The organism is Bifidobacterium primatium (assembly GCF_002802875.1).
GTDB lineage: Bacteria > Actinomycetota > Actinomycetes > Actinomycetales > Bifidobacteriaceae > Galliscardovia > Galliscardovia primatium.
In genome coordinates, this window is sequence record NZ_PEBI01000001.1 from 549201 (window position 1) to 664543 (window position 115343).

Below are 115343 nucleotides of genomic sequence, written 5' to 3' on the forward strand. Positions count from 1 at the left end.
ATCAGCGAGCTGCGGTAGTGCTGATGCAGTGTATCGCCGGTGGCCGAGAACAGCAGCGCATTGGTGTCGCGGCCCGAGGCACCGCTCATGGCGGCGGGCAGCAGGGCGACGCGAGAGACGTTGAACAGGGCGTCGGTGCGGGGCACCTCAAGCGGCAGCGCCTTGCGCGCCTCCTCGGTGGAAAGCTTGTAGTCGGGAACGAACACCCATGCGTTGATGAGGTCGCCGACCGGATAGTTCACGGTATGGTAGCCGCCCTTGAACGGCTCGGCGGAGCCGGGGAACAGGGCCGCGTCTCCGGAGACGGGCACCACGTTCGATTCCTTCGACGACGGGGCATCGGTGATCGGCACCTCGGTCTTCGGCTCGAAATCCCACGAAACGGTCATGCCGCCGTATACGGCCGGCGCCACGTTGTCGGGATGCCCCTCGATGTGCGCCGCCAAGTCGAAGATGAAGTCGCGGGCCTCATCGCCGTAGCCGGCGAAGGCGACCGCGGCGGATACGCCGGCCACGATGGCCTCGGCGGAGGAGCCCATGCCTCGCTCCTGCGGGATGCGGTTGTGCGCCACCAGATCGACGCCCGCCTGCGGCAGGCCGAGCTCGTCGAGTGCACGGCGGAACGTGCGGACGACCAGATGCGATTCGTCGCGCGGCAGCGTGTCCTCGCCCTCGCCATGGATCTCGATCTGCGCGCCGGCCGTCGGCAGCAGACGGAAACTCAGCTCGTCGCGCACGCCAAGGGCGAGGCCTGCGGCGTCGAAGCCGGGGCCGAGGTTGGCGCTGGTGGCGGGAACGGATACGCGCACGGCATCGGTGGCGAACTTCATAATGCTCCTTAGTCGCAATGTCGTCCCGCACGGCATTCCATGCGGGACGACATCATCGGATGATGATTGGTGCGGATCAGGCCATGACTCGCAGGATGGTGGCCTCGCCGGTCACGAAGTCGAGCTTGCTCACGGCGTCGACGGCCTCGCGCAGCGTGACCTCGTCGCACAGGTGGGTGACGAGGCGAAGCTGCTGCAGCTCGCCGCTGTATCCCGGTTCGTGCAGCGTGGGCTTGAGGTCCTGGTTCACGCCGTTGATGGAGAGTCCCCGCTTGGCGAACTCCTCGGCGATGGCGGCGAGCGTGCCCGGCTTGTCGTGGATCACGAAGCGCACGGCGAACGCGGAACGCGAGGCGTTGAGCGGAGCCTTCGGCAGGTTCGCGTACATCGGGATGGACGGGCCGGTGCAGCCGTGCGTGATGTGGCGGGCCTCGGTGACGACGTCGCCGACCACGGCGGAGGCGGTCGGGTCGCCGCCGGCGCCACGGCCGTAGAACATGAGGTCGTCGGCGGCCTCGGCCTTGACGAACACGGCGTTGAAGCTGCCGCGCACGCTGGCGAGCGGATGCTCGTTCGGGATCAGTGCCGGGTACACGCGGGCGGAGACGCCGGCCTCGGAGTTCTCGCACACGGCGAGCAGCTTGATGACCTTGTTCTCGGCGGTGGCGGCGGCGATGTCGTCGGACGTGATCTTGGTGATGCCTTCGACGGAGACGTCGTCGATGCGCACGTCGGTGTGGAACGCGAGAGACGCCATGATGGCGGCCTTGTTCGCCGCGTCCTCGCCCTCGATGTCGCCGGTCGGGTCGGCCTCGGCGTAACCCTTGGCCTGCGCGTCCTTGAGCGCCACGTCGAAGTCGAGGCCCTTGGTGGTCATCTCGTCGAGGATGTAGTTGGTGGTGCCGTTGACGATGCCCATGATGCTGGTGATCCTGTCGCCGACCATGGATTCGCGCAGCGGGCGCACGATCGGGATGGCACCGGCCACGGCGGCCTCGAAGTAGAAGTCCACGCCCTTGGCCTCGGCGGCCGCGTAGATCTCCGGGCCGTACTTGGCGATGAGGGCCTTGTTGGCGGTGACGACGGACGCGCCGGATTCGATGGCCTTCATCACGAACGTGTGCGCGGCGGTCGTGCCGCCGATGAGTTCGATGACGATGTCGGCCTTGGTGCACAGGTCGGCGGTGTCGGTGGTGAGCAGCGACTTGTCGATCCACGGCACATTGACCTCGTCCGGGTCGAGGCAGGCGACGCCGACGAGCTCGATCGGGCGGCCGATGCGGTGCGCGAGCTCCTCGCTCTGTTCGACGATCAGGCGGGCGGTGGCCGAGCCGACCGTGCCGGCGCCCAGCAGTGCTACGCGAATCGGGCTTTCGTTCTGTGCCATATCCTTGCGTCCTTCCCAAAGACGGTGCGTTTGCGTATTCGTCTGCATATCACGTCTGCGTTATGCAGCTCCAACCACCATAATCCTACGGTCCCAAAGCGACAGGGCCCGATGGCGGTCTTCCTCCGATATCGACCGGTCGATTCGGGTCCCGGTTGACCATTCAGTCCTGGTCGAGGTCCAGCAGGTCGTCGACGGTCTGGCGGCGCAGCATCACGCTGGCGCCGGACTCGCTCACGCCCACGACGGCGGGGATGAGCGCCTGGTTGTAGTTGCTGGCCATCGTACGGCCGTAGGCTCCGGTGACGGGCACGGCGAGGATGTCGCCACGCTTCGTGTCGGCGGGGAGCCTCACCTCGTGCACCACGATGTCGCCGGACTCGCAGTGCATGCCGACCACGCGGGCGAGCATGGTCTCGGCGGAGCCGGCGCGGTTGGCGAGACGGGCCGTGTAGTCGGCGCCGTAAAGGGCCGGACGGATGTTGTCACTCATGCCGCCGTCGACGGAGACGTACACGCGCTCGTCGATGGGGTTGCCGGCGGAATCCTTGGCATCGGTCAGATGCACGGGCTTGATGGTGCCCACACGGTACAGGGTCACGCCGGCCGGCGCCACGATCCAGCGGCCGGGCTCGAACGAGATGGCGGGCGCGGGCATGCCGAGCGCGCGGTTGACGGAGGCCACGGCGTCGGCGAGACGCTTGAGCTCGACGCGCACATCCATGGAATCCTCACCGTCGGTGTAGGCCACGGAATAGCCGCCGCCGAGATCGACCTCGGGCAGCGTGTAGGCGTCGGTGGCGTAGAAGGTCTTGCGCAGCAGCATCATGCGCTTGGCGGCCTGGATGAACGCATCGGCGTCGTGGATGTTGGAGCCGATGTGCGAATGGATGCCCACGAGCTCGAGGTCGTCGCCGAACGAGGCGATGCTCTTGAGCACGGCGAGCGCGGGGCCGTCGGCCACGACGGTCATGGCCTCGGCGAGCGCCTTGTCGGCGTCGGAGACCTCCTCATGACTCAGGTCGTACGGGTATTTGATGTCGTAGCGCAGTTCGCGTTCCGGCTTGCCGTCGGCGGCGGCCGAATCGGCATCGCCGGCAGCCGCAGTGGAGAGCCGGGCGTTCGTGGCGGCGGGCGTCACGTCGCCGAGGTCGTCGAGCACGCCGAGCGCGGCGGCGTCGGCGCCCGCGGGCAGCAGCGGCACGCCGAACTTCTGGTCCTCGTGCGCGGTGGAGATGTATTCGTGGCCGCCGGCGTGAATGCCGGAGGTCACGCGCAGCATCACCTTGGCGCGCTTGCCGAGTCGGTGGGCGATTTCGGCGATGCGTGCGGGTTCGTCGGCCGAGTCGATGACGATCTTGGCGAAGTCGTTCTTCACGGCGAGTTCGATTTCGGCGTCGGTCTTGTTGTTGCCGTGCAGCACGAGGCGGCGTCCCGGGGCGCCAGCGGCGAGCGCGATGCGCATCTCGCCCATGGTGCAGGTGTCGACGTGCATGCCGGCGTCGATGACCTCGCGCACGATGCGCTTGGAGAGGAACGCCTTGCCTGCGAAGCTCACATGCGTGATGGAGTTGGTGAAGGCGTCGGCGGCGGCGCGCACGAAGTAGCGCGCGCGTCCGGCGACCTCATCGGTGTCGATGAGGTAGAGCGGCGAGCCGAATTCGGCGAGCAGGGATTCGGCGGCGCGGCCATGGAATTCGATGGCTCCGTCGTCGTCGATCGTCGTGGCCGACGGCCAGATCGGCGTGATGCCCTTGCCCATCGTGAATTCCTTCTCCTCGGTCTTCCCGCTCATCGTCGCTCCATTCTCTGCTTGTCGGTGTTCGCGTATCGGTGTCTGCGGCTCCGTGTTGCACGCCGGTGTTTTACGCACCCATTGTCGTCCACGAACCCGCCGTTGTTCATAAATTACGTACGGTACCGTCAATTCTGCCAGATGCCCCGCCGACCGGCCCCCGCCGTCCCATAACGGGTGACGATTCAACGCCGAACGACGAGGCCGGACCAGGGCGTGTAGGTGACATCGAAGGTCCGGATGCGGCAGCCGTCGTCGCCGTGGGCGGTTTCGACGCCGTTGACGAGTATCGTGCAGACGCCGGGTTCGGCGCGTTTGATGGAGTCGATGTCAGACGTCGTATCGCTGCCTCGATGCGGCGACGCGACACCGTTGTTCATACCGCCGCCATCGGCCGGGACGATGTCGAAATCCGCATGAACGCCTTTGGAAAGGTCGGTCGTTCCCCGCCAAATGACGGCGTCGTCATCGTTGATATGACGTCCGCCGTCGACATTCCATTGGGCGGATTCGATGGCGTACCGGACGTCGTATTCGCGGGTCGTCGCATAGGCCGGCGGCGTATATCGGATTTCGACGTCGGTCGGGACGCCGTAACCGTCGAAATACAGCGAGGAATACGTGACGATGGAGATGACGGCAAGCACGATCATGGCCACGACGCCGTTGCGGTAATAGTATCCCCAGGTGGCGCGTTTGCCGCGGCGTTGCACGATTCGCGCGGCCCGCCACCATGACAATACGACGACGAAATTGATGGGGATCCATGCGGGGAAGCCGTAGTGGAAGATCTGCGCGGCGATGATGTGGCGGCCGAGGCCGCTGACATCCTGTATCGCGGGCCAGAGGACGAGGATGAAGGCGAGAACGCCCGCGGGAATGTCGAGATAGTGGTCGGCGAGCCACGCGCCGATACGGTCGAACGGCGCGATGAACCGCTGCCAGCGTGTACAAAGGCTCATCACCGCACCACCCTCTCAGACCGCCTGCGGCAGACCTCATTGTTATCCTGAGCGGAGCCGCCTGCGATAAACACCCACTGTCATCCTGAGCGGAGCCGCTTGCGGCGGAGTCGAAGGTCTTACGATCCTCAAGACCCTTCGACTCGCTGCGCTCGCTCAGGATGACAAGGGACGGAACAACGGATGCCCGAAGGGCATCACATCTTTTCCGGACGAACAGTCCAGTGGACTGTTCGTAGCAGGGGCGATTTATCGAGCCCCGTCGCGAAACGACGGATGCCCGAAGGGCATCACATCTTTTCCGGAGCGGTGACGCCGAGGAGGTCGAGGCCGTTGGCGATGACCTGCTTGGCGGCATCGTTGAGGCGCAGTCGGGCGGCGGCGCGGGCCGGTTCGGGGTTCTTGGCGATCTCCAAAGCAGCACGCTCGGCTTCGGGCAGACGCTGTTCGGCGTCGGTCAGGGCCATGGGGGCCACGCGCTCGGCGGCATACCACTTGTGGTAGCGACCGGCCAGGTCCTCGAGGTAGTGGGCCACGCGATGCGGCTCGCGGCCGTCGCCGGCCAGCGAGATCATGCTCGGGTACTGGGCGAGGGCGGCGAGCAGGTCGCCGTCGGCCTCGGTGTCGAGCAGCGCGAGGTCGGCGCCGTCGACGGTCACACCGGCGGCGGCCGCGTTGCGGTCCACGTTGCAGCTGCGGGCGTGCGCGTACTGCACGTAGTACACGGGGTTCTCGTTGGTGTGGCTGGCGAGCAGGTCGAGGTCGATGTCCACGCTCTGGTTGTAGTCGGTGCGGGCCAGCGAGTAGCGGGCGGCGTCCACGCCGATGGCCTCGACGAGGTCGTCGAGCGTCACGACGTTGCCGGCGCGCTTGCTCATGCGCACGGGCTTGCCGTCCTTCATCACGTTGACGAGCTGACCGATGAGAATCTGCATGTTCTCGCCCGGCTTGTCGCCGAACGCGGCGCACATGGCCATCATGCGGCCGATGTAGCCGTGGTGGTCGGCGCCGAGCATGTAGATGGCCACGTCGGCGGGGTTCACGTCGCGATGACGCTTGTTGCGGTAGTAGGCGATGTCGGCGGCGAAGTACGCGGCGTTGCCGTCGGACTTGATGATCACGCGGTCCTTGTCGTCACCGTGCTTGGTGGAGGCGAACCAGGTGGCGCCGTCCTTCTCGTAGATGTCGCCGCGCTCACGCAGGTCGGCGATGGCCTTCTCGACCTCGCCGTCCTGGTAGAGGCTGTTCTCATGGAACCAGACGTCGAAGTTCACGCGGAACTCCTTCATCGACTTCTGGATTTCGGCGAACATCATCGGCACGGCGCGCTTGCGGAACTCCTCGCGCTGTTCGGAATCGCCTTCGGAACCGTCTTCGGCGGTCACGCGCGGCAGGGAGAGCACGTCGATGCCGTCGGCCTTGGCCTCGTCGATCACGCGCTGGGCGATCTCGTCGATGTAGGCGCCCTTGTAGCCGTCGGCCGGGGTCTCCTCGCCGTGGGCGGCGGCGACCAGCGAACGGGCGAAGCGGTTGATCTGCTCGCCGTGGTCGTTGAAGTAGTATTCACGCACGACCTTGGCGCCGTTGGCCTCGAGCACACGGGCCATGGAGTCGCCGACGGCGGCCCAGCGGGTGCCGCCGATGTGAATCGGGCCGGTGGGGTTGGCGGAGACGAATTCGAGGTTGAGGGTCTTGCCGTTCAGATGCTCGTTGCGGCCGAACGCGGCGCCGGCCTCGAGCACGGTGTCGACGATGCCGGCGGCGGATGCGGAGTCGAGCGTGATGTTGATGAAGCCGGGGCCGGCGATCTCCACGGACTTGACGCCGTCGTTCTTCTCGAGTTCGGGGGCGAACAGTTCGGCGAGGTCGCGCGGCTTCATGCCGGCCTTCTTGGCCAGCTGCATGGCGATGTTGGTGGCCCAGTCGCCGTGCGCGCGATCCTTCGGACGCATCACGGCGATCTTCTCGACCGGGGGGATCAGGTCCGCGGTCAGCTCGCCTGCGGTGCCGGCCGCGGCGAGGTCGTGGGCAATTGCGGAAATCAGTTCACTAAGCGCTTCAGGACTCATTCTTCAAAGTCTACCGGCAGCGCTGACAGCCCACGACCTAAGCTGCCGCAGCCCACGACCCGAGAGGCCGCCGCCCACGCCGCGCCCTATGCGGCGTCATGCCTGCGCCGCCACGCCTCGCGCCCATAGTGGAACGCGTAGCAGAGCGCCACGAACGGAATCATGTAGTACAGCGTCGAACGCTGCGATTCGTCGAGCACCACCAGCACCAACGCGAGCACGCACATCACGATGGCGGCCCATGGCACAAATGGATATCCGGGCGCCCTGTATCCCAGTTCGTCCACGCTGTGCCCGTCGGCGATCCACTGACGACGGAAGCGAATCTGGCACACGGCGACCGACGCCCACACGACGATGGTCGCCAGTCCCGAAACGGCCACCAGCGCCAGATACACGGTGCTGGCCGCGATCACCGAGGAAAGCAGCGCCAGCAGGCTGCCGGCCATGCTCACCATGACGGCGAACACGGGCACGCCACGGAAGTTGGTCTTGGCGAGCTTCATCGGCAGCATCCGCTCCTTGGCCAGCGACCACACCATGCGCGAGCACACGTAGAGTCCCGAGTTCGCGGCCGACAGCACGGCCGTGAGCACCACGAAGTTCATCACATCGCCGGCGAACGGCATGCCGATGGACTGGAACACGAGCACGAACGGGCTGGTCTCCACGCCGGACTTATGCCATGGAATCAGCGCGGCCATCACGGCGATCGAGCCGATGAAGAAGATGGCGAGACGCAGCACCGTGGTGTGCACGGCCTTCGGGATGGCCGAGCCCGGGTCCTTCGTCTCACCCGCGGCCACGCCCACGACCTCGGTGCCGGAGAATGCGAACACGACCGTAAGCAGCGTGGAGAAGATCGGCGCGATGCCGTTGGGCAGCAGGCCGTCGGACACGAAGTTGCCGAACAGCGGCGCATGATCGTATCCGGCGATGGGAATCGCCCCGAAGATCGCGAGCAGGCCGATGATGATGAACGCCACGATGGCGAACACCTTGATGGATGCGAACCAGAACTCCGATTCGCCATACAGACGTACGGAAAGAATGTTCAAGGCGAAGACGACCACGATGAACACCGCGCTCCACACCCACGCCGGACTGCCGGGGAACCAGCGTTGCATGAGCAGGCCCGCCGCCGTGAATTCGGAGGCGAGCGCCACGGCCCAATTGAGCCAGTACAGAATCGCGATGGTGAATGCCGTGCCCGGTCCGATGAACCGGTTGGCGTACAGATGGAAGCTTCCGGCGTACGGCATGGCCACGGAAAGCTCGCCGAGGCACAGCATCACGAAGTACACGAGCATCGAGCCGATGGCGTAGGCGAGGATCGCGCCGAGCGGTCCGGCCTGCTGAATCGTGTATCCGGAGCTCAGAAACAGTCCTGTGCCGATGACGCCGCCGAGCGAGATCATGGTCAGGTGGCGGGATTCCATCTTGCGTTCGAGACCGTTGGCCTCGGGCTCCTGCGTCTGCGTCGTCGCGGTGGTTCGGGCCCCTTCGGCGTTCTGCGGCTTCGCGGTATCGTTCGATTCCGCAGTATCATGCGGCTCTGCCTTGCGCTGCTGTTCTTTCGTCACCCCAGAAGACTACCGCAAGCCATCCAAAAACGGTAATCCACCCAGCCAAAGCCGAAATCCGCATGCCGATGGCCTGAGTCTTGTGATTCTCTCGGACGAATGTCGGCATTCATCGATGTCCGTCGACGTCATATCGGCGTTTCCTTCGTTCCGCTTTCGTCATCACGCGGCGCACCAGCATGAACGGTCCGACGAATGCGGCCGCGTTCATCGCAATCGCGGTCGCCGCCACCGGCGCCACCCACCGGGCGTCGACCGTCGGCAGACCGACCGCCATGAACGTGCAGGATACGAATACGCACAACACCATCAGGAACAGTACCTTGGGATGCTCGTAGATACGGTCGAACGGCCGAGTCGTCCTTATGTCATCGTGTTGTATGTCGTCGATGCGCATACCTCCGGATTCCACGACCCCCGGCTGCGATTCATCCCGATTCGTCATCAGGATGAACGCGCACAGCAACATCAGCAGTGCGACGACCACAGCGAACAATGCGATGAATCCCAGCGAGAACCATATGGACTCCACGTGCGGGGCCATGCTGCCGTGGAAATCCCCCTGATAGACGACGGCCTGGCCGTTCAGCAGCTTCACGCCGCCCGCAACCCGCCGACCGTCATACACGAATGTGATGTCGCCATACGAGGAGACGCCGCGATACATCGGATAATCAAGATCCTCCAGCGCCTGGAACATGCGGCCGTCGGAGCGGATGTCGCTGATGCCGCAAGCCGATTCCAGCATGTTCGGTGTAACGCTTTTCCTCGGCTCCCCCGCCGCACTGGATGCGGCCACAAACGTGCCGACAACCGCCGTGATGCCGTACCACAGCACGAAACTCGCGATGCACGAGGCCATCGGCGTCATACCGACCGGCATCATGACGCCGCGACGCACCGGTTTCTCCGCCAAGGACGCCTGGCCTGCGTAATACGCCGGTTCGCGCGAAAGCCGCGTAAGCCATCGCGCGAGGCATCCCACCGCGGCCAATGCACCGATGGCGCCGACCACCACATAGGCCAGATTCTGAAGGTTGCCTTGGCTCAGCATCGATACCGATGCAGGCAGCGTGCAGATTTGTCGTATGCCCATACGTCATCCGATCATGTCGTCCATGTCGTCATCCGATGGCGTAGACGATGAAGATCACGAGGAACGCGACCGTCGCGACGCCGCCGACCACGGCAAGCGCGAGGCCGAGCGGATATACGGGAATCCTCGTCCTGGCACGCATGAGCTTGACGCCCGCCATCAGCACCGATGCCGATATGAGCGTCAAAACGAACATCAACACGAGAAACATGGTTGTATTGTAGGCCGATTGTACGGGTGTGGCGGTGGGATGCCCATTCGGTTCCCGTTGGTTGCACTCACTGCGACGGATGGGAATCGACGCCATCGCACGGTTCCCGTTCGTCGCATCCCACACAACAAGCCGGAATATAGCAACGTCCCCGGTTCCCGTCCGTCATGTATCGAACAACGGATGGGAACCAGGGACGTAAGCAGCAGGCAATCAGTCGACGTCCGATCAGTCGACGTCGTTGAGCACGGCGATGGCGTCGATCTCCACCAGCGCGCCCTTGGGGATGTTGTTGCCGCCGAACGCCACGCGGGCCGGCTTCACGGAACCGATGAACGCCTTGGCGTACTCGCCGTCGATCTCCTTGAAATCATCGACGTTCTTCATGTAGATGGTGGCGCGCACCACGTTCTCGATGCCGCTGCCGGCGGCGTCGAGGATGTGCTTGATGTTCTTCAGGGCCTGCGCGGTCTGCTCGCCGGCGGTCGTACCAGCAAGCTCGCCGGTGTGCGGGTCGATGCCGAGCTGGCCGGAGACGAACACGAAACCGTTGGCCTTCACCGCCTGGCTGTAGGCGCCGAGCGCGGCGGGCGCGTATGCGGTCGCGACTTCCTCAAGCTTGTCTACCATGATGATTCCCTTCTATGCGAATAGCACGAACATACGAAGTATCGAAGTATTTCGTAGTCACGGATTGTACGGCGTATGGCGTGCCGTCAACGATGAACGACCGCCATATGGGCGGGAAAATGCGAAAGGGCCCGTTCCCCATGTCCCGCATGGAAAACACGAAAGACAAAACCCATACCATTCGCATCATTCATGTACCCGATGAGTGCCCAGATTACGGCACACATCGGCGCTAGACACCATAGAAACGTTGGAATTCCAACAGTCTTGTGGGCTCGATGGGATTCGAACCCACGACCTTCTGTTCCGGAGACAGACGCTCTATCCACTGAGCTACGAACCCGAACACCTGTCCGCGGGACCTCCCGCGAACATGCACCCCATTAGTTTACACATACATCGGACGAAAACAAGCGATCCGACAGATCAAAAATCAAAAACGATCCCGATACGGGTTTTGCGGCTTTGTTCGCCGCATAAGGGACGTCCTCATGCACCGCGGCATCCCAAAACAGGGAAATCACGCCGGGGATTTTCGGCGTTCCACGGCAAAGCCACAAAACTCGCGATTATGCCTCCGGATTCGCGACCCAGCCCCGAATCCGGAATCTGCAGACCGTTACGCAGCCCTTTCTACAGCACCTTGGAGAGGAAGGAGCGCAGGCGCGGGCTCTGCGGGTTGCCGAAGATCTGGGCCGGGGTGCCCTCCTCCTCGATGATGCCGGCGTCGGTGAAGATCACGCGCGTGGAGACCTCGCGGGCGAACGCCATCTCGTGGGTCACGAGCAGCATGGTCATGCCCTTGTTGGCCAGATCGCGGATGACCTGCAGCACGTCGCCCACCATCTCGGGGTCGAGCGCGGACGTGGCCTCGTCGAACAGCATGATGTCGGGGTCCATGGCCAGCGAACGCGCGATGGCCACGCGCTGCTTCTGGCCGCCGGAGAGCGAGTCGGGATTGGCGTCGATCTTCTCCTCGAGTCCGACGGTGCGCAGCAGTTCGAGCGCGCGGGCACGGGCCTGGTCGACGGGCACCTTCTTGATGAGCGTGGGCGCGAGCATGATGTTCTCGGCCACGGTCATGTTCGGGAAGAGGTTGAAGTGCTGGAACACCATGCCGATCTGGGTGCGCACCTTGTCGATGTCGGTCTTCGGGTCGGCGATGTCGTAGCCGTTGACAATCACCGAGCCGGAGGTCGGGGTGTCGAGGCCGTTGAGGCAGCGCAGGAAGGTGGACTTGCCGGCGCCGGACGGGCCGATGATGGAGATCACCTCGCCGGCGTGCACCTGGCAGTCGATGCCCTTGAGCACCTCGGTCTTGCCGAAGGTCTTGCGCAGGTCGCGCACGTCGATGACGACCTGGCCCTTGTGCTCGGGAACCGCGGGGGCGGCCGAGGCGACCTCGGGCTGGTGCGTTTCGTTCACCGTGGTTTCGTTCGTCGTGCTCATCGCTTGTTCATCCTCCGATCGACGATATTGGCCAGCCAGGTCAGCAGGGTGATGGCCACGAAGTAGATGACGCCGACCATGAGCAGCGTCTCGGTGACACGGAAGTTGGCCGCGTAGATCTGCTGGGCCTGGTACAGCAGTTCGCCGAAGCCGATGGCGAGCAGCAGCGAGGAGTCCTTGAGCATGATGACCAGCTGGTTGATGATCGCCGGCGTGCCGATCTTCACGGCCTGCGGCAGGATCACCTTGCGCATGGCCTGGTTGTAGCTCAGGCCGAGCGAACGCGCGCCTTCCATCTGGCCGTTGTTCACGGACTCGATGGCGCCGCGCACGATCTCCACAAGATACGCACCGGCGTTGAGCGACAGCGTGAGCGCGCCGGCCACCCAGATGTTGATGCTGTGGCCGATGATCTGCGGGATGCCGAAGTAGAAGAAGAACGCCCACACCAGGATCGGCGTGCCGCGGAACACGGCCACGTACACACGGGCGACCCAGGACAGCGGCTTGTTCGGCGAGACGCGGACGAGGCCGAGCACGATGCCGAGCACAAGCGCGATGACGAACGAGATGGCCGTGATGAGCATCGTGTTCTTCAGACCGGTCATAAGCGCGGGGAACGCGTCCTTCGCCAGGTCGATGAAGCTCTTCTTCGCGGTCGAGTCGGCGGTGGCCGGCTTCACGCTGGAGTCCTCGCCGAGGTACTTCGCGAGGATCTTGTCGTATTCGCCGGACTTCTTGAGGTTGGCGAGGCCGGCGTTGAACGCCTTGAGCAGGTCGGCGTTCTGCCCCTTGTTCACCGCGAAGCCGTAGTCGCCGCCGGGGACCTTCGGCGTGACGGTCTTGAGTCCGTTGCCCTGCTGGATGCCGTAGGCGAGCACCGGATAGTCGTCGACGACGGCGTCCGCGTTGCCGGACTTCACCATTTCGTACATCGTCGCCGACTGGTCGACCGACTTGACCGTGTAGCCGTATTTGGAGGCGTTCTTCTTGGCGAACATCTCGCCTTCTGCGCCGGTCTTCGCCACAACGGTCTTGCCCTTGAGGTCCTCGTAGCCCTTGATGGCGTCGTTGTTCTTGGCGATGGCCATCTGCACGCCCGACTGGAAGTACGAGTCGGAGAAGTCATAGATGGCCTTGCGCTCGTCGGTGATGGTCATGCCGGCGATCACGCCGTCGGCCTGGCCGGACGACATCGCCTGCAGTGCGGCGTTGAATCCAAGGGACTGAATCTGCACGTTGAATCCCTGGTCCTTGGCGATGGCGTGCAGCAGGTCCATGTCGATGCCGACCATCTGGCCGCTGGAGTCGCGGAATTCGAACGGTGCGAACGTGGTGTCGGTGGCGACCTTGAACGTCTTGCCCTGCACTTCGGAGACCTGTGCGGCCTGCGCCGAGGAGACGCCGACGGTGCCGAGGCCGGCCACGCACAGCACGAGGGCCAGCAGCATGCCGAATGCGCGCCGCCACTGTGTGGCGCGCCGCATAACGGCAGCATTGAACTTCTCAATATGCATACATTGAGCTCCTTTACAAAACGAGGTAATCCTACTCTCCCGTAGTTTTCGGTTCTGTAACCAATCCTTCGGCGCCGTTCGTCCGCCGCGTCATACGTGCCGTGTGAGCCGTGGTTCCACATGCATGCGGCGTATCGGGCCGCATGGCCTTGTGAGACGTCGCGCCTGTTTTCGAGGATCCTCGGGAGGCCGTCCGCCGACCGTCATGCGGTCATGATGCGGACGTCACGAAAAGACAAGGATTAAGAAGACTGATTCTACACAAGCCCGTGGAATCCGAACGGGGGCATTCCGAGGCCACAGTCCTTGCAAAAATTTTTCGCAAATATTACACGGTTTTCGTAAGATGGTGTCATGTCCGACGATTTTCAGTATGAGCGCCGTTTTTTCTGCCGTGAATTCCCCGTGGAATACGACGACGGGGACGCCCCCACGCTGATTGTGCAAAGCTATTTCGTGCATCAGGACGGATTCGCGCTGCGCATTCGTCTGCGATCACGCGACATCCGCGTGCCGATGGGGCCGCAGACCGATGGCCTGACCACGCTGATGCAGTATCGCGAGCATTTTTCGGAGGCGTTCGTCACCGTGCAGGGGAACGCGGTCGGGGGAACCCGCTATGAGGCGGAACGCACGATAGACGCGAACATCGCCATTGAGCTCGTGCTTCGCGGGGGAACGCCCATCATCAAGAACCGCTACAGCGTCTGGCTCGGCGAGGATGGCTGGGAGATCGACGTGTTCGGCGCGAACAACTCGGGATTGATTCTGGCGCAGGTGGAACGCTCCAGCCCGGTGACGAATCTGACGATTCCCTCGTTCTGCACCGCCGAGGTGACGGAGGACCAGCGTTTCTACAACGACGGGCTGGCGTCGAAGCCGTTCATCACCTGGCGGGACGACTACTACGAAGAGCTGGAGCGCTACGGCGCGCATTTCTCCCAGCTCTTCGGTCGCAATCGTATGGAGTAGCCTCAGTACATCAGCGTGGCGAGACGACGACGGGCACGCGCCACGCGGGCGTCGTCGGCGGCGGGGATGGCGAAGTATTCGAGCAGACGCTTGCGCACCGGTTCGACGTCGGCCTTGTGCCCGGCGAGGAAGTCGAGCAGGCGGCTGAACGCGTCCTCGATCTGACCGCCGATCATGTCGATGTCGGCGACGGCAAGCTGCGCCTCCACGTCGTCGGGGTTGTCGGCCGCGGCGGCGCGCACGGTACGCACATCGGCTTCGGCGGAGCGGGCGAGCAGCAGGGCCTTGGCGTGTTCGCGGGCGGCGCGGGCGTCGTTCGGGTCGGCTTCCATGAGTTTCGCGTATTCGACGGCAGCGCCGGCGTAGTCGCCTTCCTGGGCGAGCTGGTGGGCCTTCTGGTGTTCGGGCGGAATCTGTTCCTCGGCGCTCTTGCCGGCTGCGGCGTCGGCGCCCTCGGATGCGGCGCCGGCCTCCTGGTACGGCGCGGTGCCGGTGACGCCGGCCTGCTGCGCCATCTGGATGATCTGCGGAATCAGCGTGCCGGTGATCTGCTCCATCTCGGCGTCGGAGGGCACGCCCTGCATGATGGGCATCGGACGGCCGCCGACAAGTCCGTAGATGGCGGGGGCTCCCTGAGCCTGCAGCGCCTGGGCGATGGTCGGGCTCTTGGCGATGTCGATTCGAGACAGCTGGATCTTGCCTTCGAGCTTGTTGACGGCGTCGCCGAGCTTGCGAGCGACGTCGAAGCATCGGTCGTCGTTCGTCACCCACAGCAGCAGGAGGATGGGGAACGTGGCCGAGGTCTGCACCATGGCCTGGAACGTGCTTTCGTCGGTGTCGATGACGTAGCCGCCGGCGGCCGGCGCGCCTCCGGCCTCGCCGGCCTCGGCGTCGACCTTATGCTTCAACGCTTCGAGGTCGACCGCGCCCGCCAATGAAAGACCGGGATTGAACTTCGGCTGCTCCGCCATGATGATGCTCCTTACGCGATTAATCGCACGATGGTCGTCTTGCTACTGATTAGTATTACCAACGTTTGCGACAGCATGCCCCGTTTTCGCGCGTTTTTTCGGACGAATGGCGAAATATCCCCATATCCGACGATTCATGCACGCCGAAGACGCTCCATCCATGCGGTACGTACGGCCTGCGTGGAACGCAAGGTGAAGACGTACCGCCTCCCAATGATATGTGCGGCTTCGGGCCGGAGGAAGGCGAAGACGTACGACCTTTCCCCTCAATGATGCGTGCGGATTTCGTCGTGCGGAAGGCGAAGGCGTACGACTTGTACGTCGAGTCTTCCGCACGGCGAAAGACGCTCCGTCATGAAGTAATGCGTGTGTCCTGCGTGGAACGCAAGGTGAAGACGTACGACCTTCCCCTCTCAATGATGTGTGCGGATTTCGTCGTGCGGAAGGCGAAGGCGTACGACTTGTACGTCGAGTCTTCCGCACGGCGAAAGACGCTCCATCATTGGGCTTCGACCTTGATGGGCTGGCGCTCGGCGCCGACAGCCTGTATCTTCGCGTCCGTTCCCTGCTTGGGCACGTACAGCGCGACGACGTTCACGTAGGTGACCTTCATGGTGCTGGTGGCCTTGCCCTTGCCGAAGAGGGCCTTTTCGGCATCGGATGCGGGGAGGGATTCGCGACCTTCGCCGGCGGCGCGGACCCATTCGGAGTTGATTTGCGCGACGACGAGGTCGCCGTTGTCGCCGGCGGCCCTCATGATGCGGATCTGGTCGGGTTCGACGGTGAATTTCTGGGATTGGGTGCCTTTGTTGGCGGCGATTCCCTTCTGCACGGTGGCGGTGAGCTCGGTGAGGTCGTCACGCAGCTGGTCGTCGCCGAATTCCTTGGCGTACTGGCTTTTGGCGCCGTTCTGGAGGACGTCGGCGTAGTGGGCGACGGCGTCTTCCGGGGTGGCGACGAGGCCGGTGTCCTTGGCAGTGCCCATGGAGGAGCCGAGCTTGGGGACCTCGAAGGCGGGCAGCTGGGCGCCCTGGAAGAGTCGTGCGACGGCCCAGAGCTTGTAGTTGCTGCGGGCGTCCTCCTGGTTGAGGACGAGGAGTCGCTGCGACTGCTGGTCGTCGGTGGTGGTGGTGATGGTGAAGACGGAGCGCGGCCAGCTGGAGTCGGTGGGGATCACGGTCTGGCTGATCTTCGAGGGGATGGTACTGCGCTTGTCGAGCGAGTTGGTGGCCTTGGCGATGGTGAGCTGGCTGGTGCGTACGGCGAGCTCGGGGCCTTCGACGCGTTCGGAGAGTCCGCTGGCGTCCTTGGCCTGATCGGCCTTGGTGAGGGTGTCGAGCACCGAGGTGCGGATCTTGCGTTCCTTGGCTTCGGTCATGACGGGCGCGGACGCGGTGGCGGTCGGTGTGGTCACCTGCGGCACGCGTTCCTCGCATGCGGCGACCATCGGCAGCATGGCCACGATGAGGGATGCCGTGGCGACGCGGCGCAGTTTCGAGGCGTTCATCACTTGCCCTCCTTGGTTGTCTCGTCGGTTTCGTCGGTGTTCTCGTCGGCGCTGCCATCGGCTGCGGAATCGTTCGCTTCGCTCGATTCCTCGCCGGCGTTCGCGGCGGCCTGGTTGGCGGCGTTCTCCGCGGCCAATCGGGCGAAGTAGTCCTGCAGTTCGTCGGCGGTGATCTGCGATGTCGAGGTTCCGACCTCGGTGTCATCGCCGCTGCCGCCCGCGTCGGCACCGTTCGGTTCGACGGTATCGACGCCGTGGGCGTCGGTCTCCCCCGGCGTGAATTCGATGCTCGGGCCGCTTGCGGCGTCGGAGCCCGGCGTCTGCTGTTCGAGCATGTTGACGGCGGTGACGTCGAGGATGGCCGGACCGGAGGCGGACTCGCCGACCGCCGCCGTTGCGTTTTCGGTGGCTTCGACAGCCGCTTCGGCCTCGCGGTTCCTGTGTCGGCGAGAACGGCGATGGGAGTGACGGCGTTCACCTCGGCGTCGCGACGACGATTCGGAACGGCCGTGCATCCAGTGCGGACGCTCGCCGGGTTCCGGTTCCGGCTCGGGTTCGGCCGGGGACTCGACCTGCTTCTTGCGGCGACGATGGTCTTCGATGGAGAAGATGGTGGCGACGAGCACGGCCATGATGACGAGCAGACCGCCCACGAAGTAGAACGGCGTGGCGAAATCAGGCACCTGCGCACGCGTCCAGCTCATGGTGACGGTGGCGTCGGCTGCGGCGTTCGCGTCGGTCGAGCCGGCATTGGCGTCGATGAGCACGACGCGATCGCTGCCGGCGCCCTTCCACTTGAGCGTGGCGGAGCCCTGTCCGCACTGCACGGACTCCCACATGTCGGAGTCCTGGAATGCGACGCCCTGGCTATCGTTCTGACCGTTGGACGCGGATGCGGAGGACGACGAGCCGCTTCCCGAATCGTCGGCGTCGATCTTCGTCTGCTGCGTGGAGAACTTCTGCCAGGTCTCCAATCCGCTGATTCGCGTGTACTGCTGGCCGGAGAGCCAACCGGTCGCGTCGCGCGGCGCGGCGACGGCGACGCAGACCTGTGCGTCGGATGCGCTCTTGACGGTGATGTCGACGGTGTTGTCGGCGAGCGCCAGCACGCCGGGGTCGCTGACAACGTACTGGGTGGTCGTCTGCGCCGAGGCGGCGACGTGCGGGTTCGGCTTCCAGACGGTCATGTTGAGGGCGCCGAACACGAATGATGCGACGGCCAGCACGGCGAGGATCGGCGTGACGATGCCGCGCAGGATCTTCTTGCGCTTGGCGTGACGCTGCTTGGCGATCTGCGCGAGTTCCTCGTCGCTCAGCTTCGGCGCGGGCTGCTCGCCGGCGGCGGGCGCATTCGCGTCACCGGATTCGCTGCCGTCGGCGACGCCGGTCGCAGGCTCAACACCGGTCACCGGGGCGATCGTCGTGGTGGCGAGGTCGGCGACGTCCGACGGCTTGAACACCGTCGTCGCTTCGGCGTCGGTGTTCGTTTCGGATGCGGTGTTGGATTCGGGCGCGACGTTCGGCTCGGCAGCGGCCGGGCTCTCGCCGGCCGACTGCGTTTCGTCCGACGGCTGCGCATCGGCCGATGCTTCGGCGTCGCGTCCGTGGCGCCTCCTGCGACGACCGCCGAACGCGAAGGCGAACAGTCCCCTGTGCTGTTCGACGTCGTCGCGGCTGACGGTGTCGTCGTCGAGGTCCTTGTCGGATTCGTCGGATTTCGCAGCGGCCGCATCGGCGTTCGCGGCCGGGGTCGGGCCACCGTCATGAGGATGCTCGCCGCCCGACGTCGCGGGAACGGCGAAGACGCTGGAATCGTAGACGGACGGGAAATCGGCGGTCGCCGAGAATTCCGGCGACACGGTCGGCACGTCGGCTTGGGCAGCATCGGCATGTGCAACGGCGTCATGCGAGTCATCGTCATGCGTTGTCGCCGTCCGCTTGTCATCGGTCTTCGATCCGTCGGCGGAATCGATGCCGGAAGCGGCGGCGGAGGCGGCCCCGGCATCACGCGTGCCGGCGGGACGGTTCGTCCGCTCGCCGCGGACGCCGGCCAGATCGAACAGGCTCAGCTCGCCCGTGGAACGGACCTTGTCGTCGGATTCCCCCGAATCGTCCGGCGAGGCCGCGCCGAGCACGATATCGTCCAGCGACGGCGGACGATACAGTTTGTCGAACGGCGAATTTCCAACGCTTTCGGGTATGCCGACGCCATCGGCGGAGGCGTCCGTCGAGAAAGAAGAATGCTGTGAGGATGATGCTGCGGCCTGCTTCGCGTCCTGTTCGCGGGCGGCCGTCGAGTTCCTGTCGTCATCCTGATGCTGCAGGTTCATGTCACTCATATTGTCTGCCATTCTACAATCCCCTATGCACCTCGATTCCGCCCGAGGCCTCGGAACGGTCAGGAAATACCGTTAGAGTAGTGGTTTATGCGCGATTACTTCTCAATCATTCGTAGCCACTCCCGTCGTATTCTGGCAGTGGCCTGTGCCGCGGCGATGACCGTTTCGCTGGCCGCCTGCGCGGACGGCTCGGAAAGCAAGGATTCGTCCTCGTCGTCGTCCACCTCGAAGACCGTTTCCGGTCTGACCAAGATGACCGGCATCACCGCCACCGGCGAGCTCGGCAAGAAGCCGAAGGTCACGTTCAAGACCCCGTTCAGCGTGAAGAACAACTCCTATCAGATTCTGCAGGAGGGCAACGGCGAGGCCGCGACCGACGGCGACCGCCTGTGCACGCAGCAGATCATCCTCGACGCGAAGAGCGGCGAGGAGGTCGCCAGCACGTGGTCGGACGATGCTCCCGAGTGCGGCATCCTCATCGGCAAGAACTCCATCGACGAGGCGTACTACAACCTGTTCAAGGGTCTGAAGGTCAACACCACGCTGGCGATTGGCGTGAACAACTCCTCGTCGTCGAGCTCGTCGACGTCGTCCACGCTGGAGCAGTACATCAACGTGATGACCATCGTCTCGAAGTCGAAGTCGCTCACCCGTGCCGAGGGCGACAAGGTGACGAACATCCCGTCGAACCTGCCGAAGGTCACGCTCGACAAGAACGGCAAGCCGTCGCTTGATCTCAACGGCTACAAGCCGGGCGACAAGCTCGTGGTGCAGACGCTTATCAAGGGCAAGGGCGCGAAGGTCAAGGAGTCGAACACCGTGAGCGCGAACTACACGGGCTGGCTGGCCAGCAACGGCAAGCAGTTCGATTCGTCGTGGGATCGCGGTTCGGCCTCCGACTTCGCGTTGAACGCCGTGGTCAAGGGCTGGACGCAGGGTCTGACCGGGCAGACGGTCGGCTCGCAGGTGCTGCTCATCATCCCGCCGAGCCTCGGCTATGGTTCGGAGGAGCAGAACGGCATTCCGGCGAATTCCACGCTGATCTTCGTGGTCGACATCCTCGCCGCGTACTAAACGCCGGGTCCGCTATAACGAAAGAAGCTCCCTCGCGACACTCGTGAGGGAGCTTCTTTATGCCGTAAATGCCCATGGCGACCGTCTCACCCAATCGTCGAATAATGCGTGCGGCATTGGTCGAGTGGGGAACGAAGGCGCTGAGCCGTCAAGCGGACGGTCCAGTGGACCGTCCGTAGGCGATGCGAGCGCGATTTATCGAGCGCGAGGACGCATAGTTCAAATACGTCGAGTTCACCAGTCGGCCAATGACGCTCCATTATTCGGCGATTTCAGAAGAGGCGGAGGGTGTCATCCTCAGTCCCCTTCATCTCGTCGTAGTCGAGGATAAGACATTCGAAGCCGCGGTCCTTGGCGAGGACCTGCGCCTGGGGGCTGATGGTCTGGGCGGCGAAGATGCCGCGTACGGGGGCGAGCAGCGGGTCGCGGTTGAGGAGTCTGCAGTAGCGGGTGAGCTGTTCGACGCCGTCGATGCCGCCGTTGCGTTTGATTTCGATGGCGACGTGGGTGCCGTCGGCGTCGATGGCCATGATGTCGACGGGGCCGATGGCGGTGGGGTATTCGCGGCGGACGAGCTTGGCGCCTTCGCCGATGCGTTCGATCTGCTCGGCGAGATAGCGCTGCAGATGGTCCTCCACGCCGTCCTTGACGAGGCCGGGGTCGATTCCGAGATCGAAGTCCTGGTCGGAGTAGACGTGGTAGAGGGAGACGACGAGTACGTCGGAGCTTTTGTCGGCGGCGACGCGCAGTTTTTTCACCGGCTGGTGGATATCGCTGGGGATATCCTCGTCGGGTTCGACGTCGAGCTCCTTGATGGTGCAGGGGGCGGCCATCCAGTTGAGCGGCTTGTAGGAGCCGAGCTCGGAGAAGATGAGGCAGCTGGAGTCGGCCTTGATGAGGATGACTCGCCTGGCTTCGGGAAGTGAGGCGTTGAGCCGGCCGGAGTATTCGGCCGAGCAGTCGGCGACGATAATACGCATACGGCACAGAATAGAAAAGGACGCGGACCGTGCATAGGCGCACGGTCCGCGTCCTTTACGGCGCGATAGGCGAAATCACTCGCCTTCGGTCACGGGCTGGGCCTCTTCGCAGGTCTCCACGGCCACGGTGAGCTTGTTGGAGTCGAACGAGATGAAGCCGTCGGTCACCTTGAAGCCGAGGACGTTGCCGTCCGGCTCGGTAACCTTGACCAGTCCGTCGTTGGTGGCGGTCAGCACCGGCTCGTGGTCGGCGAGGATACCCATGGAACCCTCGGAAGCCGGTAGCGAGACCATCGTCGCCTCGCCCGACCAGACCGGTCGGTCGGCGGCGACGATGTTCACCTTCAGCGTTGGCTTGTTGGAGGCGGCCATCAGGCTGCGTACTCCTTCTGCATCTGGTGCCACTTCTCCTCGAGGTCCTCGATGCCGCCGATGCCGGAGAACGCCTGCTCCGGGACGTCGTCATACACGCCGTCGCAGATGCGCTTGAAGGCCTCGATGGTCTCGTCCTTCGGCACGTAGGAGCCGGGACGGCCGGTGAACTTCTCGGCCACGTAGAAGTTCTGACCGAGGAACTGCTCGATCTTACGGGCACGGTTGACGGTGGTCTTGTCCTCTTCGCCGAGCTCGTCGATACCGATCAGGGCGATGATGTCCTGCAGCTCCTTGTTACGCTGCAGAATCGCCTTGACGCGGTTGGCGGTCTCGTAGTGGGCCTGACCGACGTAACGCGGGTCGAGGATTCGCGAGGTGGAAGCCAGCGGATCCACGGCCGGGTAGATGCCCTTCGAGGCGATCTCACGGGAAAGCTCCGTGGTCGCGTCGAGGTGGGCGAAGGTCGTGGCGGGGGCCGGGTCGGTGTAATCATCGGCCGGCACGTAGATGGCCTGCAGGGAGGTGATGGAGTGGCCTCGTGTGGAGGTGATTCGCTCCTGCAGAGCACCCATCTCGTCCGCCAGGTTCGGCTGGTAGCCCACTGCGGAAGGCATACGGCCCAGCAGCGTGGACACCTCGGAACCGGCCTGGGTGAAGCGGAAGATGTTGTCGATGAACAGCAGCACGTCCTGGTTCTGCACATCGCGGAAGTACTCCGCCATGGTCAGAGCGGTCAGCGGGACGCGCAGACGGGTCCCCGGGGGCTCATCCATCTGGCCGAAGACCAGTGCGGTCTTCTCGAGAACGCCGGCCTCCTCCATTTCGCCGATGAGGTCGTTGCCCTCACGGGTACGCTCGCCGACGCCGGCGAACACGGACACACCGCCGTGGTTCTGGGCGACTCGCTGGATCATCTCCTGGATGAGCACGGTCTTGCCGACGCCTGCACCACCGAACAGACCGATCTTTCCACCCTGCACGTACGGGGTGAGCAGATCGATGACCTTGATGCCGGTCTCGAACATCTGGGTCTTGGACTCCAGCTGGTCGAAGGCGGGCGGGTTGCGGTGGATCGGCCAGCGGTCCTTGATGGTGATGGTCTCGTCGGCCTTCTTGTTGAGGATGTTGCCGGAGACGTCGAACACGTGGCCCTTGGTCACGTCGCCGACCGGCACCTCGATCGGGCCGCCGGTGTCGGTGACGAAGGCGCCACGAACCAGACCATCGGTAGGCTTCAGGGCGACGGCGCGCACGATGGAATCACCCAGGTGCTGCTCGACCTCAAGCATGATCTTGTGGCTTTCCTCGCCCTCGGTGCTACCGGTGGCGGCGATTTCAACCGTCAATGCGTTATAGATATCGGGCAGGTGACCTGCAGCGAACTCAATATCGATAACCGAGCCTTGGACACGAACAATGCGGCCCTGCGTGGCTTCCGAGGCATCAGTCTCGGACGCCGTTGCCGCAGCTACATTTACTGCCATGGCGCTCCTATTCTTTCTCGTTGTTCAGTGCGTCAGCACTGCCGATGATCTCGGTAAGTTCCTGAGTAATCGCGGCCTGACGCGTGGCGTTGAGCTTGCGCGTCAGTTCGTCGATCAGGTTGCGTGCGTTGTCCGTGGCGGTGTGCATGGCGTTCTGCCTGCAAGCCGTCTCCGATGCCGCGCTGGTGAGCAGGCATTCGTGGATGCGGGACTGCACGTACTTCGGGAGGACGCGATCGAGGACTTCATCACGACTGGGCTCGAAGGAGTAGAGCGGGCGGGCCTCGGGAGCTCCCGACGCCTCGGCCTTCTCATCGTCTTCGACGCTGACGAGCTCCACCGGCAGCATGCGCAGGATGCGCACCTTCTGCACCACCATGTTCACGAATTCGGTGAACACGATGTAGAGTTCGCTCACGCCGCCTTCCTCGGCCGGCTTCATGTAGGCATCCAGCAGGGCCTTGGAGATCTCCTCGGCGACTTCGACGCCGGGGGCATCCGTGTTGCCCTCCCAGGTGCCGCGCACATCGCGGCCACGGTACTTGTAGTACGTGACGCCGCGGCGGCCGTAGACATAAAGCTCGGGCTTCTTGCCCTGGTCATCAAGCTTGGCCAGCAGGCTTTCCGTCTCGCGAATGATCGACGAGGTGTAGGCGCCTGCCATGCCTCGATCCGCCGTGAGGGCGAGGACGGCCACGTTCGGGTTGTCCTCGTCCTTCCTCACGATCGGATGCGAGATATGGGTGTGCTGGGCCAGAGCCTGGACGGCATCGAAAATCGCATCGGAGTAAGGCTTCGCGGCCAAGGCCACGTTGCGGGCCTTGGCGATGCGCGAGCTTGCGATCATCTCCTGCGCGTTGAAGATCTTCTCCAACGACGCGGTGGAGGCGATACGCGCCTTATATGCGAGTTGCGATGCCATGGATTACTCCTCTTCCGCCTTGGTGGAAGCCTTGCGTGCGACCAGCTTCTCCTGCTCGACCGGGGTGTCGGTCTTCTCGACCGGCTTCTCGGCGACGAGCGGGGTGCCGTCGTGCTGCACGAAGGTGCCGCGGAACTCCTCGACCGCCTTGTCCAGGGCGGCTTCGGTCTCGTCGGTGAACTGCTCGGTCTCGCGGATGGTCTTCAGGATGTCGGTGTTGTGGTCGACGTAGTCCAGCAGGCCATGCTCGAACGGCAGCACGTCCACGAGGTCGAGGTCATCGAGCTTGCCGTGGGTACCGGCCCACACGGAGACGACTTCCTGTTCCATCGAGTACGGGGAGAACTGCGGCTGCTTGAGCAGCTCGGTCAGGTGGGCGCCTCGGTTCAGCTGGGCCTTGGATGCCGCATCCAGATCGGAGGCGAACATGGCGAAGGATTCCAGCGAACGGTACTGCGCCAGCGAGATCTTCAGCGTACCGGAGACCTTCTTCAGCGCCTTGGTCTGGGCCGCGCCACCGACTCGGGACACGGAGATGCCGACGTCCACTGCAGGACGCTGGTTGGCGTTGAACAGGTCGGACTGCAGGAAGATCTGGCCGTCCGTGATGGAGATGACGTTGGTGGGGATGTAGGCCGAGACGTCGTTCGCCTTGGTCTCGATGATCGGCAGGCCCGTCATCGAGCCGCCGCCGAGATCATCGGATACCTTCGCGCAGCGTTCGAGCAGACGCGAATGCAGGTAGAACACATCGCCCGGGTAGGCCTCACGCCCCGGCGGGCGACGAAGCAGCAGCGAAATCGAACGGTAGGCTTCGGCCTGCTTCGACAGATCGTCGAAGACGATGAGCACGTGCTTGCCGTGGTACATCCAGTGCTGGCCGATGGCCGAGCCGGTGTACGGCGCGATGTACTTGAAGCCGGCGGAGTCGGAAGCCGGGGAGGCCACGATCGTGGTGTACTCCATGGCGCCCGCCTCTTCGAGGGACTGGCGCACGGAGGCGATGGTGGAACCCTTCTGGCCGATGGCCACGTAGATGCAGCGGACCTGCTTCTTCGGGTCTCCGGACTCCCAGTTGGCCTTCTGGTTGATGATGGTGTCGATCGCGATGGCGGTCTTACCGGTCTGGCGGTCGCCGATGATGAGCTGGCGCTGGCCGCGGCCGATAGGCGTCATGGCGTCGATGGCCTTGAGGCCGGTGGACAGCGGCTCGTCGACCGGATGACGGTGCATCACGTCCGGGGCCTGGGCCTCGAGGATTCGACGACCTTCACTCTTGATTTCCCCCAGGCCGTCGATGGGCTGGCCCAGCGGGTCGACGGTGCGGCCGAGGTAGCCGTCGCCGACCGGCACGGAGAGCACGTCGCCGGTGCGGCGCACTTCCTGGCCTTCCTCAATGCCTGCGAAGTCACCGAGAACGACCACGCCGATTTCGCGGGCATCCAGGTTGAATGCCAGGCCGAGCGTGCCGTCTTCGAACTTCAGCAGCTCGTTGGCCATGCATCCGGGGAGACCCTCCACGTGCGCGATGCCGTCGCCAGCGGTCCGGACGGTGCCGACCTCTTCGGTCGGAGTCTCGGACGGCTTGTAGGACTCGACGAAGTCGTCGAGCGCCTGGCGTATCGCCGCGGGATCGATGGTCAATTCTGCCATTGATCACTCCTTTTGTTGTTTGTATTCAAGAACGTTCTTTCAGCTTGCCGGAGCCGACCGAAGGTCAGGCGACGGCTCGCTTGAGATGCTGCAGTTGGGCCGCAACGGTGTTGTCGGTGACTTCCGACCCCACCTGGATGCGCATGCCTCCGAGGACGCGCGGATCGACCACGCTGTTGACGAACACCTGACGACCAAGCTTCTTGGCGTAGACCGCCTTGATCTTCTGGAACTGTTCGTCCTTCAGCGGGATCGCGCTCGTCACCGTGACCATGGAACGGTCGCGGTGGGTCGCCACGACGTCGATCAGCCAGTTGATCGTCGACAGGAATCGACGGTTGCGCAGATCGCGGGTGGCGTGCTCCGCCAGGTCCATGGTGATCGGGTCGAGGGCCTGCCCCTTGAGCAGGTTCTTCAGGAACCTCACACGTACTTCGGGCTTGGCGTGCGCGTCGGACAGACGCTGACGCACGACCGGAAGGGTGAGCAGCGCGGAGGCCAGCTCCGACAGCTCGATGGACACGGTCGAGCACGCATTGCGCACATCGGCGGCGCACAGCAGTGCGTCGACGGCCAGGTCCTCGGTGGCGTCCGCGATGTCGGCGGGCTTGCTCCAGCGCTGGGCTGCGAGACCTTCGGCGATCTCGACGGTCAGCGGCGTTGCCTTGCCCTGCAGAATCGTGGAGACCAGCTTCACCTTGCTCTCGGCCGGGTACGCGGGATCGGTCAGCGCGCGGGAAAGCGCACGGTTGTCGTCGAACGCCGCGGCGAGGTCGAACAGCTCGTCGCCCACGGTCTTCGCCTCGGCGCCGGCCTTGGCCAGCTTGTCGGCGAAGGACTCACGCAGTGCCTTCACCGAGCTCTTTGAAGTCTCTCCATACATCGAAAGTTCACCTCCTGCCCTTTGCTTCGCGAGTTTTCACCTGTCCAGCCATGCTCACTTGGCCTTTCCGGCGGGGTCCTTGTCGATGCCGTCGATCATGGAATCGATCATCGAGGACTGCACGTCGGCGTCCGAGAGCTTGCTGCCCAGGATCTTGCCGGCCAGGGCCGTCGCCAGAGCGCCGACCTCGCCCTTGAGGCTCACGAGAGCCTGCTGCTGCTGAGATTCGATGGACTTCTGCGCGTTCGCGGTGATCTGCGCCGCATCGGCCTCCGCCTTGGTGCGGGCGTCCGCGATGATGTGCGAGGCCTCGGTGCGCGCGTCGTCGCGAATCTTCGCGGCGTCGACGCGGGCCGTGTTGAGCTGGTCCTCGTACTTCTTCTTGGCGGCGTCGGCATCGGCCTGGGCCTTCTCGGCCTTGGCGATGCCACCCTCGATCTTGGCGGCCCTTTCGTCGAAGATCGCCTGGAACTTCGGCAGGAAGAACTTATAGAAGAATATGGCGACGACGATCAGGATGACCGTGGACCAGATGATGTCATAGTCCTCCGGAAGGAACAGCGCGATGCCGCTCTTGCTTTCCGCAAATGTCTCCATATCCGCCTCCTTTCACTTCACTCGTCTGGATTACTTACCGTGGTCCAGAGGATCAGGCGGTGAAGATGAAGCCGGAGATGAAGCCGAGGAGGGCAAGGAACTCGATCAGACCGAAGCCGATCCACATCAGGGTCTGGATACGGCCACCGAGCTCGGGCTGGCGGGCGGTGGCTTCAATGGCCTTGCCGAACACGATGCCGACGCCGATGCCGGGGCCGATGGCGGCGAGGCCGTAGCCGATGGCGCTCAGGTTACCGGTCACCTCTGCGAGAGTGATGAGATCCATTGTTGTTTCCTTTCTTTTGTGTTCGTAAGACTACGAATCAAAAAAATCCTTTTAGAGAACCGTATTGAATTATGAAAACTGATTGTGCCGCGACGGTGCCGCACGATAGGGAATCCTTGACGCCACGCGCACCGACGTTGTGCGTTGGCCGTTCAAAGGCGACGGGGATTCGGAATCGTCGGTCAGTCGACCTCGGGGTAGCTCATGTTGATGTACACCGACGAGAGCGTGGCGAAGATGAACGCCTGCAGGTAGGCCACGAAGGCCTCGAACAGGGTCATGATGAAGCCGAACGCGAAGGTCACCACGCCGGCGGCCATCATCATCTTGTTCTCGGTGAGAATCAGGAAGAACTGCGTGGCCGAGAAGCACAGCGCCACGATGAGGTGGCCTGCGATCATGTTGGCCAGAAGTCGCAGCGTCAGCGATGCCGGGCGGATGATCAGGATGTCGATGAGCTGCATCGGGACGAGCAGGATCAGCACCGGGAACGGGACGCCGGGAGGGGTGCATTCCTGCTTGAGGTAGCTCAGCAGGCCCTGCTCACGGCAGGCCGCGATCCAGTACTGCACGAACGTCCACGCGGCGAAGATCAACGGCATCATGATGGTTGCCGTGGCCGCGATGTTCATGCCGGGGATGATGCCGCACAGATTGAATAGGAAAATGGTGAAGAAGATCGTGGTGATCATCGGGACGTAACGCTTGCCGCGCAACTCACCCATGACCTCGTAGACGATCTTGTCTCGAACGTAGTCGAGTCCCCATTCGACGAATCCTTGCCAGCGGCCGGGAATCAGCTTCGCACGGGATGCCGTGATTCCGAGAATCAGCAGCATCACGACCGTCATGATCACACGGACCATGATGATCCTGTTCATGGCGAACGGCGTGCCAGCGAAGATGATCTCCGGAGGGAGGAATTCATCGATAGAGGGGATTTCAGGGCCTGACTGCGCGGCCAACACCGCGCCTGCAGCCCCTGTAAATGCTGCAACGCCTGCCATACTGCGTGCCTCCTCTTAATCGAACCTGAACCAATATAGCGCTTTTTGCGCAGATATTGTGTCACGAACGTTAACGCGCAGTATGTCTTCTTTGCATGCCTGCGCGCGCCTCCAATCACATACAGACTACCGGAATTTCGACGTTTATAAAGCGTTCGTTTTCGGGTGTCGCGCGAGGGTTTTTCCTTTTCGAGGCGGGCCGCAAATCGCGTGCATACGTCGTCGTTGCCTGATTTTGCGCCGTTTCTCGCGTTTCATGACATGCGAACGGTCTCAAAACCACGCCCATTATTCGGGCATTCAAACCCGGCAATATGGTCATTATGTGGACGCTTCGGCGAGAACGAGGGCGGCTGACTTGCGCATGGAGGTGCACCGGTACACGTCGCTATAACGACACGAACGGGCGGTGGTGTCGGATTTCATCGCCGACACCGCCGCCCGAAACGTCGGATATTTCGATGCGCGGCCCGTCTCGCCAACGGCGTGTCGTTATCGAAAAGAGACGCTCACCGCTCGATCACGCCGTAGCCGCAGCCGTCGAACGTATGGAAATCGTCACCGCGCGGGCCGGCGGGCGAACGACGATAGCGGCGGTCGGTGCCGAGGCGCTTCTCGGCGCGAAGCTGCGGCACCTCCGTCAGGTCGTACGGCGTGGTCTGGTACACCCAGTTCAGCCAGTTGCGCCACAGCAGGTTCGCATGGGAGCGCCACGCGAACAGCGGCTCCTGGCTCGGATCGTCGTGCGGGAAGTAGTTCGTCGGGAACGGCACGTTCTTCAGGCCCCGCGCCATGTCGCGCTCGTATTCCTCGGCGAGCGTCCACTTGCCGTATTCCCAGTGGCCGAGCGCGAACACCTCGGAGAAGTCACGCGTGGCGACCAGCCCCGGGCCGCTCTCCGGCCCCCAGGTGAGCACCTGCAGGTCGGGATTCTCGCGGATGTCGTCCATGTCGACGTCGGCGAGACGCGAATGCGGCTGCAGCGCGATCTCGTCGAATCCGTTCGTGATGAAGCAGTATTCGTCCTGCAGACGCTGCGGGAACACGCCGAACGTCTTCTTCTCCAGCAGATGCTTCCTCACGCCATAGCGATGGTAGAGGGCGCCCATCGCACCCCAGCACAGATACATGGTGGAGAACACGTGCGTGCTCGCCCAGTCGAGGATGCGCTTGAACTCGTCCCAATAGTCGACTTCCTCGAACGGCATATGCTCCACGGGAGCGCCGGTGACGACCAGACCGTCGTAGTAGTTGTGCTCGAAGGCGTCAAGATTCTCGTAGAACTTCAGCAGATGGTCGCGGCTGGTGTGCGTGGCCTCATGCGTCGACGTCTTCATGAAGTCGACGTCCACCTGCAGCGGGGACTTGGAGATGAGCCTCAGCAGCTGGGTCTCCGTCTCGATCTTCTTGGGCATCAGATTGAGGATGACCAGACGCAGCGGACGGACGCGCTGCTTGACCGCGTCGTCGCTTTCCAGCGCGAAGATGCGTTCGGAGTCGAGTATCGCACGGGCCGGCAGACCCTTCGGAATCTTGATAGGCATGTATCCAATTATTGCAGTGTTGTATGGCGGATGTCATGTCGTGGACGCATTATCGCCGCCGGCCACAACGTTTTCCCTTATGCCCCGCCATCGACTCCGGCTATCACCACCAAGACCCGACATTTTCGACACGCCGATAAAACCCAATGATTACAACGATTATTGACTTGATATTCCCCATATGGCGAATATCGAATTGACTTCCCTCAGAAAGTACGTATAGTAATACAGGTTGCCCGAGATAACGGGCCGACGCGGGGTGGAGCAGCTCGGTAGCTCGCTGGGCTCATAACCCAGAGGTCCATGGTTCAAATCCATGCCCCGCTACCAAGTAAAAGACCGTCGCAGTAATGCGACGGTCTTTTTTTATTTCATATCAGCCCGATGTCGTCAGCTGCGGCGACGGATGGCGGCGAGCATGAGGCCCACGGTGACGAGCGCGGCGGCGCCGGCCCCCATCAACGGGATCGCCTGCCCCACGCCGGTGACCGGCAGGGAGCCCGGCCGTTCGGGCTGCGGCTCCTGCGGCTCCTCGGGCGCCGGCTCCTCGGGCTCCTCCTCCACGGTGGTGATCTCGCCGTCGATACCGAGCGGATGGGAGTCGATGACCTCGCCTTCGGGGCTCCACAGCGTGGCCTTCCAATACACCTTGCCGGGCTTGTCGGCCTTGACGCCGGGACTGACCACGGTCTGCGCCGTCTTTCCTGCGTCGAGTTCCACACGCGCCTCGTCGAGGATGCGCGATCCGGTTCCGGGCTCCACGCCGTCGGCCACCGGTTCGTAGGCGGTGAATGTCACGTATGATCCGGATTCCAATCGTCCGGTCACCTTGGCGCTGTCGAGGAATTCCTTGCCCACGGTGGTGACCGGTGGAATCACGGCGGTGGTGATGTTGGGCGAGTGCCGTTCGCCATCCGGTTCGATGTATACGCGCTCCCATGCGTCGTCGTAGGCGCTGGTCACCGCCTGCACGCGGTCGTCGCCGGAGAACGAGTAGACGAATACGTAGTATCCGGCCCGTTCGGCGGTGATGGTCACCGGCTTGCCGTCGGCGTCGGCCACTCCCCCGCCGACCTTGATGCGCCCGTTTTTCGCAGGGTATTCCCATGTGCCGATGCGCCTGTGGTGGTCGTCCTCCTTGGGAACGGTCGCTCCGCTTGGCTTGTACTGCTTGTTGTTCCCGGGATTCTCGGCGTCGCCGGCCCACCATACGCTCACCTGCGCGCGTTCGACGTCGGCGCCGAAGCCGTATTCCTCGCTCCCCTTGAATTCGCCGTGGTCGTCGGGGAATCCGGTGACGGTTATCTGGTCGCTGAGTTCGGAGCCGATCACTCCGGTGTGTTCGGTGGCGGTGGAGTCCACGGCGGCGGGAGTGCGCACGGAGAGCGTCTCGGGCTGTTCCATCAGCGCGCTGGAGAAGTCGGCGCGCACCCATTCGCGCACGGACGCGTCCTGCCGCTCCCTATCCACCGTCCATACCCAGGTGCCGAAGCCGGTGTGTCCGTTTCCGCCGGATCGGTATGGCTCGTCGCCGTCGGGCGCGGTCACGGCGCGGACCTCCCTGCTTTGCCCGGCGCCGGTGAATTCCGCCGTGCCGTATGCGGCCGGCGAATATCCGGCGGCCTTAAGACGGGCGAGGAAGTCCTTGGACGTTTCCCCCGTCTTCGGTGCGATTCCCTGTCCCAGCGCCTTGGGCTTGATGCCGGCGAAATAGTAGCCGTCGGCTTTTATGGTCGCACCGCTTTTCCATGTGTCGCCGTCGGCGATCGTCGACGTTACCCTATCGGTCACCTCGTCGCCCGCATCGACGACCTTGCCGCCGACCACGGTGGTGAGCCCCGGCTGGAAGGTCTTGACCACGTCGAAGGTCACGACGTCCTTCTTCTCGCTTGCCGAGGTGCCGTAGCGCAGATAGTCCTGGCCGCTGGTCAGCCGTTCGATCGTGCCGTGGTCATAGGAGACGTTCGTGGTCACGGATCCGGCGTCGGTGGCTTTCCACGCGAGGCGTATGGTCTTGGCCGCGGTTTTGCCGCTCGCCGTGTTCCTGCCATTGTCGAAGGTCGCCGGTCCGGTGAGTTTCACGGTGTAGGGCACGCCCGTCACCTTTGCTCCGCCCGAGCCGGTAATCTCGATGTCCACGTATCCGCTGCGCTTGCCTTCGAGATATGTGACCGTCGCCGACGTCGTCGTGGCCACCCGGCCGGCGGCCTCCTTCCACAGGGCGTCGGCCCGGGCCTGCACGGTCGGATGCTCCTTGAGGAACGCGGCCTTGCGCTGCTGCCACAATGGTTTGTCGAGTGCTTCGAAGTGGTCGTGGATCAGCATGGCGATGGCGGCCTGGGTGGTCGGGTCGGTGTTCGACTGGTAGGCGTCGGCCAGGTACGCGACCTGGCGCGCCGCCGTGGAATCCTTGATGGCCGTGGCTTCGCCGTATTCGTATGATGCGGGCACGCCGGTCTCGATGCAGTAGGCGTTCCGTCCGTTCGGCGCGACGGCGATGACGCCGATGTTGTACCGCTCGCCGTCGAAGGTGTACCACAGCTGACTGTCGACGGGCGCGTGCATGGTGGCCGCCGAGGCCAGCCCGACGGAGCCCAGGCCCATCATCACGACGACGCCGGCGATGAGAGACCGGCATATTCTCCGCCGCATGGCCCCCATTGCCCCCGGCTTTCGCCGATATCGACGCGGCCGCTGCCGAAATATCCGTCCCCGAATCGTGTTCGGGGAATCTGCGAGTGTGTGGTTCGGCATTGTTCCCATCCTTCCTTGTGAATGTTCCGCCTCGCGGGCGGGAGCGGATGAGAACGACGATGCCAGAGCGGCGTATGCCAAGGCCAGTCATACGGGCAATGTTGACGAACGTGGCCGGAAACGGGTCCGACGACGGCCCGATGTGGACGGGCCGACGGCCTTCCACAATCCCGCGGTTTCCCGAGTCCGTTCGTTCACGAGAATGTGGACGGCTTCACCGGCATCCACAACGTTCGCCCCGAAAACGAACATCGGCGGTGTGGATGGCCCGAACGGGCGTCCACACCGCCGACGATGGATTCCACGGCTCCGGATTACTTGACGAACTCCTCGGGATGCTTGGCGAAGGCGGCGGCGCAGCCGGCGCCGCAGAAGTAGTAGGTCCTGCCGTCGTAGTCGTGGCTGGCGGCGGCCTTGGCCGGGTCCACGCTCATGCCGCACACGGGGTCGGTTTCCGATCCGCCGTGATGCATCCGCATGCCGCCCATATCGTGTCCCACATGTCCTTCGTGCTCGTTCTTGCGGCTGAACAATGCCATGATGGTTCCTTTCTGTTGGTTCCGTTGACGATTCCTTTGAATCGAAATCCTATAGGGCTTCACGCGTTCGGGGTCGAAACCGTTCAGGCGTCCGGCGTTCGTCACCACCGACAGCGACGAGCAGGCCATGGCCGCGCCCGCGATCATCGGATTGAGCAGCATGCCCACGAACGGGTACAGCACGCCGGCGGCCACCGGAATGCCGATGCCGTTGTAGCCGAATGCGAAGCCGAGGTTCTGACGGATGTTGCGCATGGTGGCGTGCGCCAGGTCGATGGCCGTGACGACTCCCTGCAGCGAGCCGTTCATCAATGTGATCTGCGCGGATTCGATGGCCACGTCGGTGCCGGTGCCGACGGCGAAGCCGACGTCGGCACGCACCAACGCCGGCGCATCGTTGATGCCGTCGCCGACCATGGCGACCACGCGGCCCTCGGCCTTCAGCCGCGCCACCTCGTCGGCCTTGTTCTCCGGCCGCACTTCGGCCACCACATGTTCGATGCCGACCTCGCCGGCGACGGCCTTGGCCGTGCGTTCGTTGTCCCCGGTGAGCATGACCACGTCGACGCCTCGCGAACGCAGCGTCGCGACGGCCGCCTTCGACGTCGGCCGCACGACGTCGGCCACGGCCACGACGGCGGCGAGCAGCCCGTCGACGGCGACCAGCACCGGCGTCTTGCCTTCGGCGGCGAGCCGGTCCATGGCGAAGAATACGTCATCCACAGTCTCGCCGGCCGCGTCGGGCATGCCGATGTCATGGTCGTCCATATATTCCGCATTGCCCACGAGTACGCGCCGTCCGTCGGCGAGCGCCTGCACGCCTCCGCCGGCGGACGACCGGAATTCCGACGGCTTCGGCATGTCGACGCCACGCGAGCGGGCGCCGGCGACGATGGCCGCGGCCAGGGGATGTTCGGAGTCGTGTTCGGCGGCCGCAGCGAGACGGAGCACATCGTCGTCATGACCATGCCATGCGCCGAACGCGACGATGTCGGTCAACTGCGGCCGACCTTCGGTGATGGTGCCGGTTTTGTCGAGTACGACGGTGTCGATGCGCGCCGCGGTCTCCAACGCTTCGGCGGATCGGACGAGCACGCCGTATCGCGCGGCCTTTCCGGTGGCGATGGTGATGGACAGCGGCGTGGCGAGTCCGAGCGCGCAGGGGCAGGCGATGACCAGTACGGAGACGGCGGCGACCAGCGCGTGGGTGATGCGCGGTTCGGGGCCGAATGCGTACCAGAGCGCACACGCCCAGATGGCGATCAGCACGACGACGGGCACGAATATGGACGAGACCTTGTCGGCGAGGCGCTGCACCGGCGCCTTCGAGCTTTGCGCCGCCTTGACCAAGGCCACGATCTGCGAGAGCACGGTGTCGGCGCCGGTCGTCGTCACGCGGTAGCGCAACGATCCGGCGCCGTTGACGGTCGCGCCGGTCACGGTGTCGCCGGTGGTTTTGCGTATGGGCATGGATTCGCCGGTGATCATCGATTCGTCGACCGATGATTCACCGGAGACGACCGTGCCGTCGGCCGGCAGCTGTTCACCCGGCCGCACGACGACGATGTCGCCGACGACGACCCGTTCGGCGGGGATTTCGATTTCCTCGCCGCCGCGTTCGACGCGCGCGGTCTTGGGGCGTAGCGCGACGAGGCTTCTCACCGCCTCGTCGGTGCCGGCGCGGGCGCGGGCCTCCAGCACCTGGCCGACCAGCATGAGGGTGATGATGGTGCCGACGGCTTCATAGTACGGTTCGCGCGAGGCGACGGGCAGAATCCGCGGCGCAAAGGTGACGACGAGGCTATAGGCCAGCGCCGCCATGGTGCCGACGGTGATGAGCGCGTTCATTTCGGCGCTGCGATGGCGGATGGCCGCCCATCCGCTGACGTATATGGGCCGGCCGGAGTAGAACACGACCGGCAGCATGAGCAGCAGCTGCACCCATGACTCGAGATGGTACAGGTGGAACATCGCCGCCATGAACACCGGCAGCGTGCAGACGGCGGCGACGATGAAGCGCCGCACGAGGGTGCGGAACTCCTTGCGGGCTGCGGCGTCCGCGGTATCGTCTTTGGCGGCCGTCGAATCGTCGTTCCGCACAATATCGGCCGTATCGGCGGCGTCAACGTCGGCGGAGTCCATGTTGGTCGCATCTGCGGAACGTGAATCATTGCGAGACCCCATCGTGCCGACGGCGACGCTTTCATTCGCGGAATCATCCGCCGGCGCATCGCCGTTCCTCGGCGCCGCCGCACCACGCCTTCCCGGCAATACGCGCAGCGTGCCGTGCAGCATGTTCATGCCGCAGGCGAAGCCGAAGTCACCGGATTCGGTCGGCGTCAATCGGACGGTCGTCGTGCGGAACGGCGGCAGTTCCCTGTCGATGCCGAAATCGGGAAACACGACATGCGACGAGCATTCGCCGGTCTCCTTGCGGTCGAAGACCAGATTCACCGGCACGCCGGCCTCGACCTCGATGACCGACGGACTGTATCCGCCCTGCACGGCGATGACGGCCTCCTGCTCGCCGTCGTTCATCGTCGCACGATACGCCTTGCGCGGCGCGAGGAAGAACCAGATGACGCCCGCACTCAACACGAGCGCCAGCACCAACGCCACGATAGTTCCCATAGTCATCTCCTTGCATCCACGGACCACCATATACCCCATAGGGGTATAATGCAATCAGCAATTCACCCAAGGCAGACACCACACGGCCCGGTCGCATATAGGGCGACCCTCGGCTACGGGGAGCATACATTGGGGGAACATATATTAAGGAGCGATCCCATGAGACGAGCCTCATCGGCCCCGCCCACCTCGCGGGCCACGAAGACGCCAGCGGCAGCGTCGCCGACGACAGAGACGACGGAGCCGTCGGCATCGTCAGGTGCGACCCGCCCGACGGAGCGTCTTTGCACCCACTGCCACGACAACGGAACGCATGACGCCGACGCCGACGCCGCCGCACCACACGACGCCCACCATGACGCAGTCGACGGCGCCCACAACGGATATGACGCCGACCAGAAGAAGATCCTCGCCCGGCTCAGCCGCATCGAGGGGCAGATTCGCGGCATCAGGCAGATGACCGAGAACGGCGAATACTGCATCGACATCCTCACCCAGATCGCCGCGGCGAACAGCGCGCTGAAATCGGTGGCGATGCTGCTGCTCGACGACCATCTCAACCATTGCGTGCGGCAGGCCGCCGCCGAAGGCGGGGACGTCGCCGACGAAAAGCTCAATGAGGCCAGCGCCGCGATACGCCGCCTCGTCAAGTCATAAAACAAGGTCAAGTCACAAAACAAGTAAAACAAGTCACAAAAAGGCGGATACCCCCGTAGGAGGCATCCGCCTATGACGCATAGGTCAATCATCACGACCGACGGGAACGAATGGGCGACGTCGACGATTCGGCGAGACCCGTCGGCCGGACGATCACCAGTGGTTGGCGCCGGGGCCTTCGAACTTCACGTTGAAGCCGCGCTCGTAGTGCAGGTACATGTTGGCGCCGTAGCGATCGACGTCACGGTGGGTGAAGAGCATACGGATCGCGAACGCGGTCTGCACGTCAAGCGGCAGAGCGCGGAACGCCTTGTAGGCATCCCAGCCGTCACGGGCGACGGCCTGGTCGGAGACGAACGCGTAGCCGTAGCCATCCTCGTTCACGTAGCCGAGGAAAGGCAGGTCCCAGGCGTCGTGCTCGGTCAGCGCGGCCTTGTAGTCCTCGACCTTGGCGAGGGCTTCGTCCGAAATGCCAAACGAACGAGCCACACGGTTGGCCTCCGCCGTCTTGCGATCGGCATAGGCGCCATAGAGTGAGGTATCGACGGTAATCTGCTTGTTATCCGCCATGGTCATCCTTTCCCCTCGCACACTCACCACTGAGCGCGCGGTTTTCGTTTCGCGTGTGAGATGTAACACAAAATGCAACATCCGACGCTGGTTTGCGTTCATGACATCAACCGGTTTAGTTGATGTGCACAAGTAACACCATACCCCATATTTTTCGCATATCACGACGCGTTCACATGTTTTTAACGCGACTTTTTGAAATTTGTCATATTGCACGTTCAAATGACGAAACGAACATTTCGAATGTTCATTTCATGTTCGCATTATCGTGATGAAACGTTCGAAATCGTTAGTTAATAGTTATTTAACCACGCGGTATTCAGCGTGTCGCACTGCAACACTTACAATGGCAGCATGACTGAATCAAGTAGTACCAAGGTCACCACGTCCATTCCAACCGCTGTCTCCGGCGAGTCCTCACCGGACGTACAGAGCGCCTCCGCGGGTAATCCGTCCAGCGCGGGTACTCGCAGGACTTCGGCAAAGGCTTCGGCAACGAAGACGAAGCGCAAAGCCACGACAACCCGCAGGCGCCGTTCGGCATCCAAGCCCGCAGCGGACACCCCCGACGCCCTGATCGCGGCACCCACCCTCCCCATCGACGAGCCCGGCCAGTTCGGCCGCATCAACGTGCTCGACGTCACCCCGAACGAGGAGGGCGGCCTGTATCCGGCGCGCGTGGAGCTCGGCGAGCAGTTCACCGTCACCGCGCAGGTGTTCATCGAGGGCCGTACCAAGGTCGGCGCAACCACCGTGCTGCGCACCCCGCGCGGCAAGATCATGGCCAACCGCACCATGACCTGCGTGAACCCGGGCCTCGACCGCTGGACCGTCGAGCTGCAGGCCGGCGAGCACTCCGACGTCAAGCCGTGGGAGGAGGGCTTCGCCGCCGTCAAGCGCCAGCTCGGCAACTGGACCGTCACCGTCGAGGGCTGGGAGGACACGTTCGCCACCTGGCTGCATGACGCCCGCATCAAGGTGCGTGTGCACGACTCCGACGTGGAGAACGCCCTGGACGAAGGCGCCGAGCTGCTGACCCGCTGGTCGAAGACCCGCGCCAGCAAGCTGCACGCCGAAGCCAAGAAGACGCTGCAGGCCGCCGCCGCCACGCTCGCGAACAAGGAGCTCAAGCCGGCCGAGCGCCTGGCCGGCGCCGACAACGACGAAATCGCCGCACTGCACGAATCCAACCCGCTGCGCGACGGCGTGAGCGAGTCCCGCCCCGTGAAGCTGAAGGTCGAGCGCCCGAAGTCGAGCTTCGCCGCTTGGTACCAGTTCTTCCCGCGCTCCGAAGGCGCCTACGTGGACGAGGCCACCGGCAAGATCGTGCAGGGCACGCTCAAGACATCGGTCTCCGGCCTCGAACGCGCGAAGGCCGAAGGCTTCGACATCGTATACCTGCCGCCGATCTTCCCCATCGGCGTGACCAACCGCAAGGGCCGCAACAACACGCTGGTCGCCGGCCCCGACGATCCGGGCTCGCCGTTCGGCATCGGCAGCGAACTCGGCGGCCACGACACCGTCGACCCGCTGCTCGGCACGATGGACGACTTCAAGGCGCTCACCGCCAAGGCCCATGAACTCGGTCTCGAAATCGCCCTCGACTTCGCGCTGCAGTGCTCGCCCGACCACCCGTGGGTCAAGGAGCACCCGAACTGGTTCCGCCACAAGCCGGACGGCACCATCGCGTTCGCCGAGAACCCGCCCAAGAAGTACCAGGACATCTACCCCATCGACTTCAACGCCGACATGGAAGGCATCGAGAAGGAAGTCGTGCGCCTGATGAACCTGTGGATCGACGCGGGCGTGACCATCTTCCGCGTGGACAACCCGCACACCAAGCCGGTCCGCTTCTGGCAGGACGTCATCGCCGCCGTGACCAAGAAGCACCCGGAGACGCTGTTCCTGGCCGAGGCGTTCACCCGCCCGGGCATGATGCGCGCGCTGAGCTACGCCGGATTCACGCAGTCGCACTGCTACTTCCCGTGGCGCAACACCAAGGAGCAGCTCGAGGAGTACCTCAACACCACGAACTGCGACGACGGCTTCTACCAGCACAACACGTTCTGGCCCACCACGCCCGACATCCTCACCGCCTACGTGCGCGACAACGGCATCGCCGGCCACGCCGTGCGCGCGGTGCTCGCCGCGCTCGGCTCCCCCAGCTGGGGCATCTACAACGGCTACGAGCTCATCGAGAACCGCCAGCGCCCCGGATTCGAGGAGCAGATCGACAACGAGAAGTACGAGATCAAGGTGCGTGACTGGAGCCAGGCCAAGGAGTACGGCATCGCCGAGATGCTCACCAGCCTCAACCGCATCCGTCGCGAGCACCCGGCCACGCACAGCTACCACAACGTGACCGTGCTGCGCAGCTCCGACGACAACGTGCTCGCCTTCGTGCGCCATACGCCGGCCGAGTTCACCGGCACCGGCAAGCCGGACACGCTGATCGTGGTGGTGAACCTCGACGGCCACAACGCCCACCAGTCGCTCATCCACCTCGAGCTCGGCGACTTCGGTCTGCCCACCGACCGCGGCGTGCAGCTGAAGGACGAGCTCACCGGCCGTGAGTTCACGTGGGGCTGGGACAACTTCGTCTCCCTCGCCCCGTGGGCCGATGTCGCCCACGTCCTCAGCGTCCAGTACTGAGCCGCCATCGGGCCCGTGCCGCAAGAACACGGGCCCGATTCCCCGAAATCCGCGATTCATGGTGCCGAATGGTCGTTTTTCCATCGGAAAACGACCAAAAAGCACCGCGAATCGCGGATTTCGATGCTTACATACCGGTTTTTCAGGAACAACGATGTCCCATAATTCCGCCGAATCCCGAACGCGTTCCGACATGCCGTGGCGTCTTGCGCTCGCCTTGCTTATCGGTCCCGCCTGTTGGCTCATGCCGCATCAAGGCGTTGCCATGATTCTGCTGCCGCAGAAAATCGCCGACATCTCCCCCAACGACAAAGTGGCTTTGGTCGCCGCATTTTCCAGTGCCAGCATGGTTATCGGACTATTTTCCAATGTGCTGTTCGGCGCGTTTTCCGATGTCACCAGAACCCGCTTCGGCAAGCGTACTCCATGGATAGTCGGGTGCTCCATCGGCTCGTCGCTGCTGCTGTATGGACTATCCACGGCATCGTCGATTCCGACACTGCTGGCATGGTGGTGCTGTTGCGAAGCGGTTATCAACGGGGTGGCGGCCCCGATGATCGCCCAACTTTCCGACCGCGTCCCGGACCGATGGAAAGGGACGGTCTCGGCCTGCTATGGCATCAGCCAAACCATCGGCAATCAAATCGGTATCGCCGTCGCGTCGTTGTATCTAGGCAACGTACGATTCGGCATCCGGACGTTCGCCATCGTCGCCGCCATCGGCTGTCTGGCGTCCTCGGCGATCGCCGGCGAACCATCAAACTTTACCGAACGAGGCCATCACGTATCCATGCGTGCACTGATACGTCATTTCATTCCACCGACCCAAAATGCCGGTAACTTCTACAAGGCTCTCATCTCCAAGTTCCTGATGCTCGCATCATCCGGCATGACCAGTAGCTATCTGCTGTACATAGCCACGGATTATCTGCATGCGCGCAACCAGCAGTCAATACTATCCACCACTGCCTCCATCACCTTAATCACGGGAATCATATGCTCCCTCATCGCCGGACCGCTGTCAGACCATCTCAGCAAGGTGAAATCGTTTGTCGTCATCGCGTTGCTCATTATGGCGGCCGGGTCGGCGCTTCCTGCATTTTCCGACGATGACACCCTTTTCCTCGCCGGAATGCTCATTGTCGGCATCGGTATGGGCATTCATGCTTCAGTCGACCAGAAACTCAACCTGCTTGTCTTGCCCAATCCCGACACGGCAGCCAAAGATCTCGGTGTCATGAACATGGCGAACACGATGGGAACGCTATGCGGGTCTTTGGCCGCTGCCTACATCATTGGAACATGGGGATACCACGAACTGTTCATCACGGAATGCCTAATCATGTGCGCCGGCACGGTTTTCGCAGCATGCGTCCGAATCGAACGCCCGACTGCCACCACATCCCCGACCTCGAAAAACGTGTGACGACGGCCGTCACTGCGAAAGCGCCGCCACACTATCACGTACGATCAGTTCCGGGGAGAGGATGACACGACGTTGTCGGTCTCGGGGTACGCCTTCATAGTTGACGTCACGATAGCCATAGACCAAATCCATGGCCTTGCACATCATGATGTCGAACGGCTGACGAACCGTAGTCAACGCAGGACCAAGGAATCGCGAGGGGAATACGTCGTCGAACCCCACAACCGATAACTGATCGGGAATGATGATATGACGTTCGGACGCGGCCTGATATACACCGACTGCCATCAAATCGTTAAGCGCAAAAATCGCCGTGGGTGACTCATTCAGCGACAACATCTCTAAAGCGGCGTGATGCGCGGTTTTGGGCATGTAGTCGCATTCGCGGATGAGGTCGTCGTTCACTTCGATGTTCGCGGCGCGCAACGCCATCTTGAACCCCTCCAAGCGAGCGCACGAGGCCTCCGAATCGTTAGGACCGGTGACGACGCCGATACGTCGATGACCCATATCAGTGAGATACCGGCCGGCCATAAGACCGCCTGTCCAGTTGTCGACTCCGACTGAAAGATACTCGTCTCCCGCCCCCTTCGGCAGGTCGAAGACGACATAAGGGATTCCATTGTCAGAGAAAAGCTGACGCTCTTCGTCCGTCATGTCGGTCAGCATCAGAATGACGCCCAGCGGATTGCGCTTCATGATGCGGCGGAACAACTCATAGCGTCCTTTCGGCTTGGTCTCGTGCATGACGACATCAACGCCGAGCTCGTCGGCATACCGGGAGGCTCCACGTATCAGTTCAAGGGTGCCACAGCTGTCGATATAGGAGATGACAACGTCGATCACATGGGCCACACGTCGATTCCCGACGTCCTTGCGCTCATATCCGATATCCTCGAGAATCTTTTCGATGCGTTGACGGGTCTCATCCGACACGTCACTGCGCCGGTTGATGACCTTGGAGACCGTAGACGCGGAGACACCGGCAATTTCGGCGATCTGCGTCACTCGAAGATTCTTCTTTCCGATGCTATCTGCCATGAACGATTCCCGATCCTCGTGAGTGCTATGAATATTGCTTTCCCACTCTATCGCACGCTTTCTGGGTGTTTCTTCGCAATTCGCCTTATAGGGGTTCGAAACATAAAGGCGTAGAAGCGGATGAGGAGAACCGCTTCTACGCCTGGCTTTCGGATGACGGAGGAAGAAACATCATCCGAAGTCACGACGCCCACAGGCAATCGTCTGTCATGACAGACGGCTACTGCCGACGACGGACCAGCAGACGCATCACCCCAGCCGTGCCGGCCAGCAATGCGGCTGCCAAGACCAGCACACCGACTGCGACGCCGGTACGGGAGAGGGTGCTATGCTGCTGCTCGCTTGAGGACTTGCCGTCTGCTGTTCCGGTCTTCCGATGGGAGCTGGAAGACGTAGATGTCGAAGGCTTATCGGATGGAACCGAAGACGGCTTTTCAGACGGATTGTCCGACGGATGACCACCTGGGTTTTCCGATGAGCCCGCCGACACCGTCAGCCTCGCCGAGCCCGAAACGCCCGAGCCATCCTTCGCCGTGGCCGTAATCGTCACCGTGCCCGCGCCCACTGCCGTCACCCGGCCCGAAGCGTCCACCTTCGCAACCTTCTCATCAGAGGACGACCAAGAAACGGACTTGTCCGAGGCGTTCTCCGGGGACACCGACGCCTTCGCCAACACGGACTCGCCAACCTTCACCGTATCGCACTCCAACGAAACCGCCACACCGGAAACCGGCACAACAGACGAGGTCGTACGGTCTACAGCCAACTGCGCAAGTTGCACCTCCAAAGCACGCTGGGGGCCATCAACTTCATTCTGGGTGGAAGGCTTGTTGGCAAGCGCGGTCTCCGCTTTCGTCAACAGCATCTGCATTACACTCCATTCATCTGCTGGGTATTCAGTTGGCTTGAGCTTCTTGGCTTTCGCAATCGTGTCCTCCAAAGCAGCGGTGGAAACATTTTTACCATCAGCGCTAAGCACATCGCTCAGGTCGTAGTAGTCAAAGTCCACATAACCGCCAGTGGTATCTTTGGCATAGTTGAACAGTCCGATACGATACCCCTTGAAGTGAGATAGGCTCCAGTCATAGCCGAACGGCCCTTGTTCGCCTCCGAGTTTCTGCCAGATCTTGCCATCAAGGCTGTATAGATACTGGACGGTAAGACGACCGCTGCTATTGTCAAGCACGTTGTCGCTCTTAAGCCACACGTTCGTGTTGCTTCCAAGGTCGACCGTGGCACCATCCACAAACGCCTCGGTCTTGTCCCTGTCAATGGTGTCGTCAATGATATTGCCGGAGGAATCCTTCCTACCGTTGTCATAGATTCTCTTGACCACACCCAGTACTCGCTTACCGTTTTCCTGGCGCACTGCGGCGTAGGAGAAGCTACGGGTATAGGTGGCGATACCTGCGGTATCACCATCCTTCATATGACTTACATCCATCTTGGTCTCAGCCGACATATCGCCACCAAAAGTGCGCTGCGAAAGCATATTTCGTGCGGTCTCGAAATAAGTGAGATCACCCTTGGTGCCTTTCATATATTTGGCGTTCTTCGATACCTTGTGTCCATTGGTCAGACGTAGCCAGCCATTACGATCGGTCAATGACCAGTATCGATTATCCGGATTGTGAGCCCATTCCCATACCATGTCAAGATTGGAACCATTCGGCTTGTACTCATCCGCCACCGCATATTCCTTGGTGCCGTCCGTCCTCATCGAGACGTCGTCCACAAAGAAGTTCATCAGATCATTTGTCTTGTCAGGCGTCGCCGTCCACGGAGTTTCAAAGAACACTTCGGCACTGTCCGCATCAAAGTCCTTCGGAACGGTGTACGAACCGCTGATCTGGGACCATTCGCCCCTCTTCGCAGTCGCGGACGCCATCACGTAGGCCTTGTTCTTATCCCGAATGGTGAAATTAAATGTTTTGGTGTTCGGACCGTCCTTATATAGCACATATGCGGAAACCGTGTATGTGCCGCCAGCCACTATCTTGCCGGAAACAGACTGAACAGGGCCAGCGCCCGTAGCGGTTCGACCGGTCACTTGCAACGAGTTCGGAGCACTATGGTTAGTGGAGTCAAGAGATATCTTTGCTCCCTCTCTGCCTTCCCATCCGGATTCATCCTTTACCTCACCGTTGGAGATCACCTCGGTTTCACCAGATGCGGGAGCTTCGTCCAAGGACCACCAATCCTGATCTTGATACGTCTGGTGAGGGGCATCATTGTCAAAATCGTCGGAATTGACGATGCTCTTGAGCCGTACCAGATTTTCCAGATCAGACGGCAACGAGATGGGCTTGTCATAGGTATCGCCGGCGGATACCTTGTTGTCCTTCCCGAATGTAGGCCAGCCGTCCTTGTCCCATGTGGCCGGGATCAAACCGGGAATACGACCATTCGGATAGGTATCACGGAAGAAAAATCCTTCCCAATGAGTACCACCACCTTCTTTATCGGACACTTCCACGAGGCTGCCCTGAGCGAAGCCACCGAGCGTGTATTTCCTAGCCTCATATTTGGAACCATCAAGCAAGTCGGTGGTGCGCAGCAGCATCACCGTCCGACCATCCTTGCCCCAGTAAATAGTCGGATTGTAAAAGTACTTACCGATTTTAAAAATCTGGGAACCTTCGAATCCGGTGGGCACTTCACCCAACGCATCTTCGAATTGCTGGGCGGAGATGATATTCTCATGCGACTCCACCACGGTCTTCATATCATTCTTATCGAGCTTGTACTCGTTAGCGCCGGAGATAATCCATGGATCATCGTTCTCATCAAAATACAGAGAAGGATCATGAAAACCTCTGCCAAGTGCAACCTTGGTCCATGTGCCGTGTTCGATGTCATCAGTGTAGTAGATGAAGGCACCACCCAAATTGTTGGTGTTAAACAGCACATAGAATTTACCATTGTGGTATCGAATGGAAGGAGCCCATTCCCCTTCTCCATACGAGCTTGCACCATTGCGCAATGACGATGCGTCACTCATCGATATACGATCATATACATAGGTGACGATCTGCCAGTTAATAAGATCATAGGATTTCATGACCGGTGCGCCCGGACTGAGCTCCATGGTGGTGCTGACCATATAGTAGATGTCTCGCCCTTCAGTGTTCTTGGGATCGTTCTTGGGCAGACGCATTACACTGACATCCGGAACGTCGGAATTCAACACAGGAATCGAGTAGGTACCGTCGCCATTGTCGGATGTTGTATAGCCGCGATTAACAGTTGATGTCTCAGCAGCCGTGGCCGGCATGACGAAAGCCGTCACACTCATGCCCACTGCTATCGCTCCGGCAAGAAGCCCCGATAGCCGGCGAATAGTATGGAATTCTTTCATAAGACTCCCTCCTCTTTGAGGATGAAAATAGCAAGTGACAGCCAAAAATGGCCAATGACGTTAAGTTATATGATTTTGAGGGACACTGCGAGCCCAGAAAAGAAATCCGCAGGGCCCCTCTGAACATGGAATCTGCACAGAGGAGGAACAGACTCCAAGAACCGATTACGACAGGCAACGCTTGCGACAAATTGCCAACACGACACCAACGGCGACCAGCACAACCGCGATACCAAAGATGCCCGCAACGGATGTTCCGGTTCTCGCCAGCGAACCATTGGACACCTGTCGCCGAGATGTGTTATCGACACCCGAAATGGTGGCCGATGGCGTCTTCCCGCTATTGCCGCCGCCGGCATTGTTACCGGTGCCATCCGATGGGTTCTGCGATGGTTTGTCAGACGACCCTTCACCACTACCCGGCTTTTCCGACGAGTCCGCCGACACCGTTAGCTTCGCAAAACCCGAAACGCCCGATCCATCCTTCGCCGTGGCCGTAATTGTCGCCGCGCCCGCGCCCACTGCCGTCACCCGGCCCGAAGCGTCCACCTTCGCGACCTTCTCATCAGAGGACGACCAGGAAACGGACTTATCCGAAACGTTCTCCGGGGACACCGACGCCTTCGCCAACACGGACTCGCCGACCTTCACCGCGTCACGCTCCAACGAAACCGACACACCGGAAACCGGCACGACAGTCGGCTCAGGATCGGCCTTGGCGAAGGTGTAGGTCTTGATGTCGAACAATTCGGGGTTCGACTTGTCGGCCTGTGTGGCCTTGAAGGTAAAGAACACGTTGTGCACGCCGGTCACGCCGGAAAGCGCAGCGGTGTAGTCGGCGTAGGCAGAGCCATCGCCGGCGGGAATCTTCACCGTGGCAACGGGCTCGGTGTCGTTGGAGTCAAGACGGACCTCGATGTTGCCACCCACCTTGGCCGCCGCGTTCACGGTGATGGACTTGGCACCGGCCTTGCCGAAGTCGACGTTGGCGAGCGATGTCCATTCACCGTCGTTGATGTTGCCAAGTTTCTGGCCGTCGGCATTGTCGGAGGTCAGGTCGATCACACGCACGCCGGACTTGGTGTCGTAGGCGTCCTGGATGCCGGAATCCCACGCAATGGTGGAGGCGCTGATGCCGCCTTCAGGGTAGGCGTCGAGATTCTTGACCTGATCGAGACCCTTGTAGGTCATGGTGATCGGCGCGATGCTGCCGTCCTTGTTGATGGTAATGGGATCGACGTGGGTGTTGCGGTAACCGCGAGCCTTGTCGAGATTGCCGCCGTCAGTGAGTTCCTTGGCCACGGTCTGCGCATGATAGACCATGTACCAGCTGTTTCCGAGCTGCACCATGGCATGATGGTTGTTGCCACCGACGCTGAAGAACTTGCTCGGGTTGTCCATGATTTCACCCTGGTACGTGAACGGACCCATCGGGCTCTTCGACGTCATGTACGCGATGTTGCCGTAGCCGATCTTGTTGCCGTCAATGACGTTCTCATGGCTGAAGTTGGTGCAGTAGGAGTAGTAGTAGGTGTCGCCGATCTTCGCGATGCCGGAATCCTCGAACATGGCAGGCGCGTCGATGGTCTTGGCATCGCCGACGGTGCTGATCATATCGTCGCCGAGCTGAATCACGCGGGCGGTGTTCGGGTGCTCCTTCTGCCCGTCGGGCACGCCACCGCCGTAGTAGAGGTAGCCAGTGCCGTCGGAGTCGGTGAACACGGCCGGATCGAACAGCCAGGTCACACCGGAGGACGCCTGGGTGCCCCACTTGATGAGCAGGCTGCCACGCTCGTCCTTCCATGGACCGACCGGAGAGTCGGCCGTCAGAACGCCGATGCCGCTAGCGCCGTTGGCAAAATACAGGAAGAACTTTTCCTTGCCGTCGATGGTCTTGTGCGTGACGGCCGGCGCCCACGAGTTGCCGGCCCACTTGGCAATGCCTTGGTCGCCCGCCACACGGATGTAGCCTTCATTGCGCCAGTTCACCATGTCGTCGGTGGAGAGCACGTTGATGGTCTTTACATCGGCGAAGGAGTTGTCCTTGATGTTACCGTCGGCATCGTATTCGTAGTCATAGGTAAGCGACCCGTCCTCGTTGATCTTGGTCGCGTCCCCGGTAGTGTACACGTATACACGGCCGTTGTATTCCATGGCCCAAGGGTCGGCACCGTACCAGTAGTCGATGATGGGGTTGCTGTTGCCCACCTGCTTGGCCGCCTTGGCCGTACCGGCAGGACGTACGACGGGTTCGCTCGTCTTGCCGGTCAGGGTGACGTCATCGACGATGAAATCACCGGTCTTGCCGGTGCCGTACACAGTTTCGATGACCAGCGACGGATTCGAATAGTCACCGTTGCCGCCCAGTGCGGCAGTACCCTTGATTTCAGTCCATGCGCCAGCCTTCACGGCGGCGGAAGCAATCTGTCCGCAGCCGCTGCCGTTGCCGGAGCAAATAGTGAAGTTGAACGTGGCGTCCTCGGTGGACTTAATCCACATGCTGCCGGTATAGCTTTCGCCCTTGGTGACCTTGCCGTTCAACGACTGGATGGCACCGGCGTCGGTGCTCTTGCGATCAGTCACCTTCAGAGCCTTGGAACCACCGTGGACGTCATCCGACACAGCCGTAATCGTGGACTTGGACGCGTCCCACACGGTTCCGGACTTCCATGACGCCGTATCGTTCTCGAAATCACCGTTGACAATCAGATTGACGGCTCCACCGTCAGCAGCTGACGCTGTCTCGGCTCCCATCGGCATCATCACTGCGACGAGACAAATCACAGCCGAAAACGCCGAGACAACGGTCCGCGCAGAAATCCGATGGATTCCCCTAGACCCTATGTGCTCCATAAACACTCCTCCACCGGTGGCCTGACTCCTCGAGGATGGGACACCGATTTCCTCATATCGTCTCGTCGCCGAGACTGCTCAGCACAGCGGCAATTTCGGACGGTGTTCCTAACTGCCGATGTGAACGCTCACCAACGAGCATCGCGAAAATAATATATCGAATTAGCGAATTTCGTCAAATTATTTCGAGAAGAATCATTTAATTCCCTAAATTCACAATATATGCTATCCCATATTTTCGAAATATATACATCCATTGACTACACATTGACGCCTACGCTCGACATTAATTAACACATTTCGAAAACAGCATACTTCCCGGCCTTGATTGCCGCATCACGAAACGTACACGACAACACACGGGTCTAAATACCGGAAATCTGTGATTTATAGCGTCAAACAGATGTTTCCCACTTCGAAGACATCCAAACGCTGCAAATTACGAAGCCCGATGTTTTAGTCATCATAATGACGGGCTGGGCCATTCGTCGTTCCACGAATGGCCCAGCCCATCATATCCGATAATTCATGTCCAGTACCCTTCCAGTATTGTGGTGCATAAATCGCTTTCGGCAATTCATGCCCAATACGGACACGCACGAATAACAAGAACGTATGCTATTAACGATTCACGAGACACATAACCGCAAAATCACCCAATACCCGAATCAGGCAATTCATTCAAAAGAACATTGCACATGAACCGTCGAATATATGCATATCCTCCGGCCCATAAGCAAACATCGAATTCACGAATCGTCGGACGTATTCACATCTGTTGATTTACGTGCAACAATGCCCGTCGTACATCATCAAATACCCCTATATCCGACGATTTATGCGCAGCTGTCCGTCTCACAAATCGCAAGATACAGAGACATCGACTCCTTCGCCGATGTCAAACCCGCTCAAAAATGCCGACATACGCATGTATCTGTATATTCGTGAGCGAATACCTAAATCACGAACGCCGATATGCGCACGCATCGATTGATTCGCGAGATACGGACGACCGCAATTACCCTCGAGAAGACGTATAGCGCATAAAAGTCCAAGGAGATGCTCCGGTCTAGGCTCGAGAGCAAGGTTGCACCTCATCGAGCGTGCCGTCCGGTGGGAAATCAATGATATCTTCGATGAAATGAGAACGGCAGGCTTCAAGGCCATATGGTGCTTGGCCTGATGAAATTCTGATTCCGCAGCCCATTTCCCAGTTAAACGACAGCCAAACGCCAGCGAGTCGGCGCGGGATTGAGTATCCTTAGATTCGGTAACACACAATGTCAACTCATATAAAGGAGAAAGACATGGCAGAGACGTTCAACGTCGTCGTCGAGATTCCGCGCGGATCGAAGAACAAGTACGAAGTGGACCACGAGACCGGCCGCGTGTTCCTGGACCGCGAGCTGTTCACCGCGATGGGCTACCCCGATGACTACGGCTACATCGACGGCACCCTCGGCGAGGACGGCGACCCGCTCGACGCCCTGGTCATGATCCCGAACTCGGTGTTCCCGGGCTGCGTGGTCGAGTGCCGCGCCGTCGGTCTGTACCACATGGTCGACGAGGCCGGTGGCGACGACAAGGTGCTGTGCGTGCCGGCCGACGTCCGCTACGACAACATCAAGGACATCGACGACGTCTCCGAGTTCCACAAGGCCGAGATCAAGCACTTCTTCGAGCAGTACAAGGCCCTGGAGCCGGGCAAGGAAGTCCTGCCGGGCGACTACTGGACCGGCGTCGACAAGGCCGAGGCCGAGATCAAGGCCGCTCGCGAGCGTCTTGCCGCCTCCGAGAAGTGATTCCCGCTTCCAGACGTTCTGAAACGTTCTGAAAAAAGCCCGCCGAATACGTTCCGGCGGGCTTTTTTCATCCGAACGTCAACGACATGGCCGCTGACCTCACAATCTGCTATCATCACTGGTTGTCCATTGCGAGCGACCGATGAACGGCATTCGTCTGAATTCAAAGCCCCTTTCATGGCAGTTTGTTGTTGCATCGCCACCGAGGCGTAGGCCCGCCACAGGCGGAGTCGAGGCCCATTCCGCGGCTTGAAACCGGCGGAATGAACCAAAGGAACATCCACACGTGATTGTTGAGATTCTTCTTATTGCAGTTTCCGTTTCCATGGACGCGTTCGCCGTCGCCATCGGCAAGGGGCTGACGGTGAAGCATGTGACCACCGGCCAGCGCGCGACGGTGGGTCTGTGGTTCGGCGGGTTCCAGGCGCTGTTCCCGCTGCTCGGCTATTTCGCCGCGTCCACGTTCAGCAAATATGTGACGGCCGTGGACCATTGGATCATCTTCGTGCTGCTGGCGTTCATCGGCGGCAACATGATTCATGAGGCGTTCGAGGAGGATGAGGAGAACGCCCGTGAGACGGCGGCGTTCGACTGGCGTCATATGCTGCCGCTGGCCGTGGCCACGAGCATCGACGCATTCGCCGTGGGAGTGAGCTTCGCGTTCCTGCCCATCAACATCGTCCTCGCCGTCATCATCATCGGCGTGACGACCGGCCTGTTCTCGGCGGCAGGCCTGAGCATCGGCAACGTCTTCGGTTCACGCTGGCAGATGCCCGCGCAGATCGCGGGCGGTGTGGTGCTGATTCTCATCGGCCTGAAGGTGCTGCTCGAGCATCTCGGCCTGCTGCCGTGGTGACGGCTACAGCATCCAGTGCGTGACGCAGGCGGCCACGAAGACGAGGTATCCGAAGAGCATGACCGGCAGCATGCCCATGCCCATCCATGCGAAGGGCGCGGGATGTTCGAGTTCCTTCCACCATGAGGTGGATGCCACGAGCAGCAGCACCGCGGCCGCCGCGAGCACGATGAAGACGGCCCAACCGGTGGCGGAGTCGGCCTGCTTCGACGACATGTCGTTCATCAATGCCGGAAGGAACACCCAGCAGGTCGATCCCAACGCCGTGACCGCCGCGGTGAGTCCCGCCGACATCGAGGCGATGAGATGGCTGCGGACCTTGCGCAGCATCTGGCGAAGGAACGAGACCACGACGATGGCGGCGAACGCCACCACGAGGAACAGCGCCCAACGACGGAACGTGGCGTCGGTGTAGAACTCGCCCTGCAGCGCGAAGATCGCGGCCACGAGGAACACGACGGCGGAGAAGATGCGGCCGAACACCGACTGCCTGCTGTCGCCGGCGAACGGCCAGCCCACGATCATGACCATGCAGGCGCTGGCCGCGAGCATGCCCGAGCCGACGATGCCGCCGGGCGTCTCCATGCCGAGGCTGTATACGATGCCGAACATCAATGCGTAGGCGGCCAGCTGCGCGATCACGACGGTGAATTCGCCGTGCCTGGTCATGCCGAGCTGGCCGGATGCGCCGCGCACCGCCTCGTCGTCCCGCTGCGTCTTCTGCTTCTGCGGCTTCTCCCAGCTCCTTGGCTTGCCCATTGTTCCGCCTTTCCTGCGATTCCCGCGCATCGTTCCTGCGCATCGACGGTCCGATAAGCCGTCGACAGTCCGCTCTCCATACTCTCACCACGGGTGCCCGTCGAGGACCGTCCACATGCTGGCACATGCCATCGTGCCGCCGAGGTACCGGTAAACAACGGGTTTACAATCATTGTTAAACAAATGTAATGGCATGCAATCGAATTGATTAACACAAGCTCCTTACAATGTTGCCTGTCGTCGATTCGAAATCGCAAGTTTACAGTATTGGGGAGTTAAGCCGTGACCGATCTTACCTTGATGACCAGCGCTGACGACCCTGCGTCCGTGCTGCCATCGCTGGCCCTGCTTTCCCACCGCGTGCGGGTGCTGCCCATGGATGCGGCCTCGTTGGTCAAGATGCCGGAGAACACCATTCTTTTCCTTGACGCCCGCGATGATCTCGCAACCGCGAAGACGCTGTGCCGTCTGATTCATGCTTCCGGACTCTCCACGCCCATCGTGCTGATCCTCACCGAGGGCGGATTCACCGTGGTCACCTCGCAGTGGGGCATCTCCGACGTGGTGGTGGCGAGCGCGTCTCCGGCCGAAGTGGAGGCGCGACTGCGTCTGGTCTCCGAACGCGGCAATTCGTTCTCCTCGGCGAGTGCGGCCAAGCCCGCCAGCGAGCAGACGCAGGAAGGGCAGATCCGTTCCGGCGATCTGGTCGTGGACACCAACGGCTATACGGCCTCGCTGCATGGCCATCCCATCGACCTGGCGTACAAGGAGTTCGAGCTGCTCAAATATCTGGTGCAGCATCCGGGCCGCGTGTTCACCCGAGCCCAGCTGCTGCAGGAGGTGTGGGGCTACGATTACTATGGCGGCACCCGCACCGTGGATGTGCACATCCGTCGTCTGCGCGCCAAGCTCGGCGGCGAATACGAGCATCTCATCGGCACCGTGCGCAACGTCGGCTACCGTTTCGACCCGCCGGAGGACGACGAACAGGACGAGAACGCCAAGGCCGCGGCGCATTCCAAGGCCGCATAGCCACGTCGGCGCCGGCGCACGCGTCCGCATCCGCATCCGTCGGCGGACGTTCATCGTCTCATCGTCCTACGCCATGGGAAGGCCAACACGGTCATGACGTTCCGATAAACCGGTTCGTATGGCAAGGGAAACGAAGGCCGCGCGACTGGCGCGCATGCATGAGGAATACCGCATACTCTGCGACGAGATTCCCGCGCCGCGGTGCGCCCTGCATTTTTCGAATCCGCTGGAACTGCTCGTGGCCACCGTGCTCAGCGCGCAGACCACCGACAAACGGGTGAACTCCGTCACCGGCGAACTGTTCCGCCGGTATCCCACGCCCGAGGACTACGCCAACGCCAACATCGAGGACATCGAATCGATCATCCGCACGCTTGGCTTCTACCATGCCAAGGCAGGCCATCTCATCGGGCTCGGCCAGGCGCTCAGCGAGCGGTTCGGTTCCGTGGTGCCGCGGACGATGGAGGAACTGGTCACATTGCCCGGAGTGGGGCGCAAGACCGCGAACGTGGTGCTGGGCAACGCGTTCGGCATCCCCGGCTTCCCCGTCGACACGCATGTGATGCGCGTGACCGGCCGTCTGCGCTGGCGCAGCGACTGGCGCATCCGCCGTTCCGACCCGGTGAAGGTGGAGAAGGAGATCTGCGCATGCTTCCCTCCCGAGGAGTGGACGGACCTGAGCCATCGCCTGATCCTGTTCGGCCGTGCCACCTGCCACGCCCGCAAACCCGACTGCGCGGACTGCCCGCTGGCCGGGACCTGCCCCTCGTTCGCCGTGGCATAGGCCGCCGCAGGCGTGTCGGCTCCGACACAGGCGTGCCGGATATGGCGCATGAGCACACGGCACATCAGATATGAACCCCTGCGTATGCTCGTAACCATGCGTAGGGAACATTCACGACATGGACGGACGCGGCAGGAACGCCGCCAGGCATACGACGGCGGCACCTCCCGCAGCGTCGAGCGCGCGAAAAGCGGCGGCATGAAATCCATCGTGGTGTTCCTCGTGGCGCTGCTGGTGCTGGGTGGCGCCGGATGGGCCGCCTACTCGCTGTTCGTCGGACATCGCAATCCCCTGGGTTCGATCGCACTGCCGGGCAAGGGGCCGAACACGTCCGTCACCATCGGACTGACGCAGTCGCCGCAGTCGTTGGACATCCGCACGCAGTCGGACGACGCCGTCGCCCAGGCGCTGTTGGGCAACGTGTACGAGACGCTGCTCACGCGCGACGAGAACAACAGGCCCGCCGCCGGCATCGCCGAATCCTGGAAGACGTCGGATGACGGACTCGTCTATACGTTCCGCATCGCCGGCGGCGTGAGGTTCTCCAACGGCGACGCGCTCGACGCGAACGACGTGGTCTGGTCGCTGCAGCAGACCATCCAAAAGAAATACGTCGGCGCCGACAGGCTGAAGCACCTCGTCTCCGTGAAGACCGACGGCGATTCCACCGTCGTCATCACCCTGTCGAAGCCGCTGCCGGAGCTGGCATGGCTGCTGTCGGGACGCGCGGGCATCGTCTACGATGCCGACGCGAAATACAGCTACGACACCACGGCCGTGGGATCCGGACCGTTCACGGTGAAAAGCTGGGACAAGGGAGCCTCGCTCGTCCTGCAGTACAACGGTTCGTACCGAGGCGAGAAGGCGAAGACCGGCACCGTCACGCTGAAGTACTTCGCGGACGCGAAGGCCGCCGTCGCCGCCATGGCGAAGGGCGACGTCGACGCGGTCCCCGACGTGCCGGCCGACGAGCTGGCCACGCTGCGCTCGCACGACGACGTCACGCTCACGCAGGGCGACAGCTACGACAAGGTGCTGCTCGGCTTCAACTCCAGCGACAATTCGCTGTTCTCCGACGCGCATATGCGTCAGGGCGTGCGCTATTCGCTGAACAACGCGGAGATCGTGAAGGAGAACGGCGCGGCCGCCGAACTCGGAGGGCCCATCTCGTCGCTCGACCCTGGCTACGAGGATCTGACCGGCCTATACCCGTACGACACGGCCAAGGCGACGCCTTTGCTGAACTACTTCATCTTCCGTGCGCCGTCCGTCTACCGCGAGATGCCGAACGGACCGCAGATCGGCGACCGGCCGATGAAGCTCGTCTATCCGAAACGATTCGGCGAACAGCTGGGCACGACCATCAAGAACCAGCTCGAACAGGTCAACATCCCCGTCGACATCACGATGCTCGACGACGACGCATGGCAGAAGCAGGTCGTGGAGAAGCGAGACTTCGACATGACCATCTATTCCATGGACGACAGCCACGACGTCGGCGAACTGGTCGACCCCGACCTGTTCCTCAACTACACGAGCTCCAAGGCCGAGGAGCTGTACAACAGCGCCGAGGCCGCGACGAACGAGCAGGACTACGAGCAGCGGCTCAAGGCGCTGGCCAGGCAGGTCTCGTCGGATGCGCCCGTCGACTGGCTCTACGTGCGCCGGCCGTGGACGGCCGTGCGCAACGGCATGACCGGCATGCCGACGAACATGGTCGATGAATACCTGCCGTTGGCGGGCGTGGCGAGGGGATGACGCGAAGGGAGTCCGCAGGCGCGGCAATCCCATGCAAATACGGCAGAAAGTCAACATGAATGTCATAGAACGTCCATACACTGGCGTGTATGACTGACAATGCTGAAGGCGCCATCAGCGCCCATCTGACCGCTCTGCCCGACCGCGTGGGCGTCGACGGTCTCGAAGAGAAGTGGACCAAGGCCTGGAACGACGACCAGACCTACAAGTTCGGCAACACCCGCGACCGCAAGGCCGTGTACTCCATCGACACCCCGCCGCCCACCGTCTCCGGCCATCTGCACGTGGGCCATGTGTTCTCCTACACCCACACCGACGTCATCGCCCGCTACAAGCGCATGCGCGGCTACGACGTGTTCTACCCGATGGGCTGGGACGACAACGGCCTGCCGACCGAGCGCCGCGTGCAGAACTACTACGGCGTGCGCGTCGATACGTCCCTGAAGTACGATCCCGACTTCAAGCCGCCGTTCGAAGGCACCGAGGGCAAGAAGATCCAGGCGAAGGACCAGGTGCCCTGCTCCCGTCAGAACTTCATCGAGCTGTGCGAGAAGCTCACCGCCCAGGACGAGAAGCAGTTCGAGGCGCTGTGGCGCGAACTCGGCCTGTCCATCGACTGGTCGCAGACCTACCACACCATCGGCGAGCATCCGCGCCGCGTGGCCCAGAAGGCGTTCCTGCGCAACCTCGCCCGCGGCGAGGCCTACCAGAAGGACGCCCCCGGCCTGTGGGACGTGACCTTCCAGACCGCCGTGGCCCAGGCCGAGCTCGAAAGCCGCGAATACGACGGCTTCTACCACAAGATCGCCTTCCGCTTCGAGGACGGCACCCCGATCTACATCGAGACCACCCGTCCCGAGCTGCTGGCCGCCTGCGGCGCCCTGATCGCCCACCCCGACGACGAGCGCTACAAGAAGTACTTCGGCCAGTACGTGTACTCCCCGCTGTTCAAGGTCAAGGTGCCGATCCTGGCGCACAAGGCCGCCGAAATGGACAAGGGCGCAGGCATCGCCATGTGCTGCACCTTCGGCGATGTGACCGACGTCGAATGGTGGCGTGACCTGAACCTGCCGACCCGTTCCATCATCCAGCGCAACGGCCGCATCATCATGAACGTGCCGGACTGGATCGAGAACGAAGGCGGCCGCACGATCTTCGCGGAGACCGAAGGCAAGACCACGTTCACGGCTCGCAAGATCATCGTGGACCACCTGCGCGAATCCGGCGACATGGACGGCGAGCCGAAGCCGACCAAGCGTATGACGAACTTCTACGAGAAGGGCGACAAGCCACTCGAGATCGTCACCTCCCGCCAGTGGTACCTCAAGAACGGCGGCACCGACGCCAAGCTGAACGCCGAGCTCATCGAGCGCGGCAAGGAGCTGAACTTCCATCCCGACTTCATGCGCGTGCGCTACGACAACTGGGTGCACGGCCTCAACGGCGACTGGCTGATCTCCCGCCAGCGCTTCTTCGGCGTGCCGTTCCCGCTGTGGTACCCGGTGAAGGAGGACGGTTCCGCCGACTACGATCACCCGATCACGCCGAGCGAGGACATCCTGCCCATCGACCCGACCACCGACGTGCCGGCCGGCTACACCGAGGATCAGCGTGACGTGCCCGGCGGCTTCACCGCCGAAAAGGACATCATGGACACGTGGGCGACCTCCTCGCTCACCCCGCAGATCGTGACCCGCTGGGAGGAGCCCGGCGAGGAGAACAAGGCGCTGCATACCGCCACGTTCCCGATGGACCTGCGTCCGCAGGGCCAGGACATCATCCGCACCTGGCTGTTCTCGACCGTGGACCGCGCGCACCTGGAGAACAAGTGCCTGCCGTGGGCCCACGCCACGCTGTCCGGCTGGATCCTCGACCCGGACCACAAGAAGATGTCGAAGTCCAAGGGCAACGTGGTCGTGCCGAACGAGCCGCTGAAGAAGTTCGGCGCCGACGCGGTGCGCTACTGGGCCGCCGCCGCACGTCTCGGCCTCGACGCCACCTACGACGAGGGCCAGATGAAGATCGGCCGCCGTCTGGCCATCAAGCTGCTCAACGCCACCAAGTTCGCGCTGGCCATCGGCCGCGAGGACGAGAACCATCACGTGGCGGAAGCCGCCGAAGCCGTGTGGAATCCGACCGACGTGACCGAGCCGCTCGACCGCGCCGCCATGGCCAAGATGGCCTACGTGGTGCGCACCGCCACCGACGCCATGGAGGCCTACGAGCACTCCAAGGCGCTCGAGATCATCGAAAGCTACTTCTGGCAGTTCTGCGACGACTACATCGAGCTGGTGAAGAACCGCGCCTACGGCACGCCCGACGAGCATGGCAAGACCCCGAGCGAGAAGGCCGTGCTGTCGGCCCGCACCGCGCTGGGCCTCGGCCTCGATGCGTTCGCCCGCCTGCTCGCCCCGTACCAGCCGTACGCCACCGAAGAGGTGTGGCACTGGATGCATGCCGGCGAAGGCTCCGTGCACCGCGCCGCATGGCCGGCTCCGGAACCGTACGTGATTGCCGCCTCCGGAGCCTCCCCCGAGACGCTCGCCTGGGCGGGCCGCGCCGTCGAGCAGCTGCGCAAGATCAAGTCCGAAGCCAAGGTCTCCATGAAGACCCCGATTCTCTCCGTGGCGCTTTCCGCCGCGAAGGACGGCGTGGACGCGATCCGCTCGGCCATCGACGACATCGCGCAGGCCGGTCGCGTGGTCGGCAAGTTCGACCTGGTCGAGAAGCATGCCGAGGAGGCCGCCGCCTCCGACGAGGCCGATGACGCCACCGTCGCCATCGAAACCAGCGAACTCGGCGAGCCCCCGGCCAAGAAGCCCCGCAAGAAGTAGGAATTTGCAGACCGGGCACTGAGCAGGTAGGGCCGGGGGCCGTCGCAGCCTTGGCGGCTGCTCCCCTCGCCTACGGGGAGTCCACCGGACTCCCCGCTTAACGGCTCATGTCTCTGTCGGACTGCCTACCGGCAGACAGTGTTTCCACCTCGCGCTCGATACATCGCGCTCGCATCGCCTACGGGGAGTCCACCGGACTCCCCGCTTGACGGCTCAGCGGCCAAGAAGCCCCGCAAGAAGTAGGCAATTGTCTCTCTTTTGACTCTCCTCCTTGCAAGGAGGAGAGCTGTCAGGCGCAGGCCTGACTGAGGGGAGGTCCCAAACTCCCCAAAACCTAATGAGGGTGGTACCAGCCACAGCCGGTGCCACCCTCATCGCATATCTCACAGCATCATCCGCAATCTTTTCCGTTCGACTTTCGGCAAATACACGGATGACCGATCAAATCATCATGCGAACACGTCCAGCACCCCCGGGTCTCCTCCGGCGTCGGCGATGCGCTTGTGCCGCTTCTTCGATTCGGTGACGACGAATTCGCGATACATCTCGGCGATGTTCGTATCGAGTCCGGCATCGATGGCGATGCGCTGCAATCGGGCGATCTGATAATCCTCGCGCTTGTAATCGGCGGGGGCGAAGCCGGCACCGGCCTTGAGCACGCCTACGGCGGCCGTGGCCTTGAATCGTTCGGCGAGCAGGTGAATCACGGCGCCGTCGATGTTGTCGATGGTCTGACGAAGCGCCTCGATGCGCTTCACGGCCTCGGCGACCTCGGGGTTCTTCGCGGCGGCCTCCTCGTCAATGGTCGACGATTTCTCGGCCTCGATCTCATCGCTTACGGACGACGCCTGTGCGATCGCCGCGGCACTGATCGGCTTGGCGTCCTCGACGACGCCATCGGAATCGGGATTGGTCTGGTTGTCTGCTGGCCGAAGCCAGTCACTGCTATCGGTATCGCTCATGGTTCCTAGAATATCCCGAACCTTGGGCGACGGATGGGAACCAGGACCGGTTTTTGGTTCCCGTTGGCTGCATGGAATCCGACGAACAGGAACCGAAGCGATGCCACGGTTCCTGTCGGTCGCATAAACCCCAACGAATGGGAACCACGGCGGCGGTGCGGTTCCTGTCGGTTGAGGAAGCTGCAACAGGCGGGAACCGAAACGACCACAAGATTCCTGTTCGTTGCGTAAACCTCAACGGATGGGAAGCAACGCAGCCACACGGTTCCCGTCCGTTGCTCCCATCCGTTTGTGGGCGGAGTGCTACGCCAGCAGCTCGGCGCGACGACGCTCAAGCGCATCGAGCGCGTCGGCGCCCTCGTGGATGCGGAATGTCACACGCTTGTGTTCGCTGGCGCCGGGCGCGATGGTGTGCAGGTCGCCACGACGCTCGTGGTAGCCACGCCCGTGCACGCTGGAGTTCGCCGGTTCGAGCCCGACCACGTAGTCGCCGGAGGCCACGGACTTCCACTGCATGAAGTACGGGAAGTCGGCCGCATCGAATTCCACGGAGACGCCCAGACCCAGCGCACGGTTCATCACGGCCGCGAAGCTGCGCCCGTCCTCCCCTGCGGCGAGCGTGTGGATGTACACGCTTTCCGGCTTGTTCGGCACCGGCGCGCCAATCTCGCTCCACGGCGTGGAATCGTTGGCGGCGTCCTCGTTGCGCGGTTCGGCATGACGGCTGGGAATGACGACCTGAGCGCCTTCGGCAAGCAACGGCCATCCGAAGTTGCAGTGGTACATCCACATCAGCGGTTCGTCACGGAATCCTTCGTTGGTCACGACGTCGTCCACGACGATCTTCGGCCGGCCGTACACGGTGCTGATGCTGCGGCGCATCACCAGGTTCTCACCGAACAGTTCGGCCTCGCGCACCTCGCCGGAGATGGTCATCACGTACTCCCCCTCGGCATTCCAGTATGCGTCGGAGCTCACATGCTCGGCCGGCGTGGTGCGGATGCGGCCGTGCATCGGGTATTCCCTGCCGTCGGCGTCGGTGTATGGCGCGCCGATGTTCTCGAAGCCGCAGGTGAAGAACAGGCCGCCCATGATGCTGCGCTGGGCCTCGGCGCCGTTGGTGTCAAACTGGTTGCGTCCGTTGAGACCCGGCTTGGAGAGGAACGTGAGGTTCTCGCCGCGGTATTCCAATTGGGAGACGTCGAGCGCCTTGTCGGCCATGGAGACGAATCGCATCGGCCCGTTCTTGACCTCGATGGCGTGCATGCTGCCGGCACGCCCTTCCTGATATTGCAGCGGCCGTACGTATGCCGCCTGCTGGATGCTGCCCACATGCGCCTGCAGAACGCGGCGGTCGGATGCGGTGGCTACTGCGGATGCGCAGGAATCGGCCGATGCCGCGTCAACTGCGGATTCGTCAGCAACTGCGGATTCGTCGGCAACAGTGGATTCGTCGGCAACAGTGGTGATATCGCCCATGATATGCTCCAGACCTCGTTTATGAAATCGGTTTCTTGATGATATCAAGTCTACTCCCCCAGTGGCGGTTATAACGCATCCGTGCGCAAAACCCGCCTCTGAGTATCACTCAGTGGTGGTTATAACGCATCCATCCGTTATAACCGCCACTGGCGGCATCTCAGCGTCGGTTATAACGTACGCATGCGTGAAACCCGCCGCACAGCCAATCTACGCGGCGGGTTTCGCGGACGCATGCGTTATAACCGACGCGGGTGCCCCGGCTCACGCAGGGAACCCGCGAGCCAAAGAACAAGGCGCTGCCGGACTCCCATACCGACGTATCCGCCAGTCGGGAATCCGGCAGCGCCCCATACGCACCTATACCGTCACATGCACTGTCACTTCGGCAGTACGCTCACCGTTACGCTATGCCGCTACCGTCACTTGCCCTGATTCTGCGGAATCGTGGAGGTGATGGCGGCCAGGAACTCGCGGTTCGTGGCGGTCTTCTTCAGACGCGGCACCAGGGTCTGGTAGGCCTGCTCCGGCTCCATGCCACCGAAGAGACGACGCAGACGGTAGATGACGGCCAGCTCGTTCGGCGGCGTGATGAGCTCCTCGCGGCGGGTGCCGGAGGCGTTGATGTCGATGGCCGGGAACAGTCGCTTCTCGGAGAGCTCGCGGGAAAGACGCAGCTCCATGTTGCCGGTGCCCTTGAACTCCTCGAAGATCACCTCGTCCATCTTGGAGCCGGTCTCGACCAGCGCGGAGGAGATGATGGTCAGCGAGCCGCCGTTCTCGATGTTGCGGGCCGCGCCGAAGAACTTCTTCGGCGGGTAGAGCGCCTGGGCGTCAACACCACCGGACAGGATGCGGCCGGAGGCCGGCTGCGCGATGTTGTAGGCGCGGGCGAGACGGGTCATGGAGTCGAGCAGCACGACCACGTCCTGGCCGAGCTCGACCAGTCGCTTCGCGCGTTCGATGGCCAGTTCGGCGACGATGGTGTGGTCGGTGGCCGGACGGTCGAAGGTGGAGGAGATGACCTCGCCCTGCACCGTGCGCTCCATATCGGTGACCTCCTCGGGACGTTCGTCCACGAGCACGACCATGAGATGCACCTCGGGGTTGTTGGAGGTGATGGAGTTGGCGATCTGCTGCAGCGTGATGGTCTTGCCGGCCTTCGGCGGGGAGACGATCAGACCACGCTGGCCCTTGCCGATCGGCGCCACGATGTCGATGAGACGACCGGTGAGCTTGGTCGGCTGCGTCTCCATGCGCAGACGCTCCTGCGGGTACAGCGGCGTGAGCTTGTTGAAGTGCGGACGCTGCTGGGCCTCCTCGACGCTCATGCCGTTGATGGTCTCGATGGACTGCAGCGGCACGAACTTCTGACGCTGGTTGCGGCCGCCCTCGCGCGGCGGACGGGTGGTGCCCTGCACGGCGTCGCCCTTGCGCAGGCCGTACTTCTTCACCTGGCCCATGGAGACGTACACGTCGTTCGGTCCCGGAAGGTAGCCGGACGTACGCACGAACGCGTAGGACTCCAGCACGTCGATGATGCCGGCCACCGGCACCAGGTCCTCGGACGGCTGCTGGTAGTCGTCGTGCGCGGCACGGCCGTTGTTGCGCTCGTCTCGCATGGCGTCGTCGCGACGGTTGCGCGCACGGCGGTCGTCACGGTTGTTGCGACGGTCGTTGCGATCGTTGCGGTTGCGACGGAAGTCGCGATCGTCGCCGTCCTGCTCGTAGCGGTTGTCACGCGAATCGCGGCCCGCGCGCTCAGCATGACGGTCGTCACGGTTGTTGCGCTTGCCGTTCTTGCGGTCGCGGTCCGCACGGTCGGGACGGTCGCCGCGGTCGGAACGGTCGGGAAGAGCGGCGAGGATGTCGCCGAGATCGCGCACACGGCCCTGGGCGTGGGCGGGCTCGGCCTCCACCGGCTCGCGGCGGCGACGAATGCGCGGCAGGTCGAGATCGAGATCGAGCTTGCCGACGGATTCGCCCTTGTCGGCGCGCTCGCCACGGTCAGTACCGCGCTCGCCGCGATCGTCGCCGAGCACGTCGAGCGACTTGCGCACGGCGTTGCGACGGGAGCGACGGGTCTCCTTCGCCTCCGGAAGCTCGATGTTCAGCTTCGGCAGCTTGGCGTCGTCCACATGCGGCGCCTTGAGGTCAAGGGGAAGATCGATGGACGTCGCACGGCCATCATCGGTGCGGCCGGCATCGGCGGCAACGGCATGGTCGCCGTCGGCGTCATGAGCGTTCTCAACGGAAGCGGCGGGAGCCACGGATTCCACCGGCTCGGCGGCAACGGCCGCAGGAGCCTCGTTCGCGGCGTCGGCCGCGGTCTCGACGGCGTCGGCCGTCTTCTTCGCCGCACCGTTCTTCCTGGCGGCGGTCTTGGTCTTCTTCGGCACGCGCACGGTCACGCCGGCGGGCGCCTCGCCGCCGTTGCGGGCGGCTTCGATGGTGCTGAGCAACTCCCCCTTGCGCATGGCGGAAGTACCGCGCAATCCCATCTGCTTGGCGAGCTCCTTGAGCTCAGGCAGCTTCATATCTGCAAGATTCTGGCTATCTGCCACGTGTAATGCCTTTCGTCTGACCGTATGAACGACTGCATGAATCACTGGACCCAGCAGGCGCAATCACAGGGTGTTCTGACGCGATGCGAATGCTCCCACGATGAGCACTACCTCATCCCGAGCATTGTCTCGTCATCGAAAGCCCGAACTAAGAATCGTTTCGGACTGCCATCACTATACGACGACTCGCCGACCATCGCAAAATCGATGTTCACGGACATGTCCATCACGAATCCGGCGCATATCCGCCATGGGCCCGGCACCCGTCCGCCGCCCGTAGACGGCCCGTCCGCCACCCGCTGGAATCATTCATTTCAGACGGAAATCCGCCAGTGGGGCCACGGTTTTCGCGTAATCGTCCGCAATGTCCATGTTGTGGTCGACGTCGTGGCCGGAACGCACCGTGATCCCTCGCAATTGCAGGCTCATGCCGCTTTTCGCCAGCGTGGCCTCCATCGGCACGTCGATTACGGCCGACTGCCCCTTGGCCAGCGCCATCCGTTCGCTCATCCCCCACACCGAGTCCACCGTCTTGCCGGCGGACGAGCGCAGCGCGAACTTCAGCGAGATCTCCGTCGCCACATCCGGCACACGGCTGCGCACCGTCACGCGGACGACGCGCTTACCGGCGAGCGCCGCCCCGTCGGCGTCATCGGCGCCGTCGGCGGAGGAATCGTACACGCCGATGTCCTCGACCGACCGGATCTCCAACGGCATGGTATGCGCCCTCGGCGCATCAAGGCCGAGCTTGCTGCGAAGATACACGTCGGCCTTGGAGAACGAGTAGAACTCCAGCATCATCGTCGAGTCCCCTCCGGCTTCCTCGTCCACCGCCGACGCCATGTATCGCATATGGCCACGTAGGTCCGCATAATCGCGGGCGATCTGCTCGACGGCGTTGTCCACTTCGGCCGGCCATGTATGCGAAAGCAGGGTCTCTATGGTGCCGTCGATGGCGTCCGCCGCGCTTGCGCCGGCGGATCGCATCGCCGGCAGGTCGCCGCCGGTCGCGGCGAGCATGGCATCGTCGATCTGCTGCCATGACTGGTTCACGGCCTGCTCATAGTATGGTCCGGCCTCGGTCTTGGTCAGCTTCGTGCCCTTCGCCGTGAAATCATCCGTGTATGACGCCGTCTGCGGCTGGCCTTCGATGTCGAGGCGGGCGTCGTTCAGACAGCGTTCGCCTGACGATTCCCCGTTGCCGAGCGTGAAGCCGCCGACGGCGTATCCCGCGCCGACGGCGAGCGCGATCGCCAGCGCCGCCGCGATGGCGTTGCGTATGGGATGGCGTCGCGTCGACGTTCTCGACGCGGCGCCCGTCTTTCCCCGTGCCCGCCGGTCATTTGTCCGGCCGCCGTTGCCGTTCCTGATGCCCTTACCCATGAATCCAGCCTTTCCTCGCCGTCTTTGCCGGCATCGCCGTCATCGCCACAATCGCCGCCGCAACCGCCGTCACGGCCATCGTCGTCATAGTCGCCGTCATCATCACGTGCATCATCCCTTACGACATCCTCACCGATATCGAGATCACATCGCCGTCGTCGATATAGGGACGCTCGACGTTGTTGCCGAATTCGAATTCCATGGTCCAGTATTGCAGCGCCGGCCCGTCGAGTTGGCCGCTTCGATGATTCCAGGGGATCCACCACCGGTGCCTGTCGACGCTCTTGGAGTAGCCGTCCGACTGGTCCCGAGCCGTGTACAGCACCTTGCCGGACTGGTATCCCGCGCGGAAGGTGACGGTGACGCGCTGCGTGGCCAAATCGACCCTGCCGGTGCGCACGTAGTCGTTGTCGAAATCGCCGACGGTCATATACCGGTGCTCGCGTGACTCCTGTTCGGCTGCGAGGTCGTCGTCCGACATATACGACTTGTAGTCGTCATCGCCGTCGGTATCGGTCACGAGAATCTCCATTGCCGTCATGCCGTCGTATCTGTTGACGAAATCGTTCCAACTGCTGCCGGCGCGGATGCCGCGCGACGTGACCAGCGACAGCTTGCAGTCCTTCTTGTCGATGCGGCAGGTGGTCAGCTTCCCGTCGCCGGCGCTGGTGAGTGTGGTGTACTGGCTGGGATAATGCCATCGCCGCACCGTGGTGACCGGCTGCCCGGTGGATTCGTCGACCAGCGCGTATTCGCCGACGGGCAGGTAGCCGTCGACCGGCTCGTCCCGACGCAGCAGCAGCGTGGTGTATCCCGACGAGTACACGCCGAACCAGATGACGCCGAAGAACAGCACGACGACCATGATGCCGGCCATGATACGCAGCGGTCGTCGGCCGCCACGACCATCACGGTCACCGCGGCTGCCACGATTACCTCGTTGCGGCGTGGATCGCCGTGCGGATCGCCTCGCGGATTTCGCGACATCCGCGGAGTTTTCCCGTTCCGTTTGCCCCGTCATATCCGCGCCCCTGCTGCTGTTACCGCCTGCGCACCATGCTTCATGCCATGCCTCCGTCCGTCAGGAGAACCGAAAATCATTGACCGTGGTGAACGACGACATCTGCTGTGCAGTGAAGTCGTCCATGTGCACCTTGCCGTTGACGTCGTGCACGCTCCATTGGCTGACGGCGATGCGACCACCCTTCCGCACGTTCTTCGGATCGAGCCGCACGCTCACCGTGGCCGTGCCGCCGGGTTCGATGTCCGACGATGCGTCGGGGTCCGAGTCCGATGCCGACGACAGCGCCGAAATATCCGTCAGACGGACCGTACCGTCGGCGTCCAGCAGATTCACCTGCAATCCGACGGTCGACACCTTCGCAGGCATGCGGCTTTTCACCGTGATGTCCACACACCGGCGCTTCGTCTTTGTGAAATCTCCCGACGCCGTGGCGACATACGCCTCGCAGCTTCCGGCGTCCTTGACCGCCGTGACCTCGAACGGCATCGCCGGCTCCGGTTCGGCCTCGAGCTTCAGCATCGAACGCACCAGGTTCTGGGCGCCCGACGGCTTGAACACGTCCAATGCCAGATTGTCGATGGCGTCGACGTTGCGGTTCGTTCTGAGGTTCGCGTATATCGCCGCCCTGCCCTGGTATTCCACGATGACCATGCTCATGGCCTTGGCAACGTTCTTCGGCCAGGTGCGCGCGGCCAGCGTTTCGGCCGCATGATCGGCGGCGGCGTACGCCTTTTCGGCGGCCGTGTTCACCGCCGTCGTATCACCGGCTGCCGCTGCAAGACGCACGGCATCGTCGGCGTCGGCCGTACCGGCGACCGCCTTGGAGAAGTATGGCCCGGCCTGGGATTCGGTGAGCTGCGGGCCGCTCGGCTCCAGCGGCGTGAATCCGCCATAGCAGTAGTCGTCGGCGTCAAGGCCGCCGGTATGGCTCGAACAGTTCAACGACGAGCCGCTGGTTTTCGCATGGAACACATGACTGCGCCATGCGAAGCCTCCGATGCCCGATACGATAAGAATGACCACGAGCAGCAGCGCAAGCAGACGACGACGTCGGGCCTGCGCGCGCCGCTGCGCGATGGCGGCGGCACGGGCTGCCGCCTTTCCGCCTTTGCCTCCGGATTTGCCGGCGCCACCCGTACCGCTGCCGCCGGTCGATCCGCCATTCCGCCGGCTCTCGCGACGACGCTTCGAACGTTCCCACGGCGGAATGGGTTGATTGGGTTCGTTACGGTTCTCATGTCTTCCACTGCGGGTGCGGCCGGCACCGTTGTTTTCGGCCCTTTTCTCGCCGTTCTCCTTCGCGGATCCTCGAGAGTCGCCACGGCCGTCGTTGCCTTTGGTCGCGCCCTCGCCATACCGGTATTGCGACCGGTATCCGTTCTCCCGGTCGTGTTTCAGCCGGTTCTCGTCCGCATAGGGATTGTCGGAGAGTTCCTCGTCGATGCTGCGATAGCCATCGCCACTGTTCGGCGGCACCCATCCGTTGTCCGCATCGAAAAGGCCTCGAGCGCCTTTGCCGGACGAGGCGTCAGACGAGAAGCCGACGTCATCGGAGTCGTCGTCAAGACTGCCGTTGCCGTGACCGACGCCGTTTCCTGCCGTCATATCGCTCATCCTCTTCCGTCTCTTCAACGACGCCGCCGTTCCACGCCGTCGTGCTCATCGGGCACCATCTTACCGTTGGAGGGGCTGCTTTCGGAACACCCCCATGAGACGTATGGCGGCTTTCGACGAATCCACGCTCATGAATTCCGCCGCTTTCACGGATTCCGCGGCCCTTATGGATTTCGCCATACTCATGGATTCCGCGGCCCTTATGGATTTCGCCATACTCATGGATTTCGCCGCCCTCATGGATTTCGCCATACTCATGGATTTCGCCGCCCTCATGGATTGCGGTGCATTTCGGGGGATTTTGCCACATCGTCCATCATCAATACCGTAATATTCATGGACTACGCCGCAAAAATACGATTTTGCAGAGCAGTCCATCGCATTATGCATCCACGCACTTGAGAAACGTTGAAATTTCAAGGCTGTTGTTTTCGTCATCGACGATTTGCGATGGACTGCGTCGTATATACGCGATTTTGCAACGCAATCCATCGTCTATGGGCGAATATCGATGGATTGCGCCGTATTTTTGGATTTTTACGACGTAATCCATATCGGACGGCCAGACACAGGATGGAAGGCACCGGATAGTGATAGAAAAAGGGAGTCGACCGCCTTGTAGCGGTCAACTCCCCTCAGTCGGTTTTGCCGACGGCCCCTCTCAATCATGAGGGACCGGATTCCGCGGCAGCGATTCATCGGGCGCCGTCGCGGAATAACGGTTCTGTTTTTCCTAGCGGAAAATCAGAACTCCCTTGTGCGGGACAGTCCAGTGGACTGTCCCGAGCAGGCGCGATTCATCGAGCGCCGTCGCGGAATGCTGCGTTCTGATTTTCCTAGTGGAAAATCAGAACTCCCTGTGTTCACGGTAGAACTTGATGAGCGCCTGGGTGGAGGCGTCCTGGGCGGCGAGCGCGTCGTCGTCCTTGGAGATGGCCGGGGTGATCTGCTTGGCAAGCTGCTTGCCGAGCTCGACGCCCCACTGATCGTAGGAGTCCACGCCCCACACGGTGCCCTCGACGAGGGTGATGTGCTCGTACAGGGCGATGAGCTCGCCGAGCGAGAACGGGGTCAGGGCCACGCCGAGGATGGACGTGGTCGGGCGGTTGCCCTTGAACACGCGGGCGGGGACGATCTCCTCCGGGGTGCCTTCGGCGCGCACCTCGTCGGCGGTCTTGCCGAACGCAAGAGCCTTGGTCTGGGCGAGGTAGTTGCCGAGGAACAGCTCGTGCACGTCCTGGTCGCCGTCCTTCACCGGGTTCGGAGTGTTGGCGAAGGCGATGAAGTCGGCCGGGATGAGCTGGGTGCCCTGGTGGATGAGCTGGTAGAAGGCGTGCTGGCCGTTGGTGCCGGGCTCGCCCCAGAAGATCTCACCGGTGTCGGTGGTCACCGGGGTGCCATCCCAGCGCACGGACTTGCCGTTGGATTCCATGGTGAGCTGCTGCAGGTAGGCCGGGAAGCGGTGCAGGTACTGGTCGTACGGCAGCACGGCGTGCGAGGCGGCCTTGAAGAAGTTGCGGTACCACACGTTGACGAGGCCCATGAGCGCCACGACGTTCTTCTCGAACGGGGTGTTGGCGAAGTATTCGTCGATCTCGTGGAAGCCGTGCAGGAACTCCTCGAACTGCGCCGGGCCGTAGACCACGGCGAGGGAGGTGCCGACGGCGGAGTCGACGGAGTAGCGGCCGCCGACCCAGTTCCAGAAGCCGAACGCGTTCTCCGGGTCGATGCCGAACTCCTCGACCTTCTCGAGGTTGGTGGAGACGGCCACGAAGTGCTTCTTGATGGCTTCGGCCTTCTGGGCCTCGTCGCCGTCGGAGATGGCGCCGGAGGCGGTGAGCTCCTCGAGCAGCCAGGTGCGGGCCTCACGGGCGTTGGTGAGGGTCTCCAGCGTGGTGAAGGTCTTGGAGACGATGATGAACAACGTGGTCTCCGGGTCGAGGCCCTTGGTCTTCTCGGCCAGGTCGTTGGGGTCGATGTTGGAGATGTAGCGGGCGGAGATGCCGGCGTCGGCGTAGGGCTTGAGGGCCTCGTACGCCATGACGGGACCGAGGTCGGAACCGCCGATGCCGATGTTGACCACGGTGTCGATCTTGCGGCCGGTGATGCCGGTCCACTTGCCGGAGCGCACGTCCTCGGCGAAGGCGTAGATCTTCTTGAGGGTGTCGCGCACGTCCTTGACGACGTCCTGGCCGTCGACGATGTACTTGCCCTCGTCCTCGACCGGGCGGCGCAGCGCGGTGTGCAGCACGGCGCGGTCCTCGGTGTTGTTGATGTGCACGCCGGTGTACTGCTGCTTGATGCGCTCGTCGAGCTTGACTTCCTTGGCGAGGTTGACCAGCAGGCGCAGCGTCTCGTCGGTGATGAGGTTCTTGGAAAGGTCGAAGTGCAGGTCGCCGGCCTCGAAGCTCAGCTTCTTGACGCGGTCGGGATCGTCGGCGAACCACTTCTTGAGGTCGATGCCCTCGGCCTGAAGTTCATCGTAATGCTTCTGCAGCGCGGCCCAGGCCGGAGTCGAGGTCGCGTCGATGGGAGGATTGATGGCCATGTGAGGTCCTTTCATCACTGTGGAATGATCACGAAAATCATCCTGTTCCTGTTCCAACATACTGTGATTGAGGGACAGATAAAAACTCACAGAAATGTTGTTATTTGTGCGTTAGAACGTGCAATAAATACGATTTATCGACGCTACGGTTCCGCAACACGCCGTTCATGTTCCGTTCGCCGAAAATCACGTCCGATCCGACGGCCACGTCCGCCCGCGGCAGCAGCGACGACTCACAAAATGGCGTCGAGCCCCTGCTCGGCGAGCGCGGCGACCATGCGCTTGACCTCCTGGCTGCGCGCCCTCGGCGCGACGAGCAGCGCATCCGGCGTGTCGACCACGACCAGGTCGTCGGCGCCGAGCAGCGCGATCGTCCGCCCCTCGCCGCCGGCCGGCGCGACCACGTTGCCGGCGGAGTCGAGGCACACCACCCGTCCGCGGTCGCCGATGATCTTGTTGTTGCGGGCGTCCGCGCTGGGAATCAGCGCGGCCACGGAGTTGAAATCGCCGATGTCGTCCCATCCGAAGCCGCCAGGGACCATCGCCACGCCGCCCTCGGCGGCCAGCGGCTCGGCCACGGCGTAGTCGAAGGCGATCTTCTCCACGGCCGGCCACAGCCGCTCCATCATCTCGGCGCGGCGGTCGCCGTCGCCGTCCCATACGTCGGCAAGCGCCATCACCGTCTCGTGGATGCACGGCTTGAGCCTGGCCAGCGTGTCGAGCAGCACGCCGGCGCGCATGACGAACATGCCGGCGTTCCACCGGTATTCGCCGGTCATCAGGTAGCCCTGCGCGGTTTCGGCATCCGGCTTCTCCACGAACGCGCGCACCATGCGGGCGTCCGGCGCGTCCGGCGCGGCATCGCCCAGCGGCTCCCCCTGGCGGATGTATCCGAAGGCGGTGGAGGGCCGCGTGGCGGCGATGCCGATGGTGGTCACATATCCGGCGCGCGCCGCCGCGACGGCCTGCGCCACGCATTCGCGGAACGCGACGTCGTCGCGGATCACGTGGTCGGCGGCGAACGATCCGACCACCACGTCGCGTCCGTGCCGCTTCGCCAGGATGGCGGTGGCCAGGGCGATGGCGGCCGTGGAGTCGCGGCCCACGGGTTCGGCGAACAGATTGCGCCCATCCAGTTCGGGCAGCTGCGCGCGGACCGCGGCCGCGTGCGCCACGCCGGTCATCACCGTCACATGGCCGTCGCCGGCGACAGCGGCGAGACGGTCGAACGTGGCCTGAATCATCGTGCGTCCCGAACCGAGGAAGTCGTAGAGGAACTTCGGCCGTGCGCTGCGGCTCAGCGGCCATAGCCGCGAGCCGACGCCGCCGGCCGGAATCAATGCGTAAAAGTCCGAGAATCGCCCGTCAGTCTGTTGCATGTTCTTATTGTCACACGTCCCGTCACACGACCGCCGATTTCGCCGTCATCCGCCGGCCCCGAACGGCGAAGCGGCGAAGTCCGTGCACGGCGACGGGGTCCGCCACGCCCATGGCACCGCATCACCATGGCACCGCATCGCCATGCCGCCGCCCATCGCGCCACGCCATGAAACCCCATGATTTGCATAATCGAAAATCATGCAGTATGGTAATCTACTTGTGTGCGCATTGCTGTTGCAATGCCTCACGGATTGCCACTTTAGCTCAGTCGGTAGAGCGGCTCACTCGTAATGAGCAGGTCGACAGTTCGATTCTGTCAAGTGGCTCCAACGAAGACCCTAGGTTCATCGCCTAGGGTTTTTGCTTCCCCGAGAACATTCGCAAGAATGTTCGGGGACCGCGCGAGTGGCGGAATTGGTAGACGCGCAGGATTTAGGTTCCTGTGTCTTCGACGTGTGGGTTCAAGTCCCATCTCGCGCACGCTTTCCGATTAATCCTCTTGAATCATTGCGGCTTCGATGAATTCAAGGGGATTTTTTCATATCCGACCCCGCGCCGGAGGCAAATAGAGAGAAGAAGAGCCAAGGATTCACCATGGATTCGCGAGAATCCAGGAGAGGGACGTCATGTCGGGACTGATTCATCCGATCACCCTGCTCGCGATCGTTTTCGTCGGTTACGGGTTCAAGCGCGCACGCATCTTCGGCGAGAAGGACTATCGCATCCTGCAGCGCATCGTGTTCAACCTCACGCTGCCGGCCGCAATCATCGTGTCGTTCCTGACGAACCCCCACGACCCCAAGCTGCTGTGGATCTCGCTGTTCGGCCTGGCATGCGGCCTCTTCCCCACCCCGATACTGTATTTCGTTAGCCGCCGCAAGCCGGTGAACGAGCGCGCGTTCCTCATGCTCAACGGCGCGGGCTTCAACATCGGCAACTTCTGCTTCCCCGTCATGCAGTCGATGCTCGGTTCGGCGTCGCTGGTCACGGGCGCCATGTTCGATATGGGCAACTGCGTGGTGGTGGCCGCCGGCAACAACCTGCTCACGCAGCGTCTGCTGCACATCAACCCCGACAAGCCGCTGAGCGAGCAGAATCACGGCGACATGACCGTCACGCGTCTGCCCCGCATCAAGCCGAAGGACAGGGATGCACGCCGTCTCGCCCGCCGTGCCACGATGCGCGGCATCGCCAAGAGCTTCCTCACGTCGGTGCCGTTCGACACCTATCTGCTCATGATCGTGCTGATGTTCACCGGCGTGAAGCTGCCCGGCATCGTGGTGGACGTCCTCAGCCCGGTGGGCGACGCGAACGGCTTCTGCTCGATGCTCATGGTCGGCATGCTCATGGACTTCCCGAACAACCGCAAGGAGATCTCGCAGGCGCTGCGCGTGGTGGCCTGGCGTATTCCGTTCGCGGCGCTGTTCTGCCTGGTCACCTGGTTCCTGCTGCCGTATGACGCGGCCACGCGCAAGGCCATCGTGATGCTGTGCATGGCGCCGACCGCCGTGTTCGCCACGCTGTTCTCCGACCGCGTGCTCGGCAACGCGAAGATGGCCGGCTTCTGCCTGTCCGTCACCGCGGTGATGGGCATGGTCGCCATGACCGCCGCGAACTACCTGATTCCGGCCTGATTCGAACGATTCAGTCGATAAGAGCGCGCCTGATGCTGCGCACCAGTGCCTGAATCGCCTTGGAACGGTGCGAGATGGCGTTCTTCTCCTCCGGCGTCATCTCGGCGCTGGTGAGCTCCTCGCCGGATTCCTTCGCACGCTGCGGCTGGTCGTTCGGCACGAAGATGGGATCGTAGCCGAAACCGTGCTCGCCACGCGGCTCGCGGATGATGCGCCCGCACATGTCGCCGAGCTCCACGTTCTCGTTGTGGATGCCGTACGGCGCCTCGCTCTGGCCCTCCTCGGGCGTGACGAACGCCGCGGCGCAGCGGAAGCGCGCCGTGCGGTTGCGGTCCGGGATGTCGGCAAGCTGAGCGAGCAGCAGCTCGTAGTTGGCCACGTCGTCGCCATGACGGCCGCACCAACGTGCGGAAAGGATGCCGGGGGCCGCGCCCAGAACGTCGACGATCAGGCCGGAGTCGTCGGCGATGGCCGGCAGACCCGTGCGGCGCACGACGTCGCGCGCCTTGAGCAGCGCGTTCTGTTCGAAGCTCGCGCCGTCCTCGACGGGGTCGGGCAGGTTCAGTTCGCCCGCGGTCAGCAGTTCGATACGGTCGGCGTCCTCGCCGAGGTCCTCGGCGAGAATGCGACGAATCTCCACCAGCTTGCCTGCATTATGGGTGGCGACCACCAATTTGACCGTGTTGCTCATGGCATCTACCTCTCTGAACTATGCGCGGCACGTTGCCTCTATGCTGCTGCGCCCTCCCAACAATATGGGAGGCCCCGTACGTTTGGAAACGTACGGGGCCCCGATGCCGTTCCGAAGAGACCGACGGGAACCGTCGTTCCCGCACCGGTCCGCGGCGCACCGACGTCTGCCGTCAGTCCTCGTCGAGCGCCTTGCGCTGCAGGGCCTGCAGCTCGCGGTTGCCCTTTTCGGCCAGGTCGAGCAGCTCGCCGAGCTCGGCGCGCGTGAACGGACGATGCTCCGCCGTGCCCTGGATCTCGATGAACGCGCCGGCGCCCGTCATGGCCACGTTCATATCGGTCATGGCCTGGCTGTCCTCCACGTAGGGAAGGTCGAGCATCGGCTTGCCGTCGATCACGCCGACGGAGACGGCCGACACCTGGTCCTTGAGCACCTGGCGATTGGCCCGCAGCACCTTGTGCTCCTTGGCCCAGGCCACGGCGTCGGCGAGCGCCACGTAGGCGCCGGTGATCGACGCGGTCCTGGTGCCGCCGTCGGCCTGCAGCACGTCGCAGTCGAGCTGGATCTGGTTTTCGCCGAGCGCCTTCATGTCGACGACGCCGCGCAGGCAGCGGCCGATCAGTCGGCTGATCTCGTGGGTGCGGCCGCCGATCTTGCCGCGCACGGATTCGCGGTCGGTGCGTTCGGATGTGGCGCGCGGCAGCATCGCGTATTCGGCGGTCACCCAGCCGAGTCCGGAGTCCTTGCGCCAGCGCGGCACGCCCTGCGTGAACGTGGCGGTGCACATCACGCGAGTGTTGCCGCATTCGATGAGCACGGAGCCTTCGGGGGCGTCGGTCCAATGACGGGTGATCTTCACCGGACGCAGTTCGTCGACGGCGCGGCCGTCGGGGCGAATCGTCTGATTGACGTCGAGCATGTCTTTGATCTGAACCATGGTTAACCTCGGAATCTTACGGAATCACTGCCCCCGACCGTATCCGGCTTAGCCGACAAAACCGCCGTCCGCAGCGGGCCCGCGTCCATGGTTCGGACCGTCGAACGATTGCCGGCCGGCAACGTTCGACGCGGCCAATAGAATGACTGTCATGAGATTCTTGGCCGCGATATTCCGATTCGCCACGTCGGCCTGTTGTTTCGCCGGCACGTATGAGATCTGGCATCTGCACGAGTTCGCCTCCCTGACGTATTTCACCTTCCAGACGGCGCTGCTTCTGGGCGTCGTGATGCTGTGGTCGGGGGCGGCCACGCTGCTCAAGGGCATCGAACCGCCGGTGTGGCTCAAGGGATGCCTGACGCTGTATATCGCGGTGGCCGGTCTGGTGGCGGCGTTCCTGCTGCCGGCGGCCGATCCGTCGACGCCGCGCGTGTTCGGCCTGATGACGGTCACGTACGCGCACATCATCGTGCCGATCGCCGCGGTCATCGATTTTCTCGTCTTCGACGAGCATCGGAAATTCCAATGGTCGTACTGCCTCACGTGGCTCATCTATATTCCGGTCTATGTGATGGGCGTGCTGATTCGAGCGGCCATCTGGCCGCATTCGGGCCCGTTGAAGGACGGCACGCCGTATCCGTACGATTTCCTGAACCTGCCGCAGATCGGCTGGACGCAACTGGGCATCAACGTGGGCGAGGGGCTGGCCGCGTTCCTCGTGCTCGGTCTGGTGCTTGTCGCCCTCGACCGCGTCCTGCCGGCGAAACTCGTAAAGTGACCGCGTTCGGGAACGAACGGCCTACAATCGCATACAACAGAAATTCATATTGACATCCCGCGACCCGAAGAAGGACGATATGACCAACACCGACTACTCATCGGCCATGATGACCGACATGTACGAATACACCATGCTGGACGCCGCCATGCAGGACGGCACCGCAGACCGCCAGTGCGTGTTCGAGGTGTTCACCCGTCATCTGCCCACCGGCCGCCGATACGGCATCGTGGCCGGTCTGGGCCGCATCGTGGAGATGCTCAAGGACTTCCGTCCGACCGAATCCGACCTGAAGTTCCTGCGCGACCGTCATGTGGTGAGCGAGAAGACCGCCAAGTGGCTGGAGAACTTCTCGTTCTCCGGCACCATCCGCGCCTACCGCGAGGGCGAGGCGTTCTTCGCGAACTCCCCGATTCTCGAGGTCGAGGGCACGTTCGCGGAATGCACGCTGCTGGAGACGCTCGTGCTCTCCGTGCTGAACTATGATTCGGCCATCGCGTCGGCGGCCTCCCGCATGACGTCGGCCGCCGGCGACCGTCCGTGCATGGACATGGGCGGACGCCGTGCGAACGAAAGCGCCGCCGTGGCCGCGGCACGTGCATCGATCGTCGGCGGCTTCGCCGGCACCGCGAACCTGGCCGCCGCGAAGAAGTACGACCTGCTGTGCATCGGCACCGCCGCGCACGCGTTCACGCTGCTGCACGACGACGAGCGCGACGCCTTCGTCTCGCAGGTCAACGCCCTGGGCCCCGGCACCACGCTGCTCACCGACACCTACAACATCGAGAAGGCCATCACCACGGCCGTGGAGGTGGCCGGCCCCCAGCTCGGCGGCATCCGCATCGATTCCGGCGACCTGGCGTCGCTGGCGCAGAAGGCCCGCAAGCAGCTTGATTCGCTGGGCGCCACGAACACGAAGATCACCGTGACCAACGACCTCGACGAATACGCGCTGGCCGCATTGCAGACCGCGCCCGTGGACTCCTACGGCGTGGGCACCATGCTGGTGACCGGCTCCGGACACCCCACCTGCGCGATGGTGTACAAGCTGGTCGAACGCGAGGGCTCCGACGGCGCGATGCATCCGGTGGCCAAGAAGTCGTTCGGCAAGAGCACCGACGGCTGGCGCAAGCGTGCGCTGCGCTGCTACCAGTACGGTCTGGCGCAGGGCGAACTCGTGCTGTGCGGTCCGGCCGACAAGCTCGCCGCATGGGAGGCGCCGGCCGAATACGGCGACACGAAGGATCTGATGATCACCGCCGTCGACCACGGCGACATCGACGAGTCCCTTGCCAGCAAGGAGGCGCTGCTCGCGGCCCGTGACTACCACAAGAAGGCGCTCGACGAGCTGCCGGTGACCGCCCTGTCGCTGAGCAACGGCGAACAGGCCATCCCCACCGAGGTCCTCACCATCGAGTGACGGCGGAAATAGTAGGTTCCGACGAACCGAAACCGTACAAAACGTACAAAATACAGGTCAAAATGCCCGAAAACTGAATTTGTGGTGTTCTATGGTCGTTTTTCCGCATGAAAACGGCCATAGAACACCACAAACAACGGATAACGGGCATTTCAGCCCGTATTGCTTCGTCCCGCGCCGCGACTCGCTAGCGCATCTCGTCGTAGATGCGCTTGCAGTCGGGGCACACCGGATAATCGGACGGATTATGCTTCGGCACCCACACCTTGCCGCACAGGGCCACGACCGGCCGGCCGGTCAGGCGGGACTCCGCCATGCGCTCCTTGGATACGTAGTGGGCGAAGCGGTCGGCATCGCCGTCGTCGGTCTTCTGCCCCTCGGTCTTGGTCTCGGGACGCTCGAGCACCGCGGTGCCGCTGCCGGAATCCGGCGTGGAAAGCGGGGAGACCGCGTCGTCAACGAAACCGTCATCGAATACATTCCTCATAATCATGCCTCATTCCTCGCTCGCAAAACGATGCTGGACCATATCGATTCAATAATAGAGGCTTATATTCCACGGTGATGTGACGAATCACACAGCGCGACCGAGGCCGCATCGCAAAGCGGCGGCCTCGGTCTCCAAAGGACGCGGTAATCTGGAATCCATGACTATAGCTGTATGCCCCGGTTCATTCGATCCGGTAACCTCCGGGCACATCGATGTGATCGAACGATGTGCGCACCTGTTCGAACAAGTCCACGTAGTGGTGGCGGTCAACGCGGCGAAGCGGCCGATGTTCACCGAAACGCAGCGCGTGGAGATGATCCGCGAGGTACTGGCAGAGGACGGATTCCCCGATATCGTCGTCACCAGCACCGAAGGACTGATCACCGACTACTGCGCCAGGGTCGGCGCGCAGGTGATAGTCAAGGGACTCCGCCAGAATGGCGATTACGAGGCGGAGCTGGGCATGGCGCTGGTGAACAAGCAGATCGGCAACGTCGAGACCATGTTCCTGCCGGCGAACCCGCTGAAGGAGCATATCTCCAGTTCCATCGTCAAGGATGTGGCACGTCATGGCGGCGACGTGACCGGCCTGGTGCCGGGCTACGTGGCGCCGCTGCTTATCGAAGCATTGAGGAGTGAAAAGAGATAATCATGGACGACGTCAGGGATGGCTATGTGACCCCGGACAACGACGACACCGGCGAGTCCGAAGTCGCCAACCGCATGGGCATCCACGGGAATCCTGCGGACGCGGATTCGCCGACGCAGGCCCCGGCCGGCGCGGCGACGAACGACGACGCCACGCCGGGCCCCGTGACCTCCTACGAGGAGTATTCCGAACCGTATTCCTCCGTCGCGATCCCAGCGCCGACCGAACCGGCGGCCGCGCCATACCGACGGCCCTCGTTCTCCATTCCCACCGTGACCAACGGACGGGTCGACCTGGACGACTCCACGAACATCGACCGTCCGAAGTCGGCGATCAAGCCCAACGCCCAGACCTTCCAGCGCATGCTCATGGAGGACGATGACGACGAGGACCTGACTACCAAGAACCAGTTCACCACCGTCTACGACCTGCTCGACCAGCTCGAGGAGCTCGTGGACGCGTCGAAGGGGTCGTTCTTCTCGGGCACGCAGGTGCGCGTGGACCGTGAGGAGATCACCACGCTCATCACCGAGCTCAAGGGCAAGCTGCCCGTGCAGCTCGAACGCGCCTCGGCCCTGATGCGCGAATCCGAGCGCCGACTCGAGAACGCGCAGTCGCAGGCCAACGCCATCATCGCCGCGGCGCAGAGCCGCTCGGCCACGATCATCCGCGAAGCCAACGAGCAGGCACAGTTCCTCGCCGGGCAGGAGAACGTAGTGGCGCTCGCCACCGAGCGCGCGCATTCCATCCTCGACCAGGCGCAGGCCAAGGCCGACAAGCTCACCCGCGGCGCCGACAACTATTCGACGGCCGTGCTCACCGAGCTGAGCGAGCAGCTGGCCAAGGCGTCGCACGGCGTGCAGAACGGCCTCGCCGTGCTTGCCGAACGTCAGCGACAGGCCGCGCAGGACATGCCGCACCTGTCGTCGGACGACTATTCCAACTGATCCTCCATCTGCAAAGGACGTATGATGAACGCCAATCATCCCGAAACCTCACCGTGGGCGGTGTCGATCGCCCAGGTCGCCAGCCGTCCCGGCCAGAGCAAGTCGGTCGACGCCGACTTCCCCGCCCCCAGCGGCATCGGCGACGAGGTCATCAGCATCAAGGAGGGGGCGCCGGTGCACGTCTGCGGCTCCTTCGACTCCATCGTCGACGGACTCGTGCTCACCGCAAGCGTGACCGCGCCCGTCACCGCCGAATGCTCCCGCTGCCTCAAGCCGCTGAACGCGAACCACACGATCACGGTCACCGCGTTCTTCCCCTATGCGCCGGACGTCCACGACCAGCGTCGCAAGGGCGGCCATGGCGAGGAGGAGGTCGACATCATCGCCGGCGAGGAGGAGGGCGACGACACGTACCCGCTGGCCGGCAACAACACCTTCGCCGACATCGAGGCCCTGCTGCGCGACAACCTGGTCGAGTCGCTGCCGCTCAAGCCGCTGTGCCGACCGGACTGCCAGGGCCTGTGCCCGCAGTGCGGCGAGGACCTCAACGAGCATCCGGACCATCATCACGAGGTCTCCGACATCCGCTGGTCGGCGTTGGAATCGCTCAAGGCGCAGCTCGAGGCCGAGGCCGGCGACGACAAGTGAGCCGACGTCGATTCTGATGCCGGTTCCGTCGCTGGGTACGACGAAATCCGACATCAAGATGACAAACCTTCGAATTTGCGCTAAAATACCGAAGGCTTAAGCTCAATAAGAAATTCGATCGAAATAGAGGGTCCGAAATGGCACTGCCCAAGTACAAGACGTCGCGTGCGAATACCCATTCGCGTCGCGCCAACTGGAAGACTTCCGCCGCCGCTACGGTGGCCTGCCCGAACTGCGGCGAGCGTACGCTCCCGCACATGGCTTGCCCGAACTGCGGCCAGTTCCGCGGTCGCGTCTACCGCTCCGCGGTGAAGTCCACGTTCTCCAAGTGATTGCGTGAACCACTGACATCAAGAACCTCGCCATCGACGGGTGGCGGGGTTCTTTCGTATTCGTCGGGTATTCGTCGGGCGGAGCGAAAATCCTCGGGCAGAGCGAGAACTAGACTGGGACGCATTATGACGAAGAAGAACAAGAACCACGCCGACAACGCCGCCACTGGCCACGGCGCCGCCCCCGCTGCCTCATCACTGACCGACACCGTGGCCCACGACAAGACCAGCGACTACCGTCCCGGCGACGCCACCGCCCGCCTGCTGAACGCCCTGGGCGCCACGATCAGCCCCGATCTGCTCATCCGTGCGCTCACCCACCGCTCGTACTCGCACGAGCACGAGGGCATGCCGCACTACGAACGTCTCGAGTTCCTCGGCGACGCCGTGCTCGAACTGGTCACCACGGAGACGCTGTTCTTCAACCACCCCGACTTCTCCGAGGGCCAGATGGCCAAGATCCGCGCCAAGACCGTCTCCGAGGAGTCGCTCTCCGAAATCGCGCGCACGAAGCTGCATCTCGGCCCGTACATCCTGCTCGGCCACGGCGAGGCCGACGACAACGGCGCCGACAAGGACTCGATTCTGTGCGACATCGTGGAATCGCTGATCGGCGCGGTGTTCGTCGAGCATGGCATCGACGTGGCCCGCAACGTGGTGCATGGCCTCATCGACGGCGAACTGGCGAAGTACACGCAGGCCGGTCCGGCGCTCGACTGGAAGACGTCGCTCACGGTGAAGGCCCACAAGATGGGGCTGCCCGAACCCGTGTACCGCATGGAGGTCGGCGGCCCGGAATACCGGCTGGAGTTCACCGCGCATGTGCTGCTCGGCGACGGCGGCAGGGAGCTCGCCTCCGCCACCGGATCGTCCAAGCGCAAGGCCCAGCTCGCCGCCGCCGAACGCGCCTGGCACGCACTCGACGAGTAGCGCGATCAGACGTCGGTTAGGCGCGGACGACACCAGCGCCTAGACTGTAGCGCATAGCGTCGCCGCGCCCGTCACAAGCGGGCAGCGGCCGGCATCCCACCGTGTCCGCGATTCGGAGCACATCTCCCCTACGGCACGCTCGCGGGATATCCTGTTTCCGTTTACGTAGTTATGGCAGGCCCGGTCATGCGGCTGCCAAAGGATGAGAGGAAGCCATGGCATTGCCCACACCTCTGCAGGCATTCAGTGCAGTACCGAAAGGCCCCGTCGAGAAGCTGACGGCGGACAAGCGCATCGTCAACGGGGAGAAGATGACCGGCGCCAAGGCCGTGGTCCGTACGCTGGAGGACCTGGGGGTCGAGGACGTCTTCGGTCTGCCCGGCGGCGCGATCCTTCCCGTGTACGACGCCATCAACGACGACACGAAGTTCCGCTTCGTGCTGGTTCGTCATGAACAGGCGGCGGGTCATGCGGCCGAAGGCTACGCCGTGGCCACCGGCAAGGTCGGCGTGTGCATCGTCACCTCCGGCCCCGGCGCCACCAACGTGGTCACCGCCATCGCCGACGCGAACATGGACTCCATCCCCATGGTCGTCATCACCGGCCAGGTTGGTGTGAACGCCATCGGCACCGACGCCTTCCAGGAGGCCGACATCGTCGGCATCACGTATCCGATCGTCAAGCATTCGTATCTCGTCACCAGCGCGCAGGACATCCCGCGCGTGCTCTCCGAGGCGTACCACATCGCCCGCACCGGTCGTCCCGGCCCGGTCGTCGTCGACCTGACCAAGACCGCACAGACCGAGGAACTCTACTACTCGTGGCCGCAGCGCATGATCCTGCCCGGCTACAACCCCACCACAAAGGCCCACGGCCGCGTGCTCTCCAACGCCGCCAAGCTGTTCGGCCAGTCGTACCGCCCGGTGCTGTACGTGGGCGGCGGCGCCATGCGTTCCGATGCCGGCGCACAGGTCAAGCGCCTTTCCGAAGTGACCGGCGCCCCGATCGTCACCACGCTTCCGGCCCGCGGCATCGTCCCCGAATCCGATCCGGCCGTGCTCGGCATGCTCGGCATGCACGGCACGATCGCCGCCACCGGCGCCGTGCAGCAGTGCGATCTGCTGGTCGCCATCGGCGCCCGTTTCGACGACCGCGTCACCGGCTCGCTGCCCGACTTCGCGCCGGCGGCCCGCGTCATCCACATCGACATCGACCCGGCCGAGATCGGCAAGAACCGCCAGGCCGACGTGCCGATCGTCGGCGACGTGGCCACCGTGCTCAACGACCTCGTTCCCGAGATCGAACGCTACCAGGCCATCAACGGCAAGCCCGACCTCGACGCCTGGTGGGACGTCATCAACGATCTTCGCGAGAAGTACCCGATGCAGTACGACGAGTCCCCCGACGGCACGCTCGCCCCGCAGTGGGTCGTCCAGGAGCTGAGCCGTCAGGCCTCTCCGGACACGATCTGGGTGTCCGGCGTGGGCCAGCATCAGATGTGGGCCGCGCAGTTCATCGACTTCCACAAGCCGCATTCGTGGATCTCCTCCGGCGGCCTCGGCACCATGGGCTTCGGTCTGCCGGCGGCGCTCGGCGCCCAGGTCGGTTCCGACCGCGACTTCGACGGCAAGAAGCCGGTGTGGCTCATCGACGGCGACGGCAGCTTCCAGATGACGAGCGAGGAACTCGCCGCACTGTTCTTCAACCGTCTGCCGGTGAAGATCGCCATCCTCAACAACTCCGTGTACGGCATGGTCCGCCAGTGGCAGACGCTGTTCTACAAGAACCACTATTCGGCCACGAACCTCATGGACGGCGAGGCCAGGCAGGGCGACACCATCGGCGACGGCGCGGACGAGATCATGGACGTGCCCGATTTCGTCAAGCTCGCCGAGGCGTACGGCTGCGTCGGCATCCGCGCGTTCACCAAGGAGCAGGCCGAGGAGGCCATCAGGAAGGCCAACGAGATCAACGACCGTCCGGTGCTCATCGATTTCCGCGTGTGGAAGGACGCCATGGTGTGGCCGATGGTCGCCGCCGGCGCCTCCAACAGCGACGTGACCTACAAGCCCGGCATCCAGCCGCTCAAGGGCATTCAGGCCTGACAGGGAAAGGATTTTAGACATGGCAAACTATCCCGCTTCGCAGCCTGGCTCCCAGCGTCACACGCTCTCCGTGCTGGTGGAGAACCGCCCCGGCGTCCTGGCCCGTATCTCCGGCCTGTTCGCCCGCCGCGCGTTCAACATCAACTCGCTGTCCGTCTCCCCCACCGAGCGTCCGGACATCTCCCGCGTGACGGTGACCGCCGACGTCGACCAGATTCCGCTCGAGCAGATCATCAAGCAGCTGAACAAGCTGCTTCACGTGCTCAAGATCGTCGACCTCGACTCCGCCAACACGGTGAACCGCGAGCTCGTGCTCGTCAAGGTGGCCGCCGACGCGAAGACCCGTTCCGACGTGCTGGAGATCGTGCAGACGTTCCGCGTTCGCGTGGTCGACATGCATCCCGAATCGCTGGTCATCGAGGCCACCGGCTCGGGCGAGAAGCTCGACTCGCTGCTCGCGCTGCTCGACGACTACGGCATCATCGAGCTCGTGCGTTCCGGCTCCGTCGCGCTGACCCGCGGTCCGCGCGCCCTGAGCGAAAAGGTCGTCGGCTCCGAAATCAAGGGCCGCTGACTTCCGGCTGACTTCCGGCTGACTTCCGGCTGACTTCCGGCTGACTTCGGTCGGCTTCGGTCGGCCGGTTTTCGACTGGCTTCGGTCGGCTTTTGGCACCGCCAGCCTCAGCCGACCTCAGGAATCGACGGCTGGTCTATGCACTTAGGGCTCCTCTCAACTCCGAGAGGAGCCTTTTTCGATGGATTGCGACGCAATCATGCCAATCCGCGGTTCCATCCATCACAAACCGACCAGCTTCAATGGGCTACGCGGCAAAAACAACCGAATCACAGTCCAATCCATCGAAAACCACCCAGTGTCGATGGACTGAACCGCAATTACGTCAATATGCAATCCAGTCCATCGGGAATCATCGAAATCCGATGAATTGGACCGTATTTTCGCGTAAATGCGCCGCAGTCCATCATCGGCAGGCAATCCGATTCGAAGAAACCGCATGATTCCAACGTTTTGAAAACCAACCCAATGATTCTCCGATGGACCGCACCGCAAAATCATCAAATTGCAGCCCGGTCCATCGAAAACCGCTCGGCTCCGATGGATTGGGCTGCAATTACACCGATTTGTGGCGCAATCCATCCACTCCATTTAATCGCGGTGGATTACACCGCAAATCTCTCAAATCGCGAGGCAAACCACCCCGCGAGTCATCAGATTCCGACAGATTCCACCGCAAATTCCCCTGAATAATCGCAGCGCAATTCACCGAACGTGCATATCCATGTCTCAAGTCATTTCCTGCATCCCTGCGATACGTCCCTCCTGATCATCCATATCGACAATCAACGGCTATATGATGAGGATTAACACCACAAACGGGGGACGACGACGATGTACGTAAACGATCAGCCGATCACGAACACCAATAATCTGGAAGACGAGTTCAACCGCGAAAATCTTGCCAATGGCATCGCCAGGGTTCTGGAGCAATGCGACGTCAAACACGGCAGCATGACCATATCCATCGAAGGCTCCTGGGGCAGCGGCAAGACATCCCTGAAAAACCTCGTGATTCGTCAACTTGAGCGGCATTGGCAGGACAATGCCGCAAAAGCTCATGAACAAAGCGAAAAAGAGGGTTCCGAAGAAACCCAAATCCCCTCATACCCGCTGTGTGTACCCTTCGACCCCTGGATGTTCTCGGATGCCAGCAATGTGGTCGAGATGATGTTCGCCACCATTGCCGGCAGACTTGAAGATAAATCCGAGCTCGAGCAAACGCGGGAGCAACGACGGAAGAATCGTCTCGAAACAGCGGCTAAAATCAGCGGTGAGGCAGTTGAAGCCGTTGGCGCATTCGCCAGCTACATTCCGAATGCCGCACCATTGGCCTGGGGTTTCAAGCAAATCTCCAAACTGCTCAAGCCGGATCCGGAAAGTCCCCTACAGCTCACCGAAATACGTGAGCAACTGTCGCATGAGCTGGAATACAAAGCGTCCGATCTCCGCATCTATGTGTTCATCGACGAAATCGACCGGCTCGACGATCAGGGAATCGCCGACATCTTCAAAGCCCTGAAGGCGGTCGGCGATCTGCCCCATGTGGTGTATATTCCGGTCTACGACCGAACCATCGTCTCCGAGGCGCTCAACAAGGTGTCCAATCATTCCGGCTCCGATTATCTCGACAAAATCGTCCAGATGCCGATTCCCATGCCGGAGGTTCCGTTCGAAGTCATCATCAGGAACCTGAAAATCGCATGCGGCTTTGATGATACGCAATTGGAAAAACGCCCTTGGCAGAAGGATATAGTGGAGAAGACCGTTCTGGCCTACGTCAAGAACAAACGCGATGCCAACCGTCTGCAGAACGCATTCCTTCTGCGCAAGCAGGTGCTTGCCGGAGAGGTCGATTACGGCGATCTGTTCGCCATCACCGCCATCTCCATATTCCGTCCATCACTGCTTCGCTGGATTTATATGCATAAGGATGCCCTACTCGACAGCGGCGCACTTGTGGCTAAAGAGATATCTAAGCAGACTCGAAAAGTCTCCATCAGAGTAAACGCGGAAGACTCGGACCTCGCCGATCATTACAATCTTCTTAAAGAAGAAATTGATGATGTCTCATATTGGAGAGAAGGCCTCGCGCTGGAACTCCTGTTCCCCGTTTCCCATTACATGAAGAAAGTAAATCCCGAATCTCATCGCATTGCCTCTGCCCAATCATTCGATGTGTATTTCACACTTACTTCAGAGTCAAGAACTGCAGTATCTTCAGAGACTATAAAGCAGTATGTTCTCCTATATGACCTCACCCGTTTACAAGAAGATACTTTTATAAAGCTTCCCCACAATCAAATAGCGAGCTGGATTAACGCAAAACAATCTTCCGGAGCCCATGAAATACCTATGGCTCGCATTGAGCAGCTATTGGAAGTCTATCAACGATTCTATGGCTCAGTAATAGAGGACGAGCGCGATTGGGCAAATGAATTCCCGCGCTCTATAAGTCATACAGGATATGAAAAGCTCAATCCCGCCATACCAGCAAATCGTGTTATTGCGGAGCTCTTGAGAAGTTTTCCCATCGACGAACGGCAGACTCATATATTCACCTGCATCGATTTATTAACTTCCAGACATCAGTCTGTTCCCGGTTATGACTTAATACTGCGTTTAACCAGTCTGATTGGAGAAATAACCGATGATGACGACAAGCAGAATCATTCTTACGTTGAAAACATGCTTGATCGTCTATCCATGAATAAATGGCTTTATCAAGCCAATGGCATAGACCTGTCTCTTGTTCTTAATGCGTTTACCGAAATCGACGTGTCAGGAGTGCGACGAGCATTATCAAAACTCAGTGCGACTCAGTTACTAGAAATTGGAAACAACTGCGAAAAAACGGTTCCATCAACTTATTACTCCGATCCTCGACCTGATGACCTACGGTATCAAGTTCCTGTTGAATTGTTAATTGAGCTGTGGAAACACATGGATGCATGGTCTGAACCATCATCGCATGATAATCTCACCCTTCGTGCACTCAAAGAGTGGATACAAGAAGGGCCTAAAAATGCTACAGCCTTGCCTGAGGATTGGTACAGCAGCCCCACTCGTTATAAGGAAATCGTCGGGCAAGACGGTGAAGGATGGGATATAGCTGAAGTGCCAGATTCACATCCAGCGGAAGCTGAGTGACTCGCGTATTACGTTCGCCGTGCACCCAAACATCATCATAATCATGATTCAAATTTGAATTCTAATCGTGATGATTTTACAATCGTCAAGAGCACACACAAAGGAGTACCCATGACCTCGATTCTGGATAATCTCGTTCCCGTCAGCGAATTCAGCCACGGCGGGGCCAGCCGCGCATTCAACCGCGTCGGGGACGGCAACCCCGTCGTCGTCATGAAGAACAACAAACCCTCGGCCGTCATCATCTCACCGGACGATTATCGGCGTTTCACCGAGGCCGAGGAGAACTTCGCCCTCTATCTCGAAGCGCAGGAACGCCTCAAGAACGACGATGGCACCCTGCTTTCCCCCGAGGAAGTATTCGGCAAGGACTACAAGCCCGCCGATGACGGCTACGAACCGGAGTTCGAGTAATGCGATGGGACGTCAGGTACACCAAAGCCGCGAAGAAAGACATTCGGTCACTGCATGAGCCGATCATCGGGCACGTCTTCAAGGCCATCGAAAGGGTCTCGACCAATCCCCTGCCGACCACCGAAGGCGGCTACGGCAAGCCTCTCGGGAACAAGCGCGGCAATAACCTCACCGGACTCATGAAGGTCAAACTTCGTGGCGACGGCATCCGCATCGTCTACAAGCTTGAACGAACCGAACACATGATGCGCATCATCATTGTCAGCGTCCGCGACGACTACGCCGTCTACAACGAAGCGGCGAAAAGGATTGCCAACGGTCGGGATTGACGGAGAGAAAGCGTCCACTCGGAATCAGACGACGATACGGCATTCCCCCGTGAATTAAGTCGATTTCTTGTACGAAAGCCTCGCGTCACGACTCCATCCACGATGGCCGATGGACTGCATCGCAATTACGCCAATATGCAATCCAGTCCATCGAAAATCATCGCAATCCGATGGATTGGACCGTATTTTCGCGTAAATGCGCCGCAGTCCATCATCGGCAGGCAATCCTATTTAAAGAAACCGCATGACTCCAACGTTTTGAAAACCAACCCGACGATTCTCCGATGGACCACACCGCAAAATCATCAAATTGCAGCCCAATCCATCGAAAACCGCTCGATTCCGATGGATTGGGCTGCAATTACACCAATTCGCCGCGCAATCCATCCATTCCATTTGACTGCGATGGAGTACACCGCAAATCTCTCAAATCGCGAGGCAATCCACCGCGAATCATCAGATTCCGACAGATTCCACCGCAAATTCCCCTGAATCACAGCACAATTCACCGAACGCTCGAACACGCCGAACGCGTCTACTTTGCTTCGCCCGCAGACGCACCGGCCACACCGGACGCGCCAGCCTCGCTGCCACGGGAGGCCTTGAGCATGGAGACGCAGGTGCCGGCGAGCAGCAGCGCGGCCGAGGCCAACGCGACTGCCGCAATTGCGGTGCCGGTGGTCGCCAGCGTCCTGTTCTGTTCGGCGACAGGCGTCTTGCCCTGCGAGTTCGCCAGCCACTGCTGGGCGGCGGTACGGTTCGCGGCGGCCGAGCCGTCACCGGACGACGTCAGTCCCGAGCCGGCCCCGGTCCCCGAGACTCCCGCACCGTTCGGCGTATTGCCGGAACTGCCACCGATGGAGGGAATCTTCTTCCATCGCGCCGTGTAGGTGGCGTCTTCGCGCACCGGCAGGAACCGGTTGAATCGCATGCCGGAAGCGGAATACCAGCCGTCCAGCATCATGCCGCTCGGGGCCTGCGGCGAGGGGATGTCGCTGCTGAGCAGCCACAGCCCCTTGAGCACCGTCGACTGCTTCTGATGCGTCCTGCCGGCGGCATCCTTCCATATGAAGGTCACTGTCACATGAATCACATCACTCGGGGAGCCGCCGTTGCCACCGTTGCCGTTACCGCCGTTGCTCTTCAGCGTGGCGACCAGATGCATGTTCCAGCCTTCGGCCACGCCGCCCGAAAGATTCGCATCATACGTCTTGCCGGTGAGCTCGTCGGTCCAGCCGGTGATGCTGTAGCCTGCCGGCACGAGCGCATTGATTACGCCCTGCTTGGCGGCGAGCGCTTCGGAAAGCGACGAACCGGTCTTCACGCGTTCAAGCACGAACAGATTGCCCACCGAGAACATGATCTGCGTGTTGGTGGCCTGCAGATCGGAAACGGCGAAGAAGGTCGTGTCCACGTTTGCCGCGCCGGCGTCGGAAAGGTCGGCCTTGTATGTGTGGAGCAGTGCGTGCCAGCCGGTGATCCTGAGATTCGCCGGCATACGGGATTCGATCTGCGATTTCACGGCCGCGTAGGCGTCGGCGTATGAGCTGCCGCGGTCCACCGTGGTGCTGACGACGGCGTTCGCCACGTTCGGAATCACGAACCGCACATGCACCTGCGCGCTCGTGGACGGCAGGTCGGGCAGCTGCTGCGCCAGCACGGCGGTGAACGTCACCGTCTTCTCGCCGCTCACCTTCGCGCCGAGCAGGTCGGCGGAGTACGTTACGCCCGTCGACGACTTCCATCCGACGATCACGTACCCTTCCGGCACATCGAGCTCGGTGTCGCTGGGCACGGTCACGTCGAGACTGCCCGTGTAGGTGCGGGTCACGGTGGTGTGACGCCCGTTGACCGTGAACGTGATCTCGGTGCTGTATTCGCGGCTTGCACCGCCATCGCCGTCGGCGTTGGAGCCACTGGTATTGGATGAGCCGCTGCCGGCCGCAGCATCATCGGACGAGACGCCGCCTGACGGTCTGCCATCAGCCGAACTGCTGCCACTGCCGGCCGCCGAACCGGAGCCCAATCCCGACGTCGTATCCGAACCGCCGTTCGTCTTGCCGACCGTCGAGGAGTCCCCCGATGCCGCAATGGTCGCGCCGGCAGTCGCACCGGCCGCGTTCCCCGCTCCGCCGGCCGTGCCATCCGCCGCGAATGCCGTCCCCGGTGCCACGGCCACGAATCCCAATGTCGCCACGGCCACAACGGCCGCAGTCAGCCGACCGATTTTCGAATTCCTGCCACGGGAGTCATTACCGCGGGAATCCCTGCCCCAGCGTGCACGCATTCTCATCGCCTCTACTCTTCTACAGTGCTCATACGGCATCCGCCGATACGACGTCCGCTCACGCCCGGCCGTATGCCGATGCACAACGGAATGCCGACGCGGACGCTTCGCGCCGACGCGGCATCCGTCATGCCCCTTACCTATAGACCGTATTGTATCTCGCTTATTTCAACATGTTGATGGCATTGTTCACGACATGACATCGCCCGGCATCGGACCTACTATGGCAACGAGAGAGCAAGAAAAGACAGAGGAGCATCATGAACGAGGAAGACGACGAGCATCCTCACGACGACTCGCAGCACGACTACGATCGCGACCGCACGCGGCCGACGACGCCGGACACACCTGACGACGACGCCCCCAACTCCAGTGCCGACGACCCCGTCATTCCTCCCGATGAGAGCGGCAACGACAATGGCAACATCGATGCCGACAGCACCGGCGAAACCGACGACGACAACAACACCAACAACGTCATCGACGAGGATGAAGAGGACGAGGAGACCAGCTCCACGGCCGTCCAGCAGCTCAGCGCCGCAGCGGTGATACTCGGCATCGTCGCCATCGTATTGTGCTTCATACCGAAGGTTCCGCTCACCATCGCGCTCGCCGTCGCCATCGTCGGCACCGTGCTAGGCCTGGTGAACTGTCTTTCGGCCACCGTATTGCATCAGCCCCGCATACGATTCGCCGCGGCGGGGGGAACGGTGATCGGCGCCTTGGCCATCATCACCGTCCTCTTCCTGTGATGGTGATAGAGGCGTGATGGTGATGGAGGCGGTGTGTCTTCGACGCACCGCCTAGCTCGACGTACTTTTGTACGCCTTCGCACACGGACCGCCGAATCCGCACACATCCTGCATCACCATCACGCCGCCTCCGTCGAATCGAATCACACCGAGCCGGAGCCGGCGTTGATGCCGAACGTCGGCGCGGCGACCGGCGCGAGCAGCACACGGCCGGAGCCGCGGTAGACGTTGACGAGTCCTTCGCCGCTGGCAGCGGAGCCGATGAGCGTCTTGCCCGAGCGCTCGACGGTGAACTGCAGGCCTGAGGTCCATGCGATGGCGAAGTTGCCGTCGATCTTGAGCACGTCGTTTTCGAGGTCGATGGTCACGAGTTCGGACGCGGGGACGGGCGATTCGAGGGCGACCGTGCCGGCGCCCTCCAATGCGAGGTTGAACAGGCCTTCGCCGCCTGCGACCATGGCGCTGGGCCGCGAGACCATGACGGCGCGCTGGCTTACGGTGGATTCGCAGGCGTAGAACAATCCGTCGTTGACGGTCATGCTGCCGCCCATCTGACGCATGGGGTCGAGCAGCAGGATGTGACGGTACGTGGGTTCGAGCACGAGCATGCCGCTGCCGACGTATTCGGGCTTGATGGCGGATTCCTTGGTGACGGCGCCGCGGGCCATCTTGCCGATGAAGTCGCCGACGCCCTTCACACCGGTCGTGGCCTCGATGTTGCCGGCGACCCACTGCATGGCGCCGGCCTGTACGGTGGCGCCGACGCGGCCGTTGAGATTGCAGATGACCTGACGGCGACGAACGTTCATTTCGGAGGCGAAGTAGGCGCTGATGGCATCGCCGTATCCGACCGAAAGATCGCGTTTCCATTCGATGACCTGGAAGATGCCCTGCTGGGCCACGATGTCAACGTCGTCGTTGTCCGTGAAATTGTAGATTCTCATGCCGTTCCTTTCCGGTTGAATCCCATCGTTTTCCCAGTGTACGGCATCGGTATTCGCGGGCCGCGAGCGCGAGACCCCGGATGTACGGACGGGGTGTGAACGCTTTTTCGTGGAATACCCGACGAATGATAAAGAGGGTATCATTCATGCAATCCCATAGGGGGTATAGACTGGTGGATAGTGCCCGAAGAGATACTGACGGCAAGGGGAAAGCGAAGGAGCGAAATGACACAACGTGACTTCTCCACATCAACAAACGTACGGTCCGTGAAGGGCGGCATCGTGCGCATGGCGATCGCCGGCATGGCCGCCGTCGCCATGGCGGCACCCTTCATTACCCCCGTTTCCGCAAACGCGGCGACGGAGACCGCGACCACAACGACCGTGGCCGCGAGCACGAAGGCCACGGCCGGCGCGTTCACCGCCGACGGCAAGACCTTCGACAGCTTCACCGACGCGCTTGCCGCGGCCGCGAAGGCCGACGACAAGACGGTCACCATCACCGAATCCACCGATGCGAGCCTGTCGGTCGCCAACACCTACGAGGGCATCACCGTCACGGCCGCCAAGGGCGTGGTCTTCTCCGGCTCGCTGCGCGTCAACGCATCCAAGGCGACCGTGAAGAACATGACGTTCAAGCTCGATCCGGCCACGAGCAAGAACGCCCAGAACCTCATCGTCAGCGGCAAGGCCGCCGGCGTGACCATCACCGGCAACACCTTCGAGATCGCGGCCGGCGATCCGGCGAACGGCGCATCCAAGAACCCGGATTGGCAGCCCAGCTCGGTGTGGCTGGAGAACGGCGCGAACGGCACCGTCATCAGCAAGAACACGTTCAAGCTCGGCCAGGTCGTCAATAATTCCGCCGTCGGCGTGAACATCGTCGGCAACGGCACGAATCCGATCACCGGCACCAAGATCACGAACAACACGGTGACGTCCGGCCCGATTTCCGGCGAGGGCAAGTCCGGTTCGATGATGTTCGTGGTGGGCAACGGCAACACGCAGGCCGGCTCCTACGGCATCACCGACACGACGATCAGCGGCAATATCGTGAAGAATGAAACGGGCCTTTCCGCAAGCACGTCGAGGACCTACGCCTTTGCGGTGACCGCCACCAAGAACACGGTCATCGACGACAACACGGTCGAAGGCTACGCCGCCGTCTCCTACAGCGTCTGGCCGAGCCAGGGACCGAACGACGGTCTGAAGGTCACGAACAACACGCTTGATGCGTTCGCCGGCGTGCTGATGGGCAGCTACGTCACCGAAGGCGGCCTGACCGTCGACGGCAACACCTTCGGCAAGAACACGCAGTACGCCTACAACGGCAACACCACGTACGCCGTCAACCAGGACGGGAAGGCCTACTCCTCCGTCGCCAAGGCCATCGAGACCGGCGCGACCACCGTCAAGCTGCTGCAGAACGTGACCGAGGACGTGACGATTCCGGCCGGCAAGACCGTCACAATCGACCTGGCCGGCTTCACACTGACCAACAAGGCCGGCCACACCATCACCAACAAGGGCACGCTGACCGTCAAGGACTCCTCCGCCAAGAAGACCGGCGTCATCGACAACGTGACACATCAGAAGGCGGCCCTCTACAACGAGGAAGGCGCCACGGCCACGCTCGACGGCGGCAAGTTCAAGCGCTCCAAGGAGACCGGCACCGCGGACAACACCTTCTACACGATTCTCAATCACGGCGACATGACCATCAACGACGGCACCACCGTGGAGCTGCTGCTCTCCGACGGCAAGCCCGCCGGCTACTCCAGCCTCATCGACAACGGCTACTACTCCGGCAAGCCCGCGAACGGCAAGAACGCCACCATGGTCATCAACGGCGGCACGTTCGACGGTGGCCGTTACGTGAAGAACGACTCCTACGGCGACATGACCATCAACGGCGGCACGTTCAAGAACGGCGCCTCCGACGCGGTGCTCAACTGGCATCACCTGACCATCAACGGCGGTTCGTTCGACCCGGCCGACTCCGCAAGCGGCATCCTGCTGAACGGCAAGGTCTACAAGGGCTCCGAGGACGGCGTGGCCACGATCACCGGCGGCGAGTTCACGCTGACCGGCAGCCAGAAGGTCGTCGTGCTGCCGGCGGCCTCCGGCCCGAGCCAGGGCTCCGAGAACGTGACGATCTCCGGCGGCACGTACGCCGGCGTGAAGCCCGAGGCCAAGTACATCATCAAGAGCTCCGGACTGACGACCAACGAGGACGGCACGTTCGGCGTGAAGAAGGCCGTGCTGACGCTCGGCACGACGTCCGTGAAGCACGACGTCGCCAAGGGCGAGCTGACCGCCGACGCCATCACCACGCTGGTCGCCCCGTCCGTCAACGTCGAAGGCTATACGATTTCGGCCGACGAGCAGCAGCTCGCCGCGATCAACGAGGCCATCAAGGCCGGCCGCACCGGTGATTTCGAGCTGAAGTTCAACGCCGTCAAGGAAGGCGCGACCGAGGCCACGATCACCACGCTGACCGAGACCGCCACCGTCACGCTGACGAAGGCCGAGGAGCCGGCGCCGAACCCGGAGCCGAGCGACAAGCCTTCGGACAACGGCGGCGCGGCCAAGCCGAGCGCCAAGCCGACGACTCCGTCGAGCAACCCGACGACCACCACGGGCAATAACGCGAACGGCACGAACGCGAACCGACTGGGCAAGACCGGCACCGCCATCGCCGGCATCTCCGCGGTCGCCATCGCCCTGCTCGCCGCCGGCGGCATCACCATCGCCGTCCGCCGTCGCAAGGCGTGACACCTTTCCCAACGCCGACAGGGGAGACGTTGCGCCTAGCGGTGTGACGAAGGGAGAGTTCACGATATAGCAAAAAGGTCTTGTGGAGTGGTTCCACACATCGGAAACCACTTCACAAGACCTTTTTCATATTCGAGGCCGAATTTCCCCTTCACTCATCATTCACTGCGTGCACGAATCCACCGCCACGCCCGATGATGCCCTGTCGTTCGGTTATTTCAGCGACCAGGTCGAGCCCGAAGCGGTGTCCTCGATCGCCACGCCGGCGGCGGCGAGGGCGTCACGGATGGCGTCGGCCTTGGCGTAGTCCTTGTTCTTGCGGGCAGCGGCGCGCGCATCGAGCTGCTCGGAGATGAGCGCGTCGAGCACATCGTGCTCCTTGTTGCCCTCACCGTCGGAACCGCCGGCCGACCATTCCTCGGCGAGCGGATCGAGGCCGAGGGTGTCGAGCATGGCGCGCACGGAGACGAGTCGGCTGCGGATGTCGGCGCGGGCGGCGTCGGTGTCGGCGGCGTCCTCGAGCTTGGAAAGCAGCGTGTTGCCGGCGCGCACGGCGCTGAACACGGCGGCGACGGCCCCGGCCACGTTGATGTCGTCGTTCATGGCGGCCACGAAGTCCTGCGGCAGGTCGCCGGCGCCGACGCTCTGGATCTCGTCGCGCGAGGGCTGTTCGCCGATCACGCCGCCGGCGCGTTCGATGAAGTTGGCGACGCGGTCGTAGGCGGCCTGTGCCTCGTTGAGCGTCTGATCGCCCCACTCAAGCATGGAGCGGTACTGCACGGAGGCGAGCGCGTAGCGCACGACCCAGGCGCTGTGTTCCGCAAGCACGGTGGGCACGGAGAGGCCGTTGCCGAGCGACTTGCTCATCTTCTCGCCCTTCTGCGTCACCCATGCGGAGTGCATCCAGTGGTGGGCGAATCCCCAGCCGGCGGCGCGGGACTGTGCGGTCTCGTTCTCGTGGTGGGGGAAGCGCAGGTCGAGGCCGCCGCCGTGGATGTCGAAGTCGTCGCCGAGGTAGCGGTGGCTCATGGCGGAGCATTCGAGGTGCCATCCGGGACGGCCCACGCCGAACGGCGTCACCCAGCGGGCGTCGAGCGGATCGGTGTCCTTGGGGGCCTTCCACAGGGCGAAGTCGCGCGGGTCGCGCTTGTCGGGCGAGGCGTCGGCGGCGTCGACCGGATTGTACTTGTCGGGGCCGGTGGCGTCGACGCTGGGGCCCATGCGGTCGGCCACGGCGGCGGCCTCGTCGGCGGCGGGCTTGGTGCCGGTCTCCTGGTGCGTCAGCTCGCCGTAGCGCGGCCAGCTGGCCACGTCGAAGTACACGTTGCCGCTGGGCTTGCCGTCGGGGCCGGGCACGACGTAGGCGTGGCCGTTGTCGATGATGCGCTGGATGAGGTCGATCATATCGAGCATGTGGCCGGTGGCGCGCGGCTCGTAGGTGGGCGGCAGTACGCCGAGCGTCTCGTACGCCTCGGTGAACTCGCGCTCGTAGATGTAGGCGCGCTCCCACCAGCGCTGGCCGGCGGCACGGGCCTTGTCGAGGATCTTGTCGTCGATGTCGGTCACGTTGCGCACGAACGTCACCTTGTAGCCCAGTCGCAGCAGCCAGCGGCGTACGACGTCGAACGCCACGGCGGCGCGGATGTGGCCGACGTGCGGGGAGCTCTGCACGGTGGCGCCGCACACGTAGATGCCCACCTCGCCGGGATGAATCGACTCGAAGGGCGCGATGCTATGGGTCGCGGTGTCGTACAAACGCAGGTTGCTTGCCACGGAATCGTTGAAATCAAGCGGTTTTGGGGTGCTAGTCATAATTCGAGAATATGCGTGATGTCCGACATAGGCAAGCATCGGCACACCACTTTCCGCATCCTCGTCATAACCGTTTTCTTTAGCCTTTCCCAACCGGCCCGCAATGCCCCGTCCGGTCGTTCATCAAGGCGTTACACGGGAAATCGGCCGTACTGCCGCGATAGTCCGCCGTTCGGTGTCACAATAGAAGGTATGGCGAAGGCACAGGTTTTGATTTTTCAGCATGTCGACTGGGAGAAGCCCGGTCGTATCCTCGATAATCTCGATGAGATGGACGTCCCGTCCCAGGTCCTCAACATCGCGAAGAAGAAGAAACCCGATCTGCCTGATTTCAACGAGGTGGCCGGCGTGGTGATCATGGGCGGTCCGATGGGCGCCACGGATTTCGACAAGTATCCCGGCCTCAAGGCCGAGGGCAAGATCGCGAAGGCTGCTATCGCCGTAGGCAAGCCGGTGCTGGGCGTGTGCCTCGGCCATCAGATCATCGCCACGGCGTTGGGCGCCAAACTGAAGTCGGGCAAGGCGCCGGAAATCGGCTTCGGCCCCATCAAGCGCGTCGATCGTCATGATTATTTCTCGATGTGGGCGAAGGAACTCACCGTTCTGCATTGGCATAACGACGTGGTCGGCCTGCCCGAGGGCGGCCAGCTGCTCGCGCATTCCCCGCTGACGAAGAACCAGGCGTTCCGCGTGGGTTCGGCGCTGGGCATGCAGTTCCATCTTGAGGTGACGGCCCCGCTGTTCGAGGAGTGGCTGAGCACGCCGGAGATGGTCGAGGGCATGAAGAAGTCGGAGTTGTCCAAGCTTCGAGACGATTTCGCGGAATATAATCCGCGTCTGCAGCCGTTGGCCGAGTCCGTGTTCTCCGGCTTCGCGGCCCGCTGCGCATCGTACGCGAAGTCGCTGAACGGCTGAACGCCTTCAACGCAGCCAAACACCCCGTCGGGATATACCCCCATAAAGACGTTGATTTTCATCGAAATCGTCGTATATGCACCCCCGTGCATATACGACGTTTTTCTTTTGGCTGCGGTTTCCGCGTCATTGCTTCGAAATACATAGGTTAGCGCTCACATCCCGGCCTTCGTTCATCGTCACCGCCCTCCACGTCGATTACCCCCGACAGCCGACATCTACCCGTAAATCATTAGACCTTACGGGGGTGTATACTGACCACTTGGTTGCACATGTGTAAGGTACTGCCGGCGGAGAGAGACAACGCCGGATCGCAGACTGTGATGAAGGGACAACAATGACCACCACGAACTCCAAGCGCTTCGCGACGCTGATCGCACTGATCGCGGCAGTCGCCGCCTTCGTCGGATTCGCCCCGGCCGCCTCCGCGGCGGGCTACGGCGCCGACATCGTCATCAACGGCAACGCCGCCACCGGCACGGCGACGTTCAGCGCCAACGACATCGCCCGGTACTCCAACGCGGACGGCGTGGCCTACGCCTACGTGCGCGTGGACGGCACGCTGGTCTCCGCCGTGACCCCGCAGGGCTCCACCCGCGCCGCGGCCGACGTCGAGACCAACACCGACACCCCCGAATTCTCGGACGGCGCCTACTACACCGCCGACGAGGCCGCCGAGATTGCAGCAGCCCCCGCCGCCGTGCGCACCGTCGCCGACACCAGCAACGCCGCCTACTTCTACGCCGGCCAAGTCACGAAGGACGCCAACTCCATCACGTTCATCTTCAAGCTCACCCAGAAGGCCCTCTCCCAGGGCGGCGAGCTCAAGTACGATGTGTTCCTCAGCCCCGTGAAGATCGACAACGGCGGCGCCAAGCTGACCGCCGCCCAACTTTCGCAGCTGCGCGCATCGGGCCTGTCGGGCGTGCTGTACTCCGCCTCCGCCAACCTGCCGAAGACCGGCGAGGGCGGCACCGAGGATACGAACGCCGCCGGCACGACCGGCAAGTCCACGCTGAGCAAGACCGGCACCGTCATGCTGCCGTACATCGTGGCCATCGCGGCGATCGCCCTGGTCGCCGCCGGCGTGTTCGCCGCGCGCCGCCGCATCCAGCGCTGATCCGCGCCGCGCAATCGGAGCGGCCGGGCGCAATGCGATAATGTGATTCGACGTAAAATTTAAAACTCAAACAAACCTCGAGTTTGTCCACACGGAGGTGGGAGTGATACACTCTCACCTCCGTTTTTTATTGCACAACGCAAGACATAGTCATACACAAATCTTCCCGAGAGGAATTCCATGCACGTTCTGATGGTCTGTTCCGGCAACGTCTGCCGCTCCCCCATGGCGGAGTACATGCTGCGCGATGCGCTGCGCCGCCGCGGCGTCAGCGACATCGAAGGCGAGGGCATCTCCGTCTCCAGCGCCGGACTGCTGCGTCTGCCGCCCCGTCCGATGGACGAGACCTGCCTGAATCTGCTCGACGAAAGCTTCGACGCCGCCGATGCCGGCCGCAGCGGCATCGATGCGTCGCTGCACGAGTCCACGCCGTTCTACAACACCCCATATGCGCGCTGCGCCGGCACGAACGTGCTGGTGCTGTGCTTCGAGCATGACCACATCGACGAGGTGCTCATCGAGAACCCGTCGCTGGTGCGTTCCACGTTCCTGATCACCGAGTTCGCCGAGCTGTGTCTGGCGGCCGCCAAGCGCGGCGATTTCGACCGGCCCGCCACGTTCGGCGGCGACGGCATCGGAGACGCCGATGCCAAAGACGGCGAGTCCACGGCCATCGTGGCCGACGACGCGGCATCGCGTCTGCTCACGGTGATGCGCAACGCCCCGTTCCTGCGCCCGGGCCTGACTCCCGCCGCAGGCATCCCCGACCCGTATCATCGGTCCCTCAACGACTATCGCAACGCCTACGACGCCATCCGCCAATGCGTGAACGACATCGTCAGCATCCTGCCGTAACGGGAGCGACGGACGGAAAGCCCCTGCTTAATCCGCCCGCACCGCCGACGATACTTACGTCGTCGGCCGCCGGTCTTCCGGCCATCGACGATCGGCGTGACTCCCCCGCCCTGCGCGACTGGACGGACGTCATCTTCTTCGCGGGCCTCGCGCTGCTGCCGGTCGACGGCACGCGGTTCGGATTCGCGATGCCGTACTGGACGCCGATATCCCCAATGTTGTTCCTCGTATACACATTGCTCAACGTTGGGTTGCATCCGCACATCACCAGCCACACGATTCGCCGTTTCACCCCGTTCGTCGGTTTCGCTGGCCTGCTTGTCGTGATATCGATCTTCGACTGGCCGACCGTCGGCATCCGGCCACGACAGGCCGGCGTCACGGCAGTCGCCGTCGCAACCGGCCTGAGCACGCTCCTCGCCCTCGACATCGCCCGCAACGGCAAACGGCTCAATGTCCGTACGATGGTCACAACGCTCATCGCCGCGTATTCGGCGGCGTTCGTCGTCGGCGTCATCCAGTTCGCCAATCAGCTCAACCATCTCAACATCCAGGCGATTCACCGGTTCTTCTTCAACATCATCGAACGTCCGTATTTCGCCGTCCGACCGCAGTTCCTGTTCGCCGAACCCTCGTATATTGGCGTGCATCTGTTCGGCATCCTCATGCCCGCGTACTGGCTCACCCGTGACCGCCGTCTGCCATGGCTGATCATCGGGTTCGCGGGCGGCGCCATCGCCATGCAGTCGGGGCGACGGATCATCATCGACACCGTCGTATGCATGGTCATCTGGTTCGTCGCCACGTTCCGGTTCCAACGCACGGGACGCGCGATCGCCGCGACGGTCGGCACCGGCGCGGCCGCGATTATGGCCGCCGTCGCCGCATTCACGCTGCAGCCGCAGCTGCGTGCCATCGCCACGCAGGGTCTGATGGGCGGCGACTTCTCCACGTCGTCGCGCACGTTCCTCACGCTCGCCCCCACGTTCGCCGGCATACACGACCCCGTGCACTGGCTGTTCGGCTTCGGCGCCGGCAATCTCGCCGACGCCATCCGTCGCGGATTCCCCTATGCCGCGGAATATTATGAGAGCCGCAGCATCGCGCTGAACTCCGAAATCCGACTGCTCGCCAATCCCCCGGCCGACACGTTCACCATGAGTTTCTTCACCACGTTCGTCGCCGAATTCGGCCTCGTGGCGCTCGCGGCGCTGTTCGCGCTAATCGTTGGGTGGATCACGCGCAATCACGCGTGGAACCGACGCACCGTCTGTTGGCTCATACTGCTCGCATACCTCTACTGCCAGTTCGAGGCCTACGCATTCGCCGCCTTCTGGCTGTTCGTATGGGCGGTTGGGACTGACAACGAGTGGTCCCTTGGCACGGAGTCGCAAATTTACAACGAACATGATTCCCTGCCACAAAATCACGGCACGGAATTATTGAAATCGAAATATTGAGATTCCGTACCACGACCGACCACCGATATAGGTCGATACGGACTGAAAATCGTTGAAATTGCGATACGCTTCGTGATTGTGCGACTAGACGACGTGGCACGGAACGAAAGAATATTAAGAGCCGCGATTCCGTGCCAAAAAATCGCGCCACGGAAGACGAAATACATAGGATTCATGCATTCCGTACCACACAGCCGCACCCAGCTGCGCCGTTTCGACATGGAACATACAAATACCAGCATCGAGATATTCCGTGACGGACCCGAACCATCATGAAGTCTTTCCACCACTTCCTAGCCCCTATAACCTCACAAACCTCACGCTAAATACCACGATTCCGCACTAGCACCGGCCAAACATCCATCTAGGACGCTTTCCTTCCCAGAACGCACGGCAACCAACGGTTCATGATTTCAGCGCAGGGCGTGCAGATGACAAGATTGATGAGTATCGCACCAAAACAACATGCCAGCCTTACGGAGATATCAGACGACGTCGTATCCAGACTAACCAGCCCAAGCAACCAGGGAATCAGCACCGGATAGATTGACGCATTCGCACAGTAAAACACCAATGTATTGCGTCCCCAATATGAAAGCACACCGCCCAGCGCATGGTCCACAGCCGGCACATCCGCAATCAGACGGCATAATGCCAGCACCATCCATACGCCAGCGACGGCACCAACAACAAAGCACACCGGATTGCCCAGATCGTTCATATACGGATTCACCGAACCGTGGAACACATGACCGTTCACCCACACAGAGGCAATCAGCAACGCTACGGCCGGCAGAATGGTCCATGCCGATAACGCCCGACGCAGTATTCGCATATATTGACATTCTCCATTCAGCCTAGAATATTCAGATGGAAAGCGAGTCACGTCATGCCGCTTCAGCAGCACGTAAACGTAATTTCAGTAGCCGTTGAAGCGGTTTGACGATTGCATTGTCGTAGATGTACGCGCACATCGTCAGAAGCACGAACAATCCCGCCACCACAACAAGCATCAGGCCGATGATTCCGAATACGGAATGCGGCTGCGGCAACAGATTGGTCAGCATCGGCCACAGATTGGGCCTGACATACGGGTTTTCATGAATCAGATAAACGCCAAACACACTGCCGCTGATTGGCATGACATAACGGGAAGCTTTATCCGAGGTAATGGCTGGGGCCTTCATCACGGCAACGAATACCATGACCGCGGCAATAAGCTCCACCGCTGGAACAACACCGAATACGCTGCGACTATCCGACCTCAACCAGCTCCAGAATCCGAATCGCAATGCCACATAGATGAACAGGACAAGCATCAGGTATGCGGTCACCACAGATGCCAGAGCAGTCCACCAGTTGACAAATCCATACAATCGGCTGCTTTCACCGTACAACCGCAGCCATCCGCCAATCAGATATCCTGTGATGGCATATACCCATGTCGTCCAGAACAAAGACGCCAAGGAGACAAGCGGCATGAGACTCACGAACATCAGTATCATGACGAGCCGCAACGATGACCGCCGGGATGCATGATGAAGGACAATATTCAGGTACGGCGACACAACCATCATCAGTACATAGGCCGTGATGAACCAGTACGTTCCGTTGAACACCGGCAATATGGATACATACAGGGTCCGGAACAGTTCAGATGGAGCAAATATCGCACTGATCCCGGCCGTCGGATGCACCATCAACATACACGCCTGCGCCACGAGTGCGCCGGCCGTGTAGAGAAAGGTCTGCACGATGACCGATACGGGCTTACGGATGTGGAACCTCTTATCGACCTGAAAATATCCGGACAGCAGAAAAAACAGGCACACGCCGATCTGACCGGCGCAATGATTCCAGGCCCACGCGCAAGCCCGTGAAAACAGACTCCCCTCGTCCTGAAGATTCCATCCCATATTGGCGACAACATGACAGCTGACAATCAGAAGCATGGCGACAATACGAAGAATCTCAAAACGCAGGTCCCTTCTGCGCTCGCTCTTACTCACTGACCGGCTCCATCCATGTCGTATCCGCACATATGCAGGAATTCCTTCGAAATGCCGGAATCAATCTTCCGCGCAAAGAAGCAACCGGATTCCATCGCCTTGGAATAATCAGACTCATCCAAATACGCCGGCAAGCTGCCGTTACGCTTATGCCAGTCCATATACCGCAGATTGTCGGAGACTATGTTGCCTGCGTATGGGGAGTTGACAAGCACGGTCTGGAAAAGAAACTCCTCGGGAATCTGTGCCTGGTAGAGATCGCGCATGAACCGAGGATGCCCATCAACGAAATCGATCACATACTGCGAAGCCTCCACCGGCAGCGACATCCATACCAGTCCCTGGGCCAGATTCCTTTCTCCGCCGAAGTTGTCATTCGCAAGATGGAGCGTCTTCTGCAGAGCGATATCGACATTGCGCAGCGCATGTACGACCTTGTTCCAGTAGTCGTACCGCCACAGACGGTTCTTCCATTGGTACATGGCCCGCTGATGCGGTTCCATCTCCTCGATAGTGCGGCAATCCATGTAGATGTGCCGGTTACCGCTGAAGAACTCCTCGAATTCCTCATCGGAACGGATAGGGATGTCCTGACCGGAAATGAGATGAATATACCCTTCGGCTTCCGTATGCTCAATGGCCTTGCGTGTCAGTCCCAGCAAGGACAGCAGGTGCTTGTAGCTCCCCCAGGAAATGGCGTACCGCTTTTCGGCGTAGACATTGGGCAATTCATTAAACCGTGCCACATCCTCGTCTCTGATCATCGAAGATGATGCGTCAATATGCAGAAAGACATTATTCCGCGCTTGCAGGCGTCCGATAAGTCGCTCGAGATTTTCCAGGTCCTTGTAGGCGGTGATGACAAACGAGTGCCACGTATGGCGAGAAATCATTACTAATCCTTTATCTGTATTCGTGAGGACTGGTGTTCATAATGGGGACCGCATCACGTCATATATGTGGGAAGCGGTTACCGTCTTCCTCTGGCCAGTATTCCGAGCAGGCGCGTCCTCTCCTGCCCATCAAGTGCGACCACACCGCAAAGAAGCAGGGAGGCCACACTGCACGCGATGCCGGCGACGAAGAATCCACCCCATCCATGGAATGCGATGAACTCGCGATATCCCCAGCAAATCGCAATGATGGGAACGATACACAGCATGCCGCGCACGATGGGTCTGAACATCGATTGCCACGAATATCCCAGGCACTTCGCGGCATACCAGGGAATGAACAGGAAGTTCTTCAACGAGTCAAGGACTCCCTGCACCAGGATTATGGCCCATATTCCCAGATTCGTCCAGACCAGCAGCGGTATGACCAACACGATATTGGCAATGCCGCATATCAGAAAGGCAACAGCAGGAACCCGAAGCTTATTGGTGATGATGAACGCGTTATTCAGCACCATGCTGCTGCAGGAAAACAGCGTCGGAATGAGAATCATCACCGACATGGCCTGCAAGTGCGCGGAATCCTGGGTCGGAACCCAAAGGTCATAGAATCGGTCGCCGAATACCAGGAAGAATCCGACCGGCAGGGCATAGGCCGCCGCCGACATCTTCAGCGAGGACAGTAGGAAGCGCCGGAAATCGTCATGCTGTTCCTTGGCATAGTACTGCATCAGCTGCGGCGCGAACACGCTGACCAAGGTCCCCGCCATGGAAAGCAATACCGTGGGCACGGTCTTTGCCAAGGAGAATTCACCACCGATTTTCGGTCCCAGGAAAACATTGGCGAGATACAGCCCCAGAGCGACAAGCAGCGTGTAGCTCAGGGAGTCCACCGAATTCCAGAACCCGGATGTCAGCAGCTCCCGCACCGATTTCATGCTGAATCGCCCGGATCGTATGCGCAGCTCGGGGGTCAGCTTCCGCGTATAGTACACGTTCGCCGCGTTGGTGTATATGGCCACGATGAGCATGGTGGCCGTCAGATAGTAGATCTTCGGCTGCAGCACGGCGAACAGAGCGATAAGCACGACCGCCCGCAGCATGTTGCTTTCGATGTTGCGGACCGAGCTTTTCTCCAACCTGTTCTTCACGTAGTACACGCATCCATATACCGATAGCATCAGCGACAGTTCGGAGCTCAGCATCGAGAAGAAGAAGGCAAGACGAACGTCTTGAATCAGCTCCCCCGGAACCTGCATGATCCACTGCGGGAACAGGGAGAACAGGAACCCAGGAACGGCCAGAATACCGGCGATTACCAGGTTGGCGATGAGCACCGACCGGAAATACGTATTCGCCTTGTCGAGATCGCCTCGATTGTATTCGAGGGCGATGTACCTGCTCGCCATGGAATTCAACGCGGCGGTGAGTATGCCCGTGTATCCGATGATGGTGTTGATCAGTGGGATGAACCCGTATGCGGTCGCACCCAGCGTACGCACGATGTAAGGCGTCAGCAGAAAGCTGACGCCAAGCTGCACCATGACCGATACGGCCGTGGCGGTCATATTGACCGCCAGCCGCTTCTTTTCGCCCATTATTCGACCGTCACTTTCCCAGCTTGGAGAGTATACGTTTCTTCCAGAACCGAACTTCGCCCCGCATGATCTTCCGACGATGCGATAGCTCATTGCTCAGTCGCCTCCACCGAATCGACTTGAAATTCTCCGCAGTGACCTCCTCCACTTCCAATGGCTCGAACGAACCGGGAAGAATCTTGTAATGCATGGCATCGTCGCCATCGATGCGCACATCCATATCACGACGCTGGAAGTGCATGTACATCAGTTCCTGGGTGGCGAATTCCCCAAGACGGAAATAACTCCGGGACAATACACCGTTGTCCCATGTATATACGGCGTGCAGGGGCGCTTCCGTCATGAAGACCCCCAAGGATGAATCGAAATGCGTAAGCTCGAACCGCTCCGCTTTGGCACGTGTATTGCCGGAAAGATCGGTCAGATAGATCGGCAATCCGTGCTCCTGATAGATACGGTTGATGTTGGTGGGCAGATAGCTTTCATCGAAAGTGAAACCACGTGTCGACTGCAGCACTTCCTGGTATATGGGCCGGTTGTTCAGCGGCAGCATGAATCGGCGGTTGTTTTCCTCGGTGTTGCGCATCAGGGACAGATGTCCGACCGCGAAAATCTTGTCATACTCGTCAAGCATCTCTGCGGTAATGAAATGACCGAGCTTGCCGAACACCAAATCACAATCGCAATATCCCCAGAATCGGTATTCCTTCAGATACTCCGCAAAGATGTACCCGTACATCGGTCTCAAATCGCACAACTTGTATGGCGCCTTGAGAGCGACGGGGAAGTCGAACCGCTCACTGGCGCGCTGCTGCATATCCGCAAACGTCTCATAGTGCACGTGCACATTGGCCGGATAATCGTATGCGGTATGGTCGTCGGTGAACAACAGCCAATCGTATTCCGGATTCTTTCCACATGAGTTCAGAAACAGTTGGAAATAGTTGGGCATCTTGCCGTAATACGGCAGGATGAATGCGCATAGACGTTTTTCAGGCATGATAATGACCTTTCATCAATCAACGTGTCGAACGGCTGGAGATGCGGTGATACGCTCGTGGCGTTGTGGCCATGAGCAGGATTCGGGCCTTGCGGCCGAACGATAGCGAACGGTCGCGCAATACCGGCGGCACGGTCCGGGCCAGTGCCTTGCGGCATCGTCTGATGGCGGCCGCGTCGGCTCGCTTGCCAAGCAGGTCGTAGAGTACGTCGTACCAGCCTTGCATACGGCAGTATGCGAGCGCCGCTGCATCGCCATAGCCCTGTGATTCCAGGTATTCGCAGCACAGTTCGGCGATACGGGCCTTGTCGAAGCTGTGCTCGTTCACCGATGCCGTGGTGATGGAGTTCTCGCGGATGCGGTAACGGTACAGCGGCTTGGCGCTGAAGTACAGTCCGCCCATGGTGTTGTAGACGCGGCTAAGCACGAAGTAATCCTCACTGTTCAGCCCTTCCGGGAAGCGTATGGCTTCCGTTCCTCGGAAGAATCGTGCGTCGAACAGCTTGTTCCATACGGCGCTGGCCATGCGTTCGTAGTGGTAGAGGAACGACCGCAGGGCGTTGGCACGGGTGAAGACCTTGTTCGGCAGCGCGGCGTCGATATGGTCTTCGTGCCCGTCGTCGAATACTTTGACGGTGCCGCACATGGCCACGTCAACGCCGTCATGTTCCCGAATCCAACGATGCATGGTCTCGATCATGTCGGGTTCGATGGTGTCGTCGCTGTCGACGAAGGCGATGTAATCGCCCTTGGCGACGTCGAGTCCGGCATTGCGGGCGGATGAAAGACCGCCGTTGGCTTTGTGGACCGTACGTATGCGATCATCCCGTTCGGTCCACTGTTCGCAGAGTTCCGGGCAACGGTCGGGCGAACCGTCGTCCACGAGGATGATTTCCAGATTGCGGTAGGTCTGGTTCACGATACTGGCGACGCAGTCGGCAAGATACTGTTCGACCTTGTAGACCGGCACGATGACGCTGATCAATGGTGCCGATGCCGATGTCCGGCCGCCGGCCATGGTGTCCTTCTCGCTCATGCGTGCACCGTCACGATGCTGTCGGCGGCGAAACGCTGCGATTTGCAGGTCATCACCTCATCACGGAAATGCCCCACGGCGATGTACATGACGAGGAATTCACTGTCGGGGACGCCGAGTAGCTTGCGGGTGGCTTCATCACGCTTCATGGGCAGCATGGTGTTGAGAGGGCAGGCGGCCAGCCCCTGTTCCTCGAGGGCCAGCAGCAGGGACATGCCGAACAGACCACCATCGGTGTAGCCTTCGTTGCGTTCGTCCTGATTCATGAATGCCTGGTTGTCGGCGGTGATGAGCACCAGCGCCGGCGGCATCGGGTATCCGCGGAATCCTCCCTGCAATGGCATGGCGTGACGGATAAGCTGCGGGTTGGTGATGATGTGCACGCGGGTGGGCTGGCGGTTGCACACGGATGGCGTACGCATGGCGATGTCCACGGCCTTGGTGATTTCCGAGGCGGATACCGATTCATCGGCGAACTCGCGCACGGAATGGCGTTTCTCCATCAGCTGCGTGAACGTCAGGGAATCGTTGTGTCGTTTGTCGGATGACCGAATGACCATGGCGCCGCCGGTCGTGTTCTCCGTGGCCGCGATGGCGTTCCATGTCGCCGCATCAAACAGGTCGCGCATATATGTCAGATCGACGTGTGCGGCTTCGTGCCGGACACGGTATTCATGCAACGATGAGATTGCCGTCTGGTAGACGTCATTATGGGCAATATCGGAATCGACTGCACGCAGGGCGGCCATGAGCGGTGCCATCTGTGCAAGCACGCCTTTGCCGAATCCGTAGCGAAAGTCGGTATGGCTCAGGCCTTTCTCAATCTGATGGGTGAAGAAGATGATGCGGGTTTCCAGGTGTTCCTGTCGCATGGAGCCGCGGCGGGCATAGTTCCGACGGAATCGCCTCATCTGATGCGCGGTTTCATGGTGCAGCTTCATATCGGCTTCAAGACCGCGCAGCCGAGCAATGAGGCTTTCGGGAATCAGTTTTTTGATGGTTTCCTTCATCGTATGCTCTTTCCGTAATCAGTCGGCCAATGCCTTGGTGAGGAATTCCGTGCAGCGTGCCTTTTCCTCGGCGAGCTTCGGTCGCACCTGCGTGAAATCGATGGCTTCGTCATGCCACTGCATGCCTTCGATGAGCTGCTGCTTCTCCAGCCCGCAGGTGGCGAGCAGGGAGCTCATGCGGTCATCCATGTTCACCTTGCCGTTGCGAATGCCACGAACCACGTGGAACTGCTTCTCGAACAGGATGGAGAACGCGGTGCCGTGGAACGATGCCGTAAGCACATGGTCGGCGTGACGGATGAGGCTGAGGTAATGATTGGGAGCCGCCACATCGAGCATGTGGAAGCCATACTTCTCAAGACCATACGACTTGTTGCCGGTGAACATCACATACACGGGCAGCCCGGTCTCCTTGGCATATGCCTGCACCGCCTTGGCGGCACTGTCATTGAGCTCGATGGAGTCGATGGCGTAGTAGAAGATGTATGGCTCGTCGACCAATCGGGGTGCGGTAATCGCCTCGTAGTCCTTCTGTTCGAGCAGCAGTGTCGGGTCGATGACCTGCGTCACCGGCTGGTCGATCAGCGGCTGGAGATACTCCTGTGCGGACTTCTCACGCACGGAAACGGCACGATAATCGGCGAGCAGCCTGCGGTACCGGTCGGCGAGCGCCGTATCGCCACGCTTGTCGAGGATGTGTCCGCCCATGCTGGAGGCGTAGGAAACCTTGGGTTTCGCATGCACGAAGTTGAGGAAGTAGGCATCGCTGTAATCCCAGGCGTCCGTGTTCCAGATCTGATCGCTGCCGGAGACGAACACGTCGTACTGTGCTTCGAGGTCTCCCATCTGGGATGGGTCCTCGTAGAACTTCGGCGTGAGGGAGAGCGCCGAGTCAATCAGATTCGTGAAGTCGTCGTGACGCTGCTGAATCAGCTTGTGATGGAAGAACGCGTACAGATTCTTGGCGATGTCCTTCGGTCCGGAGACCTTCTTGTATACGTCATACAGATACTGCTGACGCGGTGTGGAGAAGTTGATGATGTCGCATTCGTAACCGAGCTGCTGAATCTTCCGTTGCGTGGCGTACGCCTGCAGGAACGATCCGTTGTTGTGCGCGGCATGATAGGTGATGAGCGCGGCTTTCTTGTTTTCGGTCATATGTGGTCCTTACTCGGGTGGGTTGTTACTTGCAGACGTCGTTCAACAGTCGCCGCCACTGCTCGATGATTGCCGCCTTGCCGAAGCGTTCGGCGCCGTCGAGAGCATGGGCGGCATAGCTTGCGCGTCGCTCGGCATCATCGATCAGCCGGTTGATGGCAGCCGCCGTGGCGTCGATGTCACCGACGGCGGTCAAATCGCCGTTCACGCCATCGGCGACGATTTCGGCGGGACCGGTCTCGCAGTCGAAGCTCACGATGGGCAGCTTGTACGCCTTGGCTTCGAGCAGTACCATGGGCAGGCCCTCAAATCGGGAGGTCATGACGAACATGGCGGCCTTGCGGTAGTAATCCCCCATGTTGTCCGCACGGCCGTGGAAAACCAGCTGGCCGGCATGGTCGGTTCCGGCGGCCTTGCGCTCGAGCATCTCGCGGTCCTCGCCTTCGCCGAGCACGAGCCAACGCCAGTCGGGATGCTGCGGCAGCACCTTGGCGGCCACGTCCACGAGCATGTCGAAACCCTTCTGGTAGGTCAGGCGGCCGGAGCTGATGATGAGCTTGGATTCGGCGTCATACCGCGGGGCCGGCGCGACCGTCTGCATCGGGTTGGGAATGGCCACGGCCGGGCACCGCAGTTTGAGATTGCTCTCATACAGTCGTTTGTCCGCTTCGGTGAGCGTGACGATGGCGTCGGCGCGGCGGGCGGCCCATCGTCGAGTGAGCTTGCGGTAGGGCACACCGGGGTTCTGGTTGAAGTTGAAGTGCTCCCACGAGATGACCTTCACACCGGTCCTGCGCTTCAACGGCAGGGAGTACATGTCGAGGATGCCGTCGATATCGATGAGCACGTCGATATCATGCTGCCTCACGAGCGCACGCAGACGACGGACCGTATCGAAGTAATGCTGGATGCCGTGGGTGACGGTCGGGTACACCGTATGACGTTCGATGTGTCCGTCGATGGCGAAGAACGGTTCAGGATTCTCCTCGAACAGGCTGACGAAGGAGATACGATCCGTTGTCTCCTCAACCAGCGCATTGGCAATCATGATGGAGACGTTTTCGGTGCCGCCGGAACGGGTGATGTCACCGGAGAAGAACGCGATGTGGCGGGTCATCACTCGTCTCCTTGCTGTGTGGAACGTACGGCATAGTGGTCGTCGGGGAGAAGCTCATCGCCGAGATTGTGGCAGTAACCGTCGGTTGCATCATCCCGGTGAATCACGCGTGCGGGATTGCCGACGACGATGCTGTGATCGGGAACATCGAAGTTCACGTAGGCGTTCGGTGCGATGAGCACGTCATTGCCGATATGAATGTTGCCGACGATGACCGCATTGGAACCGACCCACACGCGATTGCCCAGTGTCGGCACGCCTTTACGCCGGCCACGGTTCTCCTGACCGATGACCACGCCGGGGCTCAGGTTCACGTTGCTGCCGAGCGTGGCCCTGCCATTGACGATGACGGTGCCACGATGGCCGATGAACAGCCCCAGACCGATATTGGCGCCATATCCGATCTGGAATCCCGTCTTCTTGGAGAGATTCAGCAGTCGCCAACGATACCAATAATGCAGCAGTCCATTGGGATGCGCCTGGGCCTTGCGCAGCATGGTGGTATAGCGGAACCCCTGCTGCGCGAATCGTAGTTTCATGTAGGAGAGCATGCCGGGGTTGCTTCCGTATCGGCGGGCGTCGCCGGCGATGAATCGCTTGGCATCGGTCATGATACGGCTCCTTCCAAAACGTCGTCCTTGGGGGCGAAGAACTTCAATCGCTGGTTGTTGCTGAGAATCAGCAGATGCAGCACCGGGAACGTGGCGGATTCGTGACGCACCCACGAGCCGAAGTCCGGTTCGAAGATGAACGACGCCAACGCGTAGCCGATGAACACGCACAGCGCGAGGAACTGCGACTTGTCGTGCACCTTGTTGATTCGCCGCAGCAGATGGACCATGTAGAACGTGATGAGCAGCTGGAAGACGAAGAATGGCAGATAGTACATGCCCTTCAGCATCAATTCGACCGGCAACAGCATACGAATCGCATTGACGAGGTAATTCGCCATGAAAATCGGCAGACCGTCACCGGGAATCCAGTTCTTAATCAGTGTCTGCGAATCGGCACTGCCGTCAAAGGCCGTCAAGTAGCCGGCGCGCAGACCAATCATCTGCTGATATTCGCTGGGCATGATGGCCTGCGCGACCACCATCATCGCGTAGATGCCGAGGAAGCAGATCACACAGATCGCCGCGACGGTCGGCGCGTTGAAATCACCCTTGCTCAGACGGAACATCGACAGCAGCACGAACACGAACAGCACGAGCGCGGCGATAAGCACGTAATATTCGCGGAAGAACGTGCTTTCGTAATACAGCACCGCGCAGCTCAGACCGATCTTCAGTATGGAACTATCGATCGGCAGAATCAGGATGATATAGACCGCGAAGAAGAACGCGAACTGGATGATGTCCTTGCCGATGTTGAACACGTAGATGTTCAGCAGACCCGTCGCCGCGAGAATGAAAATCGACTGGAGGAAGTCGGGGCTGTCCACGCGGATGACCATGAGGAACACCAGAATGGTGAAGATGACGCCGAGCGTGAACGACCAGTCGAGCATGGTCTGGAAGCCGAACACATTCAGACTCTTGAACAGGTCGGCGGCCACACGATACGTGCCCTCCCACTCGTCCACGGTCGCCGAATCGATGGACATGCCGAGAATGCGGTTGTTGTCGTAGAAATACTTCGGCGGCAGCACAAACGCGACCATGATCTTAGCCACGATGGCGACAAGCGGCACCAGCGCGAGCACGATGTTCTTGTCTCGCGCGGCACGACGGCGCAGGGCCAGCTGCGTGGCCTTGCGCGTCGGGTGCTGACGTCGGCGACCCGCATTCGAGCCGCCGGCGGTAAAGGACCGGGGTTGGCTCATGCGCGGCTCCCGCCCGCCTGCGCCGAACGCTCCGCCTTCGCCAGCTCCCCGAGGTAGAACTTCTGCAGCCACTGGGCGTTGGCGGTGATGTCGAATCCGGCCTTCGTCACGAGCTCGGGGCCCTGCGCACGGTCGGCGATCTTCGGCGCATCGGCCTGGGCAAGGATACGCTTCGCCCATTCGTCCGGTTCGGCATCCAGCGGCACGATCTGCACGTTGCCGGTCACGTCGCATTGGGCGGGCACGCGGTCGGAGATCGTGCACGGCAGGCCGGCTGACTGGGCCTCGATCATCGTGACGGGCAGTCCTTCGAACAGGCTCGGCAGCACGAATGCGTCCATGCCCTGCATCAGACGGTTCACGTCCTCGCGCACGCCGAGGAAGCGCACGGCGTCGTGCAGGCCGAGTCCGTCGACCTTGGCACGGATACGGTTCTTCAGTTCGTCGTTGAGCTCGCCGCCGCCGACCAGCCACAGCTCGCTGCTCGGGCGCTGGCGATGCACTTCGGCGAAGATGTCGATAAGGAACTCATGGTTCTTCTGCGGGAAGAAGCGGCCCACATGGCCGAGGACGAACGTGCCTTCGGCCGTGCCGACCTCCGCGCGCACTTCGGCGGCGACGGCCGGGTCGTAGCGGTAGAGCGCGGTGTCGATGGCGTTGCGCTGCTGGATCACGCGACCACGGTTCTTTTTGCCGAACAGCCAGTCGCCGGCCTCCTCTCCGCACGCGAACATATGCGTCACGTACTTCGGCAGGCGGAAGCGGAAGTACTCGCGGAAAATCGACTTCAGGTCGAATCCGACCGGTCGGTTGTGCGCGTGCGCGATGCGTACGGGAACGCCAAGCTTGGCGGCCTCGCGCAGGCCGAAATAGCTGCGCTCCTCAAGGTTGGAGTGCACGATGCGATATTCGGGATGTCTGCGCAGAAAGTCGCGAATCTGACGCTTGTACTTGCCGAAATACTGCGGATACATCGGACACATGCGGTAGATATGCCCGCCCATGGCCTCGATCTCGTCCTCGTATGCGGCACGGTAGTCGCGGTTGACGAGAAAATCGTACGTCACCTTGCTGCGGTCCATATGGCGCATGTAGTTCATCATCATGGTCTCGGCACCTCCGCGGTCCATGACGGTGTCGAGTACGAGCACGCGGGTGGGGTTTCCCTTCCTTTCCAGATTTCCCTGGCAGGGGGAACTGTCAGGCGCATCCTGACCGAGAGGGTTGCCGCCCTTGCCATTTCCATCCCGACGAATCGGTTTCACGTGAAACATCGCGCCCATACGCACGACGGAGTCGGCAGGGATATCGCCGGAAATCACGCAGCCGGCGCCGATTACGGTGTTGTCGCCGATCGTCGAACCCTTGAGAATCGTCACATTGCTGCCGATCCAGCAATGACGGCCGATGGTCACCGCCGCTTCGGAATATCCCTGCTCCTTGATGGCGACGGTCGGGTCGGCGAACCGATGGTTGTGGTCGTATACATGCACGTTCTCGCCGAAGATGGTCTCGCTGCCGATCTCGATGCGCTTGCGTGCATGCAGACCGCAGCCGTTATTGAAGAACACGTTGTCGCCGATGACGATCTCGCCGCCGTTCTCCACGGTCGCCTGGAATCCACGACGCATATGGAACGCCTTGCCCCAGCGCATATGACGGCCGTATACGACGCGATACAGCGCCTTCAGCATCAATCCGGTGAATCGGTACCATGCCTTGATGAGTATCATCGTCGGACCTCCTTGATCGCGCCTTCCGAGCGCAGTTCCGCCTCGGACGGCAGCAGCTCGCCCCGATAATGCCGCGCAATGTCACGGACCATCTGCGAGGCGAGGAACCTCCTAAGAAATGTTTCGCGTACGGTATCGCGGCTCGGCGGATTGTCGAGCATGCCCGCCACCGCCGCCACACCGGCCTCGACGTCGCCGACGGGGAACAGCGAGCCGTTCCGAGCCTCCTGCCCGGCCCGCGCCGTACGCCCATCGGCGCCCGGCCGTACGACCTCGTTGTTGCCGACCACATCGGTGGCGACCGCCGGCACGCCGGCACGCAGCGATTCGATAAGCGAATACGGCATGCCCTCATACAGCGACGTGAGCAGATACAAGTCGAATGCGGCGACCATGATGTCGGCATCGGCACGGTATCCGATGACATGCGTGTGCGAGGCCACATCCTCGCCGCAGCCCCGCCAGTACTCGCGTACGTCGGATTCCAATGGCCCGTCGCCCATATACACGAAGTGCGCATCGGGCCGCTGACGGATGACCTCGGCGGCGATGCGGGCGAACGTCATCGGATCCTTCTGTTCGACCAGTCGTGCGGTCACGCCCACGACCGGCGCGCCATCGGAGATGCCGAGCTCGGCGAATTCCAGGGCCGCGCGGGCCTCCTCGCGCGACGGCACGGGAACGTCCGGCACGCCGTTGACGATCACACGGAACTTGTCGGCCCTGTCGAGTCCGGCGGCGAGCGCCGCTCGCTTCTCCCCCGCCGACACGTTGAATGTCAGCGTGGTGGCGTGCCGGCTGAACCAACGCTCGAGTGCAGTGAACACCACGCGTTTCTTGCCGGAGAACTCGGGCGCCATGAACGAGTAGGCGTGCGGGGTGTAGAACACGCGCGGCACACGTTCGAGCCTGGCGGCGAGCCGACCGATGATGCCGGCCTTGGAGCTGTGGCAGTGCACCACGTCGGGGCGGATCTCGCGAATCGCCGACCGCACCTGCCGCAGTGCGGCCAGTTCATGCCGGGGGCTGATGTTGCGCACGAGCGCGTCGCATGGAATCATCCGGGCGTGCCGTCTCAGCTCGGGCAGGTCCTCGATGAACGAGGCGTCGAGACGCGACGTGCCGTAGATGAGCGTCACGTCGAATCGTTCCGCGTCGAGTCCGCGAATCAGGTCGACGACGTGCCGGCGCGTCCCGCCCTGGGACTCCAGCACCATCACCACCTTCGTCTTCCGCATGGTATTCATTCCACCTTCTCACTTGCCGTACGGTCTCGCTTGCCGTTCGGGGTCATTCGCCGTTCGGAGCCTGCGCCCGCCCGATTCGTCACTTCGCGTTCTTGCCGTGCTCTTTCCTGCGCCCCTTGCCAACGCCGGCCTTGCCGCCTTCGGCGTCGGCGTAGTAGTAGTACTTGGACTTGCTGCGCTTCTCGGCTTCGGCGTAGTTCACCACCACGCCCATCACCGGCACGTTCACCATCTCGAGTTCGGCGGCCACGCCTCGCAGCGACTTCTTGGTGGCCACGTTCTGGCCGACGACGAGCACGAGCTTGGCGCCTTCCTTCGCGAAGATGGCGGCGTCGTTGGCCACGTCCATCGGCGAGGTGTCGACGATCACGTGGTCGTAGTCGTGTGCG

Annotated in this window: 91 protein-coding genes and 4 tRNA genes (2 of these 95 cut by a window edge); 35 read left to right on the top strand and 60 right to left on the bottom strand. The window is 61.9% G+C overall.

The genetic code is table 11. The annotated features are described in order from the left end of the window. From thrB to CS006_RS02175, 12 genes are all read right to left on the bottom strand, one after another. Nucleotides 1–830: the 5' portion of a homoserine kinase gene (thrB, locus tag CS006_RS02115; RefSeq protein ID WP_100510114.1), read on the bottom strand. Its footprint begins 217 nt before the window's first position; the window shows 830 of its 1047 coding nt (coding positions 1–830); it begins with the start codon at nt 828–830; its stop codon lies beyond the left edge, outside the window. A gap of 76 nt (nt 831–906) precedes the next feature. Then, nucleotides 907–2217 carry a homoserine dehydrogenase gene (locus CS006_RS02120; RefSeq protein ID WP_100510115.1) on the bottom strand — a complete coding sequence of 437 codons (1311 nt, stop codon included), beginning with the start codon at nt 2215–2217 and terminating at the stop codon, nt 907–909. A 163-nt stretch (nt 2218–2380) separates the two neighbouring features. Beyond that, entirely contained in the window at nt 2381–3979 is a 1599-nt protein-coding gene (locus tag CS006_RS02125) for a diaminopimelate decarboxylase family protein (protein ID WP_100510461.1), read from the bottom strand. Nucleotides 3980–4197: 218 nt separating this feature from the next. Beyond that, complete coding sequence (locus CS006_RS02130) at nt 4198–4974, bottom strand: hypothetical protein (protein WP_133119511.1); 777 nt, start codon at nt 4972–4974, stop codon at nt 4198–4200. A gap of 290 nt (nt 4975–5264) precedes the next feature. After that, nucleotides 5265–7043, bottom strand: a complete 1779-nt coding sequence (gene argS / locus CS006_RS02135; protein ID WP_100510117.1) for an arginine--tRNA ligase — start codon at nt 7041–7043, stop codon at nt 5265–5267. An 86-nt stretch (nt 7044–7129) separates the two neighbouring features. Further along, nucleotides 7130–8482, bottom strand: coding sequence for an amino acid permease (locus tag CS006_RS02140; RefSeq protein ID WP_100510462.1), 1353 nt, complete (start codon nt 8480–8482; stop codon nt 7130–7132). A gap of 253 nt (nt 8483–8735) precedes the next feature. Then, a complete protein-coding gene (locus CS006_RS10640) occupies nt 8736–9722 on the bottom strand; it encodes a hypothetical protein (RefSeq protein WP_133119512.1) in 987 nt (328 codons plus the stop codon). A 28-nt stretch (nt 9723–9750) separates the two neighbouring features. Continuing rightward, entirely contained in the window at nt 9751–9909 is a 159-nt protein-coding gene (locus tag CS006_RS10715; RefSeq protein WP_165777182.1) for a hypothetical protein, read from the bottom strand. 252 nt (nt 9910–10161) lie between these two features. Then, on the bottom strand, nt 10162–10563 hold the full coding sequence (locus CS006_RS02160) for a Rid family detoxifying hydrolase (RefSeq protein ID WP_100510121.1): 402 nt from the start codon (nt 10561–10563) through the stop codon (nt 10162–10164). A gap of 270 nt (nt 10564–10833) precedes the next feature. Further along, a tRNA-Arg gene (locus tag CS006_RS02165) sits at nt 10834–10906 on the bottom strand. A 290-nt stretch (nt 10907–11196) separates the two neighbouring features. Continuing rightward, nucleotides 11197–12012, bottom strand: coding sequence for an amino acid ABC transporter ATP-binding protein (locus CS006_RS02170; RefSeq protein ID WP_100510122.1), 816 nt, complete (start codon nt 12010–12012; stop codon nt 11197–11199). Further along, a complete protein-coding gene (locus tag CS006_RS02175; protein ID WP_243386603.1) occupies nt 12009–13529 on the bottom strand; it encodes an amino acid ABC transporter substrate-binding protein/permease in 1521 nt (506 codons plus the stop codon). The genes CS006_RS02170 and CS006_RS02175 overlap by 4 nt, the downstream gene beginning before the upstream one ends. A 354-nt stretch (nt 13530–13883) precedes the next feature. Between CS006_RS02175 and CS006_RS02180 the strand changes: the two genes are divergently transcribed. Further along, nucleotides 13884–14501 (top strand): CYTH domain-containing protein, encoded by a 618-nt coding sequence (locus CS006_RS02180; RefSeq protein WP_100510123.1) that lies wholly within the window; start codon nt 13884–13886, stop codon nt 14499–14501. A 2-nt stretch (nt 14502–14503) separates the two neighbouring features. Here the strand turns inward: CS006_RS02180 and CS006_RS02185 are convergent, their stop codons facing one another. From CS006_RS02185 to CS006_RS02195, 3 genes are all read right to left on the bottom strand, one after another. After that, nucleotides 14504–15472 carry a tetratricopeptide repeat protein gene (locus CS006_RS02185; protein ID WP_100510124.1) on the bottom strand — a complete coding sequence of 323 codons (969 nt, stop codon included), beginning with the start codon at nt 15470–15472 and terminating at the stop codon, nt 14504–14506. A gap of 499 nt (nt 15473–15971) precedes the next feature. Further along, complete coding sequence (locus CS006_RS02190; protein WP_100510125.1) at nt 15972–16979, bottom strand: hypothetical protein; 1008 nt, start codon at nt 16977–16979, stop codon at nt 15972–15974. Beyond that, entirely contained in the window at nt 16979–19318 is a 2340-nt protein-coding gene (locus tag CS006_RS02195; RefSeq protein ID WP_100510126.1) for a hypothetical protein, read from the bottom strand. The genes CS006_RS02190 and CS006_RS02195 overlap by 1 nt, the downstream gene beginning before the upstream one ends. Before the next feature lie 87 nt (nt 19319–19405). Here CS006_RS02195 and CS006_RS02200 point away from each other — a divergent pair, with 87 nt between their 5' ends. Beyond that, a complete protein-coding gene (locus CS006_RS02200; RefSeq protein WP_423734820.1) occupies nt 19406–20392 on the top strand; it encodes an FKBP-type peptidyl-prolyl cis-trans isomerase in 987 nt (328 codons plus the stop codon). 272 nt (nt 20393–20664) lie between these two features. Here CS006_RS02200 and nucS read toward each other — a convergent pair whose 3' ends face one another. The 10 genes from nucS to CS006_RS02250 all read right to left on the bottom strand — a co-directional run bounded on the left by nucS (nt 20665) and on the right by CS006_RS02250 (nt 30123). Next, nucleotides 20665–21372, bottom strand: coding sequence for an endonuclease NucS (gene nucS / locus CS006_RS02205; protein WP_100510128.1), 708 nt, complete (start codon nt 21370–21372; stop codon nt 20665–20667). Nucleotides 21373–21447: 75 nt separating this feature from the next. After that, on the bottom strand, nt 21448–21744 hold the full coding sequence (locus CS006_RS02210) for a F0F1 ATP synthase subunit epsilon (RefSeq protein WP_100510129.1): 297 nt from the start codon (nt 21742–21744) through the stop codon (nt 21448–21450). Beyond that, nucleotides 21744–23231 (bottom strand): F0F1 ATP synthase subunit beta, encoded by a 1488-nt coding sequence (gene atpD / locus CS006_RS02215; protein ID WP_100510130.1) that lies wholly within the window; start codon nt 23229–23231, stop codon nt 21744–21746. The genes CS006_RS02210 and atpD overlap by 1 nt, the downstream gene beginning before the upstream one ends. A 7-nt stretch (nt 23232–23238) precedes the next feature. Then, the gene (locus CS006_RS02220; RefSeq protein WP_100510131.1) at nt 23239–24153 is read right to left on the bottom strand and encodes a F0F1 ATP synthase subunit gamma; all 915 of its coding nucleotides are present in this window, start codon (nt 24151–24153) and stop codon (nt 23239–23241) included. Nucleotides 24154–24156: 3 nt separating this feature from the next. Continuing rightward, the gene (gene atpA / locus CS006_RS02225) at nt 24157–25806 is read right to left on the bottom strand and encodes a F0F1 ATP synthase subunit alpha (protein WP_100510132.1); all 1650 of its coding nucleotides are present in this window, start codon (nt 25804–25806) and stop codon (nt 24157–24159) included. Between the two features lie 64 nt (nt 25807–25870). Next, a complete protein-coding gene (locus tag CS006_RS02230; RefSeq protein WP_100510133.1) occupies nt 25871–26689 on the bottom strand; it encodes a F0F1 ATP synthase subunit delta in 819 nt (272 codons plus the stop codon). Nucleotides 26690–26743: 54 nt separating this feature from the next. Next, nucleotides 26744–27286: a F0F1 ATP synthase subunit B gene (locus CS006_RS02235; RefSeq protein WP_100510134.1), complete on the bottom strand. Its 543-nt coding sequence runs from the start codon at nt 27284–27286 to the stop codon at nt 26744–26746. Nucleotides 27287–27338: 52 nt separating this feature from the next. After that, complete coding sequence (atpE, locus tag CS006_RS02240) at nt 27339–27572, bottom strand: ATP synthase F0 subunit C (protein ID WP_100510135.1); 234 nt, start codon at nt 27570–27572, stop codon at nt 27339–27341. Between the two features lie 182 nt (nt 27573–27754). Next, nucleotides 27755–28579, bottom strand: coding sequence for a F0F1 ATP synthase subunit A (atpB, locus tag CS006_RS02245; RefSeq protein ID WP_100510136.1), 825 nt, complete (start codon nt 28577–28579; stop codon nt 27755–27757). A 509-nt stretch (nt 28580–29088) separates the two neighbouring features. Beyond that, nucleotides 29089–30123: a homoserine O-succinyltransferase gene (locus tag CS006_RS02250; protein ID WP_100510137.1), complete on the bottom strand. Its 1035-nt coding sequence runs from the start codon at nt 30121–30123 to the stop codon at nt 29089–29091. Between the two features lie 253 nt (nt 30124–30376). Between CS006_RS02250 and CS006_RS02255 the strand changes: the two genes are divergently transcribed. Next, nucleotides 30377–30453: transfer RNA gene (locus CS006_RS02255), tRNA-Met, on the top strand. Between the two features lie 60 nt (nt 30454–30513). Here the strand turns inward: CS006_RS02255 and CS006_RS02260 are convergent. Both CS006_RS02260 and CS006_RS02265 read right to left on the bottom strand, forming a co-directional pair. Beyond that, nucleotides 30514–32775, bottom strand: a complete 2262-nt coding sequence (locus CS006_RS02260; protein WP_133119513.1) for a peptidase — start codon at nt 32773–32775, stop codon at nt 30514–30516. Nucleotides 32776–33191: 416 nt separating this feature from the next. Then, the gene (locus tag CS006_RS02265) at nt 33192–36047 is read right to left on the bottom strand and encodes a heavy metal translocating P-type ATPase (protein ID WP_100510139.1); all 2856 of its coding nucleotides are present in this window, start codon (nt 36045–36047) and stop codon (nt 33192–33194) included. A 405-nt stretch (nt 36048–36452) separates the two neighbouring features. Between CS006_RS02265 and CS006_RS10900 the strand changes: the two genes are divergently transcribed. Then, entirely contained in the window at nt 36453–36704 is a 252-nt protein-coding gene (locus CS006_RS10900) for a metal-sensitive transcriptional regulator (RefSeq protein WP_243386684.1), read from the top strand. Nucleotides 36705–36857: 153 nt separating this feature from the next. On the opposite strand, the gene CS006_RS02275 is transcribed toward CS006_RS10900, so the two are convergent. After that, nucleotides 36858–37274 carry a glycerophosphodiester phosphodiesterase gene (locus CS006_RS02275; protein ID WP_100510141.1) on the bottom strand — a complete coding sequence of 139 codons (417 nt, stop codon included), beginning with the start codon at nt 37272–37274 and terminating at the stop codon, nt 36858–36860. A 354-nt stretch (nt 37275–37628) separates the two neighbouring features. On the opposite strand from CS006_RS02275, the gene CS006_RS02280 reads away from it, so the two are divergent. Continuing rightward, a complete protein-coding gene (locus tag CS006_RS02280; protein ID WP_100510142.1) occupies nt 37629–39926 on the top strand; it encodes an alpha-1,4-glucan--maltose-1-phosphate maltosyltransferase in 2298 nt (765 codons plus the stop codon). Between the two features lie 265 nt (nt 39927–40191). Continuing rightward, the gene (locus CS006_RS02285) at nt 40192–41352 is read left to right on the top strand and encodes an MFS transporter (RefSeq protein ID WP_165777183.1); all 1161 of its coding nucleotides are present in this window, start codon (nt 40192–40194) and stop codon (nt 41350–41352) included. Between the two features lie 9 nt (nt 41353–41361). On the opposite strand, the gene CS006_RS02290 is transcribed toward CS006_RS02285, so the two are convergent. The 3 genes from CS006_RS02290 to CS006_RS02300 all read right to left on the bottom strand — a co-directional run bounded on the left by CS006_RS02290 (nt 41362) and on the right by CS006_RS02300 (nt 48514). After that, nucleotides 41362–42393, bottom strand: coding sequence for a LacI family DNA-binding transcriptional regulator (locus tag CS006_RS02290; protein ID WP_100510144.1), 1032 nt, complete (start codon nt 42391–42393; stop codon nt 41362–41364). Nucleotides 42394–42613: 220 nt separating this feature from the next. After that, the gene (locus CS006_RS02295) at nt 42614–45667 is read right to left on the bottom strand and encodes a beta-xylosidase family glycoside hydrolase (RefSeq protein WP_341476067.1); all 3054 of its coding nucleotides are present in this window, start codon (nt 45665–45667) and stop codon (nt 42614–42616) included. A 249-nt stretch (nt 45668–45916) separates the two neighbouring features. Then, nucleotides 45917–48514 (bottom strand): family 43 glycosylhydrolase, encoded by a 2598-nt coding sequence (locus tag CS006_RS02300; RefSeq protein WP_243386605.1) that lies wholly within the window; start codon nt 48512–48514, stop codon nt 45917–45919. A gap of 1397 nt (nt 48515–49911) precedes the next feature. Between CS006_RS02300 and CS006_RS02305 the strand changes: the two genes are divergently transcribed. Beyond that, nucleotides 49912–50406, top strand: a complete 495-nt coding sequence (locus CS006_RS02305) for an inorganic diphosphatase (RefSeq protein ID WP_100510147.1) — start codon at nt 49912–49914, stop codon at nt 50404–50406. 286 nt (nt 50407–50692) lie between these two features. After that, nucleotides 50693–51262, top strand: coding sequence for a manganese efflux pump MntP (locus tag CS006_RS02310; RefSeq protein WP_165777184.1), 570 nt, complete (start codon nt 50693–50695; stop codon nt 51260–51262). 3 nt (nt 51263–51265) lie between these two features. Here CS006_RS02310 and CS006_RS02315 read toward each other — a convergent pair whose 3' ends face one another. Next, nucleotides 51266–52021, bottom strand: a complete 756-nt coding sequence (locus tag CS006_RS02315) for a hypothetical protein (protein WP_100510149.1) — start codon at nt 52019–52021, stop codon at nt 51266–51268. A gap of 282 nt (nt 52022–52303) precedes the next feature. Here CS006_RS02315 and CS006_RS02320 point away from each other — a divergent pair, with 282 nt between their 5' ends. The 4 genes from CS006_RS02320 to valS all read left to right on the top strand — a co-directional run bounded on the left by CS006_RS02320 (nt 52304) and on the right by valS (nt 58429). Next, entirely contained in the window at nt 52304–53053 is a 750-nt protein-coding gene (locus CS006_RS02320; protein ID WP_100510150.1) for a winged helix-turn-helix transcriptional regulator, read from the top strand. 118 nt (nt 53054–53171) lie between these two features. After that, nucleotides 53172–53837 (top strand): endonuclease III, encoded by a 666-nt coding sequence (nth, locus tag CS006_RS02325; RefSeq protein WP_100510151.1) that lies wholly within the window; start codon nt 53172–53174, stop codon nt 53835–53837. Between the two features lie 84 nt (nt 53838–53921). Further along, a complete protein-coding gene (locus CS006_RS02330) occupies nt 53922–55595 on the top strand; it encodes an ABC transporter substrate-binding protein (protein WP_165777185.1) in 1674 nt (557 codons plus the stop codon). 89 nt (nt 55596–55684) lie between these two features. After that, nucleotides 55685–58429 (top strand): valine--tRNA ligase, encoded by a 2745-nt coding sequence (valS, locus tag CS006_RS02335; RefSeq protein ID WP_100510153.1) that lies wholly within the window; start codon nt 55685–55687, stop codon nt 58427–58429. Nucleotides 58430–58878: 449 nt separating this feature from the next. On the opposite strand, the gene CS006_RS02340 is transcribed toward valS, so the two are convergent. The 8 genes from CS006_RS02340 to CS006_RS02385 all read right to left on the bottom strand — a co-directional run bounded on the left by CS006_RS02340 (nt 58879) and on the right by CS006_RS02385 (nt 71382). Continuing rightward, nucleotides 58879–59232, bottom strand: coding sequence for a chorismate mutase (locus tag CS006_RS02340; RefSeq protein WP_243386694.1), 354 nt, complete (start codon nt 59230–59232; stop codon nt 58879–58881). Between the two features lie 462 nt (nt 59233–59694). Beyond that, nucleotides 59695–60870 carry an aldose 1-epimerase family protein gene (locus CS006_RS02345; protein ID WP_100510155.1) on the bottom strand — a complete coding sequence of 392 codons (1176 nt, stop codon included), beginning with the start codon at nt 60868–60870 and terminating at the stop codon, nt 59695–59697. Between the two features lie 422 nt (nt 60871–61292). Continuing rightward, nucleotides 61293–63434 (bottom strand): transcription termination factor Rho, encoded by a 2142-nt coding sequence (gene rho, locus CS006_RS02350; protein ID WP_100510156.1) that lies wholly within the window; start codon nt 63432–63434, stop codon nt 61293–61295. Nucleotides 63435–63743: 309 nt separating this feature from the next. Next, nucleotides 63744–64817 carry a hypothetical protein gene (locus CS006_RS02355; RefSeq protein ID WP_165777186.1) on the bottom strand — a complete coding sequence of 358 codons (1074 nt, stop codon included), beginning with the start codon at nt 64815–64817 and terminating at the stop codon, nt 63744–63746. 118 nt (nt 64818–64935) lie between these two features. Continuing rightward, nucleotides 64936–65694: a hypothetical protein gene (locus CS006_RS02365; protein WP_100510158.1), complete on the bottom strand. Its 759-nt coding sequence runs from the start codon at nt 65692–65694 to the stop codon at nt 64936–64938. A 204-nt stretch (nt 65695–65898) separates the two neighbouring features. Beyond that, nucleotides 65899–67446, bottom strand: coding sequence for a hypothetical protein (locus CS006_RS02370; protein ID WP_100510159.1), 1548 nt, complete (start codon nt 67444–67446; stop codon nt 65899–65901). 856 nt (nt 67447–68302) lie between these two features. Beyond that, entirely contained in the window at nt 68303–70003 is a 1701-nt protein-coding gene (gene pgi, locus CS006_RS02380; protein ID WP_100510161.1) for a glucose-6-phosphate isomerase, read from the bottom strand. Nucleotides 70004–70236: 233 nt separating this feature from the next. Then, entirely contained in the window at nt 70237–71382 is a 1146-nt protein-coding gene (locus CS006_RS02385; RefSeq protein ID WP_100510162.1) for a mannose-1-phosphate guanylyltransferase, read from the bottom strand. 254 nt (nt 71383–71636) lie between these two features. Here CS006_RS02385 and CS006_RS02390 point away from each other — a divergent pair. The 3 genes from CS006_RS02390 to CS006_RS02400 all read left to right on the top strand — a co-directional run bounded on the left by CS006_RS02390 (nt 71637) and on the right by CS006_RS02400 (nt 73017). After that, nucleotides 71637–71712, top strand: a tRNA-Thr gene (locus CS006_RS02390). A 70-nt stretch (nt 71713–71782) separates the two neighbouring features. Beyond that, nucleotides 71783–71863, top strand: a tRNA-Leu gene (locus tag CS006_RS02395). A 146-nt stretch (nt 71864–72009) separates the two neighbouring features. Then, entirely contained in the window at nt 72010–73017 is a 1008-nt protein-coding gene (locus CS006_RS02400; RefSeq protein WP_100510163.1) for an AEC family transporter, read from the top strand. A gap of 10 nt (nt 73018–73027) precedes the next feature. On the opposite strand, the gene rdgB is transcribed toward CS006_RS02400, so the two are convergent. Then, complete coding sequence (rdgB, locus tag CS006_RS02405; RefSeq protein ID WP_100510164.1) at nt 73028–73708, bottom strand: RdgB/HAM1 family non-canonical purine NTP pyrophosphatase; 681 nt, start codon at nt 73706–73708, stop codon at nt 73028–73030. Between the two features lie 172 nt (nt 73709–73880). Further along, on the bottom strand, nt 73881–74645 hold the full coding sequence (rph, locus tag CS006_RS02410) for a ribonuclease PH (RefSeq protein ID WP_100510165.1): 765 nt from the start codon (nt 74643–74645) through the stop codon (nt 73881–73883). A gap of 151 nt (nt 74646–74796) precedes the next feature. Here rph and CS006_RS02415 point away from each other — a divergent pair, with 151 nt between their 5' ends. Both CS006_RS02415 and CS006_RS02420 read left to right on the top strand, forming a co-directional pair. Further along, nucleotides 74797–75423, top strand: coding sequence for a Pr6Pr family membrane protein (locus tag CS006_RS02415; RefSeq protein ID WP_100510166.1), 627 nt, complete (start codon nt 74797–74799; stop codon nt 75421–75423). 79 nt (nt 75424–75502) lie between these two features. Then, the gene (locus CS006_RS02420; protein ID WP_100510464.1) at nt 75503–76843 is read left to right on the top strand and encodes a nicotinate phosphoribosyltransferase; all 1341 of its coding nucleotides are present in this window, start codon (nt 75503–75505) and stop codon (nt 76841–76843) included. Nucleotides 76844–77030: 187 nt separating this feature from the next. Here CS006_RS02420 and CS006_RS02425 read toward each other — a convergent pair whose 3' ends face one another. Continuing rightward, nucleotides 77031–77330 carry a DUF3039 domain-containing protein gene (locus CS006_RS02425; RefSeq protein ID WP_165777230.1) on the bottom strand — a complete coding sequence of 100 codons (300 nt, stop codon included), beginning with the start codon at nt 77328–77330 and terminating at the stop codon, nt 77031–77033. Nucleotides 77331–77490: 160 nt separating this feature from the next. Here CS006_RS02425 and coaD point away from each other — a divergent pair, with 160 nt between their 5' ends. From coaD to CS006_RS10645, 11 genes are all read left to right on the top strand, one after another. Beyond that, on the top strand, nt 77491–77982 hold the full coding sequence (gene coaD, locus CS006_RS02430) for a pantetheine-phosphate adenylyltransferase (protein ID WP_100510168.1): 492 nt from the start codon (nt 77491–77493) through the stop codon (nt 77980–77982). 74 nt (nt 77983–78056) lie between these two features. Beyond that, the gene (locus CS006_RS02435) at nt 78057–78929 is read left to right on the top strand and encodes a cell division protein (protein ID WP_100510465.1); all 873 of its coding nucleotides are present in this window, start codon (nt 78057–78059) and stop codon (nt 78927–78929) included. Between the two features lie 21 nt (nt 78930–78950). Beyond that, nucleotides 78951–79577, top strand: a complete 627-nt coding sequence (locus CS006_RS02440; RefSeq protein WP_423734821.1) for a YceD family protein — start codon at nt 78951–78953, stop codon at nt 79575–79577. A 137-nt stretch (nt 79578–79714) separates the two neighbouring features. Then, nucleotides 79715–79909, top strand: a complete 195-nt coding sequence (rpmF, locus tag CS006_RS02445) for a 50S ribosomal protein L32 (RefSeq protein WP_100510169.1) — start codon at nt 79715–79717, stop codon at nt 79907–79909. A gap of 126 nt (nt 79910–80035) precedes the next feature. After that, nucleotides 80036–80839, top strand: coding sequence for a ribonuclease III (gene rnc, locus CS006_RS02450; protein WP_100510170.1), 804 nt, complete (start codon nt 80036–80038; stop codon nt 80837–80839). 215 nt (nt 80840–81054) lie between these two features. After that, the gene (locus CS006_RS02455) at nt 81055–82944 is read left to right on the top strand and encodes an acetolactate synthase large subunit (RefSeq protein ID WP_100510171.1); all 1890 of its coding nucleotides are present in this window, start codon (nt 81055–81057) and stop codon (nt 82942–82944) included. Nucleotides 82945–82963: 19 nt separating this feature from the next. Further along, nucleotides 82964–83518, top strand: coding sequence for an acetolactate synthase small subunit (gene ilvN, locus CS006_RS02460; RefSeq protein WP_100510172.1), 555 nt, complete (start codon nt 82964–82966; stop codon nt 83516–83518). A gap of 834 nt (nt 83519–84352) precedes the next feature. Beyond that, the gene (locus CS006_RS02465) at nt 84353–86668 is read left to right on the top strand and encodes a KAP family P-loop NTPase fold protein (RefSeq protein WP_100510173.1); all 2316 of its coding nucleotides are present in this window, start codon (nt 84353–84355) and stop codon (nt 86666–86668) included. 111 nt (nt 86669–86779) lie between these two features. Then, a complete protein-coding gene (locus CS006_RS02470; protein WP_100510174.1) occupies nt 86780–87082 on the top strand; it encodes a type II toxin-antitoxin system Phd/YefM family antitoxin in 303 nt (100 codons plus the stop codon). Continuing rightward, a complete protein-coding gene (locus CS006_RS02475; RefSeq protein WP_100510175.1) occupies nt 87082–87411 on the top strand; it encodes a type II toxin-antitoxin system RelE family toxin in 330 nt (109 codons plus the stop codon). Before CS006_RS02470 ends, CS006_RS02475 begins: the two co-directional genes overlap by 1 nt. 102 nt (nt 87412–87513) lie before the next feature. Continuing rightward, entirely contained in the window at nt 87514–87903 is a 390-nt protein-coding gene (locus CS006_RS10645) for a hypothetical protein (RefSeq protein ID WP_133119514.1), read from the top strand. A gap of 43 nt (nt 87904–87946) precedes the next feature. On the opposite strand, the gene CS006_RS02480 is transcribed toward CS006_RS10645, so the two are convergent. Then, the gene (locus CS006_RS02480; RefSeq protein ID WP_133119515.1) at nt 87947–89704 is read right to left on the bottom strand and encodes a hypothetical protein; all 1758 of its coding nucleotides are present in this window, start codon (nt 89702–89704) and stop codon (nt 87947–87949) included. Between the two features lie 254 nt (nt 89705–89958). Between CS006_RS02480 and CS006_RS02485 the strand changes: the two genes are divergently transcribed. Then, nucleotides 89959–90450: a hypothetical protein gene (locus CS006_RS02485; RefSeq protein ID WP_100510177.1), complete on the top strand. Its 492-nt coding sequence runs from the start codon at nt 89959–89961 to the stop codon at nt 90448–90450. A 143-nt stretch (nt 90451–90593) separates the two neighbouring features. Here the strand turns inward: CS006_RS02485 and CS006_RS02490 are convergent, their stop codons facing one another. Then, complete coding sequence (locus tag CS006_RS02490) at nt 90594–91394, bottom strand: AIM24 family protein (protein ID WP_100510178.1); 801 nt, start codon at nt 91392–91394, stop codon at nt 90594–90596. A 225-nt stretch (nt 91395–91619) separates the two neighbouring features. On the opposite strand from CS006_RS02490, the gene CS006_RS02495 reads away from it, so the two are divergent. Continuing rightward, nucleotides 91620–94169 (top strand): hypothetical protein, encoded by a 2550-nt coding sequence (locus CS006_RS02495; RefSeq protein ID WP_133119516.1) that lies wholly within the window; start codon nt 91620–91622, stop codon nt 94167–94169. A gap of 213 nt (nt 94170–94382) precedes the next feature. On the opposite strand, the gene cysS is transcribed toward CS006_RS02495, so the two are convergent. Further along, complete coding sequence (gene cysS, locus CS006_RS02500) at nt 94383–95981, bottom strand: cysteine--tRNA ligase (protein ID WP_100510180.1); 1599 nt, start codon at nt 95979–95981, stop codon at nt 94383–94385. 192 nt (nt 95982–96173) lie between these two features. Here cysS and CS006_RS02505 point away from each other — a divergent pair, with 192 nt between their 5' ends. The 4 genes from CS006_RS02505 (at nt 96174) to CS006_RS02520 (ending at nt 100331) form a co-directional block, all read left to right on the top strand. Continuing rightward, complete coding sequence (locus CS006_RS02505; RefSeq protein ID WP_100510181.1) at nt 96174–96896, top strand: type 1 glutamine amidotransferase; 723 nt, start codon at nt 96174–96176, stop codon at nt 96894–96896. Between the two features lie 337 nt (nt 96897–97233). Then, nucleotides 97234–98016 carry a hypothetical protein gene (locus tag CS006_RS02510; protein ID WP_100510182.1) on the top strand — a complete coding sequence of 261 codons (783 nt, stop codon included), beginning with the start codon at nt 97234–97236 and terminating at the stop codon, nt 98014–98016. Nucleotides 98017–98196: 180 nt separating this feature from the next. Continuing rightward, nucleotides 98197–98871 carry an arsenate reductase/protein-tyrosine-phosphatase family protein gene (locus CS006_RS02515; RefSeq protein WP_100510183.1) on the top strand — a complete coding sequence of 225 codons (675 nt, stop codon included), beginning with the start codon at nt 98197–98199 and terminating at the stop codon, nt 98869–98871. Then, complete coding sequence (locus CS006_RS02520) at nt 98838–100331, top strand: hypothetical protein (protein WP_100510184.1); 1494 nt, start codon at nt 98838–98840, stop codon at nt 100329–100331. Before CS006_RS02515 ends, CS006_RS02520 begins: the two co-directional genes overlap by 34 nt. A gap of 364 nt (nt 100332–100695) precedes the next feature. On the opposite strand, the gene CS006_RS10650 is transcribed toward CS006_RS02520, so the two are convergent. The 7 genes from CS006_RS10650 to CS006_RS10905 form a co-directional block, all read right to left on the bottom strand. Further along, nucleotides 100696–101166 carry a hypothetical protein gene (locus CS006_RS10650; RefSeq protein WP_133119517.1) on the bottom strand — a complete coding sequence of 157 codons (471 nt, stop codon included), beginning with the start codon at nt 101164–101166 and terminating at the stop codon, nt 100696–100698. 52 nt (nt 101167–101218) lie between these two features. Further along, on the bottom strand, nt 101219–102340 hold the full coding sequence (locus CS006_RS02525) for an acyltransferase family protein (RefSeq protein WP_100510185.1): 1122 nt from the start codon (nt 102338–102340) through the stop codon (nt 101219–101221). Next, the gene (locus tag CS006_RS02530; RefSeq protein WP_100510186.1) at nt 102337–103233 is read right to left on the bottom strand and encodes a beta-1,6-N-acetylglucosaminyltransferase; all 897 of its coding nucleotides are present in this window, start codon (nt 103231–103233) and stop codon (nt 102337–102339) included. The genes CS006_RS02525 and CS006_RS02530 overlap by 4 nt, the downstream gene beginning before the upstream one ends. A 77-nt stretch (nt 103234–103310) precedes the next feature. Beyond that, nucleotides 103311–104831 carry an MATE family efflux transporter gene (locus CS006_RS02535; RefSeq protein ID WP_165777187.1) on the bottom strand — a complete coding sequence of 507 codons (1521 nt, stop codon included), beginning with the start codon at nt 104829–104831 and terminating at the stop codon, nt 103311–103313. A 10-nt stretch (nt 104832–104841) separates the two neighbouring features. After that, a complete protein-coding gene (locus CS006_RS02540; protein WP_100510188.1) occupies nt 104842–105831 on the bottom strand; it encodes a DUF6625 family protein in 990 nt (329 codons plus the stop codon). Between the two features lie 19 nt (nt 105832–105850). Beyond that, nucleotides 105851–106867: a glycosyltransferase family 2 protein gene (locus CS006_RS02545; protein ID WP_243386609.1), complete on the bottom strand. Its 1017-nt coding sequence runs from the start codon at nt 106865–106867 to the stop codon at nt 105851–105853. Then, on the bottom strand, nt 106864–107496 hold the full coding sequence (locus CS006_RS10905; RefSeq protein WP_243386611.1) for a nitroreductase family protein: 633 nt from the start codon (nt 107494–107496) through the stop codon (nt 106864–106866). Before CS006_RS10905 ends, CS006_RS02545 begins: the two co-directional genes overlap by 4 nt. Nucleotides 107497–107577: 81 nt before the next feature. Between CS006_RS10905 and CS006_RS10910 the strand changes: the two genes are divergently transcribed. Then, nucleotides 107578–107895, top strand: coding sequence for a hypothetical protein (locus CS006_RS10910; RefSeq protein WP_243386620.1), 318 nt, complete (start codon nt 107578–107580; stop codon nt 107893–107895). On the opposite strand, the gene CS006_RS02555 is transcribed toward CS006_RS10910, so the two are convergent. From CS006_RS02555 to CS006_RS02590, 7 genes are all read right to left on the bottom strand, one after another. Further along, nucleotides 107896–109035, bottom strand: a complete 1140-nt coding sequence (locus CS006_RS02555) for a polysaccharide pyruvyl transferase family protein (protein WP_100510190.1) — start codon at nt 109033–109035, stop codon at nt 107896–107898. A gap of 25 nt (nt 109036–109060) precedes the next feature. Further along, nucleotides 109061–110152 carry a glycosyltransferase family 4 protein gene (locus tag CS006_RS02560; RefSeq protein ID WP_100510191.1) on the bottom strand — a complete coding sequence of 364 codons (1092 nt, stop codon included), beginning with the start codon at nt 110150–110152 and terminating at the stop codon, nt 109061–109063. Beyond that, nucleotides 110152–110763 (bottom strand): serine O-acetyltransferase, encoded by a 612-nt coding sequence (locus CS006_RS02565; protein WP_100510192.1) that lies wholly within the window; start codon nt 110761–110763, stop codon nt 110152–110154. The genes CS006_RS02560 and CS006_RS02565 overlap by 1 nt, the downstream gene beginning before the upstream one ends. Then, a complete protein-coding gene (locus CS006_RS02570) occupies nt 110760–111974 on the bottom strand; it encodes a hypothetical protein (RefSeq protein ID WP_100510193.1) in 1215 nt (404 codons plus the stop codon). Before CS006_RS02570 ends, CS006_RS02565 begins: the two co-directional genes overlap by 4 nt. Next, nucleotides 111971–113707, bottom strand: coding sequence for a glycosyltransferase (locus CS006_RS02575; RefSeq protein WP_243386622.1), 1737 nt, complete (start codon nt 113705–113707; stop codon nt 111971–111973). The genes CS006_RS02570 and CS006_RS02575 overlap by 4 nt, the downstream gene beginning before the upstream one ends. Next, the gene (locus CS006_RS02585; RefSeq protein ID WP_207759987.1) at nt 113704–114945 is read right to left on the bottom strand and encodes a glycosyltransferase; all 1242 of its coding nucleotides are present in this window, start codon (nt 114943–114945) and stop codon (nt 113704–113706) included. The genes CS006_RS02575 and CS006_RS02585 overlap by 4 nt, the downstream gene beginning before the upstream one ends. Before the next feature lie 88 nt (nt 114946–115033). Continuing rightward, a protein-coding gene (locus CS006_RS02590; RefSeq protein ID WP_100510194.1) for a tyrosine-protein kinase domain-containing protein crosses the window boundary here: on the bottom strand, nt 115034–115343 show its end. The gene runs 1115 nt beyond the window's last position; 310 of the gene's 1425 nt are visible here — the last part of the coding sequence; its start codon lies beyond the right edge, outside the window; the stop codon is at nt 115034–115036.

What these genes read in the sequence shown, in the direction of transcription:
- CS006_RS02120 (WP_100510115.1), bottom strand. Translation starts at nt 2,217, where the DNA reads ATGGCACAGAACGAAAGCCCGATTCGCGTAGCACTGCTGGGCGCCGGC.
- CS006_RS02125 (WP_100510461.1), bottom strand. Translation starts at nt 3,979, where the DNA reads ATGGGCAAGGGCATCACGCCGATCTGGCCGTCGGCCACGACGATCGAC.
- CS006_RS02130 (WP_133119511.1), bottom strand. Translation starts at nt 4,974, where the DNA reads ATGAGCCTTTGTACACGCTGGCAGCGGTTCATCGCGCCGTTCGACCGT.
- argS (WP_100510117.1), bottom strand. Translation starts at nt 7,043, where the DNA reads ATGAGTCCTGAAGCGCTTAGTGAACTGATTTCCGCAATTGCCCACGAC.
- CS006_RS02140 (WP_100510462.1), bottom strand. Translation starts at nt 8,482, where the DNA reads ATGGAATCCCGCCACCTGACCATGATCTCGCTCGGCGGCGTCATCGGC.
- CS006_RS10640 (WP_133119512.1), bottom strand. Translation starts at nt 9,722, where the DNA reads ATGGGCATACGACAAATCTGCACGCTGCCTGCATCGGTATCGATGCTG.
- CS006_RS02160 (WP_100510121.1), bottom strand. Translation starts at nt 10,563, where the DNA reads ATGGTAGACAAGCTTGAGGAAGTCGCGACCGCATACGCGCCCGCCGCG.
- CS006_RS02170 (WP_100510122.1), bottom strand. Translation starts at nt 12,012, where the DNA reads ATGAGCACGACGAACGAAACCACGGTGAACGAAACGCACCAGCCCGAG.
- CS006_RS02175 (WP_243386603.1), bottom strand. Translation starts at nt 13,529, where the DNA reads ATGCATATTGAGAAGTTCAATGCTGCCGTTATGCGGCGCGCCACACAG.
- CS006_RS02180 (WP_100510123.1), top strand. Translation starts at nt 13,884, where the DNA reads ATGTCCGACGATTTTCAGTATGAGCGCCGTTTTTTCTGCCGTGAATTC.
- CS006_RS02185 (WP_100510124.1), bottom strand. Translation starts at nt 15,472, where the DNA reads ATGGCGGAGCAGCCGAAGTTCAATCCCGGTCTTTCATTGGCGGGCGCG.
- CS006_RS02190 (WP_100510125.1), bottom strand. Translation starts at nt 16,979, where the DNA reads ATGAACGCCTCGAAACTGCGCCGCGTCGCCACGGCATCCCTCATCGTG.
- CS006_RS02195 (WP_100510126.1), bottom strand. Translation starts at nt 19,318, where the DNA reads ATGAGTGACATGAACCTGCAGCATCAGGATGACGACAGGAACTCGACG.
- CS006_RS02200 (WP_423734820.1), top strand. Translation starts at nt 19,406, where the DNA reads ATGCGCGATTACTTCTCAATCATTCGTAGCCACTCCCGTCGTATTCTG.
- nucS (WP_100510128.1), bottom strand. Translation starts at nt 21,372, where the DNA reads ATGCGTATTATCGTCGCCGACTGCTCGGCCGAATACTCCGGCCGGCTC.
- CS006_RS02210 (WP_100510129.1), bottom strand. Translation starts at nt 21,744, where the DNA reads ATGGCCGCCTCCAACAAGCCAACGCTGAAGGTGAACATCGTCGCCGCC.
- atpD (WP_100510130.1), bottom strand. Translation starts at nt 23,231, where the DNA reads ATGGCAGTAAATGTAGCTGCGGCAACGGCGTCCGAGACTGATGCCTCG.
- CS006_RS02220 (WP_100510131.1), bottom strand. Translation starts at nt 24,153, where the DNA reads ATGGCATCGCAACTCGCATATAAGGCGCGTATCGCCTCCACCGCGTCG.
- atpA (WP_100510132.1), bottom strand. Translation starts at nt 25,806, where the DNA reads ATGGCAGAATTGACCATCGATCCCGCGGCGATACGCCAGGCGCTCGAC.
- CS006_RS02230 (WP_100510133.1), bottom strand. Translation starts at nt 26,689, where the DNA reads ATGTATGGAGAGACTTCAAAGAGCTCGGTGAAGGCACTGCGTGAGTCC.
- CS006_RS02235 (WP_100510134.1), bottom strand. Translation starts at nt 27,286, where the DNA reads ATGGAGACATTTGCGGAAAGCAAGAGCGGCATCGCGCTGTTCCTTCCG.
- atpE (WP_100510135.1), bottom strand. Translation starts at nt 27,572, where the DNA reads ATGGATCTCATCACTCTCGCAGAGGTGACCGGTAACCTGAGCGCCATC.
- atpB (WP_100510136.1), bottom strand. Translation starts at nt 28,579, where the DNA reads ATGGCAGGCGTTGCAGCATTTACAGGGGCTGCAGGCGCGGTGTTGGCC.
- CS006_RS02250 (WP_100510137.1), bottom strand. Translation starts at nt 30,123, where the DNA reads ATGCCTATCAAGATTCCGAAGGGTCTGCCGGCCCGTGCGATACTCGAC.
- CS006_RS02260 (WP_133119513.1), bottom strand. Translation starts at nt 32,775, where the DNA reads ATGCGGCGGAGAATATGCCGGTCTCTCATCGCCGGCGTCGTCGTGATG.
- CS006_RS02265 (WP_100510139.1), bottom strand. Translation starts at nt 36,047, where the DNA reads ATGGGAACTATCGTGGCGTTGGTGCTGGCGCTCGTGTTGAGTGCGGGC.
- CS006_RS02275 (WP_100510141.1), bottom strand. Translation starts at nt 37,274, where the DNA reads ATGGCGGATAACAAGCAGATTACCGTCGATACCTCACTCTATGGCGCC.
- CS006_RS02280 (WP_100510142.1), top strand. Translation starts at nt 37,629, where the DNA reads ATGACTGAATCAAGTAGTACCAAGGTCACCACGTCCATTCCAACCGCT.
- CS006_RS02285 (WP_165777183.1), top strand. Translation starts at nt 40,192, where the DNA reads ATGATTCTGCTGCCGCAGAAAATCGCCGACATCTCCCCCAACGACAAA.
- CS006_RS02290 (WP_100510144.1), bottom strand. Translation starts at nt 42,393, where the DNA reads ATGGCAGATAGCATCGGAAAGAAGAATCTTCGAGTGACGCAGATCGCC.
- CS006_RS02295 (WP_341476067.1), bottom strand. Translation starts at nt 45,667, where the DNA reads ATGCCGGCCACGGCTGCTGAGACATCAACTGTTAATCGCGGCTATACA.
- CS006_RS02300 (WP_243386605.1), bottom strand. Translation starts at nt 48,514, where the DNA reads ATGATGCCGATGGGAGCCGAGACAGCGTCAGCTGCTGACGGTGGAGCC.
- CS006_RS02305 (WP_100510147.1), top strand. Translation starts at nt 49,912, where the DNA reads ATGGCAGAGACGTTCAACGTCGTCGTCGAGATTCCGCGCGGATCGAAG.
- CS006_RS02315 (WP_100510149.1), bottom strand. Translation starts at nt 52,021, where the DNA reads ATGGGCAAGCCAAGGAGCTGGGAGAAGCCGCAGAAGCAGAAGACGCAG.
- nth (WP_100510151.1), top strand. Translation starts at nt 53,172, where the DNA reads ATGGCAAGGGAAACGAAGGCCGCGCGACTGGCGCGCATGCATGAGGAA.
- CS006_RS02330 (WP_165777185.1), top strand. Translation starts at nt 53,922, where the DNA reads ATGCTCGTAACCATGCGTAGGGAACATTCACGACATGGACGGACGCGG.
- valS (WP_100510153.1), top strand. Translation starts at nt 55,685, where the DNA reads ATGACTGACAATGCTGAAGGCGCCATCAGCGCCCATCTGACCGCTCTG.
- CS006_RS02345 (WP_100510155.1), bottom strand. Translation starts at nt 60,870, where the DNA reads ATGGGCGATATCACCACTGTTGCCGACGAATCCACTGTTGCCGACGAA.
- CS006_RS02355 (WP_165777186.1), bottom strand. Translation starts at nt 64,817, where the DNA reads ATGGGTAAGGGCATCAGGAACGGCAACGGCGGCCGGACAAATGACCGG.
- CS006_RS02365 (WP_100510158.1), bottom strand. Translation starts at nt 65,694, where the DNA reads ATGGCCGGCATCATGGTCGTCGTGCTGTTCTTCGGCGTCATCTGGTTC.
- CS006_RS02370 (WP_100510159.1), bottom strand. Translation starts at nt 67,446, where the DNA reads ATGACGGCAGGAAACGGCGTCGGTCACGGCAACGGCAGTCTTGACGAC.
- pgi (WP_100510161.1), bottom strand. Translation starts at nt 70,003, where the DNA reads ATGGCCATCAATCCTCCCATCGACGCGACCTCGACTCCGGCCTGGGCC.
- CS006_RS02385 (WP_100510162.1), bottom strand. Translation starts at nt 71,382, where the DNA reads ATGCAACAGACTGACGGGCGATTCTCGGACTTTTACGCATTGATTCCG.
- CS006_RS02400 (WP_100510163.1), top strand. Translation starts at nt 72,010, where the DNA reads ATGTCGGGACTGATTCATCCGATCACCCTGCTCGCGATCGTTTTCGTC.
- rdgB (WP_100510164.1), bottom strand. Translation starts at nt 73,708, where the DNA reads ATGAGCAACACGGTCAAATTGGTGGTCGCCACCCATAATGCAGGCAAG.
- rph (WP_100510165.1), bottom strand. Translation starts at nt 74,645, where the DNA reads ATGGTTCAGATCAAAGACATGCTCGACGTCAATCAGACGATTCGCCCC.
- CS006_RS02415 (WP_100510166.1), top strand. Translation starts at nt 74,797, where the DNA reads ATGAGATTCTTGGCCGCGATATTCCGATTCGCCACGTCGGCCTGTTGT.
- CS006_RS02420 (WP_100510464.1), top strand. Translation starts at nt 75,503, where the DNA reads ATGACCAACACCGACTACTCATCGGCCATGATGACCGACATGTACGAA.
- CS006_RS02425 (WP_165777230.1), bottom strand. Translation starts at nt 77,330, where the DNA reads ATGAGGAATGTATTCGATGACGGTTTCGTTGACGACGCGGTCTCCCCG.
- coaD (WP_100510168.1), top strand. Translation starts at nt 77,491, where the DNA reads ATGACTATAGCTGTATGCCCCGGTTCATTCGATCCGGTAACCTCCGGG.
- CS006_RS02435 (WP_100510465.1), top strand. Translation starts at nt 78,057, where the DNA reads ATGGGCATCCACGGGAATCCTGCGGACGCGGATTCGCCGACGCAGGCC.
- CS006_RS02440 (WP_423734821.1), top strand. Translation starts at nt 78,951, where the DNA reads ATGATGAACGCCAATCATCCCGAAACCTCACCGTGGGCGGTGTCGATC.
- rpmF (WP_100510169.1), top strand. Translation starts at nt 79,715, where the DNA reads ATGGCACTGCCCAAGTACAAGACGTCGCGTGCGAATACCCATTCGCGT.
- rnc (WP_100510170.1), top strand. Translation starts at nt 80,036, where the DNA reads ATGACGAAGAAGAACAAGAACCACGCCGACAACGCCGCCACTGGCCAC.
- CS006_RS02455 (WP_100510171.1), top strand. Translation starts at nt 81,055, where the DNA reads ATGGCATTGCCCACACCTCTGCAGGCATTCAGTGCAGTACCGAAAGGC.
- ilvN (WP_100510172.1), top strand. Translation starts at nt 82,964, where the DNA reads ATGGCAAACTATCCCGCTTCGCAGCCTGGCTCCCAGCGTCACACGCTC.
- CS006_RS02465 (WP_100510173.1), top strand. Translation starts at nt 84,353, where the DNA reads ATGTACGTAAACGATCAGCCGATCACGAACACCAATAATCTGGAAGAC.
- CS006_RS02470 (WP_100510174.1), top strand. Translation starts at nt 86,780, where the DNA reads ATGACCTCGATTCTGGATAATCTCGTTCCCGTCAGCGAATTCAGCCAC.
- CS006_RS02475 (WP_100510175.1), top strand. Translation starts at nt 87,082, where the DNA reads ATGCGATGGGACGTCAGGTACACCAAAGCCGCGAAGAAAGACATTCGG.
- CS006_RS10645 (WP_133119514.1), top strand. Translation starts at nt 87,514, where the DNA reads ATGGCCGATGGACTGCATCGCAATTACGCCAATATGCAATCCAGTCCA.
- CS006_RS02480 (WP_133119515.1), bottom strand. Translation starts at nt 89,704, where the DNA reads ATGAGAATGCGTGCACGCTGGGGCAGGGATTCCCGCGGTAATGACTCC.
- CS006_RS02485 (WP_100510177.1), top strand. Translation starts at nt 89,959, where the DNA reads ATGAACGAGGAAGACGACGAGCATCCTCACGACGACTCGCAGCACGAC.
- CS006_RS02490 (WP_100510178.1), bottom strand. Translation starts at nt 91,394, where the DNA reads ATGAGAATCTACAATTTCACGGACAACGACGACGTTGACATCGTGGCC.
- CS006_RS02495 (WP_133119516.1), top strand. Translation starts at nt 91,620, where the DNA reads ATGACACAACGTGACTTCTCCACATCAACAAACGTACGGTCCGTGAAG.
- cysS (WP_100510180.1), bottom strand. Translation starts at nt 95,981, where the DNA reads ATGACTAGCACCCCAAAACCGCTTGATTTCAACGATTCCGTGGCAAGC.
- CS006_RS02505 (WP_100510181.1), top strand. Translation starts at nt 96,174, where the DNA reads ATGGCGAAGGCACAGGTTTTGATTTTTCAGCATGTCGACTGGGAGAAG.
- CS006_RS02510 (WP_100510182.1), top strand. Translation starts at nt 97,234, where the DNA reads ATGACCACCACGAACTCCAAGCGCTTCGCGACGCTGATCGCACTGATC.
- CS006_RS02515 (WP_100510183.1), top strand. Translation starts at nt 98,197, where the DNA reads ATGCACGTTCTGATGGTCTGTTCCGGCAACGTCTGCCGCTCCCCCATG.
- CS006_RS02520 (WP_100510184.1), top strand. Translation starts at nt 98,838, where the DNA reads ATGCGTGAACGACATCGTCAGCATCCTGCCGTAACGGGAGCGACGGAC.
- CS006_RS10650 (WP_133119517.1), bottom strand. Translation starts at nt 101,166, where the DNA reads ATGCGAATACTGCGTCGGGCGTTATCGGCATGGACCATTCTGCCGGCC.
- CS006_RS02530 (WP_100510186.1), bottom strand. Translation starts at nt 103,233, where the DNA reads ATGATTTCTCGCCATACGTGGCACTCGTTTGTCATCACCGCCTACAAG.
- CS006_RS02535 (WP_165777187.1), bottom strand. Translation starts at nt 104,831, where the DNA reads ATGGGCGAAAAGAAGCGGCTGGCGGTCAATATGACCGCCACGGCCGTA.
- CS006_RS02540 (WP_100510188.1), bottom strand. Translation starts at nt 105,831, where the DNA reads ATGCCTGAAAAACGTCTATGCGCATTCATCCTGCCGTATTACGGCAAG.
- CS006_RS02545 (WP_243386609.1), bottom strand. Translation starts at nt 106,867, where the DNA reads ATGAGCGAGAAGGACACCATGGCCGGCGGCCGGACATCGGCATCGGCA.
- CS006_RS10905 (WP_243386611.1), bottom strand. Translation starts at nt 107,496, where the DNA reads ATGCGCGACCTGTTTGATGCGGCGACATGGAACGCCATCGCGGCCACG.
- CS006_RS10910 (WP_243386620.1), top strand. Translation starts at nt 107,578, where the DNA reads ATGGGCAATATCGGAATCGACTGCACGCAGGGCGGCCATGAGCGGTGC.
- CS006_RS02555 (WP_100510190.1), bottom strand. Translation starts at nt 109,035, where the DNA reads ATGACCGAAAACAAGAAAGCCGCGCTCATCACCTATCATGCCGCGCAC.
- CS006_RS02560 (WP_100510191.1), bottom strand. Translation starts at nt 110,152, where the DNA reads ATGACCCGCCACATCGCGTTCTTCTCCGGTGACATCACCCGTTCCGGC.
- CS006_RS02565 (WP_100510192.1), bottom strand. Translation starts at nt 110,763, where the DNA reads ATGACCGATGCCAAGCGATTCATCGCCGGCGACGCCCGCCGATACGGA.
- CS006_RS02570 (WP_100510193.1), bottom strand. Translation starts at nt 111,974, where the DNA reads ATGAGCCAACCCCGGTCCTTTACCGCCGGCGGCTCGAATGCGGGTCGC.
- CS006_RS02575 (WP_243386622.1), bottom strand. Translation starts at nt 113,707, where the DNA reads ATGATACTCATCAAGGCATGGTACCGATTCACCGGATTGATGCTGAAG.
- CS006_RS02585 (WP_207759987.1), bottom strand. Translation starts at nt 114,945, where the DNA reads ATGCGGAAGACGAAGGTGGTGATGGTGCTGGAGTCCCAGGGCGGGACG.